The following is a 114689-nucleotide window of genomic DNA, read 5'->3' on the forward strand; positions in this document are numbered from 1 at the left end:
GCCCGCCGCCGCGCCGCCGCTCGACCCGCCACTGGTGCGACCGGGATTCCATGGGTTTCGCGTGGTGCCGGTGACGGGGCTATCGGCCGTGAGCTTGTAGCCGGACTCGCAGGTCGTCGTCTTGCAGGTGATGATCGCGCCGGAGGCCTTCAGCGCCGACACCACCGCAGCGTCGACCTCGGGAACGAATGTCCTGTTCATCGGCGAGCCGGCATAGGCCGGCACGCCCGCGACGAAGACGAGATCCTTGATCGTGACCGGTACGCCGGCGAGAGGTCCCCTGGCTTCGCCCGCGTGCATCTCTTTGGTGAGACGGTCGGCATCCGCCCTCGCCTGCCCGTACATCGGCGTCACCACCGCGTTGCAGGCCTCATGCGTCGCCTCGAGCGCGGCGATGGTGTCGTCGACGACATCGCGCGGAGTAAACGCCTTGCGCCGGTAGCCGGCCATGATCTCGGTTGCAGAAAGCGCGCCAAGGCCAGTCGGCGCCGGCGGAAAGGCCGTTCGGCCGGAACCATCAGTCATCATCAACCCTAAAGAGCTAGCTGAGCGCCGCGTCGACGGCGCGCTTGGCCATGACCGTGACGAGATGCGCACGGTAATCGGCTTCGGCGTGGATATCGGAGGTGAGGCCGTCGGTGTCGATCTTGATCGCAGCGATCGCGGACGGATCGAAATTTTGCCACAGCGCCGCCTCCATCGGCGGCACCCGGAACACACCGGAGCCTGCTCCGGTCACCGCCACGCGAACACCATCGGCAAACTGCGCGACGAACACACCGACCAGCGCATAGCGCGACGCCGGCGCCTTGAATTTTGCGTAGCCGGCCTTGATCGGCACGGGAAAGCGGATCGCGGTGATGATCTCTCCCGGTTCAAGCGCGGTCTCGAACAGACCGAGGAAGAACTTGTCGGCCACGATCTCGCGCGTGCTGGTGACGATGGTCGCGCCCAGGCCAAGCACGCCGGCGGGATAATCGGCCGCCGGATCGTTGTTCGCGACCGAGCCGCCGATCGTACCACGGTTACGCACGGCCGGATCGCCGATCATCGACGCCAGCGCGGCGAGCCCGGGGATTTTTGCCTGCACCAACTTTGAAGCGGCCACCACCGCATGCGGCTTCATTGCACCGATGGTGATGGTCGCACCGTCATCGGTGATACCCTTCAGGTTTCCGAGCTTGGAAAGATCGACCAGCGCGACTGGACTGGCCAGCCGCTGCTTCAGCGTCGGGATCAGCGTCATGCCGCCGGCGACCAACTTGCTGTCCTCGATCGAGACCAGGAGCTTTGCCGCGTCAGGAATCTGGTTCGGCTGATGATAGGCAAACGGTTTCATTGTTGTCCTCCCTATTCTGCGGCGACCGGCAGCGACGCATTCTGAAGCAACCGCCAGATCCGGTTCGGCGTCGCCGGCATGTCGACATGGGTGACACCGAGATGCGACAGCGCGTCGACCACCGCATTGATGACGGCGGCCGGCGAGCCGATGGTGCCGACTTCGCCGCAGCCCTTCACGCCCATCGGCGTGTGCGTGCACAGCGTCGAATGGGTCGAGACCTTCATCATCGGCATGTGATCGGCGCGCGGCATGCAGTAGTCCATCAGCGAGCCCGACAGCAGCTGGCCGGAGCCCTCGTCATAGACCGCGTTCTCGAACAGCGCCTGGCCCACGCCCTGCACGATGCCACCATGCAACTGTCCCTCGACGATCATCGGGTTGATGACCGTGCCGACGTCGTCGACCGCGGTGTAGTTCACCAGCGTCACCGTGCCGGTCTCCGGATCGACTTCGACCTCCGCGATGTGGCAACCGCCGGGATAAGTGAAGTTGATCGGATCGTAATAGGCCTGCTCCTCCAACCCCGGCTCCAGCACTTCGAGCGGATAATTATGCGGCACGTAGGCGGCGCCCGCGATCTCCTCGAACGTCTTCATGCGATCCGTGCCCGCGACGGAGAATTGGCCCGCCTCGAACTGAATGTCGACTTCGGCAGCCTCGAGCAGATGGGCCGCGATCTTCCTGCCCTTTGCGACCACCTTGTCCGTCGCCTTCGACAGCGCCGCGCCGCCGACCACCAGCGAACGCGAACCATAGGTACCCATGCCGAACTGCACGCGGTCGGTGTCGCCGAACACGATGTCGACATCCTCAAAGGACACGCCGAGTTTTTCCGACACGATCTGTGCGAACGTTGTCTCGTGGCCCTGGCCGTGATTGTGCGTACCGATCATGACCGTCACCTGGCCGGTCGGATGCACGCGCACCGTGGCGCTCTCGTATAGGCCGCCGCGCGCGCCCAGCCTCCCTGCGAAGCGCGACGGCGCGAGGCCGCAGGCTTCGACATAGGTCGAGTAACCGAGCCCGCGGAACTTTCCCTTGCTGGCCGAAGCCGCCTTGCGGATGCCGAAGCTCTTCACGTCGGCCGCCACCAATGCACCGTCGAGGCATCCCATCGGATCGCCTGAATCGTACTGCACCAGCACCGGCGTCTGATACGGATAAGCCTCCTTCGGGATCATATTGCGCCGGCGGATCTCGACGCGATCGATACCCATCTCACTGGCGGCGACATCGACCATGCGCTCCAGCACGAAGGTCGCCTCCGGCCGGCCCGCGCCGCGATAGGCGTCGACCGGAACGGTGTTGGTGAAGACCACTTTCACATTGCAATAGATCGCGGGCGTCATGTAGACGCCGCCGAGCAGCGGGCCATAGAGGTTGGTCGGGATGTTGGGCCCGAAGGTCGAGAGATAGCCGCCCATATTCGCGAGCGTGTTGACGCGGAACGCGAGAAATTTTCCGGTCTCGTCGAGCGCGAGTTCGGCTTCAGTGACATGATCGCGGCCGTGGCGATCGGAGACGTAGCCTTCCGAGCGGCTCGCCACCCATTTGATCGGCCGCATCACCCGCTTGGCGGCCCAGGTGATCACGGCCTCTTCGCCGTAATGGAACTGCTTCACGCCAAAACCGCCGCCGACATCGGGCGCGACCACGCGCAGCTTGTGCTGCGGGATGTTCAGCACCAGTGCACCCATCAGGAAGCGCACGACGTGCGGAAACTGGCTGGTGGTCCACAACGTGAAGCGATCGGTTCCCGGCTCATATTCCGCGATCGCCGCGCGCGGCTCCATCGGGTTGCCGATCAGGCGGTTGTTGACGAGGCTCAGCTTTGCGACATGCGCGGCCTTGCGGAACGCGGTCTCGACCGCGGCTTTGTCGCCGAGCTCCCAGTCGCAGCAGATGTTATTCGGCACGTCGTCGAACAATTGCGGCGCGCCCGGCCGCACCGCTTCGAGCACGCCGACCACGGAGGGCAACACCTCGTAATCGACCGTCAGCAGCTCGGCTGCCGCGTTGGCCTGCTCCGGCGTTTCCGCGATCACGAAGGCAACCATGTCGCCGACGAAGCGGACCTTGCCTTGCGCAAGCATCGGGAATGGCGGCTCCTTCATCGGCACGCCCTTGGCGTCCGAGATGCCCCAGCCACAGGGCAGCGAGCCCAGCTTGTCGGCCGCGACATCCTCGCCCGTCAGCACAGCGATGACTCCAGGCGCAGTGAGCGCTGCGGCCTTGTCGATACCGCGCAGGATCGCGTGGCCATGTGGCGAGCGAACGAACACGCCTGCCGTCATGCCTGGGCGCTTGATATCGGAGACGTAATTACCGCGTCCGGTGAGGAAGCGCTGGTCCTCCTTGCGCTTCGGTGAGGCGCCGATCCCGATCACATTGCCCATGGTCACTCTCCCTTGGCGGCGTTCATGGCGGCGGCGCCGGCCATCACTGAGACGACGATGTTCTGATAACCGGTGCAGCGGCAGATATTGCCTTCAAGGCCGTGACGGACGTCGGCCTCCGTCAGGTTCGGCTTCTCCGCTGCAAGCGCCACCGCGGTCATCAACATGCCGGGCGTACAGAAGCCGCACTGCAGGCCGTGATGCTCGCGGAAGGATTCTTGCATCGGATGCATCTCGTTCGAGCCCGGCGCGCCTTGTAGACCCTCGATGGTCAGCAGCGCCGCGCCGTCGAGCGCGGGTGCCAGCAGCGTGCAGCTTTTCACCGGAAGCCCATTAAGGTGCACCACGCAGGCGCCGCACTGGCTGGTGTCGCAGCCGATATGGGTGCCGGTGAGGTTGAGCTGTTCGCGCAGGAGCTCGGCGACGAGCGTCGCCGGTTCGACGTCCACGGTGGTTGGCCGGCCGTTGAGTGTGAAGGATATCTGCACGGTCATACTCCTGTGCGCGACGGGTCTTAGGCGAGTGGCAACGCGCTGCCGGTGGCCCATGTGGCCATCACGACATCGCCGACGGTGAAGGGATCTGCGAAGAAGGTCTTTTCCGGCACGTAGGCGACGAACTCGTCTTCCGGCACGGTGTCGAGCATGACCTTGACGAAATAGCCTTGATATTCGATCGCGAGCACCCGGCTCGGCAGCGACGTGGTGCAGCCCGGCGGCAACTCCCTGCCCGGCCGGACCAGCGCGACATCGTCGCGGCGGACGGCGATATCGACCTTGTCGCCGATGCTGACGGTCGGGCGCGCCTGAAGCGATACCTCGATGCCGGAGGGCGCCGCCTGTCCGAGCGTAAAGCTCGCACCGTTGACCTTTTCGACCCGCCCCGAGAGCACGTTCTGGCCGCCCATGAACTCGGCAACATAGCGATCGTGCGGATGGGCGTAGACGTCACGCGCCGCCCCCGCCTGCTTGATCTTGCCCTGCTCCATCACCACGACGAGATCCGCGAGCGCGATCGCCTCAAGCTGGGTGTGGGTGACGTGGATGAAGGTGATACCGAGCTCCCGCTGCATTCGCCGCAACTCCTGGCGCATCTGCACCCGAAGCTGCTCGTCGAGCGCCGACAAGGGCTCATCGAGCAAAAGCACCCGCGGCTCGGTGATCGCGGCGCGCGCCAGCGCCACGCGCTGCTGCTGGCCGCCGGAAAGCTGGGCCGGCAGGCGATCGGCGAATTGCGTCAACCGCACCTTCTCGATCATGGCGTCTGCGGCGCGCAGCCGATCGGCCTTGGACATGCCGCGCACGCGCAGTGCAAAGGCGATGTTGTCGCGCACGGTGAGATGCGGGAATAGCGCATAGGATTGGAACATCATGGCGGTACGGCGCTGCACCGGCGCCAGTCCGACGACATTCTGCCCTCCGATCACGATCTCGCCCGCGGTGGGGTCCTCATGGCCGGCGATCATGCGCAAAATCGTGGTCTTGCCGCAGCCGGAAGGACCGATGAAGCAGCAATAGGCGCCGTCGGCAATCCTGAGATTGACGCCGTCGACCACGTAGGTCGCGCCGTCAAAACTCTTGCAGACGCCCGCCAGTTCGATATCGCCGCGATCGCTCTTCATTCCCAACTCAACCCTTCGCCCCGCTGCCGCGCTTTTTCTGGATCAGCACGATGCTGCCCAGGCTCGCCCCGATGACGATGAAGGAGACGATGGTCGTTACCGTGCCGAGCGCGTAGAGTGAGGGCGAGGTAACGTTCAGCGTCATGCTCCAGATTTCGAGCGGCAGCGTATTGAGCGAACCGGCGGTCTGGAGGCTGCGCGCGAATTCGTCATAGGATAGCGTGAAGCCGAACAGCGCGACCGCGACGAGGCCGGGCGCCAGTACCGGGATCATCACCAGCCAGATCGACTGCCATCGGCTGGCGCCTAGATCATAGGCCGCCTCCTCCCAGACATGGTTGAAGCGCGACATCACCGCGAACATCACCAGCACGCCGAACGGCAGCGTCCACGACAGCTGCGCACCGAGCGCCGAGGTGTACCAGCTCGCATTCAGCCCCAGCGCCTGAAACAGAAGTCCCGTACCGAGACCAAGCACGAGGCCGGGTGCAACCAGGCTGCCGATCATCATATAGAACACCACGGTGTCGCCGCGAAACCGTTTGCGGAAGCTGAGGCCTGCGAGGAACGAGACCACCACCGTGATGATGGTGACGATGACAGCAAGCTTGATCGAGCGGTCGAACGAGCCCTTGACGTCCCCGGTCCGCACCTGGGTGAAGAGATCGACGAACCAGTGCAGCGATTGGCCCTTCATCGGAAATACGAGGCCGCCGCGGATGTCCTGGAACGACAGGATGTAGATGCAGAACATCGGGCCATAGAGTGCGATCACGTAAAGCGCAAACAACGCCGCCAGCACGTAGAACGTCCAGGGCCGCCCGCCCTTGCTCGGTGCGATCGCCTTGGTCGTCGCGGGCGCAACCGTCTCGCGCATATCGGCCAAGACCGCGCTCATCGCGTGATCTCCTGCCGGATATCGACGGTGCGCAGGATCAGCGAGACGATTGCGACCAGTACCAGCGTCAGCAGCACGGCACTGGCCGCGGCGGTCGGATATTGCAGCACGCCGACGTCCTCGTAGAAGGCACTGACCACCGAGGCCGAGCCGCCGCCGGACATTACTTTGACTACAAAGAAGTCGCCCATCACGATCGAGACCACGAAAATGGTGCCGAGCGCGATGCCGCTCTTGCACATCGGCACCACGATCAGACGCATGATGTCGAAACGGCTGGCGCCAGCGTCGATCGCGGCCTCGATCAGCTTCTTGTCGATCCGCGCCATGGAATTGAAGATCGGCACGATCATGAAGATCGTCAGCTGGTGGACATAGGCGATGACCACTGCGAGGTCGGAGAACAGCAACACCTCCAGCGGCTGGCGGATCACGCCCATCGCCAGCAGCGCCTGGTTGATCAGGCCTTCCTTGCCGAGCAGCGGAATCCAGGAAATCATCCGGATGATGTTCGAAGTCCAGAACGGCACGGTGCAGAGCAGGAACAGGCCGATCGCCAAAAGCTGATTGCGAACGTGAAAGACCAGGAAATACGCTACGAAGAAGCCGATGATGAGCGTGAAGATCCAGGTCAGCACCGTGAACTTGATGGTCGCCAGATACAGCTTCAACGTCAGCGCTGAATGAAGCACGTCGATGTAGCTCGCCAGCGTGAAGTCGGGCGTCAGCCCGCCAAAGCCGTCGGTCGCAAAGAAGCTCGCAGCCAGCACGACCAGGATCGGCGCTACGAAGAACGGCACGAGCACCAGCACCAGCGGCGAGACATAGAGCCAGCCGGCGAGATTGGCGTGTGGCGGAGTTTGACTGGGCTGCATGTCGGCAAACGCCTCGAAGTCGATCTCTTTCGCCGGCGCGTCACCGCGCCGGCTCGTCCTTACGTCAGGCAAAGCAGGTTTCACGCCACCTTGAAGTCGTTCCAGCGCTTGTTCATGTAGGCCGCTTCGTCCATCAGCGTGTTCCAGCACGAGATATTCTTGACGCGGTCGAGGAACGAGCCACCGTCGCGCTTGGTGCCGGCCTTCTCCATCGCCACGCCGTAGGGATCGTTGATGACTTCCGGGGCCGGCTTGCCGTCGTACCAGAAGTCCCATTCAGCAGCGGTCAGGAACTTCTTCGCCGTCGACGGCACCGGACTGTAATAGCCGTAGCGACCGACGAAGCCGCCCTGCCAGCCCGAGAGATACCAGTTGAGGTATTCGTAGGCGGCGTCGAGCTTCTTGCCGGAAAGGTGCTTCATCAGGCCCATGCCGTTGCACCAGCCACGATAGCCTTCCTTGCCGTTCTTGACATTGACCGGCGCGTAGACGCAGGGGATTTCCTTCACGCGCACCGCCGCGACCGCAGGCGACCACATCGACTGGATGACAACCTCACCCGCCGCCATCAGCTGAACCGACTGGTCGAAGGTGGTCCAAGTCGCGCGGAACTGGCCCTCCTTTTTCAGCTCGATCAGCTTGTTGCAGGTGAAGTCGATCTCCTCCTTGGTCATGTTGCCCTTGTTGCCGTACTTGATCAGGCCGGCGCTTTCGAAGCAGAGCGCGGCGTCCATGATGCCGATCGCGGGCACATCGAGGATCGCGGCCTTGCCCTTAAACTTGGGATCGATCAGATCCTTCCATTCGGTGACTTCATGACCGACGAGGTCGGGCCGATAGCCGATGGAGTCGGCGTTGTAGACTTGCGGCAGGAATGTTGCCCATTCGGTGACGCCGTCGTGCAGATCGGTCGAGTCGGGCTTGGAGATGTACATGGCCTCATAGGGCGAGATGCCCTGGCGCGGGATCTTGTGGCCGTCGATCTCGCCCTTGGTGAAGATCGGCAGGATATTGTCGAACTCCTTGATCTTCTTGACCTCGATGCCCTGGATCACGCTGCGCTTGGCAGCGAGCTTGGCCTGCCAGCCCTCGAGATCGGCGATATCGACCGTATTAGGCTGGCTTATGAAGCGATTGATGGCGGCGGAGGTGTCGAGGTTCTGCATCGTGACCTTGAAGCCGAGATCCTTGGCCGCTTGGTCGCCGATTGCCTTCACCACCGAATAGGAGACGCCGACATGGCGCAGCTCGATGTCCTTGATCTCCTGCGCCCAGATGGTCGGGAATCCACGGATCGCGTCCGACCCTGCGGCTGCGCCGGCAACTGCCGCAGCCCCCTTCAACAGCATGCGCCGGCTCAGCTTTTTCGCAGACTTGTCGCTCGCCCCCGCCGGATTGGCAGTGGATTTCCCCTTGTCCTTGTCAAGCATGGCAACCCTCGTTGGTTACAATAAGCGCTCGTTCCGATCGCCATTGATCGGCTGCGGATGTGATCAGTTGCGTGTGAGGCTATGGGCGGGATTTCGCGAAGTAAAATTGGAAGTAAAAATCTGCCGTATAAACGCGGCTAATGGATCGGACCGCTGCATTTGCTTTTGGCAGCGCGCATAAGAAGGCGCCAGGACGTGCATACAAGGCGACGGCTTCGATCGCGCGGGCTCGTTCGCGCAGCAGGCGCGACGACAATCGCACTGCTCGCTGCCGCAAGCTTGTGCGCGGTACACGCCGGCGATGTGTCCATCGCGCCAACGGAGCTGAAGGCGATCGGCACGATCGATGCGCGCTTTCAATCCTACAACATCGAGATGGTGGAGGTGACCGGCGGGCGGTTCTGGAAACCGTATCCGCGAACGATGCGCGCGCTCGATGAGCGGGATCGTTACAGCGCGAGACTGCCGATCGATCTAGCCAATGCGCGCCTGCGCAGGCTCGCCGCCGCCTTGTCGCCGGCGTATGTACGCGTGAGCGGCACCTGGGCCAATGCGACGTTCGTTGCCGACACGGACAGTGCGCCGGGCAAGCCACCGCCGGGATTCGACTCCGTGCTCAGCCGCGATCAATGGCGTGGCGTCATCGATTTTGCGCGCGCGGTCGATGCAGAAATCGTCACCTCCTTCGCGATCAGTCCCGGCAGCCGTGATGCGGACGGCGTGTGGAAGCCGGATCAGGCGCAGAACTTGGTCGACACGACGCGTTCGCTGGGTGGCCGCATCACGGCGGTGGAATTCATGAACGAGCCAACACTCGCCGCGACGAACGGTGCACCGCCTAGATATGATGCGAAAGCTTATGGCCGCGACTTCAGGATTTTTCGCGAATGGATGCGGCGCGCCACGCCCGAGACGCTGATCGTCGGTCCGGGTTCAATCGGCGACGTGCCGTCGCCATCCGGGTCGGGCATCACCACGCGCGATCTGCTCGCCGCATCCGGCCCCGGGACCGATCGCTTCTCCTATCATCACTACAACACGCTCTCGCCGCGCTGCGGCGGCCGCGATGATCCGGCGCTGGCGCTCTCCGAACAATGGCTTGCCCGCACCGATGCGACGCTCGCGAGCTATCGCGCCCTGCGTGACGCATTCGAGCCAGGCAAGCCGATCTGGCTGACGGAAACGGCGGACGCCGCCTGCGGTGGCAACCGTTGGGACAAGACCTTTCTCGACACGTTCCGCTATCTCGATCAGCTCGGGCGGCTGGCGAGGGCCGGCGTGCAGGTGGTGATGCACAACACGCTCGCGGCAAGCGACTACGGACTGCTCGACGAGGGGACGTTCCGGCCACGGCCGAACTACTGGGCTGCGCTGCTCTGGCATCGGCTGATGGGAACGATCGTGCTCGACGCGAACATGGTCGCCGCACCCTATCTCCATCTCTACGCGCATTGCCATCCGGGCATGCGGGGCGCGGTGTCCGTGCTCGCGATCAACGCGTCGCGGCGCGCGTCATCGACCCTGACGCTGCCACACTCCGCCGAACGGTACACGCTGCACGCAGCGCGGCTGCAAGGCGCGACCGTGCAGTTGAACGGCAAGACGCTCGCGCTGAGTACCGGTGACGAACTGCCTCGGCTCGATCCCCGCGCAGCACCCACGGGAACGATCCGGCTTGCGCCTAAGACCATCACCTTCCTGGTGTTTCCGGACGCGGCCAATCCGGCCTGCCGGTAGCGCTCTCAAGACCTCAGCGTATCGCGCGCCGTCTCCGGCGCCATCAGCGTGGCGATGATCGTGATGATCGAGAGCCCAATGATGTAGAGCGACACCGGCCAGTAAGAGTCGGCCCAGGCGAGCAGCGCGGTCGCGATCAGCGGCGAGAAGCCGCCACTCAGCGCAGCCGCGACATTGGCGCCAAGTGACGCGCCGCTGTAACGCACCTGGGTGCGGAACAGCTCCGGCATGAAGGCCGCCTTCGGCCCGAACAGCAACGCATGCGTCAGCGTCATCGTGACGACGAGCGCGAGCGTGATCAGCGCCGGCTCCCTGGTGTTGAGGAACCAGAACAGCGGAAACGCCAGCGCGACTGAAAACACACCGCCGGCGAGATACAGCGCCTTGCGGCCAAAAATGTCCGACAGCCAGCCGGCCAGCGGCAGCGTCGCGAACTCAACGATCGCGGCATAGACCACCGCATCGAGGATCACCTGGCGCGGCAGGCCGAGCTTTGTCGTGGCGTAGACCACGGTGAAGACGGTGAGGAGATAGGCAAGCCCGACCTCCGACACCGTGATGCCGATGGCCAGCAGAAAGCTGCGCCAATCGCGGCGGATCACTTCCCATACCGGCTGCGCCAGCACTTCCTTGCGTTCGACGACTTCCTTGAAGTGCGGCGTCTCGGCCAGCTTGAGCCGCACCATGAAGCCGACACCGACGAGCAGGATGCTGATCAGGAACGGCACGCGCCAGCCCCAGCTCAGGAAATCGGCTTCAGGCAGCTGCGTCATCAAGCCGAAGATTCCAGTGGACGCGGCAACGCCGACGGGAAAGCCGATCTGCACCAGGCTGCCGTAAAAGCCTCGGCGGTTGCCCGCATGTTCGGCCACCATGACCACAGCGCCGCTCCATTCGCCGCCGAGCCCGATGCCCTGGATGAAGCGCAGGACGATAAGGAAGATCGGCGCCCAGACACCGATCTGGCTGTAGGTCGGCAGGCAGCCGATCAGGAAAGTGCCGAGCCCCATCGCGATCATGGTCGCGACCAGCATTGTCTTGCGCCCGAGCCGGTCGCCATAATGCCCGATGATGGCGCCGCCGATCGGGCGCGCCACGAAGCCGACCGCGTAGGTCGAGAATGCCGCGAGCGTGCCGACAAAGGGATCGAAGCTCGGGAAGAACAGCTTGTTGAGCACGAGCGCTGCCGCCGTGCCGTAGATCAGAAAATCGTACCATTCGATCGCGGTGCCGAGCGCGGCTGCCCACACCACATGCGCTGTCGTCGATCGCTCCGTCGCGCCCGAGACCCCCGTTGCTGCCGTCATTCCATGCCCCAAACTTTCCGGCCGGCATCATGAATAATCGGAGGAATGGTTGCAACCTGTCACGGTGCCGACGTCTAGTCGTCCTGGCGAACGTCAGGACGACGACGTAGCTAATTTCGCCATTGACAAATTCATTCGCCAATATTTAACTTGCCGCCAACTCATAACCGGCCGCGCCAAGCGACCCATAAAAGCGAGGGAACGACGATGAGAGGGTTTTTGGCCTGCGCCATGCTCGCGGCCATGACATCGGCTGCCATCACCACAGTTGCGAGCGCGCAAGTCTCAGACGACGTGGTGAGAATCGGAGTGCTGACGGATCTGTCGAGCTGGGGGCGTGACAACAGCGGCCCCGGCTCCGTCGAGGCGGCCAAGATGGCGGTGGAGGAATTCGGCCCGACCGTGCTCGGCAAGCCGATCGAGATCATCAGCGCCGACCACCAGATGAAGACCGACGTCGGCGTGCAGATCGTGCGCGGCTGGTTCGACAATGGCAAGGTCGACGCCGTCGCCGACATCCCCAATTCCGGCATCGCGATCGCCGTGCATAACATGGTGCGCGAGCGCAACAAGATCGCGCTGCTCTCCGGCCCCGGTGCGAGTTCGCTGACCGACGAGCTATGCAGTCCGAACACCGTGCACTTCACCTACGACACCTACGCGCTGTCGAAGGTGACAGCGTCGGCCGTGATCAAGGAAGGCGGAAAATCCTGGTACTTCATCACCGCCGACTACGCCTTCGGCCAGCAGCTCGAGAAGGACGCGACGCGCTTCATCAACGAGATGGGTGGCAAGGTCTTGGGCAGTGTGAAGCACCCGACCAACACCGCGGACTTCTCGTCCTTTGCGCTCCAGGCGCAGAGTTCCAAGGCCGACGTGGTCGCCTTCGCCAATGCCGGCCAGGACACCGACAACGCCATCAAGCAGTCCGGCGAGTTCGGCCTGGTGCAAGGCGGCCAGAAGCTCGTCGGCCTTCTGATGTTCGACACCGACGTGCATGCGGTCGGCCTGAAGGCCGCACAGGGCACCTACATGACCACGGCGTCGTACTGGAACATGGACGAGGCCACCCGCGCCTGGTCGAAGAAATTCTACGAGCGCACCAAGGTGATGCCGACCATGATCCAGACCGGCGTCTACGGCTCGGTGCTGCATTATCTCAAGGCCATCAAGGCGGCAGGCACCGACGATCCGGCGCAAGTGATGGCCAAGATGCGCGAGCTGCCGATCGAGGATGTCTTCGTGCACGGCGGCAAGTTGCGCGAGGACGGCCGCGTCATCCGCGACATGTATCTCGCCAAAGTGAAGTCACCCGAGCAGTCCAAGGAGCCCTGGGACTATCTGGAGATCATCAAGACCGTGAAGGGCGAGGACGCCTTCCGTCCGGTCTCCGAATCCAAATGTCCGCTGCTGAAGAAGTGAGATCTCCATGACCGGCAACGAGCGCAACGCAGTTGAGACTTACGAGTGCGATGTGCTCGTGGCCGGATCGGGCTGCTCCGGTATGTCCGCGGCGATCACTGCACGTTATCGCGGCCTCGACGTGCTGATCGTCGAGAAGGAACCGCGCTTCGGCGGCACTACCGCCCGCTCCGGCGGTTGGCTCTGGATCCCCGGGACATCGCTGGCGCAGGCCTATGGCATCGCGGAGACGCCGGAGCAGGCCCGCACTTATCTGCGGCACGAAGCCGGCAACAATTTTGATGCCGCGCGGGTCGATGCTTTCCTGAGCGCCGGTCCCGAGGCGGTGGACTTTTTTACCAGCAAGACAGCGCTGCGCTTCGACATGCCGCTGGTGTTTCCCGACTATCACGCCGAGGCACCCGGCGGCGCGCAGGGCGGCCGCTCCATGGTGACGCGCCCGTTCGACGGCCGCGAGCTCGGCGATCTCATCAAGACGCTCGGCATGCCCCTTCCCGAACTCACCGTGTTCGGCATGATGTTAGGCTCCGGCAAGGAGATCATCCATTTCATGCGCGTGACGAAGTCGCTGACGTCGGCGGCCTATGTCGCCAAGCGCCTGTCGCGCCACCTGATGGACGTGCTGCGCTACGGCCGCGGCATGACCTTGACCAACGGCAATGCGCTGGCGGGGCGCCTCGCCAAATCCGCGCTCGATCTCAAGATTCCGATGTGGCTGTCCTCGCCCGTGCGCGAGCTGACTGTCGAGAACGGCGCAGTGACCGGTGCCATCGTCACCCGCGAGGGACGCGATGTGCGAGTCCGCGCGCGGCAAGGCGTCGTGCTCGCCTGCGGCGGCTTCCCGCATGACGTCGCCCGGCGCCAAAAAATGTTTCCGCACGCGCCGACCGGCAACGAGCACTATTCGCCCGGCCCCACCGGCAATACCGGCGACGGCCTCCGCCTCGCCGAATCCGCCGGCGGCCATGTCGAGGGCCGCCTGCCGAATGCGGCCGCCTGGGTGCCGGTGTCGCTGACCACGCGCAAGGACGGTTCAAAGGGCGTGATGCCGCATTTCATCGACCGCGCCAAACCCAGCGTGATCGCGGTGATGCGCGACGGCAAGCGCTTTGCCAATGAGGGCAATTCCTATCACGACTTCGTCCAGGCCATGGTCAAGGCGGCCAAGCCCGGAGAGGAGATCGCGGCCTATCTCGTCTGCGATCATCAGACGCTGCGCAAATATGGCCTCGGCTGCGTGCCGCCGTTCCCGATGCCGCTGGGGCATCATCTCGATACCGGCTATCTCCTGCGCGGCGACACGCTGGAGGCGCTGGCGGCGAAGGCCGGCATCGATACCAACGCGTTCACCGAGACCGTCAAGCAGTTCAATGCGACCGCGCCGCTGGGACACGATGCCGCTTTCGGCAAGGGTTCAAAAGCCTATAACCGCTATCAGGGCGACGCCATGCATGGCCCCAATCCCTGTATCGCGCCGATCAAGAACGGCCCGTTCTACGCCATCAAGATGGTGATCGGCGATCTCGGCACCTATGCCGGCATCGTCACCGACGAGAATGCGCGGGCGCTGGACGCCGAAGGCCGGGTGATTCCCGGGCTCTATGCCGCCGGCAACGACATGGCGAGCATCATGGGCGGCAATTATCCCGGCGCCGGCATCACCCTTGGGCCGGCGTTGACCTTCGGCTACATTGCCGGCCGTCATCTCGCCGACAGCGCCGCCAAGCGCAACGCGGCGTAAGCGAAGCGCACAGGAGGCGCATGAAGAGAGAAAGCCGCGGCATCCAGTCGATCGAGGTCGGCGGAGAATTGCTCCGCGCGCTCGCGAGATGCGGTGAGCCGATGATGCTGCGTGATCTCGCACGCGAGGCCGGCATGACGCCGGCCAAGGCGCATCCTTATCTCGCCAGCTTCTCCCGCATCGGGTTGATCGAGCAGGACGAGGTTACCGGTCACTATGAGATTGGCGCGCTGGCGCTCGAGCTCGGCCTGATCAGCTTGCGACGCCTCTCTGGCGTGCGGATCGCGCGGCCGAAGATCGCCGCGCTCGCGGTGCAGATCGGTCATGCGGTCTCGCTCGCGGTCTGGGGCACGCACGGTCCGACCGTGGTGCAGCTGGAGGAGCCGGGCCAGGCGGTTCACATCGTGATGCGCGCCGGCTCGGTGATGGCGCTGCTGGAGACCGCAACTGGCCGCGCATTTGCGGCGTTCCTGCCGGAGAAGACGATCAACGCCGCGCTCGAAAGCGGCCTCGATCGTCATGGTGTCGGCTACAATCCGAAGCGGCCGGTGAAGGGCGCAAAGGTCGCCGAGATGCTTGTCGAGGTCTGCAAGCATGGGCTTGCGCGCGCGCTCGGCGACCCCCTCCCCGGCGTCAACGCGTTCTCCGCACCCGTGTTCGACCATTCCGGCCATGTCGCGCTGGTGATCACCGCGATGGGACCGGAGGGCACGTTCGATGCCCGCTGGGACAGCCCGATCGCGCATGCCCTGCGCGACTGCGCCGCCGGCATCTCGAAGCGGCTGGGATACGGGATGACGATCGCCGCGGAGTGAGGCGCGCCTAGAGCGGCGACACCCTCACCTCTTCCGCGGAGATCGAGCCGCTGTCGACGACGAGCGCGACCGCGCCGCCGGTCAACGGCAGCCCACCCGTATCCTGAACGCTGAACAGCCTTTTGCCATCGACATGCGCTTCGATGTCGCTTCCAGCCACGCGCAGCTCAATCCGATATTTCCGGTCGAGCTGCCAATCAAAAGGCTCGCTGGCGAGAACGATCTCGTCATGCAGGCGCTTCACCAGGCGGACGCGGCCGCCCTCGGTGCGATCGAACATCAGCGCGTAGTAGCGCTCGCGTCCCTGCACGCGCGCGGCGAGTCCCCAGGCATTCGCCAGCAGCGGCATGATCTCCGTCGTCACGCGATAGTCTTTCCAGTCGCGCGAGCCCTGCGCGATGAAGCCGAGCCCGTCGCCATTGGTGACGCGCAGGCCTTCCCATCGCGTCTGGAACTGGCTGACATTGTTGACCCAGGCGTGCTTCCACATCGTGCTCAGATTGGCGTCCGGCCGCTTCAGCACGGTGTCCGGCGCGCCGCCCCAGGTCAGGTAATCGAGATAAAGCGTGCCATCGGCGCCGAGAGGATCGCGCGTCTCGATCTCGACGCCGATCTCGAAGACCGGATAGGCATTCGTCTCCGGCACCCGCCAGCTCAGCACGGCCTGGCAGCCTCCGGTGAGCTCCTGCGCATCGCCATAGATCTGAACCAGCTCATCGTGCTCGTCATAGACGCTGGCGAACAACCGCACCGCCACCGCGCCGCTGTCCGTGTCCGACTCCAGCCGGCACTCGACCCGCTGCCCCGAATACAGGGTCGGGCAGGACACAAGCTGATAAGTCGGCATCGAGAACACCTCCTTGTCGAAGAAGGTGGGGCTCGCAACACGCGCCACGCGTCCGGGCGCGAGGCGGCGGAAGTCGATCGCGAGGCTGCGTTCGCCGGTACGACTGTGGCCGGCGACGTTGCTGAGCTCGACCTCGTGCAGCCGCGCCGGAGATCCGCCCTTCGCATGGAAGCCCTGCAAGCTGCCGGGAAAGTTGAAATTGAAACGCGCACCGTCCTTGGCAACCGCGAGCGCCGGAGCGCCCGCAAGCGCAAGGCCCGCAGCGACCAGCGACTGCGTTTCGATCACGGCATCGGTAATCGCAGCACCGCCGTCGGCGGTCGAGATGTACATGCGATCGGCAATCGGCTTGCGGAAATCCGGTCCGGCATCGAGGCCGGCAAGGCCAGTGCGGATGCCGAACAGGCAACCGACATTGCCGGCGTTACAATCGGTGTCCCAGCCAGCCGTGTTGGCGATCCGCATCGCTTCCTGGAAACTCTTCTCGCCATAAAGCGTCGCCAGGATGATCAGCGCGTGGTTGGGCACGACATGGCAATTGCCGGGAAATTTATCGTAACCGTAGCGCCCGGCGATCAGCGCGCGGGTGCGCTCCCAGTCATTGCCGTTGTCGCCGGCGTGCCACTCGCGGACGTCGTTGACGACGCGCCGGATCAGCGCGTCCTTCGGCACAAAGCCGAGGCCGACATCGATCAGCTTCTGGACGTCGCGCTCGACGAAGGCCTGCGCCTCCATTGCCGCGAGCAGCTTTGCGGCATGCACGGACTCGCCGTCATGGCTGACCCGCCCAGCCTGCTCGGCGAGATAGGCGGCCTGCTCGGGATTGCCCGGACTCACCATCGCCCAGCCGTCGATGAAGATCTGCGCGCCGATCTGCTCGGCCACGGTCGTGCCGTTCAGCGCGATCGAGCCGCTCTGCGGCGCAGGAATGCCGGACTTCAGCCGGAGATAGGCCGTATGCTCAGTGGAATTGCCGATGCCCCCCCACCACAGGATGGCGCGCTCCTCGATGATGTAGTTCAGCCAGGCTTGCCCGACCTGTTTTGACGTCAGTCGCTTCGGACAACCATTGTCGGCGAGCGCGCGGGGAAATGCAAAGGTGCCGGAGACGTCGTCGTCGGTGACGACGAGATGATGCGAGCGCAGCGCCACGTCGCGGCGCTCGTTGACGTAATAATTGATCGGACCGAGCTCCTTCATGATGCGCTCATAGGTCCAACCCTCGAAGGGCCGGCCCAGATAGACGCCGATCAGCTTGCCGAGCACGCCGGCATAAACGCGCTCTGCGTAGTCATGAGGAATAGCCGTCACGAGTTCACTCCCATATCTACTTCTTTGGCCGCGCGTCAGACCGACGAGCGTGTCATGATCTCGAATTTCAGCTCATGGCTCCTGCCTGGCGTCGCAAGCCCGCCAGGCTGCAACCGCCTGACCAGCGTCTCGGCCGCAAGCGCACCGAGATCGAACTCCGGCTGCCGCACGGTGGTGAGCCCGAGCAACTTTGCGACCGGAATGTCGTCGAAGCCGGCGATTGCAATGTCGTTCGGGATCGAGAGCCCGGCATTACGGGCCGCCTCCATCGCGCCGAGCGCCAGCACGTCGCTGGCGCCGAACACGGCGGTCGGGCGATCGCCCTTGCGTTCGAGCAGCCGCGTCATGGCGCGCGCGCCGGATTCCTCGGAATAGGCGCTGTCTGTGATGAAATCAGGCGTAAGCCCGGCCTCCCGCATCACGGCGCCGTAACCCTGCGCGCGGCGCTGGCTCGGGCCGAACTCGGCCTGGATCATGGCAATGCGCCGATGCCCGCGCGCGATCAGGAGCCGCGTCATCTCGGCAGCCGCCTCGGCGTTGTCGATATAGACGCTGTCGATCGCGAGCGGCCCGTCCGGCTTGTGCCGGCTTTCCAGCCGCACCAGCGGAATGCCTTTTCGCGCGAGCACGGCAAGCTGCGGCACGCGCAGATGAAAGAACGTCGCGACGACGCCGTCGGCACGGCCCTGGAGCAGCCAATCGATGGCGCGCGCCTCGCGCTCAGGCCGCCCGTCGGTATCGAAGATGAGCACGTCATAACCGGCAGGCGCTGCGATCGTCTGCAATCCGCGCACGAGCCCCGGGTAGAACGGGTTGGTGATGTCAGGGATGACGCAAGCCAAGGTCATGGTCCGCGCGCTGCGCAGCATCCGCGCCGGATGGTTCGGCCGGTAGCCGAGCCCCTCGGCGACCTCGAGGATCCGCGTGCGCGTCGCCGGCGGAACGGACGGCGTCTCGGACTTGTTCAGGACGAGCGACACCGCGGCCTGCGAAACGCCGGCCGCAAGCGCAATATCCTTCTGCGTGGGACGGGCTGGCGCCGCTTTGTCGCGCCCCTTCACCCGCCCTGTCCTCGTTGTTGACGTCGCCATTTCGCTTAGTTATACGTATTACTAAAGCAAAATCAACAATAGACGTGATCTGAGGAAACCGAGGTTCATCGCCATGACCATGACCCGACGCCAGCTTGTTGCTGCCATTCCCGCTGCCGCGCTTGCAGCTAACCTGCCGCGAGGCGCTCGCGCCGAGGAACGCAAGGTCGTCACCTTCTGGTTCGGCCAGGCGAATTCAGACGGCCAGGCCGCGCTGCGCAACGATCTGGTCGAGGCTTTCAACGCCTCGCAGGACAAATATCTGCTGCAAATGGAAGTGAAGGGCGCCGCCGTCAACAATCTCCTGAAGGTCGCGCTGGTCGCAGGTAATGGTCCGGACATCGTCCAGACCGCCGGCCCCGCCTATCTCACCGCGATCGCCAATGCGGGCCAGGTGCTGCCGCTCGACGATTTCGCTGAGAAGTACAAATGGAAGGAACGCTTCCTCGCGCCGCTGCTCAACACCAGCGTCTACGGCGGCAAGCTCTATGCGCTGCCGCGCGACTACGAGTCCATGCACCTGTTCTACAACAAGGAGCTGTTCAAGCAGAACGGCTGGAAGCAGCCGACCAATCGGCAGGAGATGGAGGAGATCGCCGACGCCGCGCTCGCCAAGGGCATCATCCCCTTCGGCGCCGGCAATGCCGACTGGAAGGGCGTCAACGAGTGGCTGATGACGGTGTTCCTCAACAACGTCGCCGGCCCCGACAACGTGCGCAAGGCGCTTTCGGGCGAACTGCCCTGGACCGCGCCGCCCTTCGTCGAGGCCGTCGAGCTGTCAAAGGCCTGGTTCAACAAGGGCTATTTCGGCAAGAACTACTTCTCGCTCACGATCGAGCAGAGTTTTCTTCAGGTCGTGAACGGCAAGGCGGCGATGGCGCTGAACGGCACCTGGTCGTTCGGCACCAAATCCTACGGCATGTCGAAGCCCGACACGGTCATGGACGTGATGCCGACGCCGAGCCTCGGCTCGGCCTTCACGGGCTCGTTGGTGCATCTGGCCTGCGGCGCGACGCTGTCGATCGCGAAGACCTCGCAGAATGCGGAAGGCGCCGCCGCCGTGTTCGAGTTCATGCTGACGCGCAAATTCTACGAGACCATGAACCGCGACTGGCCGGGAAAATGGGCGCTGCCGGTCAAGGACCTGCCGCCGGACATGCTCCAGGGCATCGGCTATCCCCTGTTCGAGAAGACCATCGCGAATCTGCACGAGGCCTTCAGCAAAGGCCAATACGGCTTCACCACCTGGACATTCTGGCCCGGCGCCACCAACTCCCATTTGATCGAGGGCATCGAGCAGGTCTGGCTCAACAAGATCACGCCGGACGCTTATCTCACCCGGATGCAGACGCTGTTCAGCCAGGAAGCCAAGGAAGGCAAGGTGCCGCCGCTGCCGCCGCGGACGGCCTGATCCCAAGATGTGGCTGTTCGCGCTTCCGGCGCTGCTGATCAATATCTGCATCATCCTGGTGCCCGCCGTGCTGACATTCACGGCGGCGTTCTTCATGTGGGATGGTGTCGGCAAGCCGGCTTGGGCGGGCCTCGCCAATTTCCAGAACATGGCCGCTGATCCCGTGTTCTGGTCGGCGCTGACCAATAATTTCATCTGGACCGCGATCTTCCTCACCGTACCGGTCTGTATCGCGCTGGTGATGGCCGCGGCGCTCTTGATGGCACCGAATGCGCGCATCGTCGTGCAGTCCATCATCTTCCTGCCGCGCATCATCGCGGTCGCGGTCACGGGCCGCATCTTCCAGGGCATGATCTTCAGCCCTGCGACCGGCATCGTCGCCTGGCTGAACGAGCGCGGCTTTTCCATCTCCGATCCCCTCGCCGATCCCGACCGCTCGCTCTATGCGGTCGCGGCCGTCGACATCTGGCACTGGTGGGGCTTTCTTGCGGTCGTATTCCTGTCGGCGATGCGGCAGATCAGCGTCGACCAGATCGAGGCGGCGCGGCTCGACGGCGCCGGCTTCCTCGCGCTGTTCCGCTACGTGCTGATTCCGGGCATCCGCCCGACGCTGATCTTGATGCTGATCCTGACCGTGATCTGGTCGTTCCAGGTATTCGAGTTCATCTTCATCGTCACCCGCGGCGGGCCTGCCTATGGCAGCGAGGTGCTGGCGACGTTTGCTTATCGTCACGCCTTCTTCGAGGGTGATGTCGGCCAGGCCGCGGCGGCGGCCTGCGTCATGAGCCTGTTCGGCCTATGCGCCACCGCCGTCTATCTCTGGCTCCAGATCACCGACGACGCGCAATCGACATGATCGGGGACCGCTGGAGCAGAACATTCAGCTTCGCGCTGATCGGCGTCGCAGCGTTCAGCTCCCTGCTGCCGATCGTGCTCGCTGTGATGAACGCGCTGAAGACGACGGTCGAGATCGGCAGCAACCCGCTGGCGCTGCCGACGCAACTGCACTGGGAGAATTTCTCCTCAGCCTGGCGCAACGCCCAGCTCGGCCCCAGCCTGCTGCACAGCGCCGAGGTCGCGAGCCTGACCATCCTGATGGTCTGCATCACCGCCACGCCCTGCGCCTATGTGCTGGCGCGGCAGAAGGGCAAGTTCTGGCGCTTCATCACCTTCTATTTCATGGCCACGATCACCGTGCCCGTGCAGCTCTACCTTTACCCGCTCTATTTCATGTTCGCGAAGCTGGGCCTGGTCAATTCGATTCCGGCGGTCGCGCTGATCTACACGGCGATGTTCTCACCCTTCGCGATCTTCCTGCTGCGCACCTACGCGCTCGCAATTCCCGTCGCGCTGGAGGAAGCAGCGCAGGTCGATGGCGCAAAGCCGTGGCAGACGTTCTGGTACGTGATCCTGCCGATGATGCGGCCGGGCCTGCTGACCGTCGCGATCATCGTCGGCCTGAACGCTTGGAATGAGTTCGTCATCGCGGTGACGTTTCTCCAGAACGACAGCAACGTCACGGCGATCGTGCGCTTCTACAATCTGACCGGCCAGTACTCGACCGACTGGGGCGAGATGCTGGCCGCCGCTGTCACCATCGTGCTGCCGATCGTCGTGATCTTCGTCCTACTGCAACGCCAGTTCATCGACGGCATGACGTCGGGCGCGGTGAAGTCGTAAGCCCCTACTTGTCCTTCACCGGCACCGTGTAGTTCAGGATCAATCGCCCGCCATCCGGATAAATTGTCTGCCCGGTAATGTAGGACGCATCGTCGCTGGCGAGGAACGCGACGACTGAGGCGACCTCGCTCGGCTCGCCGCCGCGGCCCGCCGGCGTGCGTGACATCACGGTCTTGCGGGCATCCTCTGATGTGTAGATCGACGACGCCACCATGTCGGTTAAAATCGTCCCCGGTCCGACCGCAACGACGCGGATGTTGTGCGGGGCGAGCGCGACAGCGGCGACCGAAGTCAGCTGCTTCATGCCACCCTTGGACATCGCGTAGGTCGCAAGCGCCGGGATCGCCAGCAGCGCATTCACCGAGGACATGTTGATGATGACCCCGCCGCCGCCCTGCGCGATCATCTGCTTCGCGGCGGCCTGAACGCCGAAAAACGCGCCTTTCAGGTTGATGCCGATGATTTCGTCGAACTCCTCTTCGGAGATCTCCAGGATATCCCGGTTGCGGGCGACGCCAGCATTGTTCACCATGATGTCGAGCCGGCCGAACTCTTTGACAGCGGTCACGACGAGGCGATCGACGTCGGCACGCTTGGCAACATTGCCGGGGACGGCGCGCAAGGCATCCGGCCGCCCGAGCTCGGCGGCCGTGGCGGCAAGGCCATCGGCATCGACATCCGAGATGACGACCTTGACGCCGTCATCGAGAAATCTCTTTGCACAGGCTTTGCCGATGCCACGCGCCGCGCCGGTGATGGCGGCGACCTTGCCGGATAGTTTCATGAGTCTCACTCCAGAATAGCTGCTTGCGGCGAACCTATTCCGGGCAAGAATCCCAGTTCAAGCCGCCGCAAATCCGAGATGAGCACGGAACCGGTTCTTGATAAAGACGGCATCACGCGACGGTAGGGAGCGTGGCGGATTTTCGGCCAGGACCTTGATGACGAAAAGCCGCGGCCCATCGACCGGCTGGGCGATTTGCGTTGCAAGGCGCCCCACCTCCTCGAGCGTCCGCACGGTTCCGATCGCAGCGAAGCCGCAGGCGGCCGCGATCGCCGTGAGATCGACGCCGCGCCCGGTGTGGCTCGCCTGCATCCCGGTCTCGCCAAAATGCTGGTTGTCGATCACGACGATGTCGAGATTGCGCGGACGCGCGACGCCGATGGTGGCGAGACCGCCAATCCCCATCAACTGCTCGCCGTCGCCGGTCAAGGCGAGAACCCGCTTCGACGGTTGAGCCTGCGCGAGCCCGAGCCCGATCAGCGCAGCACCGCCCATCGCACCCCAGAGATAGAAATTGCCGTCGTGGTCGCCGACAGAATGAAGATCGTAGGTGGGCGAGCCGAGGCCGGAGACGACCAGTGTATCCTTGCGATCCCTGAGCAGGACCGCGACGGCAGCGCGACGATCGAGTTGAGCTTGCATTGACATCACCACTTCTTCTTGCCGATCAGGCGCTGTCCGATCAGCACGGCGACCTGCTGGTCAGCTTCGTAGGCGAGCGCTGCGGCGGATTCGACGGTCTCGACCAGATCCTCAGCCGTCTCCCCACGCATCACCTTCAGGCCGATTGCTTCCAGCGATGGCTGCGTCGCCCGGCTCATCGGCACCTGCCAGGGATTGAACTCGGCCCATTCGCCGCGCATCGTCACCAGCATCAGCAGCGGAAAGCGTCCGATCGCCGACAGCGACAGCATGTTGATGCAATTTCCGACCCCGCTCGACTGCATCAGCACCACACTGCGCTGGCCGCCGAGCCAGGCGCCCGCGGCAATCGCGATGCCCTCCTCTTCCGTCGTCAGCACATTGGTGGTGACGTCAGGATCGGACGAGAACAGGCGGATCAGCTGGCTGTGGCCGGCATCCGGGACATAGGACATCTGCCGCACGTCGGCGGCTTTCAGGATGCGATAGAGCTCGGACGGCCAATTGTCACTTGCGCGCGAGTCGGGATTGGGTTGAGGGCTGTGCACCGCTTGTCTCCGTGAATTTCGAGCGGACGCTAGCGATGTTCAGACACGAAAGCTCTGACCGTCTGGCATGACCAGATATCGAGGGATTGTATAGCTGCGTCTTCCTCGGTGCGCGTTGCTGCGCCTCTCCCCTTGCGGGAGAGGGCATCACCGCAGGTTGACACAAGCTCACAGGGGTGAGGGGTTGCCTCCGCGCATTCATGCACATTTGTATTCGCGGAGAGACACCCCTCATCCGGCGCTTCGCGCCACCTTCTCCCGCAAGGGGAGAAGGAAGAGTCCCTCAATTCGCCGCAGACCGCGCCGTCGCCGGCATATAAATCTGCGCGTAGCCTTCCTTGATCGCCGAGGTGATGCGATCCAGGCGGCGGTCGATATGCTTTTCCAGCACGGAGACGCAAACCTCCTCGTCTCTTGCCTTCAACCCTTCGACCACGGCGCGATGCTCAGCTTGCGTGTTGGAGCGGTTGATGCGGTCCATGTCGATCCAGCGCACGAAGCGAATGCGGGCGTTGACGTTGCGCAGGACGCGCAGCATCTCGGCATTGTTCGACATCGCCATCAGCCGCTCGTGAAAGGTTTCGTCTAACTCGACCAGCTCAACCGAGGTGCGCTCACCGGGATCGGGGCCGGTGGCCTCGAGGAATTTCAGCAGCGCGTCGATGTCCTCGTCCTTGGCGCGCTTGATGGCGAGGCGGATCGAGGCGACCTCGATCGACTTACGCAGCTCGTAGAGATCGAAGATCTCGTGGGCGTCGAGCTCGCGGCAGAAGAAACCCTTGCCCGGCGTGAAGCGCAGAAAGCCTTCGGTGTTGAGACGATTGAGCGCCTCGCGCAGCGGCGTGCGGCTGACGCCGAGGCGCTTTGCGAGCTCACCCTCGTTGAGTCGCTCGCCCGGCTTGAACTCATAGCTCACGGCCATCGCCTTGAGCTGTTCATAGACGCGATCGACGATACTATCGGAAGCCAGTTCCACGTTGCTCATCATCAGCTGCATTCATGCCCGAACACTGACCAATATACCGGGGCCGTGTCGACGATAGCAATGCAAACCGCGCTCTCGCACGGCTTGTTCAGAGCTTTGCGACGACCGGAATCAGGCAAAGGCGCGCGGACGCAGTCCAGCATGAAACCAGGTGATCATGGAATAAATGTCATAGACGGGCAGCCCAACTTCGGCCTGCAACGCGGCCGCATAAGGCGGCATGTTGGTGCATTCGAGCACGATGGCGCCGACATCCGGGTTCTTGGCGACGAGCTGCTTGCCGGCTTCGACCACATCACGTTCAGCTTGCGCGATGTCCATGTCGTCCTTCTCGGCCTTGATCAGGACGCGGAAGAACTCCTTGCCGTTCTCGGTGCCGACCAGCGGCGTGTCGAGCGGCACGCCGGCGCCTTCGAGATGGGCCGGCGTCAAGGTCGAGCCCGACACCGTGACGAGGCCGACGCGCTTGCCCGGTGGCAAGGTTGCCTGCACCCACGGCACCTGCATCAGCGACGAGGTCGCAACGGGAACGCCGACGGCGGCCGCGATCTCCTTCTGGAACAGCGAGAGGAAGCCGCAATTGGTGGTGATGGCTTCGGCGCCAAGCCGCACCAGATCCTTCGCCGCATCGATGAAATCAGGCAGCAGGCCGGCCGCGCCGTTCAGCACCACCTTCTCCGGCGACGCCCCGCTCACCACGCGATAGAGCACCGGGAACGGCCAGGTCGTGCCGTTGCCCATGTCGCCGGGGATACGGGGAAAGCGCGCTTCCAGCATCAGGATGCCGAGCGGCGCGCCATAGATGGCCTTGCCGCCACGGGCAATACGAGAAGGCGAGTTGGCTGGAGTGGTCATGATGCGATCTCAGAGGAAGCGATTGGGTGCGAACGGCGCAAGGGGAATCTCCGGCTCCTTGCCGCTCAGGAGCTGCGCGACGAGACGCCCGGTGCGGGCCGAACCGACCAGGCCGATATGGCCGTGGCCGAAGGCATAGACGATATCGCGCGAGGCGCGTGCGTAGCCGATGCAGGGACGGCCATCCGGCATGCTCGGCCGATGACCGAACCAGGTTTTGATGCGCGAGGCCGGAATGTCCTTCGGCAGCTTCGGGAACATGCTGAAGAGATGATCTCGCAGGATCTCGGCGCGCTTCCAGTTCGGCGCGGCCTCGAGGCCTGCGATCTCGACCGTGCCGGCGGCGCGCAGGCCCTTGTCGGTCCAGTTCACCACCATTTTTGCGTCCGACGCCATGATCGAGCTGCGCGGACCGGACTCCGGATGCGCGATCATGACGTGATAGCCGCGCTCGGTTTCGAGCGGCAGGGAATCGCCGACCGATGCCGTAAGCTGCTTCGAGCGGGCGCCGGCGGCGACAACCGCAGCGTCGCAAGGAATCTCGCCGGTCTCGGTGACGACGGCGACGAGCTTGTTGCCGTTGAGCTTCAGGCCGGTCGCCTTGGCGCGCACGAGCTCCACACCGCTCGCCAACGCATGATTGGCAAGCGCCGCGACATAAGCGCCGGGATCGCGGCAGCGGCCGGCCTCTTCCACCACCACGCCAAACGTATAGCGCGGATGCAGCTCAGGCTCGCGCTGGCGGATTTCGTCGGCATTGAGCTCCAGCCATTCGACGCCGACCTTCTTGCGCAGACGCCAGCCGAGATCGTTGTCAAAATTGCCGCGCGACGGGAACACATGCATCACGCCGTTACGCTCGACCAGTTCAGGGACGCCGGCTTCTTCCGCGAGCTTCCGGTGCAGCAGCGGAGCGTCCTTCAGGAGATCGCGCAGCGCGAACGCGGTCTTCTCGACCCGCGCCTCGGTCCAGCCCGAGAGCAGATACTTGATCAGCCAGGGCAACGCCTTCGGCAAGTAAGACCAGCGGATCGCGAGCGGCCCGAGCGGATCCATCAGATAGCCCGGCACCTTCTTCCAGACGCCAGGCTCCGCCGGCGGGATCACCGAGTGCGACGACAGCCAGCCGGCATTGCCATAGCTCGCCGCCTGTTCGCCACCGGGCTCACCGGGATCGATCAGCGTGACGCGATGACCTTCGCGCAGCGCCTCGATGGCGCTGATCACGCCGACCGCGCCGGCTCCGATGATGGCGACGTGGCGGCCTTCCGGCATGGCTTACGCCTTCACTGCTGGGGCAAAGTCCTTGCCGACCGAGATCGCGCGCGGATCGATGATGCAATGGAGGATCGAGGGCTTGCCCGAGGCGAGAGCGCGCTCGAACGCCGGCGCGAATTCCTCGGTGCGCTCGACGCGCTCGCCATGGCCGCCGAACGCCTTTGCGTACATCGCAAAATCCGGGTTCTTGAGCTGGGTGCCGACGACACGACCGGGATAGTCGCGCTCCTGGTGCATGCGGATGGTGCCGTATTGCGAATTGTCGACGACGATGACGACCAGGGCTGCGTCATACTGCACGGCGGTTGCGAATTCCTGGCCGTTCATCAGGAAGCAGCCATCGCCGGCAAACGCAATGACGGTGCGATCCGGATACTGCCGTTTGGCCAGCACCGCCGCCGGCACGCCATAGCCCATCGAGCCCGAGGTCGGCGCCAGCTGCGACGCAAAGCTGTGGAAGCGGTGATGGCGATGGATCCAGCCGGCATAGTTGCCGGCGCCGTTGCAGACGATCGCGTCCTTGGGCAGTCGATCGCGCAGCCAGGTCATGACCTGGCCATACTGGAACGTGCCCGGCAGCTCGCGTGCTTTCTCGGTCCAGGCGAGATAGTCCGCGTGCGCCTTGGCCGCCTCGCCCTTCCATGCAACCGCGCCAGCAGGCTTCAGCATCTCGACGGCCGCGGCGAACGCGGCCGGCGTCGCCTGGATCGCCAGCTCCGGCTGATAGATGCGACCGAGCTCTTCGGAGCCCGGATGCACGTGGATCAGCTTCTGCTGCGGCGTCGGAATATCGAACAGCGTGTAGGACGACGACGGCATCTCCGACATGCGGCCGCCGATCAGAAGAATGACATCGGCGTTGTCGATGCGCGCCTTCAGGCCCGGGCTCGGCCCGATGCCGAGATCGCCGGCATAATGCGAATGATCGGCGTCGATCAGCGACGCGCGGCGGAACGAGGTCGCAACCGGCAGGTCGAACCGCTCGGCAAAGCGCGCGATGCTCTTGGTTGCCTCATCGGTCCAGCGCGAGCCGCCGAGGATGACGATCGGCGCCTTGGCGCTTGCGAGCATGGCGCTGACACGCTCGATATCTGCTGGCGCGGGCCAGCTCACCGCCGGCTCGATGCGCATGGCATCGGCGACCGCCGCGGTTTCGGTCAGCATGTTCTCCGGCAGCGAGATCACGACAGGGCCCGGGCGGCCCTGCATGGCGACGCGGAAGGCGCGCGCGACCAGCTCAGGAATGCGGTCGGGACGATCGATCTCGACCGCCCATTTCGCCATGGTGCCGAACACCGCCTTGTAGTCGAGCTCCTGGAACGCCTCGCGCTCGCGCATGCCGGTGTCGACCTGGCCGACGAACAGGATCATCGGCGTCGAATCCTGCATCGCGATGTGGACGCCGTGGCTGGCATTGGTTGCGCCGGGACCGCGGGTGACGAAGCAGATGCCGGGCCGTCCCGTGAGCTTGCCATAGGCCTCCGCCATCATCGCCGCGCCACCTTCGGCGCGGCAGATCATGACGTCGATCGGGCTGTCATGCAGCGCATCGAGCGCTGCGAGATAGCTCTCGCCCGGCACGCAGGTGACGCGCTCGACGCCTTGGGCGACGAGCTGATCGATCAGGATCTGGCCCCCGGTGCGGGTGTTGCGAATGGTCATGACAGCTCCCTACAGGCTTTGGCGATGCGTTTTTGTTCCGAGGTGGCGTAGGATAGACGGACATGCAGCGCAAGACCAATGCAGCCAGCGCAAGGGGCATCGACACACATGTCAGCTGCGCGCGGCGATCGCGATCACTTCGATGCGGTAGGCGGAATCGGCAAGCTCGACCTTGCCGCAAGCGCGCGTCGGAGCATTGCCCGGCACGACCCAGCCATCATAGACCGCGTTCATGGCGTCGAAATCGTCCATGGTCCTAAGCCAGACCTGCACGCTGAGCAGGCGCGACTTGTCGGTGCCGGCACGCGCCAGCATATCGTCGACCTTCGCCAGCGCTTCGCGGGTCTGCTGGGTGATATCGGCGGTCTTGGTGTCCGCCACTTGTCCTGCGAGGAAGACGAGATCGCCGAACACGGAAGCGCGGCTGCGGCGGGCGTTCTGGTCGATGCGGGTGATGTCCGACATGGGATGTCCTTATTCTACTTGCCGGTCGCGATGATGCGGCGGCAGTGATCGAGCGCCGCGCCAATGAGATTGTCGCTCGCCTCGGGCGTGCGGAACGCCGAATGCGCCGACAGCGTCACGTTCGGCAGCTTTGTCAGGGGATGACCTGATGGCAGCGGCTCGACGGTGAAGACGTCGAGGCCGGCATGCGCGATGTGGCCCGAGCGCAGTGCATCGAGCATCGCGTCTTCGTCCACGACAGCGCCACGCGCGGTGTTGATCAGGATGCTGCCGGGCCGCATCTGCGCGATGCGCTCGCGCGACAGGAAGCCTTTGGTCTCGTCGTTGAGCAACAGGTGCAGCGAGATGACGTGGCTCTCCGCGAGCAGCTTCTCCAGCGAAACGAATTCGACGCCCGGATGCGTCTTCGGCGTCCTGTTCCAGGCGATCACCTTCATGCCGCAGCCCGCCGCCATGCGCGCGGCTTCCGCGGCGATGCCGCCGAACCCGATCAGGCCGAGCGTCTTGCCGGTGAGCTGCAAAGCATCGCGGCGCAGCCAATTGCCCTCGCGCATGCCGCGATCCATCTCGCCAAAACTCTTGGCAGACGCCCACATCAGCGCGATCGCGCATTCGGCGACCGCGGTGTCGCCATAACCCTTGATGGTGTGCACGGCGATGCCGCGCTCAGCGAGCTCGTCCGGATTCATGTAGCTGCGCGCGCCGGTACCGAGGAAGACGATATGCTTCAGCTTCGCGCATTTGGCCGCAATCGCCGTCGGCACCGCGGTGTGGTCGACGATCATGATCTCGACGCCGTCGAGCAGGCCGGGCAAATCGTCGGGCTTGATGGAGGGATTGCGGTTGATGCCGACCGGCAGATCCTGGGAGCGCAGCAGCTTGTCGGTCACCGCCGCCAGGGTGTCGTTTGCATCGACGAATAGAGCGCGCACAGGCCCCTCCTTCAGATCATAAAACAATTGCGTTCAGTCTTGTATTCAGAGTTGCATGCGATTGACAACCCCTGTCCTCGGGGAGTTTTACGCAATCCTGCCAAGATATTGGGCTCTTCCCTACTTTGCCGCACAAATGACCAGCAATATGAAATACCGTATTGCATTTTATCCTGAATACAGAAATAGTCCAGAGGACGGAGACGATCCGAGCCAAATTCGAGGAGGCAACTAGCCATGAATCGCAGGGACGCACTCACCACTGTTGCGCTGGCGGGCGCAGCGATTGCCGCGAGCAGCTCGGCCAAGGCCGACACCGCGCCGACCTCCACGCTCGATCGCATCAAGAAGAGCGGCGTGCTGCGGATCGCCGTCATCGTCGGCCAGGAGCCCTACTTCCACAAGGACCTCGCGACCAACGAGTGGTCGGGCGCCTGCATCGACATGGCCAACAACATCGCCAGCAAGCTCGGCGCCAAGGTCGAGACGCTGGAATCGACCTGGGGCAACCAGATCCTCGACCTCCAGGCCGACAAGGTCGATCTCACCTTCGCCGTGAACCCGACGCCGGAGCGGGCGCTGGTCATCGACTTCTCCACGCCGATCCTGGTGCACTCCTTCACCGTCATCACCAAGAAGGGCTTTGCCAAGCCGCAGACCTGGGCCGACCTCAACAAGCCCGAGGTCAGGATCTCCGTCGACATCGGCTCGACCCACGAGACGATCGCGCGCCGCTACTGCCCGAAGGCGACCATCCTCGGCTTCAAGGCGCGTGATGAGGCCATTCTCGCGGTATCCACCGGACGTGCCGACTGCAACGTCTCGCTCGCAGTGCTTTCGGTCGCGACCTTGAAGAAGAACCCGACACTCGGCGAGCTCGCCGTGCCGCGGCCGCTGCTGACGCTGCCGACCAACATGGGCATCCGCGCCGATAGCGATCGCCGCTACAAGGATTTCCTCAGCGCCTGGGCCGACTACAACCGCGCGATGGGCCAGACACGCGAATGGATGCTGAAGGGCTTTGAGGCAGTCGGCCTTGCCGCCGAAGATATTCCGAGCGAAGTGCAGTTCTGATCGTCCCCGATGTATGTCTGGGAGTTCGCGGCGCTCAAGCCGTATTGGGGCCTGATCGGACAAGGGCTCCTGGTCACCTTGTTCTACACGGTGACCACGGTGGTCGCGGGCCTCCTGATCGGACTGGTCGTCGGCATTTTGCGCACGACGGCGCCGCGCTGGGTCTCGGTGCCGCTGCGGCTCTATATCGAGGTGTTCCGCTGCACGCCGCTTTTGGTGCAGCTGGTCTGGATGTACTACGCCCTGCCTGTCCTGATCGGCGTCGACATGTCGCCGGCGATGGCCTGCTTCGTCGCGCTGTCGCTCTACGCCGGCTCGTTCTACGCCGAGATTTTCCGCGGCGGCATCGAAGCCGTTGATACGGGCCAATGGGAAGCCGGGCGCGCCATCGGCATGCGCCGCGGAAAAATCTTCCGCCGCATCGTGCTGCCGCAGGCCACCCAGGTGATGATCCCCTCCTTCATCAACCAGACCATCATGCAGCTCAAGAACACTTCGCTGGTGTCGGTGGTCGCGGTCGGCGATCTCCTCTATCAGGGCTCGGTAATCACCGCGACAAGCTACAAGCCGCTCGAGGTCTACACCATCGTTGCCGTGCTCTATTTCGTCGTACTGTTCCCGCTGACCCTGGTCGCCGACCAGATCGAAACGCGGATGGGCGCGCATCGATGAGCGCGAACGGCGCGACGCTGGTCGCCAACAACATCCACAAGGCGTTCGGCGACCATGAGGTGCTCAAGGGCGTCTCGCTCTCGGTCCAACGCGGCGAGGTGGTCACCCTGATCGGCGCCTCCGGCTCCGGCAAGTCGACCTTCCTGCGCTGCCTGAATCTGCTGGAAATGCCGCAGCAGGGCGAGCTTGCGATCGGCGCACATCGGTTCGCGTTCGGCAAAGGCCCTCGCGCGCCGAAGGACGCGCAACTGGCGCAGCTGCGCGAAAATGTCGGCATGGTGTTCCAGCACTTCAACCTGTTCCCGCACATGTCGGTGCTCGCCAACGTCACCGAGGGCCCGAGGCAGGTGAAGGGCATGGCGCGCACCGAAGCCGATGCGCTTGGCCGCGATCTCCTGGCAAAAGTCGGCCTCGCCGACAAGGCCGACGCCTTCCCGAGCCGCCTCTCAGGCGGCCAGAAGCAACGCGTCGCGATCGCGCGTGCGCTCGCGATGAAGCCCGAGGTGATGCTGTTCGACGAGCCGACCTCGGCACTCGATCCCGAGCTCGTCGGCGAAGTCCTCTCCGTCATCCGCAACCTTGCCGCCGAAGGCATGACCATGGTGCTGGTCACCCACGAAATGACCTTCGCCGCCGACGTCTCCACCCGCGTCGGCTTCATGAACGGCGGCATCATGGCCGAGATCGGCACGCCCGAGGAAACCATTCGCCAGCCGCGCAGCGAACGGCTGAAGGCATTCCTGAGCCGGTTTCACGAGACGCACTAGGAAGCGCGGTCGATTTGCGCACTCAGAATAAGGCAGCGTCGAAGGCCTGTCCGTAGATCATTGCGGCCACAAGTGAGACCAGCAGGCCCACTCCCGAGAAAATCACGAGGATCTTTAGAGTTTCGACATCAACGTTGGTTCTCGTCGCGCGGGATATTGCCTTTGCCAGTGCAGCCATCATCGCCAGCTCCGAGCCAGGCCCCGCGGTCGCGGGGCCTGACTTCATCTACCGTTGTTTGGCGCATTTGCGTGTGAAGCAGATTACAGGTGAGACTGCCGAGGCGGTCTTATCGGTCTTCGCTGAATACAGCATCAGGAAACGATCAGCCTGGTTGCCATAGAGTTTTCGCGCGGGAGCAACATAAGCCTCGAGTTGCTCATTCTGAGGCGCCTGAGCGGACATAAGCGCACGTCCACATCAGACTGCACGTTGGGGGGCTGCGGCGGCCGGGAGCAAGGGCCACGCCATCATTGCAAGTTCTACAACGCGGCGAAGCTCGCCAACAGTCGCGCCCGCTTGCGGTAAATTCAGTATGGCCTGCAACACACCGAGATAGTGCCAGGCCAATCCGTCGATGTCGGTTGCCGCCACCAATTCTCCACTTGCGACCGCCTCGCGCAAAATCTCGCCAAGGATCGCACGCTGCTTCCTAAGTCCCTGCCGCGTGACCGACTGGCTTGCCGGCGGCAGATCGACCATCTCGGCGCCAGATCGGGCCAGCAAGCATCCAGCCGGTCGCGCGGTCTTGCCCTCTCTGGGCAGGAATTCGAGCAACAGAGCTTCGAGCTGTTGGCGCCTCGTGTCACCTCGAACGGCGCCCATCCGCCGCACCACGCGGTCCACGTAAGTCGAAAGGACTTCCTGGAACAGCCCCTCCTTGTCCTGAAATCGCTTGTACACACTGGACCGCGACAAACCCATCGCTGTCGTCAGCTGATCAATTGACGAAGCCGAATAGCCGTGCCGCCAAAACACATCCATCGCGGAATTGATCACGGCATCGTCATCGAATTGGGGTTTTCCACTCATCGTATTCCCGCTTGACATCTTGGAACGATCGTTCCAAATATCTTGAACTGATCGTTCCAAGATACGAAAGGTTGTGTCAATGTTCAATCCCTCCCAGCCCAAGGCCGGCCATCCGCGCATTGCGGTCGCGGGAGCCACCGGACGCGTGGGCTCCTCCCTGATTTCGAAACTGGTCACCGAACCGGTTGAGCTTGTGGCGTTGACGCGCGGGCCGGACGCTGAACGCCTGCCGTCCGGGATCTCCGTTGCGACCGTGGACTTCGATGCGCGGTCAACCCTGGACCACGCGCTGCGCGGCGCCGACCGTCTGTTCCTCGCCCACGGCACGTCTCCCCGGCAGGTCGCCAACGAAATCGCGCTGATCGACGCAGCCGTGGCCGCCGGCGTGAGCCACATCGTGAAATTGTCCGTGTTGGGACCACCATCTCGGCTACATCCGTTCGACTGGCATATGCAAATCGAGGCGCATCTTGCGACCTGCGACGTGGGCTTCACGGTTTTGCGACCTTCGAGTTTCGTCGACATCCTGGCGCGGGCCGTCGCTCCGATCGTCAATGACACATGGGGCGGGGCAGCGGGCGACGGATTGGTCAATTTGATCGACACACGCGATGTCGCGGATTCCGCTTTCGCTGTCCTTCTCGACGATGCGCACGTCACTTCCCAGCGCGCCTATCACCTGACCGGGCCGGCCGCGGTGAGCATGCCTGAGATAGCAGATGCACTGTCCGGATTGCTTGGTCGCGCCGTCACATATCAGCATCGAAGCCCGGCGGAGCAGCGAGAGAAGCTGCTTGCTTCAGGGCTGAACGAATTTGTCGCCGACCTGCTGCTCGGCCTGGATCGTGCTTTCTATGAATCGGTGCTCGCTGAAACCACGACAACTGTTCGCGAGCTGACGGGCCACGCTCCGCGCCCGGCAACCGATTGGCTGAGCGACAACATCTCGCTGTTTCGAAAATAGCCCTAGCTCATGCAGCGTGTCATGAGGCCAACCTCGTGGTGCTGCTTTGCTAGCCTTTTGCAGCCCGCAACCGACGGCAGCCGGATCCACCCTTTCATGCGATGCAGTGATGGAATACCGGGAGGAAGCTATTGAGCACGACGTCGGGAGAGGCTGCACGTCGTTGGGTCAAACGGCGATAAGCCGGACTTGCTTGCGCAAGTCTGCTTTATCCTGAGACTCAACATCACGCGCACTAGTCCCGCGACACCCGCGGCGTCGACGGCGTCACGTTCGCGGGCGTGTGGAAATCGAGCCGCGCCCGGTTCTCCTCGCGCACGCCGGACTCGTCGCCGAACTCGACATATTTTTGCGCGTCCTGCTTCCAATGCGGCCACGGCGTCGCCGGAGTAGCGGGATCGCCGGTTCGCGCGAAGGCGATGAGCGTATCCATCATACGTTCGGACAGCGCGCGGTCGAACTCGGTCCAGACCCGCGTGGTGCGGAACTTGTTGAAAGCGTCCTGCGTCCCGAACCAGTAGGGCACGTCGGAGGTGTGGTAGGCGCCGATCTTCTGCGGGCTGTCGAAGAACTCGACACCGGGCGCGAAGGGATGCACGCGCGAGAACATGTACATGTAGAACGGAGCCTTGCCGGTCTTCTCTTGCGCGACGGCCCAGTTGCGCGTGCCGATCTCGACCAGTCCCTCGCGTGCGGCAAGCAGGCCCATGGCCTTTGCCTCACCATCGGTCTTCGCCGGATAGAGCGCGAGGAAGCGATCGGCCAGGTCGCCATAAAGCTTTCGCGCAGCCGCGACATAGGCTTCGAGCGTCCCGGCGGTACGCAGATCATTCGAGCTTTCGTCGCTGGTGAAGCCGGCGACGGTCGCGACATCGTTCTGCTTCCCGGCCGCAAAAATGTTCGGAACGGTATCAGGCAGCACATAACCATCGATATCGGGCGTAACGGAAATCGTGCCGGCGCAACCGAGCTGGCAGTCCTTCTGCACCGCCAAGATCTTGTCGGCCTGGATCGACCGCATCTCGGCGAGCGACGATGCGCCGAGCGCAGACTGTACTTCGAGGCCGATTTTCTCGGCGGCCGGCAGCGCCGGGAATTTGAAGCGGTTATCGAACATGCTGAGGCTCATCGCAAAGCCGCGATTGAACAGGCCCTTTGCCAGCGGGCTCGCCTCTAATGCGGACACCGACATGGCGCCAGCCGACTGCCCGGTGATGGTGACGTTGTCGGGATCGCCGCCGAATTGCGCAATGTTGCGCTTGACCCATTGCAGCGCCGCGACCTGATCCATCAGGCCGTAATTGCCGGAGGCGTGGTTGGGCGATTCCGCGGTCAGCTCGGGATGGGCAAGATTGCCCAAGATGCCGACGCGATAATTGAAGCTGACGAAGACCGTGCCCTTCTTCGCGACGGCCTCGCCGTCATACATCGCCATGCCGCTCGAGCCGAGCGTGAAGCCGCCGCCATAGATCCAGACCACGACGGGCAGCTTCGCGCCCGGTTTCGCGTCGGCGCTCGCCCAGATGTTCAGATAGAGGCAGTTCTCGCTGGTCGCCTCCTCACCGAAATAATGATTGAGATTGTGCCGGCGCAGCACCTGGATGCATTCCGGTGCCAGCCGGTCAGCGTGATAGACGCCCTTCCACGCCTCGACCCTTTCGGGCGCGCGCCAGCGGAGATCGCTGAGCGGCGGTGCGGCAAAGGGAATGCCAAAATAAGCTTTCACACCCGACGACAAGACCTTGCCGGAGACGGCGCCGGAATCGATGCTGACGGGATCGCCGGGAACGGGTGTCGCGACGATCTGCGCGGTGACGGGCGAAGCTGCCAGTATCGCGAACGCGCCAAGGAGCGAGATGACCGAACCGCGCACGGCGTTCGTGTTCAGGATGCTCATCCGGCCTCCCTCATTTTCTTCTTATCATTGTTGCTCAGGCCGAGCTCGGCCCAAATGCGAGAGCGCGCGCCTTCCTTCAGCGGCACAATATGAAACGGCTGGGCGAAGATTGCCAGCGGCTCCTTGGCCAGCTCGAACCGCGGCCAGGCTTCGGCAACATCCGGCACGCCTGATGTCACGAAGCGCAACAGGTTCGTCTGGAACCGCGCCGCGACATCGATGTCGGCCGGCGTCATCGGTCCGCCCTTGCGCTTCAGGATCGGGCGATCGATGAAATTTGGCAGATGCGCCCACAGGCAGGCGTTGTCGGCGCCATGGGTCGGCCCCTGCGACTGGAACGGTTCCAGCGCCGGGCGATGGTCGAACCGGCTCAGCCATACCGCACCACCGACTGCCGCGTGATGCCGGGCGAGGTCGGCCATCGGGCGATGCCAGAATGCATCCGAGAGCAGCGCTTCGTAGGGATCCTCGTCGACACGCGCTGTAGCGCGGTAGTAAGCGAGCAGGCGCTCCCAGCCGGCATCGCCGAAAGCGGCACGCACGTTCCGCTCGGTGGTGCGGATCATCGCTGCCGGCGGGGTGCTCTTCAAGAACATCACCATCTCGTCGCGGCAGGAGCCGAGCCAGAGCGGAATGTCGCGCAAGGCTCCGTCGGCAAAGACCTCGCGCGGCTCACGCGGGATCACGGTGCCATCGAGCACCGGGCCGTAAACGGTGCCTGAGGCGGTCTCGTCCGCGAGCCTGCGGCCGACTTTCTCGACCGCCGAGAAAAGCTGCTGCAGCGGCACGGACGCGATCGCACTGGTGTCGTGCTCAAGCTCGAGTTCGGCCAGCACACGGCGCGTGACATCGTCGGCATGATCGGCGCCCATGATGTTCCGCCCGGGCGCACTGAGCGCAAGAGCACGGATGAACTTGCCTTTCGCTTGCTTCAGAGTTGCGAGCGCAATCACCATCGACGCGCCGGCCGACTGGCCCGACAACGTCACAGCATCCGGATCGCCGCCGAAATTGGCGATGTTGGCGTGCACCCAATCGAGCGCGGCGAGCGTATCCGACATCGCAAGGTTGTTGGCCTCGTCCAATCCGTGGCGATGCAGTTGCAGGAAGCCGAGCGGCCCCAGCCGGTAATTGATAGTGACGATGACGGCCGGGCCGTGCGCGGCGAGGAAAGCGCCGTCATAGTCGGCGCCGCCGCCGGTGACGAAGGCACCGCCATGGATGAAGAACAGCACCGGCAGCGGGCGATCGGCCCCTGCCGGCGTCCAAATGTTCAAGCTGAGGCAGGACTCCGCATCGGCCTGATCGAGATGCCCGGGCTGCGGCGCATAAGCGCCGTAGTCCGTGCATTGGCGCGGTTCGGTCCACGCGGGCGGCGGCGTTGCCCTGACAAAGCGCCTGGCGATCGCGAACGGCACGCCCTTGAAGGCGCGGACGCCAGCCTGCTCGGCGCCGACGATGGGACCACGCGTGGTCGGAACTGCATTGGTCAGCATGAGCTCGTTACCCTGTCTTCGCTCAAGCGCGCCGCTTGCCGAGATCGGCGATGTCGACGGTGTGGGTTTCACGCGCGGTTGCCGCGGCGGCGGCCGAGATCACGCAGCAGCAGGCGACGAAGGTCGCAACCGGAATCCAGCCGTTCGGTCCGTCGCCGACCAGGCTCGCGCTCACCAGCGGCGTGAAGCCGGCGGCGAGAAAGCCGAGCTGGGTGCCGATCGCCGTGCCGGAATAGCGCACCCGCGCCTCGAACATCTCGGCGTAGAACGACGGCCAGATCGCGTTCGGCGCAGAATAGACAATGTACAGGCCAATCCCAGCGGCAAAGATCGCGGGCGTGCTGCCCGACGTCACCAGCATGAAATAGGGGAACAACAGCACCGCACAGCCGAGCACTCCGCCGATGAACACCGGCTTGCGGCCGATCTTGTCGGCGAGCAAGGCCCACAGCGGCTGAGCGACCAGCGCCACAACATTGCCCAGCACGCCGGCCCACAGCATGGTCGAACGCGCCACGCCGAATTTGCTCGTGGCATAGCCGAGCGCGAACACGGCCACCAGGGTGCTGACCGTTGCTATCAGCGCGCAGGCGATCACGCGCAGCACGTCGGGCCAGTAGTCGCGCAATAACGTGACAATCGGGAAACGCGCAACTAGAGCCTTGTCCTTGATGTCAGCGAATACCGGCGTTTCCGGCATGGTCCGCCGCACCAGATAGGCCACCAGCAGCACCAGCGCGGAGAGCAGGAACGGAATGCGCCAGCCCCAGCTCAGCAATTGATCTTCGGGCATGCTGGCGATGGGAATGAACACCAGCGTCGCCAGGATCGCGCCGGCCTGCGTCCCGCTCAAGGTCCAGCTCGTGAAGAAAGCGCGGTTGGAATTGGCAGAATGCTCCAGCGTCAGCGAGTTCGCCCCGCTCTGCTCGCCGGCGGCCGACAGGCCCTGCAACAGGCGCAGCAGCGTCAGGATGACCGGCGCGGCATTGCCGATCGTCTTGGCATCCGGCAACAAGCCGATCGCAAGCGTCGAGACGCCCATCACCACCAGCGTGAACAACAGCACCGTCTTGCGGCCGATGCGGTCGCCGAAATGGCCGAGGATGACGGCGCCGACGGGCCGCGCGATGTAGCCGATACCAAACGACAGCAACGCAAGAAGCGTTCCGGTCGACGGATCGACATTGGCGAAGAACACTTTTGGAAAGATCAGCGCGGCTGCGGTGCCGTAGATGAAGAAGTCGTAGTATTCGAGCATGCTGCCGACAAAGCTGACGAGCGCGGCGCGCTTCGGCAGCATGCCAGGTGTGGCCTCCGCGGTGGACGGCGCGTGCAGCGATGCGATTGAGGTCGAGCTCATGAAATTCCTCCCCGTGTGCAATGTCGGTCGCGGCTCGCGTCACGCCGTCCGGCCGCGCGCGAGCTTTTTGGTTTTGGTTGCCGCAACCTTTGTTCGGAGAATAATGTACGAACTAGTACGTTTATGCAAGACAGCATCGAAAGATGCCGGATTGGGCGAAATTTGCCTTCACCTTCAAGGTGATCCATAGAAATCGACGGGAGAAACAGTGATGCTCAAGCGCATGCCACCCCCATCGAAGCGCACCAACGACCCCGAGCGCACCAAGCGCGACATCCTCGAAGTGGCGATGCAGGAATTCGCCTCGGAGGGCTATTCCGGCGCCCGCGTCGATGCCATCGCGGCGCGGACCCGTACCTCGAAGCGGATGATCTATTATTATTTCGGCGGCAAGGAGCAGCTCTACCTCGCGGTACTGGAAGAGGCCTATCGCAGCATCCGCGCGCTGGAGGACCAGCTCGATATCGGAAGCTGCGACGCGCGCGAAGGCCTGCGCCGGCTGATCGAGGCGACCTTCGACCACGACGAGCGCAATCCGAACTTCATCCGCCTCGTCAGCATCGAGAATATCCACCACGGCAAGCATCTGAAGCAGAATTTGCAACTGCGTCAGCTCAACGCCAGCGTGATCGCGACGCTCGATGGCATCCTCAAGCGCGGCCGCACGGAAGGTGCCTTCCGCGACGACGTCGACGCCATCGATCTGCATCTGGCCATCTCCTCCTACTGCTTCTTCCGCGTCGCCAATCGCCACACCTTCGGCGCCCTGTTCGACCGCGATCTCAGCGAGCCCAAGGTGCTGGCGAAGAGCAGGACGCAGATCGTGGAGATGATCTTGGCGTGGCTGGCGAAGGCGTGAGGCGGCGGTGCGCGACTGCGGCCAAACACTCGCTGTCGTCCCGGCGAAGGCCGGGACCCATACCGCGAGGTCTCTCCGTGGAGATCGATCGCAGTACCGAACGACGAATCTTCGCCAAACCCGACCCTGTGGTTATGGGTCCCGGCCTTCGCCGGGACGACGTCGGGGAGACATTTGCGCGCAACTGCTTTAGCGCCGTCATTGCGAACGCAGCTACGCACCGAGCTGCCCCATGATGCATTTATCTGCCTGTTTTGCCCGACGGTTCAAGTCGGAATTCGGAAACACCGTAACTTATTGTTTCCGTTCGCGTCGGCTACTGTGCATGGGGTTGTTTTCGACTTTTTTGTTGGAGCGCCCTCACCCGGCCTTTTTCTGCCGCGCGCTCGCCAGCAGCACCAGCATGAAGGACGCCGCCGTCATCAGCGTCGAGATCGCGGCAATCGTCGGGTCGATCTCGTCGCGCAGCGCAGTGAACATGCGCTTGGTCAGCGGCTGATACTGGCCGCCGGATATGAACAATGCGACGATGGTCTCGTCCATCGCCGAGATGAAGGCGAAGATGCCGCCTGCGACCACGCTGGACTTGATTTGCGGCAGCGTCACCGCGAAGAAGCTGCGTAGGCGGTTCATGCCGAGGCTGCGCGCCACCATCTCTTGCGCCGGATCGAAGCTTTGCATGCCCGCCAGCACCGAGATGACGACGTAGGGCAATCCCAGCATCACGTTCGCCAGCACGAGGCCCGGCAGGGTCGCGACCAGCCCGACCTTGGCATAGACAAAGAAGATGCCGACCGCCGTGATGATGATCGGCACCACCAGCGGCAACAGCAGCGCCATGTGAATGACGCGCATGATGCGCAGCTTCGATTGGCTGATGGCATAGGCGGCCGCGACACCCAGCGGGGTCGCGATCACGACCGTCAGGAACGCGACCGTCAGCGTCACCCGCGTCGCCTGCATCCAGGCCGGGTTCGAAAAATACTGCTGATACCAGCGCAGCGAGAAGGACGGCGGCGGGAAGGTCAGGAAGCGCGCGCTGGAGAACGAAATCGGCGCGATGATCAGCACCGGCAGGATCAGATAGATCAGCACCAGCGTGCTGATCACATGAAGCGCAATCCGTGCGGGCGATACGCGCGTCATTTCTGCCCCAAGATGCGATCGAGCGAGATGAAGCGGCTGACGGCGGCGAAGATCAGCAGCACGCTCAGGAGCAGCACCACCGCGACTGCGCTCGCCGCGCCGAACTGGTTGTAGAGTTCGACATTGCGGCTCACCAGCATCGACACCATCACCGTGCGGCCGCCGCCGAGCAATTCCGGCGTGATGTAGAAGCCGAGGCAGAGCACGAACACCATGGTGCAACCCGCGAGCACGCCCGGCAGCGACAGCGGCAGGAACACGCGCATGAACGTGAGCGACGGGCTCGCACCAAGGCTGGCGCCGGCCTGCATCAGATCGCCCGGGATCTTCTGCATGGTGGCGTAGAGCGGCAGCACCATGAAGGGCAGCAGGATATGCACCGTCGCGACCACCGTGCCAAACGTGTTGTGCACCAGTGCGAGCGGCTCGGAGATCACATCGAGATAACGCAGAAGCTGGTTGATCACGCCAGTGCGCTGGAGCAGCGCCAGCCATGCATAGGCGCGCACCAGCACGCTGGTCCAGAACGGCAGCACGACCAGTGCCAGGATGAGGATGCTCCATCCTTTCGGCACGGAATTGGCGAGATAGGCCACGGGATAACCGAGCAGCAATGCGATCACGGTGACCGCGAGGCTGATCTCGAAGGTCAGCGCAAAACTGCGCCAATAGATGTCCTCGGTGAAGATGCGGCGATAGTTCTCCAGCGTGAAGCCGTCGTGGTAGATCGACTGCCAGGCGAGCCAGCCGACCGGCAGCACGATCAGAGCCAGGATCACCAGCAGCGCCGGCGACACCAAAGCCAGCATCAGCCCGTGCTCACGGCGCTGATGCTTTTGCGATGAATCCGGCATGGATGTCGTCAACGCTGCCTCGCTTCGCTTACTTCTGCATGAACGATGCCCAGCGCTTCTCCGCCGCCTCGCCCGCCGGCGACGACCACCAGGCGTAGGACATCAAAGCCTGCTTGGCCGCGTTCGCAGGCTCGCTCGGCAATTGCGCGGCACGCTCGGGCTTGATCACGCCAGTGTCGAACGCCTTCGGGTTGCCCGGGCCGTAGTCGATGTTGAGCGGCAGATTGGCCTGGTGCACGGGATCGACGGCCTCGTTGAGGAATTTCACCGCGGTGTCGAGGTTCGGCGCACCCTTGAGGATACAGAGCGAGGTGCTCTGCAGGATGCCCTGGTTGTAGGTGAAGGAAACCTTGGCGCCTTCCTTGGCGACCGCGCTGACCCGGCCGTTCCAGGCCATCTCCATGTCGACCTCGCCGTCATTGAGAAGCTGCGCCGACTGCGCGCCCGAGGTCCACCACACCGTGATGCTCGGCTTGATCTCTTCCAGCTTCTTGAAGGCGCGATCGACATCGAGCGGATAGAGCTTGTCCGGCGCGACGCCGTCGGCCATCAACGCGGCCTCCAGCGTGGCGATCGGATGGTTGCGCAGCGCGCGGCGGCCGGGGAATTTCTTCACGTCCCAGAAGTCGACCCAGCTGTTCGGCGCATCCTTCGGGAACGTCTTCTGGCTATAGGCCAGCACGCTAGAATAGAACTCGTACGAGACGGAGTAAGGGCTGCGATAGGTCTCCGGCATCGCAGCCGCGTTCGGGATTTTTGAGAAGTCGAGTTTTTCGATCAGCCCCTGCTCGCCGCCGCGCAGGCAGTAGCCGGTCGGGGTGTCGACGACGTCCCAGATCGGCTTGCCGCTGCCGACCTGGGTCTTGATCGCAGGCCAGGCATCGGGAATGGAATCCTGGTTGATGGTGATGCCGAGCTTCTTCGCGGAGGGATCGAGGATCGCCACCGTCTGCGCCTGCTGATAAGCGCCGCCTTGCGAGACGAACGTGATCTGCTCGGCAGCGGCGGCGATGCCGGCCGTTGCCAACAATCCGAGCGATCCGCCCAACACAGCGTAGCCATATCTGAAGTGCCGTTTCGTCATCCTCGCCTCCTCTATCGCCAAAACAATGTCATTGACCGATCGCATCGAGAAACTGGTACCAGCCGGCGACCATGCGCACGGCAGGCTCGCGCAACGGATAGAACGGAATGGATTTCAGACGCCGCGCGTCGAGCAGACCAACGTCGGGCGTCTCGCCGCGCACGAAGGCAGCGAGATAGCGGCCCATCAGGCTCGACATCGCCACGCCGGCACCGTTGTAGCCCATCGAGAACAGGGTGCGGTCGTCGAGCCGGCCGATATGCGGCACCGAGTCCAGCGTCATGCCGACCAGGCCCGACCATTTGTACGCGAGCCGCAGGTCGGCGAGATCGGGGAAGATGCCGACCATCGCTTTGCGGAGAGCGTCGAAGGCGGATTCGGAGTCCTGCTTGCCGAAAGCGCCGCGGCCGCCAAAGATCACGCGGTTGTCGACCATGCGGAACCAGCGCATCATGCGCTTGGTCTCGGTGTAGGTGCGTCCCGTCGGCATCAGTTTTCCGGCGAGATTGCGCGGCAGCTTGTCGGTCGCGATGATGGCGCTGCGGAACGGAATCAGCGTGCGCTGGAGATACGCGGTCGCGCCGGTGAGATCGGAATAACTATTGGTGGCGATGATCGCCTGTTTGGCTCGCACCGCGCCTTGCGGCGTTTCGGCAACGATGCCGTCCTGCTCACGCCGGAGCTTTACGACCGGCGATTCCTGGAAAATGGAGACGCCGCGACGCGCCACGCCGTCGGCGAGACCGCGCAGATAGTTCAGCGGATGAATGCCGCCCGAGCCGGGATTGAGCACGCCGCCGACGAAGATATCCGAGCCGGTCTCGTCGCGCACCTCGCGCTTGTCGAGAATGCGGACCTCCGCATCGCCCATCTCGCGCTTCATCCAACTGGCCTCGTCGATCGCGGCTTTCAGCGTGGTCTCGTTGTGCGCGGCCTTGACCTGCCCGGCGCGGGTGAGCTGCGCACTGGTGATGCCGAACTCGGAGACGAGCTCCTCGACGATGTCAGTTGATTCATGCGCGATCTCGTACATGCGCCGCGCCATGGCGCGGCCATGCACGGCATCGACCTCGCGGAACGAGAGGCGGAATTTTGCGGTGGTCACCCCGCCATTGCGGCCGCTTGCGCCCCAGCCGGGGCGATTAGCTTCGAGCACAATTGGCGACAGCCCGCTCTTGGCGATGTGGTGCGCGGCGGACAGGCCGGTATAGCCCGCACCGATGATCACCACATCTGCCTGCTGTTCGCCCGACAGGACCGGAAACGCGCGCGCCGGCTCCGCCGTGGCAGCCCACAGCGAGTTGGCCGATGGCAATGCGCTCCAGTCCCGTGTCATGCCCGCGTTCATCCCTTACGCCGGCCCAATCGCCGCGTCGGCAAGCGCCTTCAAGGTCGGGAAATGGAAGTCCGGCTTGGTCAGCGTCTCGACGGCCGGCGTGCCGCCGAAGCCGGCCATGCCCTGGCGCCGCTCGATCCAGCACACTTTGTAGCCGAGCTTGCGCGCGATCCCGATATCGTGGTGCTGGCTTTGCGCGACATGCAAGATGTCGGACTGCTTGTAGCCGAAGGCGGACTGGCGGCCCTTGTTGTAGGCGAAGAATTCCGGATTGGGTTTTGCAACGCCAGTCTCGTCGGCACACACCGTGTCGTCGAAGGGATCGCCGAGCGCGTGCGCATAACAGGACAGCGCGACGCGGTCGGCATTGGTCATCGCGACCAGGCGGAATTTCGTGCGCAGGCGCTTCAGAGCCTCGACCGAATCCGGGAATGGTCCCCAGCGCAGCACCGAAAGCTGGAACACGTCGCAGGACGCGTCGTCAGACGGCAACCCGAGCTCCTTGGCGAGATAGCGGTAGACATGGAACATCACCTCGCTCGAGCGTTCATGGTGCTGGTCGCGGCCGCGCTTATAGGATTCGAAAATCTTGTCGTCGCTGAGCTCGGCCGGTGTCTTGCCGGAGATCCTGCGCACTGCGGAGAGCACGCCGGTCTCGAAATCGATCAAGGTGCCGACGACGTCGAAGGTGAGGACCTTGAAATTGCTGAACGAGGCTATTGACGACATTTTTCTTCTCTCGGTTTGGACAAGGCTGGGTTCAGTCCCCCGCCCTGGGGACGACGATGGTGTCCTCGGGGTGAAGGGTAACGGTGAGGCTGCCGCCCACCGGCGGAATGCGGTGATAGGCCTGGTGATGACTCGGCTGGCGCAGGCTGAGCGCGGTTCCGTCGGGAAGCGCCAGGAAGATGCGCAGGCTCTCGCCCTGATAAACGATGTCGCTCACCGTGCCGGTGAGACGGTTGCAAGCGGCATCGCCGGCACCGTCCTCGATCAGAAGCTTTTCGCTGTGCACAGCGAGCATCAAGGCGTCGCCGTCGGGAATCGCACGGGCGCTGCGCAGAAGCGCATTGCCGAGCGCGACGCTGGAGGCATCGACGCGGCGGACCGGCAGCATCGTCGCCTCGCCAATAAAACTCGCAACAAAAGAATCGGCGGGATGATCGTGCAGGCGCGCGGGTTCATCGATCTGGATCAGGCGGCCATCCTTCATCACGGCGACGCGGTCACTCATGGTCAGCGCCTCGCGCTGGTCGTGGGTGACGTAGATGATGGTGGCGCCGATGCGCTTGTGCAGCGCGCGCAGCTCGATCTGCATGGATTCGCGCAGTTGCTTGTCGAGCGCCGACAGCGGCTCGTCCATCAGGATCAGGCGCGGCTCGAAGATCATGGCGCGCGCCAGCGCGACGCGTTGGCGCTGGCCGCCGGAGAGCTGCGCGATGCCGCGTTCCTCGTAGCCGGCAAGGCCGACCATCGAAAGTGCGGCGCGTACCTTGTCGGGCCATACCGCTTTGGGCAGGCGGCGTGCGCGCAACGGAAAGGCAACGTTGTCGCCGACGCTCATATGCGGGAACAGCGCGTAGTTCTGGAAGACAACGCCGATGTCGCGCTTGTGCGGCGGCATCCAGGTGACGTCGCGGCCGCCGAACAGGATTGTGCCGGACGTCGGCAGGATGAAGCCGCCCAGGATGCCGAGCAGCGTGGTCTTGCCGGAACCGGAGGGGCCGAGCAACGAGACGAACTCGCCGGCGCCGACATTGAGGGACACGTCATCGAGGGCGCGAACTGCGCCGTAAGCCTTGCTCGCGGACCTGATCTCGACGCTTTCCGCTCGTTTGTCCAACGATCGACCCCGTCTCGTGTCCTGCAACAGCGTGCCTCGCTGCGCGCCATAAGCCTGCTTTATAGACAGGGTTTTAGAGCACTCACGCTTGGAGCGTGCGCCGCACCAAATCTTCGCTCAAAAACCCTGCGTTTAGGCTGTCATGCCAATGACACCAGACTTAGCAAAACTCGGCAATTGCCAAATTCTTACCAGCCTCATAACATGGCGTTATGCCTGAGTTGCGCCGGATGCTGCCCTCCAGTAACGCCCTGTTCGTCTTCGACGCCGCGGCGCGCAACGGCAGTTTCACTGCAGCCGCAGCCGAGCTGAACGTAACGCAGCCCGCAGTGAGCCGGATGCTCGGCCAGTTCGAGGAGCATCTCGGCGTACGCCTGTTCGATCGCAAAGCGGGACGCGCGGTGCTGACCGAGGAAGGCGAGCTGCTCTATCGTCGCGTACTCGACGGCTTTCGCAGCATCGAGACCGGGCTGGTCGAGATTGAACGGCGCCGCAAGGGGACCGAAACGGTGACACTGTCGGTCTCCTCCGCTTTCACCACGCACTGGCTGATGCCGCGCATCGACAAGCTCCAGCGGCAGTTTCCGCGGGTCGATTTGCGATTTCAGCTGATCTCCGGCGCACTGCGCGGGCCGGTGGAGAATGTAGATCTCGGCATGCGCTTCCGCGACCGCGAAGAGCCGTCCTCCGGCGGCACGCTGATCATGAAGGAAGTCATGTTGCCGGTGTGCAGCCCGGCCTATCTCGGCGAGTCCGAGCCGGCCGAAGGCAACACCATCATTCGCCTCGCCGAGACGCCGGGCGACTGGGCCGCGGACTATGCGTCGCTTCTCACCGGGCGCCGCGGCGCGGCCAAGGCGCTGAGCTTCACCGACTATGCCGTCGTGGTGCAGGCTGCACTCCTCGGCCAGGGCATCGCGCTGGGCTGGTTGACGGTCGCCTCGCACTGGCTTCTGACCGGCGCGCTGGTGCCGGCGTCGGAAACGCTCACCACCACGCAGCGCATCTGCGAATTCCTGCCGCCGCGCAACCGGCCGATGCGCCCCATCGCTGCCGAGATCCGCGACTGGATCCTCGCGCAGATGCAAAGCGAGATCGCGGCGATCGACCGGCTCTATCCAAAACTCGGCGCGATGACCGCCTGCTATTGAAGCGCAGTCGCGCCGTCAGCTCGCATCCAACGGCCATTTCGGACGCTTTATCTTGCGATACGGCAACGAGGTGATGTCGCGCGCCACCACGCCGGGCACGTCGACCATGATGACCTTCGCAGCGATCGGCTCGAAGGACGCGCGGAAATGCTGGGATGACTTGACCACGACGATCTTGCGCTGCGCGGGATCAACCCCGAGCTGAGTAAAGAGATCGACGCCGAAGGCTTGGCAGCGGAAGGTCGAAAGCACGACCTCGACGCCGTTGCACGATACAAGCGCGCAGTCGCCAAGCTTCGCCGGCGTTCCCGCAAGTCCCGTCATGACCATGTCCGGCTTGAGCGCGCGTATCTCCCAGACGGCATCGACGGGATCGCCGGACAGCGGCCCGATCTTGCCGCCGATGCGCAGGCCCAGGCGCGCGCCGACACCGGCATCGAAGGCAATCCGCACCGTGCCCGGATCCCATAGCGGCCCGAGACAGGCGCTCGCGACGTTGCGGTCGATGAGGCGCCGCAAGATATAGGTCGAATCGCCTGGCGCGCCGCCGCCGGGATTGTCGTTGCCGTCGCCGAGCACCACCGTACCGTTCGTGACCACCGCCGCATCGAGCGCGGCATCGACGCCGATCAGGGGCTCGACGAGCGCGTCGCGCAAGTCGCACAGTTCGCGCGCCAGGCGTTGCGCCACCTCTTTCCCCCGCGCGCCATCGGGATCAACCGCGGCGTCGCTGTAGACGAGCATCTTGGTGCCCATGTCCGGCACGTCGCCCCAGGAGAAGCCGTGCACGATCGAGACGGAGACAATGCCGTCCTTGCCCTCGAGCGCGCGCACGCGGTTCACAAAGCTCTTTCCCGGCTCACGCGTGGTGTGCAGCGTCGCGATCATTCCGGTGTCGACGACCGCGACGTTGAGCTTGAGGCGCTTCTCGGCCAGCGCCGTGCAGAACTGGACAAGCTCCCTCGCCCGCTCCAAAATATCCGTGTGCGGGTACTCCTTCCAGCAGATCAGGAGATCGGCATTCCCGACCATCGCGTCGCTGAGATGGGTATGCGGGTCGAGCGTGCCGCCCACGACCGCATCGGGTCCGACGATCTGCCGGACGCGCGCCAGGAGGTCTCCCTCGCAATCATCATAGCCGTCGGCGACCATGGCGCCGTGCATGCCGAGCAGGACCATGTCGACGGGAAGCGCGGCCTTGAGGTCCGCAAGAAGCTGGTCGCGCAGGCTCTCAAAGGCCGCACGCGTCACGATGCCGTTTGGCACGGCCGCCGCCACCAGCCCCTCGATCAGCGTCCAGCCGCGAGAAGGCCCGACCTCGCGCGCGGCCCAAAGCGGGCCGCCGTGCATCTGCATCCTGTCGGGATGCTGCCCGGCCGGATAGTAGGCACGCTCGTGGAATGCCGACACGCCCGTCGGCATCGGCGCAAAGGTATTGGTCTCGGTGGCAAGGGCGGCGGAAAAGACGCGCATCGAAGGTCACTTCTTCCTGATATCGGCCGGATTATCGGGTCTCGCTTTGTTGCTTGCCATGATGAAACATGCGCCTATTCGTTGCTAGATGAGCAACAATCGACGATCCGCCGGACGCTCTGCCCCCGACAGCCGGCAACTGGACTGCTTTCGGGAGGTGATGGCGACCGGGTCGATCCGGGCAGCGGCTGACGCCCTCAACGTTGAGCCGTCCGTCGTCAGCCGCCACATTGCGCGCCTTTCGGCCGATCTCGGCGTGGCGCTGTTCGAGCGACGCGGACGCGGCGTCATTCCCACCGAAGCGGCCCAGATCGTGCTCGCCTATTGCCGGGAGAGGACGGCGAGCGACGATACACTGCGCAGCCGGCTTGACGACTTGCGCGGCCTGAAGCGCGGCACCTTGCAGGTCATGGCCGGCGACGGCTTCGCCGAGGCGGTGATGGACCGTTTGCTCCCGGCGTTCTGCCGGCGCTATCCGGGCATTGACGTGACCCTGCGGGCCGGCAGCGCCAGGGACATCGTGCGGGCGATCGCCGAAGACGATTGCCACGTCGGCTTCACGCTCTCCGCGCCGCCGCATGCTTCCGTGCGCGTCTTTCGCGAGCGGCCGCGGCCGCTGCGACTGGTTGCAAAAGCCGGCCACCCAATCGCCGCGCTGCGCGAGCCCGTCCGGCTCTCGGCGCTTGCGAGCCACGCCGTCGCGCTCGCCATGCCCGGCGCCGGCCTGCATGCGCTCGTCCAGACGGCGACCGAGAGAGAAGGCGTGACGATTTCCGCGAGCTTCACGGCGGACCGCGCCGCGACGCTGCGCCGCTACGCGCTGGCCGGCCTCGGCGTGACCTTCCTGTCCGAACGCATGATCGCGCGCGAACTCGCCCAGGGCACGCTGGTCGCCCGGCGGACGACGAGCAAGGTGCTGGAGAACAGCCGCGCACAGGTCCTGGTCCGCGCCGGCCGCACGCTTTCCGCCCCACTTCGGGCGCTGCTTGCCGAGGTCAAGCTGATCGACGCCGTGCTCTAGCTGCTGCTATTGATGCGTGATTGCGCGGATCGCGCCGCGCAGCTCGGCGAGGCCGCGCAAGCGGCCGATCGCGGTGTAGCCGGGATTGGTGCGCTTGGTGGCGGCAAGATCATCCAGCATGCGATGGCCGTGATCGGGCCGAAAGACGATCTGCTTGTCTGGCGAACGCCGCGCGTTCTCCTTCAGCAGCGCTTTCAGCACCGCAACCATGTCGACGTCGCCGTCGAGATGATCGGACTCGTAGAAGGACAGGCCGTCGGCCTCGCGCTTGGTTGCGCGCAGATGTGCGAAGGCGATACGCGGGCCGAAGCGCTCGGCCATCGCGGGTAGGTTGTTCTCGGCACGCACGCCGAGCGAGCCCGTGCACAGGCAGATGCCGTTGGCCTTGGACGGCACGGCGTCGAACAGCGCCTGATAATCGTCGGCCGTGGAGGCGACCCGTGGCAGGCCGAACAGCGGCCGCGGCGGATCATCGGGGTGCAGCGTCAGGGACACGCCAAGTTGCTCGGCGATGGGTGCGACGCGGCCTAGAAATTCGGCAAGATGCTGGCGCAAAATCTTGGGCGTGATGTCGCGATAGGTCTCTAACCGGTCGCGGAATTGCGGGATGGTCATCGGTTCGGTGGTCGAGCCCGGCAGAGCGCTGGCGATGGTCATGATGAGATAATCGATGTCCGCCTGGCTCATCTTGTCGAAGAGATTTTTCGCGCGCGCCTGCTGCTCGGGCGAATACTCCTGCACGGCTGTCGAGCGCTTCAGGATATGCAGCTCGAAGGCGGCAAAGCGGTCCTGGTCGAAACGCATCGCGCGGGCGCCGTTCGGCAGCTCCCATTCAAGATCGGTTCGGCACCAGTCAACCACGGGCATGAAGTTGTAGCAGATGATCTTGATGCCCGCGGCCGCGACCGCCTCCAAGCTCGCGATCCACGCCTCGATCGACTTCGTCGCCTTGGCCCCGAGACGTTTGACATCGTCGGGGATCGGAATCGATTCCACCACCGACCAGGTCAGTTGCGAGCGGCCCGGCTGGCCACGCTCGATGAAATTCTTGCGCTCCTCGACCGCCTTGCGCGTCCAGGCTTCGCCGATCGGCACCTGATGCAGCGCCGAGACGATATCCGTCGCCCCGGCCTGCCTGACATCATCCAGCGATACGGGATCATCGGGCCCGTACCAGCGCCATCCCTGCAACATCACACGCGTTCTCCTGGATCAGTTCGCGGTCAACACGACCTTGACGCTCTGCGAGCGGTCAAGCGCCAGCCGCAGCGCATCGGGTGCAGTCGAGAGCGGCCGCTCGGCAGTGACCAGCGACAGCACGTCAACGCTACCGTCGGCGATCAGCTCCACCGCCGTCATAAATTCGAGCCCGAAGCGGAACGAACCGCGCAGGTCGATCTCCTTGGCCATCACGGCGTTCGACGGCGTTGGGATTTGGCCGCCCGGCAGATTGCCGATCTGCACCACAATGCCGCCGCGCCTGACAGTGCCGATCGCGCTCGCAAGCCCCGCCGCCGTGCCCGAGACCTCGAACGCGACGTCGTAGGGACGCGAAGCAGCCTGCGCCTTCAGGCCATCCTCGCCGCTCGCGACGTTCTCGACGTGAGAGGCGCCAAGCCGGGTCGCGAAGGCGAGCGGTGCCGGCGCGATATCGGCCACCGTGATGTCAGCCATGCCGGCGCGGCGCGCGGCGAGCATGGTCAGAAGCCCGATCGGGCCGGCGCCGAAGATGATGCCGCGCTTGCCCTCGATATTGCCGGCGCGCGCGACCGCGTGCAGGCAGACCGCGAGCGGTTCGGCCAGCGCCGCGGCCTGATACGACACGTGGTCGGGAATCTTCACGCACTGCGCAGGAATCGCGTCGAAATAATTGGCGAAACCGCCTTGCATGTGCGGTGTCTTCGACGCCGAGCCCATGAAGTAGATATTTTCGCAGAGATTTTGCCGACCCTCGCGGCAGGCGACGCAATGGCCGCACCAGCGCGACGGATTGACGGCAACGCGGTCACCGACCTTCAGGCTCGCCGCAGACCCTGCGATCTCCACGACCTCGCCGGAGATCTCGTGGCCGAGCACCAGCGGCGACTTCACGACGAAATCGCCGGTCCGGGCGTGGCGGAAGTAGTGCATATCCGAGCCGCAGATGCCGCCGGCGCCGAAACGGATGCGCACCATGCCCGATGCTAACTTGTCGAGCGGGTGCTCGACCATGCGCAGGTCTTCGGGGCCGAACAGGGTTGCGGCGAGAGCAGTGGAGGTCATTTGGAAAGTCCCATGTATTTCGGCAGCCAGAGGGTCAGTTCGGGAATGTAGGTGATCGCGATCAGCGCGAGCATCAGCGGTACCAGCCAGGGCAGGATCGCGACCGTCGTGCGCTCGACCGAGAGTTTTGCGACACGAGCAAGGACGAACAACACCATGCCCAGCGGCGGATGCAACAAGCCGATCATCAGGTTCAGCGTCATGATCAGGCCGAAATGGATCGGATCGATGCCGAGCTTGAGCACGATCGGCAGCAGGATCGGCACCAGAATGGTGATCGCCGCCGTGGTGTCGATGAAGCAGCCGACGAATAGGATCAGGATGTTGGCAAGCGCCAGGAACACCCATTTGTTATGGGTGATGCTGAGCATCCAGTCCGACAGCATTTGAGCTGCCTGCGACACCGTGAGGAGCCAGGCGAAGATCGAGGCGGCGGTGACAATGAACAGCACCGAGGCCGTGGTCTCGATGGTGTCGAAGGTCGCCTTCGCCACCGTCTTCAGCGTCATGGTGCGGTAGCGCACGAGGCCGAGGAACAGCGACCAGATCACCGCGGCAACAGCAGCCTCCGTCGGCGTGAACCAGCCGAGCGTCATGCCGCCGATCAGGATCACAGGCGCCATCAGCGCCATCACCGCGGAGAAGTCGAAATACCAGTCGATCGCGAGCAGCGTGCCGAGGCCGAGAACGACCGCCATATTGGTCGACATACCGGCAAGTGTCATCAGCCAGATCGCGAGCGGGAAAGCGAGCACGATGGCGATCTCGAGTCCGGCCGAGCCGAGCTGTGGCCAGGAGAACGGCGCATCGCTGCCCCAGTTGTTTTTGTGCGCGAAGTAAGTGACGGTGGCCATCATCAACAGGGTCATCACAACGCCGGGAATGACGCCGCCCAGAAACAGCGCACCGATCGAGACATTCGCCATCATGCCGTAGATCACGAAGGGCAATGACGGCGGGATGATCGGCCCGAGCGTTGCGGAGGCCGCGGTGACGCCGACCGAGAACTCGGTGGAGTAGCCGTGGTCCTTCATCGCCTTGATCTCGATGGTGCCGAGACCGGCGGCATCCGCGATCGCAGTGCCGGACATGCCGGAGAAGATCACCGAGCCGATGATGTTGACGTGGCCGAGGCCGCCGCGCATCCAGCCCACAAGTGCCACGGCGAATTTGTAGATGCGCCCAGTGACGCCGGCGATGTTCATGAGATTTCCGGCGAGGATGAAGAATGGCACGGCGAGCAGCGGAAAGCTCTCGACGCCGGCGATCATGCGCTGCGCCAACGTGACGTCGGGCGTCACGCCGCTGACCAGGATGTAGAGCAGCGACGACGACGCCATGGCAATCGCCACGGGAACGCCGAGCAGCATCAGGATGAGGAAACCTCCAAGCAACAGCAGCATAACCTTACCCTTCAAAACCGTCGTAGGCACCGGGACGTTCGAGGATCGAATAGCCCTGCCGCCAGTGTTGCAACGCTACCTGCACGGAACGCACGAACATCAGCACGAAGCCGAGCAGGACGGAGTAGTACACGTAGTCCTTGGGCAAATTGATCGTAGTCATCGACTCGTCGCCGATGATCCGGATGTAGACCCAGACCAGCTTGATGGCGTAGCCGAAGAAGGCGATCCGGATCAGGTCGATCACTGTGGACAGCGCGCGCGCCACGAGATGCGGCAGGTAGCGGTAGATCAGGTCGACCTGGATGTGCCGCGACAGCCGCACGCACATCGACGAACCGATGAAGACCACGCCGATCAGGCAGTAGGTCGCGATCTCCTCGGTCCAGGCGTAGCTGTCGTTGAGAACGTAGCGGGTGAAGAACTGGAGGAAGACGGCGAGCGCCATCACCCAGAAGATCACCAGCGCCCCCCAATCTTCGAACGCGTAGATGCCCATATCGACCTTCGGCGTCGACTCTTCCTCGAAGGTATGGGCGATCTCGTCCGCGGTGATCTGCCGGTGCGTTTCGGCGGTCGACATAGGTCTACTCCCTCAATGGACTTGGGCGTCATTCCGGGCAACGCATCAGCGTCGAACCCGGAATGACGGTCGTTGCGCTACTTGACCGCCTGGATGCGTTCCCAGTCGGCCTTGCGATAACCAAACGTCTCGAACGGAACATTCTTCAGCACGGTGTCGCGAAACTCGTTCTTGTCGACTTCGGTCACGGTCAGGCCCTTCTCCTTGAAGAAGGCGACCAGCTTGGCTTCGTTCTGCTTGATCTCGTCGGTCGCCTTGGCGGCCGCTTCTTGCGCCACGTCCGTGAAGATCTTCTTGTCCTCGTCGCTCAGCTTCTTCCAGAGCGCGCCCGCCACCACCGTGTTGAGGTGGTCGACGATGTGACCGGTCAACACGATGTACTTCTGCACCTCGTAGAACTTCTTGGCCTCGATCGTGGTCAGCGGGTTCTCCTGCGCCTCGACGGTACCGTTCTGGAGCGCGAGATAGACTTCGGCGAACGCGATCGGCGCGGTGTTGGCCCCGCAGGCGCGCGGCATCGCCAGATAGGCCGGCACGTCCGGCACGCGCATCTTCAGGCCTTTGAGGTCCGCACAGCTCTTGATCGGCTTGTTCGACGAGGTCTGGCGCACGCCATAATAGGTCACCGCGATGATGTGGTGGCCACTCTTGTCCTCATACCCCTTGGCGAGCTCCTTGAAGATGTCGCTCTTGGTGTAGGCGAGCAGATGGTCGGCGTCGCGGAAGGTGTAGGGATAATAGGTCACGCCGATCGGCGGGAAGCTCTTGGCGGCGAAGCTCGAGCCGGAGATGATGATATCGACCGAACCGAGCGAGAGGCCCTGGTTGATGTCGGCTTCCTTGCCGAGTTGGGACGCCGGATAGACGTCGATTTGATAGCGTCCGTTGGTGCGCTTGCCGATCTCCTGCGCGGCCCAGACCGAAGCCGTGTGAAACGGCTCCGAGGTCTCGTAGACATGGGCCCATTTCAACTTGGTCTGCGCCATGCCGGGATTGGTCGCCGCACACATGGCCGCGGCCGAGACCGCCAGCACCATCGCCATTTTCTTCAACATCGATTTTTCCTCCATCCTTTAAGTCTGTTTCTTATTCGCCCGCCCTTAAGTGGTGCGGGCCGCCCAATGTCATCGCGGCCGCGCGCTACCGGCCTTGGCCTCTTTGTTCAACGGTCGTTTTGATTTCGCCGGCTTTTCCGATGATCGTGCCGCCCGCTTCCGTTTGGAGGGCGATCCGGCTGCGACCTCGGCGCCAAAATTCTGCGCAAAGCGCTCCTGCGAATGCGCGAGATGATCACGCATCGCATCGCGGGCGGCGTTGGGTTGGCGCGCCGCAATGGCATCGCGCACGACACGATGTTCCTCGAGCGCGGTGCGCCACGTGCCGGGGTTCTCGAAGTAATGCGCAAGCTGCGTGAAATAGGGATTGAGGCGCTGGTCAAAGAGCTCGCCGACCACGCGCACCAGCACGGCGTTGCCGAGGCATCCAGCGATTGCGACATGGAAGGCGCGATCGTGGACCATCGAGGCTTCGCCGGGATGGTCGACATTCTCCATCGCGACGAGAGCGGCATCGATGCGCGCGACGTCGTCCTTGGTCGCCACGCGCGCGGCCTGCTCGGCGATCGCGCTTTCGAGGAATTCGCGGGCACGCAACAGCTCGAACGGGCCTTCGATGACGGCCGCCGCCGACACGGGCGCAGCGCCCGCGGGCTCAATCACATAGATGCCGGAACCGACGCGGATGCGGACGCGGCCCTCGACTTCGAGCGCGATCAGGGCTTCGCGCACCGTCGGCCGCGACACCTTGAGCTGCTCGGCGAGCTCGCGCTCGGTCGGCAGGCGGCTGCCGACCGCGTATTCACCGCTGTCGATCAGGCTTCGCAATTGATCGGCGATTTGGCGATAGAGCCGTCTCGCCTCCACAGCTTCCAGCGGCACGCTGGCCTCCCCGAAAAGGGCCTCGCTGGGGAACTTCGCCCCCGGCGGCCCGCCAATTTTGGATAATTGGCCTTACCAATTGACCGGAGCATTGACCGAGGAGGGGCGCCATGTCAAGCAGCGGCCAAACACAGGGAGAGACGACCATGCGGCTCGGCCGCGCCAATCTCGATCGGCTGGCACCTCGCATCCGCCGCCCGGCCTATGACCGCTCGCGCATCACGCCCGGCATCGTGCACCTCGGCCTTGGCGCCTTTCATCGCGCTCATCAAGCCGTCGTCATCGACGACTGCCTGTCCGCCGGTGCCAACGCATGGGGCATCATCGGCGCGAGCCTGCGCAGTCCGGACACGCGCGACGCCCTCGCCCCGCAGGATCATCTCTACACCGTCGCCGTGCGCGCGGCCGAAGGCACCGAGCACCGCGTCATCGGCGCGCTGCTCGACAGCGTCGTCGCCCGCGAAAAGCCTTCGCGGCTGGTCGACAGGATGGCGGATCCTTCCACTCGCATCGTCTCGCTCACGGTCACCGAAAAAGGCTATTGCCACACGCCGCAGACCGGCGATCTCGACGAACGGCATCCGGACGTGGTGCACGATCTGAACAATTTCGACGCGCCGCGCTCGGCGCCCGGTTTCATCGTGGCTGCGCTGGCGCGCCGGCGGGCGCAGGGGCTTTCGCCTTTCACCGTGTTGTGCTGCGACAACCTTGCTGCCAATGGCCACACCGTGCAGCGAATCGTGACACAGTTCGCCGCGCTGCGGTCGAAGGATCTTGGCAAGTGGATCGCGGATACCGTCGCCTTCCCCTGCACCATGGTCGACCGCATCGTGCCGGAGACCACCGATGCGGACCGCGACGCGGTCGCCTCGGCGCTCGGCCTGCGCGACGCCTGGCCGGTGATGACCGAGCCATTCACGCAATGGGTGGTCGAGGACCGCTTCGCCACAGGCCGGCCCGATCTTGCGGCTGCGGGCGTCGAGCTCGTCACTGATGTCAAGCCGTTCGAGCTGATGAAGCTGCGGCTGCTCAACGCCAGCCATTCGGCGTTGGCCTATCTCGGCTATCTCGCCGGCTACGAGACCATCGCCGACACGATGACCGATCCGCATTTCGCACGGCTCGCCGCGCAGGTGATGGAAGAGGCCGCCGTGACGCTGACGATGCCATCAGGCACCGACCTTGCCGCCTATCGCGCCTCGCTGCTCAAGCGCTTTTCCAATCCGGCGCTGCATCACCGCACCTGGCAGATCGCGATGGACGGCTCGCAAAAGCTGCCGCAGCGGCTGCTCGGCGCAATGCAGGACCGCATCGCCAGGAACATGCCGATCGCGACGCATGCGCTCGCGGTCGCCGGCTGGATGCGCTACGTCACCGCACTCGACGAACACGGCCGCGCCATCGACGTGCGCGATCCGCTCGCCGGCGAGCTCGCGGCGTTGGCGCGCGAGGCCGGTCCCGTTGCCGAACGGCTCGCGCCGGCTTTGCTCGGCGTGACAAAAGTGTTTGGGCCACTCGGTGCCAAGCAGCGCCTGCGCGAGGCGGTGACCGCAGCGCTCGGGCGTCTTTATGCGCAAGGTGCCCGACGCGCGGTGGAGACGCTCGTTTCCACGTGACGAAAATTCAGGCAGCAACAGCTGCCGATGCTGCACTGCGGCTAACGGAAGTCGCGCTTGATTTTTTCGCGTCATTGGCTCAACCGAGAGCGATGCCGAAGGACAGCAAGGTCATAGCCGCCAACGCGGCCTTTTACACCGCCTTCTCAACCGGCGACTTTGCCGGCATGGAACGGATGTGGGCGGATGACGACGCCATTTCCTGTATCCATCCCGGCTGGCCGGCCATCATCGGACGCGCCACCGTGATCGGAAGCTGGCGCGACATCCTGCAAAATCCCGAGCGGCCGCAGATCGTCTGCGCCGAGCCGCAGGTGATCGTCGACGGCGACAGCGCGCGCGTGCTCTGCATCGAGATCGTCGACGGCACCGCGTTGGCCGCGGCCAATCATTTCAGGCGCGTCGGCGACGGCTGGCGCCTGGTTCATCACCAGTCGAGCCCGATCGCGCAGATCGTCGAGCAGACCCACGAGGAGCCATCCGGCCAGAGCCGGCGGTTTCATTGAAGCGGCGCGCGCTCAGCGAGGGCATCCCAGCTCCGACAGATCATCCAGGACGAACCGGGCATCGCTGAAATCATCGTCCCGGAAAAATATGCTGCGGGTGATGAGCACGGGAATGTTCGCGCGCGAGGCCGCGATCAGGCCGTTGGCAGAATCCTCGATCGCGACACAGTCCGAGGGCTTCAGCTTCAGTCGCGCCAGGATCGCGAGATAGACGTCCGGCGCAGGCTTCTTGTGCCTGACATCGTCGCCGGCGACGATCGCGTCGAAGTCCGCAGCCCAGCGTTTCCCGAGCGCGCGCGACAGCAGCGCATCGATGTTGCCGTGCGAGGTGGTCGTCGCGATCGCGAGACGCTGCCCCCGCGCCCTCGCAGCCGTGAGTAGATCCGCCACGCCCGGCCGCAACGGACAGCAGCCTGTTTCGACCAACTCGGCGTAACGCGCGGTCTTGATGCGGTGAAGCTCCGCAATGTCCCCGTCCGGCAATGGCGGCGCGATCGGCTGCCTTGCATGATAGGCGCGGATACGTTCCTTGCCGCCCGTCACCCGCAGCAGATCCTTGTAAACGGCGCGGTCCCAATGCCAGTCGAGACCGCGGCAGTCGAAGGCTCCATTGAAGGCCTGCCGATGCAGCTCCTCCGTTTCGGCCAGGGTGCCGTCGACATCGAAGATCAGGGCGCGAGCGCGTCGGATCAGCTCTGACGCACCAGATGGCGCTATGGTGGCCGCTTCTGCCTGCATGACCGACGCTCCTCGAGCCCTGTAGCGAGAGACCATCGCCCGGGGTGGCGGGTGAGTAAAATTGCAATATCTTTTGCCGGCCCCAAAAATCTCTTATGAGTGCACGGGGCGGCGCGGCCGGAACTTCGATCAGCACGGGAGACGCATGCGGCTCTTCATCCTTGGCCTTGGTTATAGCGCCCGGCACTTCGTCGCCAGATTTGGCGGCGGCTTCACCCACATCGCCGGCACAATGCGCGACCCCGCGAACCGGGAGACGATCGCCGGCGTCGAGGCGCACCCGTTTTCCGGGAGCGGCCCGGATCGCGAGACGGTCGAGCAGATTCGCGACGCCGACGTCCTTCTCGTGTCGATCCCGCCCGGAAGCCACGGCGATCCCGCGATTGCGGCATTCGCGAACACGCTGGCAGAGAAGCACAACCAAAAGATCATCTATTTGTCCACCATCGGCGTGTACGGCGATCACGGCGGCGCATGGGTCGACGAGAGCACGCCGCCGCAGGCGGCTCTCGATCGCACGCGGATGCGGCTCGCCGCCGAGGAAGCGTGGGCAGAGACGACGCGTGGCGATGTCGCAATATTGCGGCTTGCCGGCATCTACGGCCCCGGCCGCAATGCGCTGGCAACGCTACGCGCGGGCTCGGCCCGCCGCATCGTCAAGCCGGGACAGGTCTTCAACCGCATCCACGTCGACGACATCGCAAGCGCGATCATGGCCGCGGTTCGCCATCAGGGCGGCGGCCTATGGAATGTCTGCGACGACGAGCCCGCGCCGCCGCAGGATGTGATCGCCTATGCGGCACGGCTGATGGGCATCGCCCCGCCAGTCGAAGAGGCGTTCGAGACGGCCGAGATGTCGGCAATGGCGCGCAGCTTCTATGCCGGCAATGCGCGGGTCTCCAACGCGAGATTGAAACACGACCTTGGCATGACGCTCGCTCATCCGACCTATCGGCAGGGCCTCGCGGCGCTATGGAACGCGGGCGAGGGGAGCTAGAGGTTCCGCTGTCTCCGGACGCGTCCCTGGTCCGCTTTGCCCGCACTTGACTCCAATTCCGCGCAGACGTGATCTGGGCCCTGAGCGGATCTGGGCCCTGAGCGGGCCATTGCAAAACAAACTCGCCTTGGGAGGATACAATGAAGAAGACGATCGCGATGATCGCGACGGCGGCTGCCGTCATCACGCTCGGTGCTGCCCGCGCTGCACCGCTGCCCGAGGCCAATCCCGACGATGTCGGCTTCTCCAAACAAGGGCTCGCCCGGCTCGACGATTTCTTCGCGCGCGAAATCGCCACCAAGCGCGTGCCCGGCGCGGTCGTCGCGGTGGCGCGCGACGGCAAGCTCGTCCACTACAAGGCCTACGGCATGCTCGATCCGGACAAGGGCACTCCGATGCCGGTTGACGCGATATTCGCACTGGCGTCGATGACCAAGCCGATGGCAGCAGTCGCGGGCCTGACGCTGATGGAGCAAGGCCGGCTGCCGCTCCAGGCCAAGCTTTCCGACTACTATCCGGGATTTGCCGACATGAAAGTCGGCGTCCAGCAGGCCGACGGATCGCTGAAACTCGAACCGCAGGCCTCACAGATCTACATTCACGACCTGTATCGGCACACGTCCGGCCTGATGTATGGCGGCCGCCCAGACAGCACCAGCGTACTGGCGCGGCAATACCCTGAGGGCACCGCACCGGCCCTCGAGGGCGACACCCAGGCCTTCATCGAGCGCATCACGAAACTGCCGCTGGTGCATCAGCCCTCGACCGAGTTCGAATACGGATTTTCGATCGATGTGCTCGGTGCCGTCGTCGAGAAGGTGAGTGAGCAGCGGCTCGGCGACTATCTCGCCGCCAATGTGTGGCAGCCGCTCGGCATGAAGGACGCGACCTTCCACCCGACCGACGCGCAGCGCCCGCGTCTTGCCCGCCCGTTTGCCAACGATCCGCTGACCGGCAAGCCGCAGGCCATCAAGCTGCTGGATACGCCGACCAGGTTCGATTGCGGCGGCGCCTGCTCATTTGCGACGGTTGGCGACTACATCCGCTTCGGACAGATGCTGCTCAATGGCGGCGAGCTCGACGGCCAGCGCATTCTCGGGCCCAAGACTGTGCATCACATGACGACCAACCACCTCGGTCCCGAGATCAAGAACAACGTGGCGAATGTCGAGCCGCATCGCGCCGGCTTCGGCTTCGGTCTCGCGGTCGCGGTCCGGACCAGCGAAGGCCTGTCGTCGGTTCCCGGCAATCCAGGCGAGTTCACCTGGAATGGCGCCTATGGCACGCAGTTCTTCTGCGATCCCAAGGAGAGGCTTGTCGTGGTGGTGGGAACGGCGGCGCCCGGCGAGCTCAGGAAATACTATCGCGAGCAGGTGCAGGACATCGTCTATGGCGCGATGGTGAAGTGAGATCATCGCACTGAAATAGAGAGGGCGGCCGATCGGGCCGCCCTCTCTAAAGCCAGCGTCAGCTCAGCACGCCATATTTCTTGAACCAGGCCTGCGCCTGCTTCCAGGCATCTTCCGCCGCGTCCTTGCGATAGCTGCCGCGGTAGTCGGCATGGAAGCCGTGCGGCGCCTCCGGATAGATCTTGAATTCGGCCGTCTTCTTGTTCTGCTCGAGCGCCGCCTTGAGCTGCTCGACCTGGGCGACGGGAATGCCGGTGTCAGCGCCGCCATAGAGGCCGAGCACCGGTGCCTTCATCTCGGGCGCGAGCTGGAGCGGGCTCTTCGGCCACAGCGGATTGGCTGGATCGACCGGCGGGCCATAGAAGGCGACACCGGCCTTGAGCGTGCCGCTGTGGGCGGCATATTCCCAGACGGTGCGGCCACCGCGGCAGAAGCCGATGATGCCCAGCTTCGTGGTGTCACCGCCCTGCGATCCCGCCCATGCCACCGTCGCGTCGAGATCGGACAGCAGCTCGGCGTCCGGCTTGGCATTGACGACCGACAGCAGGTCCTTGATCTCGGTGATCTTGGTCAGGTCGACGCCCTTGCGGAAGTAATAGTCAGGCGCGACCGCGAATGCGCCGAGCTTGGCGAGGCGCCGCGTCACGTCCTTGATGTATTCGTGCAGGCCGAAGATCTCCATCGCCACGATGATCACCGGCGCCTTGGTGTTGCCGGCCGGGCGGGCAAAATAGGCAGGCATCTCGTCCTCGGAGCCGACCTTGATCTGGGCGTCGCCGGCCTGGAGGTCATTGGTGTCGGTGGTGATGACCTCGGCGCGGACCGGCCCGGCCGCTAGCGTGTAGCCGGCGGCCACGGCCGCAGTGGCGCTCATGAAGCCGCGACGCGACACCGGGGGTGGCTTGATCAGCCCGACGACGTCGGACGTCATGGTCGTTTCGATACTCATCGGTTGATCCTTTCTGATGCCTGGCCTGATCCTTCAGGCGACGCATTCGCCAATAGTTGCCGGCCAAACGCAAATCACCAGCCTGCGAGCGCCGCCCGCGGTCAGGTTTTGCGGTTCTTCACCGGCGCGGTCTCGGGCATCAGGCTCATCGCGACAAGTCCGACGATTGCCGCAAGCAGCAGGTACCAGGCCGGCGCCAGCGGATCGCCGGTGACATGGAGCAGCCAGGTGACCACGAGTTGGGCCGTGCCGCCGAAGCTTGCGATCGCAACCGCATAGACAGTGGCGAACACGCCGCCGCGGATGTTCTGGGGCAGCGCCTCGGTGAAGGTGGCGTAGAACGCGGTGAAGGGCAGCGAGCCGATGGCGGAGAGGACGCCAAAGCCGACCAGCAGCGACAACGCCCCAGGCGCATGCACGATCCACAGGAAGGCCGGATAAGTCAGCAGCAGCGTTGCGAGCTGCGGCCAGATCATGACCGGCTTGCGGCCCAGGCGATCGGCGAGCCAGCCACCAAACAGCGCACCCGCAAATTGAATGGCGTTGCTGACGAGCGACACGCCGAAGGCCAGCGTCGAGGACACATGCAGCGTGTTCTGCGCATAGGTCGTCATGTATTGCGTGACGTAGGTCGAGATCGTGCCACTGGCCAAAATCATCAGCGCCAGCGCGATGAGGCCAGTGTGACGACGGGCCTGCGAAAGATGACTCGTGCGATCGACGGCCGCGCGACCGGATTCAGCCTGCGGGATCGTTTCCGGCAGCGTCCGGCGCATCCACAATCCGAACGGCAGGCAAACGGCACCGATCAGAAATGCCACCCGCCAGCCATAGGAATCCAGCATCTCCGGCGTCATGGTCTTGCTCAGGATGACGCCGACCAGGGCACCGGCGGTCGCGGCGATCTCCTGGCTCGCCGGCTGCCACGCCACCACCAGCGCCCGATGCTCGATCGGGGCGATCTCGATCAGATAGGCGGTGGTCGGCCCGACCTCGCCGCCCAAAGCAAAGCCTTGCGCCATGCGCGCCGCGATCACGATGATCGGCGCCGCAACGCCGATCGAATTGTACGACGGCGTGAGCGAGATGATTAGGATCGATAGCCCCATCAGCGCAAAGCTCAGCAGCATGGCGGGCCGCCGACCGATCCGGTCGGAATAGATGCCGAGCACGATCCCCCCGATCGGCCGCGTGATGAAGCCAGCGCCGAAGGTCGCCAGCGACAGCATCAGGCTGCCGTATTCGCTTCCGGTCGGAAAGAAGGTGTGGCCGATCTGGATGGCGAAGAAGCTGTAGGTGATGAAGTCGTAGAACTCGAGCATGTTGCCGACGGTGGCGGCCAATGCTGCGCGCTTAACGTTGAAGGGCTTGGCCTGGGAAGGCTTGGTTTGTTCTGACGACACTCTGGCATTCCCCGATCTGAAAATGTGCCCGATTTAACCGCCTCGCCGCGCTGCGTCGCAACATCCATTAACCGAAAAAGGCGGTTCTCCCACCACCCGTTGCGCCATCACCCGTTGCAGGCCGTGCGCGCCTTCGCGCAATTCGAAACGCTTCGCCGCAACAATCGAGCTTGATCGTGGCCGCAACGACACATCATGTTGCCCAGACATCGCACACAGCCTGAGATTTACCCGCGAGTCTCCGCCATTTGACTGAAATTTTCAGAGGAGTTGAGCCGTGCAATTTACTCGAACTTTCTGTGTGACGCTCTAGTTCCACTCCCGAATGTTCCATCTCCAGAACGGAGAAGCTCTTCCAAGCGCTGTACGTGTTTCCGCTTCGAGCGAAGCAACGCTCGCGTGCTTCATTCTGACCGGCATAGATTGCGCTACCAAGGACTCAATTGAATAAAGCTTTATCCGATCTGGCATTGAAATGAATTTGGCTCGCGAAGCGATTGAATTGTTGGGACAGGTAGCGCGGATCCTGTGGTTCGAAGGCACCAAGCATGGCATGCGCGATCGCGAGTGGATGGCGCTGCGCTTCCTCTCCCGTGCCAACCGGTTTTCCAGGACGCCTTCGGCGCTAGCGAGCTACGTCGGCACCACGCGCGGCACTGCCTCGTTCATCATCGGCGAGCTCGAGCGGCTGGGTTATCTGGAGCGGAAGCGCTCCGCCAAGGACAAACGCTCGGTGTTGCTGAGCGTGACGCAGCAGGGCAAGAAGTTTTTGGCGCGCGATCCCGTCAACGGTCTCGTCGACGCCATCGCCGTGCTCGATGATGACGGCAAGATCCGCTTTCGCGACACACTGCGGCACGTGCTCGACCAGGCGGATGCCGCCGAACAGCGGCACCATACCGACGTCTGCAAGCGATGTATCTTCCTCCGGGAGGATCGCACCGCCGCCGAGAACAAGACGACCGTCGAGTTCACCTGCCGCCTGTTTCGCGCGCCGATCGCGGAGGCGGAGATCGACCTGCTATGCACCAGCTTCGAGCATCACCGCCAATAGAAGGGTCCGCCAATCACGGCGTCCCCTTGCGCGGCGAATAGACGGCGCCGCCGCTGGTATCCACCACGAGACGCCCATTCTCGTTTCTGATCTCCTCGACGCGGCCGAGGCTCGGCACCTGCTGCCCCAGCACGGCCTCGACGACGCCGTTCGGGCCTTGCAGGATCGCAATGCCCTCATAAGCCTGGCGGACTGACCAGCCTTTGACCGCCTTGCGCGGTGCCGAAGTGCGTTCGGCCGGAGCCACCGAGCCCGTGGTCTCGGGCGCCGCGACCGAGGCCATCATTGGCATCGCTGGCGATTGCGGCTGCGAGGCGACGGTTGTCGGCGCCTGAGCCTGCGCCTGGGCGAGTTTGTCGAGCTTCACCGTTGAGGACGAGCTCACCCGCTCGATGCGATCCAGATTTTCCGCGAACCGGCCGAAGCGATCGCTGGTCGCCTTGCTCGAGAAATCGACCGCGGTGCGCAGGCCATCGAGATTTTCGGACACGCCGGACAATTGCTTGCGCAGTTGCGCGACCGTGTCGCGCAGATTTCTGATCTCGGCATTGGCCGCGACGTTGGTCTGGCTCGGTTGCGTGGTGAGATAGGCGATCACACCGGTGCAGGCGCAGACCACCAGGATAGCGGCAACCGCCAATGTCGCGAGCGGCGCGACCCATGTCGGACGGGGCGACGGCGGCTTCGCCACGATCACGGCCGGCCTGATCACGACTTGCGCAGACTTGGGTATCGCCATCTTGTCGAGGCGTGCCTTGGCGCGAATACGCTTCAACCCCTCGAGCGCTGCTTTTGCCGCAACTTCGTCGCTTGTTGCCGCCGACGCAGGCTTGGTGCCTGTCACGGGCTTTGCCGTTCGCGCCGCATTGTCCTTTGCATCGCGCGCCACCGACGCCGGTTTCGCCGCTGTAGAGATATCCGCGGTCTCGTTGGGACGCGTTTTTCCATCGGACAACATGTGAAAATGCTCCGTTCGTTTCGATCTGTCGAACGAAGCTAGTTGTCGAAGCTTGCCTGAACCGTGCGCGTCAAAAACTATTCGTCACGCGCGATACGATGTCGAATGAGTCCAACGCGCCATGCACGAGGCGAGAGTGCGACTCGAAAGACACACACTCGCCAAGATTTCGCCAAGCTGGAGTCGCTTCGCCATACATGAGTCGAATTGTCGCACGCCGTTGCGCGATCAGGAGAGTCAATCCGGGGTTGAAAACCCCTCAGTGCGAGGGACGCGCGGCACTACCCAAAATAGCTGTAATTGTACGGGTGTACGGAACTTTATAATCGCCACGGTGCAAAACTAGTTCGAAAATCAAATCAACTGATGCGTTTGGATATATCAAGAAACAACTGGAAACAAACCAACAGCATCAAGCACGCGTAGCAACCGCTTTGTTTCGCGCGCTTGATCGGAAATCGGCAATTGTTACGGTCTTACTCAAGTGATTCTCGCCAGTTGGCGAGGAGATCGAGACAGTTCAGTAGCGTTCGGGCGCGATGAGCAACTTGGCGCAACTGTTCTAGTCGCTTTCTCAATGCGCTCCGCGAGGTGATCCGTAAGACACCCGCCGGACCTCACACAGTAAGCGTTCAGTATCGAGTCGAAGTAGCAGGCCTGCACGCGCAGGCACTGAATGCGTAGGGCTGCCCGCGAAAATCGAGACCATAACAACGATTCGCGGGAAGGAGTGTCGTCAAACAGCATGGCTGCCGAGCCGGGGCATCACAACAACGACCCGGCCGCAGCAAGTGCGAAACAGGGGCGAAAGACTGATGTATATTATCGTTGATGATCGCGAGAGCGTCACGAACAGCTACGTTGGAGGGCTCGTTCGTGAGGGTGTATCGTCGATCGGCTTCTCCTCCGGAGAATTCTGGGACTGGCTGCAATCCGCCAATGAATCGGATCTGGCAGCCGTCGATGCCTTCCTTCTGGGGGACTGCGATGCCCGCGGAAGCCTGCCACGGGCGATGCGCAAGCGGTCCGCGGCTCCCATCATCGCCATGAGCGGCCAGAAGATGCTCAAGAACACGCTTGAGCTCTTCGAATCGGGCGTGGACGATGTGGTTCACGTGCCGATCCATCTTCGCGAGATCCTCGCGCGGACCGCGGCGATCGCACGCCGCAGGGTCGGCGACCTGCCGAGGCCCTGCGAGACCAGGATCCAGGTCTTCTTCAACGGGCGCGACCCCGAGATCGGCGGCCACGCCCTCACCCTGCCCCGCCGCGAACTGCGCATTCTCGAATATATGGTCGGCAACCACGGCAAGTGGATCACCAAGACGCAGATCTTCAACGCGGTCTACGGTATCTTCGAGGCGACGTTCGACGAGAGCGTGATCGAGAGCCACGTCAGCAAGCTGCGCAAGAAACTGCGTGACCGCCTCGGCTTCGACGCGATCGTCGCGCGGCGCTACGTCGGATACCGGCTCAACATCCCGGCCGGCGAGACCATCGACGAGCCGATGCAGGATCTCGACGAGGTCGGCATCCTCCTGAACCGGACACATGTCGCCCCGGCGGCATACCCGGCAGGGAACTGACGCACTAAAGCGACGATATGAAACGACCACCGGCCTCTGCGGAGATAACCCGCAGAGGCCGGTTTGTTTTCAACGGCAGCAACGTCACGACACCGGCGCGGCTTCGCAGCACGACGGGCTACGGCTTCTGCTGGAATTCGTCCTTCGAGACGTAGTTGAAGTCCTCGACCAGGACGTCCTGGACAACGTCGGCCTGCATCCGCTCATTGACGCGCTGCTTGATGGCCGCGGTGAGGATGGAGAGGTCGTAACGGGCGAGCTTCCTGAAATCGAGACGCTCATCCGCATAGATCCTGCGGAAGGCTTCGTCCACGACGAACGGCTCCGGCGGAACGCTGAGCTGGTGCATGGTCCGCGCCTCCACGGTGTAGACGAATCGCGCGACGATGTAGCCCTGCACGCTGCCGCTCTCGACCATGGGCACGCTCAGCGCCCGCGTCTTCTGGTATTGCAGCCCGTCGAGATATTCGTCCTTCGCCGGCAGCAAGCTGCCGTTCTCCTTCCAATAGGCCACGGCATAGCTCGTGCCTGCGGTGAGGATGCATACCCAGAGCCCGGCAAGCACCAGTCTGATCATTTTCCGTCCTTCGCCGCGCGGCCGGTATAGGTACCGTCCGACTCGGCCTCCTTGATCGCCCTGACGATGATGGTCGCGACCTCACGCACGGCGTCGTAGTGCATTTCGAGGATCGACCGGTTTCGCTCCAGCTTCTCGCGCAACCGCTGGATTTCCTCGGTGATCTCGGTCTCACCGCCAAGATGCATCCGCGCCCGCATCAGCCGGACGAATTCCAGCATGCTGCGGCTCTTCCGCCCGCTGAAGTCGTCGAAATCGATCTTCTTGCCGGTCGCGAGCGCAGCGGTCTCCTCCTCGATAATACTCTCGAGCCGGCGAATCGCCGTTAACAGGCCGCGCACTTCATGCGACCTTTCCCCTTCCGACCTTGCCGCATCGATGCCGTCGGACGCCATGTCGCTGCCGACAATAGGCAGGAGCACGGGCAATAGCGCATCGCCCGACGCGGCACCCGTCATCGCCCCGGCGTCCAAGACCTGCTGCTCCAAGACCTGTCGCTCCATCACCGGAGCTGTCGCGCCTTCTTCTGCCTGCATAGGAAATTCACCCCTCAACCTTCGTCACCCATTTCCAGATCCATCATCCGGCCTTCCCCGTGACGCCGGGAGTCGCCGGATGCGCAGCGGCGAGCTGCTTGGCAATGCCGATCCCGTTGCCCTTGGCAAGCTGATTGCCGAGCTGCTCGGCGAGCATCGATTTCCAGACGCTGCCGGCGGTCCCCTTGCCGAAGACCTCCTCCGACTCTTTCGGCAACATCGTCTCGACGAAGGTCTGGAGGATGAACGCCTCGAACTTGCGATACACCTCACCGGAAGCGGGCTTCTTGATCACCTGCACCGGCGCGCCGTTCACCACCCCCGATTGCGCTTCAGGCACCGTCGTCGCCGATTGATCGGCGGCAGCCGTTGCCGCGGCCTTGTTGACCTCGGCGTCCATCGTGGCGGCAAAATCGGTGTCCGACGATTTCAGGGCGTCGAGCTTTGCAGTCGCCACGCGTTGCGTCACCGGATCGCCGGCTTCGAGAACGTCGAGAACGAGGTCGGGCGTCGCTGTCACGATCATGTCTTATTCCGGCTGGCTGGCCGTGGCGTCCAGTCGCGCACGGCGGGATGTATCCCCGTCATCTCTTCGAGCGAGCGCTTCTCCGCGTCGCGACGCTTGTCGGCGAGCGCCGCTTTGGCGACTTCCTCGAGCTGCTTCACGCGGCGGTTCTCCGAGCGGACCTGGTCGAGCTGCCGCGAGGCCCGCTCCTGAACGGCGCGCGCGCCGACGCTGGTCTTGGTCAGGCGCCGCGCGATCGATTCGCTCGATGATCCCACCGGCGGCTTCCCCTCGTTCAGGGCTCCGACCAGCCATGCCTGCTCATCCTGCAAGGTCTGCTCCTGCTGCCGCAAATGCGCGAGCTGCCATTCGGACAGCCGGAGCTGGAGCTTCACGAGCGAGACGATCCGGCCGAGCTTGTCCGCGCGCGATGTCATGGCCGGTCATTCCGCCAGCCACGACGACAGGCCGAGCATGAACTGCGTCAGCAACTCGTCGCTGGTGAGGTAGAGCAGCAGGAAGCCGCCGAACAGGACGAAGGGCACCGAGATGAAATAGACCGGAATCGCCGGTGTCAGCTTGTTGATGAGGCCGACCGCCAAATTGACGATGACGGAATAGACGATGAAGGGGCTGGTGATCCGCAGCGTCAGCACGAACGCTTGCGACAGGCGGCTCTCGAGCTGGTTCAGTGCCATCTCGCTGCTCAACTTCTCGCCGGGGCGCCAGACGTCGTAGGAATTCATCAGTCCGCGCAGGACCTGCCAGTGCAGGTCGGTCATGAAGAACAGCGTGGTGACGGCGACCATGATCAGCGGCACCAGGGCCGGCGCCGAATCGGTATCGCCGACCGGCGTTCCCGGGATGTTGCTGAGCCCGATTGCGCTCGCCATCACGGTCGCCATGGTCTGGAGCGCGAGAAAAAACACGCGGCCGCCGAGCCCGATGACGCTGCCGACCAGGAGCTCGGTGCCGATCAGTGACGCAAGCGTCAGCGGCGGTGCGTTGTCCACCAGCGGCTTCAGGATCGCAACCAGGATCGGCGCCAGCGCAAACGTCGTGACGAGCGCGACGAACAGGCGGATCTGGGGCGGAATGTTGACGCTTGAATAGCCGGGCACCAGCATCAGGCAACCGCCGATGCGACAGAACACGATGAAGGTGGCAAGCACGTTGTCGGCAAGGCCATTGATCACGAGATGGCTCCGAGCGCCCGGATCTCGGCGGTGCGTGCGACCTCGACATGCGACAGGATCGGCAGCGTCGGGAACACCCGTTCCAAGATCATGCGGACATAGGGACGGGCTTCCGGGGTCACCGCCAGCACCACGCTGGTGCCGTCCTCGGTGAATTTCCGGATCGCGGCGCTGGCGTCGGTCGCGAACTGCTCGATCAGCCGCGGGTCGGCATCAAACTCGACGACGTCGCCCTTGGCATCGCGCTTCAGGCTCTGGTGGAACGCGAGATCCCACCGATTGCCGAGACGAAGGACGTTGAGCACGCCATTGTCGGAGAGATCGCCGCAGATCTGCTGGGCCAGACGCATCCGCACGTGCTCGGCGACCTGTTCGGAGCGCCGCACATGGGGCGCGACCTCGGCGATCGCCTCGAGGATCAGGTGAAGGTTCCGGATCGACACGCGCTCGGCCAGCAGGATCTTCAGGATCGCCAGCAGGCCCGAATAGGAGATCTGCGACGGGCAGAGATCGTCGACCAGGCGCTTGTATTCGGGCTCGAGCCGGTCGAGCAGGCCACGCATGTCCTTGTAGGACAGCAGCTGGGCGAGGTTCGCCCTGGTCACTTCGCTCAGATGCGTGAGCAGCACCGACAGATTGTCGACGGGCTTGCAGCCCTGTCGCTTGACCTCGTCAGTGAAGGCTTCCGTCACCCACAGCGCCTTCATGCCGAACGCGGGCTCGATAACCTCGTCGCCCGGCACGTCGGGCTTGCCGTCCTTGTCCACCAGCACCATCACCTCGCCGAGCCGCAGCTCGCCATGGGCGACGCGCGTATCGTGAATCCGGATCTGGTACCCCTTGGGGTCGATCGACAGATTGTCCGACAGCTTGATCTCGGGAATGACGAAGCCATACTGCTTGGCGAACTTCTTGCGGATCTTGCTGACGCGATGCGCCAGTTCGTTGCGCGAACCCAGCAGATGGACCGACAAATGGCCGCCGAGCGACACTTCGATCTCGGTGGTCTTGAGCGATTCCTTGACGGATTCCTTGGCTTCGGCCTGCGCCCGCTCGTCAGCCTTGTGCGCCTCCTCCTTCCGCTCTCGCGCCGCCTGCCGCCTCGGCAGCGAGTAGCCGACGAAAGCCATGGCACCGCCGAGCAACACGAACGGTGCCATCGGAAGTCCCGGCATCAGGGCGAGCACGAACATCATCAACGACGCCGCCGACACCGCGCGCGGGTAGCCGCCGAGCTGTCGCAGCACGGCCTGCTCCGCCGACCCCCTGGTACCGCCCTTGGAGACCAGGAGGCCCGCCGACAGCGACACGATCAGTGCCGGCATCTGCGTGACCAGACCGTCGCCGACGGAGAGTTTTGTGTAGACGTCCGCGGAGCGCGACAGCGTCAGGCCGTGATGGGTGACGCCGATGATGATACCGCCGAAGATATTGATCGCGGTGATGATCAGGCCGGCGATGGCATCGCCGCGGACGAATTTCGAGGCACCGTCCATCGCGCCAAAGAAGGAGCTTTCCTCTTCGAGTTCGCGGCGCCGACGCTGAGCTTCCTTGTCGTCGATCAAGCCCGCCGACAGGTCCGCGTCGATCGCCATCTGCTTGCCCGGGATTGCGTCCAGGGTGAAGCGGGCTCCGACTTCGGCGATACGCGTCGCGCCCTTGGTAATCACGACGAAATTCACCGTGACCAGGATCGCGAAGATGATCAGGCCGATGACGAAGTCGCCGCCCATGACGAACTTCGAGAAGCCGGCGACGACATGGCCCGCGGCCTGCTCGCCCTCCCCGCCGCGGGAGAGGATCAGGCGGGTCGTCGCAACGTTGAGCGCCAGCCGCAGGATCGTCGCGATCAGCAGCACCGTCGGGAAGGCCGAGAAATCGAGCGGCCGCTGGATCCACAGCGCGACCATCAGGATCAGCGCCGACAACGCGATCGAGAAGGCGAGGCCGAGATCGATCAGGATCGGGGGAATCGGCAGGAACAGGATCGTGAGCATGGCCACGATACCGCCTGCGAAAAAGGCATCGGCCCCCAGTCGTCGTGGGGTCGGCAGGCTAGCAGCTAACGTATTGGCCATGGGTCACCGGCAGCAGGGTCCGCCTTGCAATCTGCCGCCTAAAGCTTACGCGAGGGTGGTGGCCTGCGGCTCGCGGATCAGAAGCCGTGCTCGATCCGCGAATAGACCATTTCGGTGAAGGTGGAGAGGTGCGCGCCGATGAAGGAGCCGGAGACAGCAACGACCAGGAGAATGACGATGATCTTCGGAACGAAGGTCAGCGTCACTTCCTGGACCTGGGTCAAGGCCTGGATCAGCGCGATGAGAGTGCCGACCAGCATCGCCGCGCCAACCGCGGGTCCGGAGGCGACAATGATGGTCCAGATCGCCGCCTGGACGATGTCGAGAGCGTCCCGCTCGTTCATGGCCTAGCTGAGCGTGAGGCCGGGGCCGACCGCGATCTTGGTGCCGTCCTCGAGGGTCGCGACAGATCCGTCGCTGTTGATCGAGACCGACGCGATCTTGCCGGTAACGGCCGCCCCGGTCGTATCCGTGAAGCTGACGTTACGCCCGATCAACCCGTCCGCCTGCGTCAGCGCCTGCGAGGACAGCAGCGAATCGAGCTTCGAGTTGGTCAGCGTAGCCTGCTCGACCGTGGAGAGCTGCGCGAACTGGCTCATATATTGCGAGGTATCCATCGGATTTGTCGGATCCTGGTTCTTCATCTCGGCGATGAGGAGCTGAAGAAACGTGTTGTAGTCGACGCTGTTGCTCGACGTAGTCGAGCTGGATCCGGTCGTCGACGAAGTGTTGCTCGTTGCATCGGTCGCGCTGGTGACGTTCATGTGCCTCTCCGCTGTCAGGCAGCCTCGAATGGGGAATCGGTGGTGGCGCCGGCCAGGATCGCCTGCTCCACCGGGAACAGCGCCCGGATACGCTTGAGCGCTTCGAAATAGCGGGTCGCGCCGACCAGCTCGTCGACCGCGGCAAGCCCCTCCAGCATCTCGTTGCTCTCGCAGACCGCCCAGAGGGCGGCGTAATGCTGCCCGTAGAGCGCGGCAGCATCGGCAAGGTTCGTCGGGTTGATCAACATGAGCTGAACGATGAAATAGAGCTGCCGCATCGCCGTGGTGGCGTCGGACGCCTGCATGACCTGTCCTTCGAGCAGGAACATCACGTCGTTGACGAGCTCGACGGAGACCTTGCGGTCAACGCGCAGCACCGCGCCGTTGATGTAGACCCGTTCGCCCGCCCGCAAGGATATCTTCATTAGAGCGCATCTCGGATCAGGCGGTTGATTTCGATGAGCTGCACCACGTCGTTCGATCTCTCTTCACGAAGCCGATCCGCTTCCTTGACGACCCACAGCCCGATCGAGATGATGTCGGCGCGCAACTTGTCGGGCAGTCCGTTTTCCGGATGCGCGAGATCCTCGATGAAGATCGTCCACAGCCGCCGGACGTAGAGCAGGCTCTCGACCAGATCCTCGATGCTGAAACGCCCCTTCTCGAGTCGCTCCAGCCGGTCGATGCCGAGGCTGAGCGCCTGCCGCTCGCGCCCCCGCGCCTCGTAGCCGCTGTCTTCAACGACCGTTTCGTAGGCTTCAAAAGTCATCCGGACCACTCTGCGCAGGAACTGCAAGGAAGCTGCAAGAAAACTGAATGAGAAAGCGACGGCCGCCCAGCTCAGAGGTAATTGATGAGACTGATCTTCTGGAGTTGCGAGGTCAACGCGAGCGCCGTCTGGATCTGGGTCTGCAGGGTGTTGACGCGCACCGACGCTTCGGCCGGATCGACCTTCTCCATGTCGACGATCTGGTTGTTCAGAATGTCCTTCTGGGCGTTGAGCTTGTCCGTGGCGGTGGTGACCCGCTGCTGGACCACGCCGACGTTGCCGCCGAGCGTCGCGAGGTCATCGATCGCACTACCAACGAGGCCGATGGCCTTGTCCACGACGGTCTGGAACGTCGTCTGGCTCAGGTTTATGTTCCCGAGATCGGACATCATGGTGTAGGCCTCGGCGAGCTTGCGGAAGCCGGTCTGGTTGGCGCTGACGGACGTATCAACGACCTCGGTCGTGGAGATACGACTTTGCATGGTCTGGTCGGTGGCCGATGACCAGTTGGTGTTCCAGGCCGGGCTCGCGAACTCGGCATCAAAGGTGGTGTCGAGGAAGCTCTGCATTTGAGCCGGAGTAATGCTGCTCACGCTGGCCGAGGATTGCGAGAAGCCGAAGGTCGAAAGGAAATCGGAATCGACCTGGTTCTTGCTGGCCGAGCCCGCGGCATAATCCGTGATCGGCGCGTTCTGCGTGTTGATGCCCGAGAACAGAAAAGAGCCGTTATAGGAGACGTTCAGCGCGCCGATCAGATCCTCGAGGTTCGAGGACGCAGGCGGCAGGACGATCCGCCCGCCGCCGTCGGTGCTGCGGGCCGCGATCAGGTCCTTGAGGAAGTCCGATGCGGTCGAGCCTAGCTCGGTGATGCGGTTTTGAGTCACGTCGAGACGACCCGAGACCAGCCCGTTGGTATCGACGAGCTGATCGGCGAAGCTCATGTCCGCCCGCAGGCTGACGTCGCCACCCGTCGTGGCACCGAGCTCGAGGCCGACATCGGCGAAGCGGCCGGTGGTCGCCTCCGTCGACGCCTTGCTCAGCGCAGCCTGGTTGTTCGTGATCGAGGATCTCAACGACGACGACAGCATCAGCGTCGAGATATAGTTTGCGCTCATCATGACGTTGTCCCCACGGCTGCCAGCAAGCTCTGCAACATTTGGTCGACGGTCGAGATGATCTTCGACGACGCCGAATAGGTACGCTCGACCTGGAGCATCAACGACATTTCGTCGTCCATGTTGACGCCGCTGACGTTCGACAACGCCGCCGTACTACGGTCGAGCAGCGTGCTCTGATATGTGGAACTGTCGTTGGCGGCCTTGCGCTGATTTTCGATCCAGCTCGTCGACGACGACGCGAAGTCGATCAGGCTGCCGTTCGGCTTGCCTTGCGTGGTCGCATCGAACGGCTGCGACACATCCATGTTGCCGATGATCTGCTGAAGCCGGGTCGAGTAGCCGGCGTTGCCAGCGGTGTTGTATTGGTAGGCGGCGTTGCCGCTGATCGCGCCGTCGCGCAGCAGATTTGGGTTGCCGCCCTGAGCCGGATCGACCGATGCGGCAACCGAGATCGTGCCGGCAAGGCCCACCGAGACGGTGGCGCTCGCGGGCATCGCCGGCGCGCCGGGATAGGTGAAGAGACCGGGAACATCGGGCAGCGCCGCGCCCGATTGATCGCTTTCCTTGAAGGTATTGATCAGGCCGCGCGCGATCTCGTCGAGTTGGCTCTGATAGGTGACCGTGTCATTGTCGCGCAATTGAGCGAGACCGGCGAGCTTGCCGGACTTGATCGGCATCACCGAATTGGGGCCGGTCACGGGCACGCCGTCGATATAGACCGCGTTGCCCGTGGTGCTCGGCGAATAGGCGTTGGTCGGGGCGAAGCTGACCGAGCGCGCCGTCTTGTCGAACAGCACCACGCCACTGTCGGTGTAGAGCGCGGCATCGCCGTTGGTGCGGATCGACATCGTGACACCGACCTCCTGCGACAGGCTCGAGACGATGCTGTCGCGCTGGTCGAGATAGTCAGTCACGTCGTCGCCGGCGATCGTTCCCTTCACGATCGCCGTATTGACGGTCTGGAACTGGGAGAGCAACTGGTTGATGTTCTGAACCGACGTTTTCATGTCGGCGTCTGCGCCCTCGCGGACCGACTGAACGGTCTGGGTCGCCTGGTTGAGCGCGGTCGCCATGTCCTTGGCGGACGTGACGGCCGCCTGCGCCAGCGTGGCGTTGTCCGGAGCATTGGCATATTGCTGGAGCGCCTGCTTCAGCGCATTAAGCTGCGCCGTCGGCGACTGGTCGAGCTCCGGATCGTCCACCGTGGCAGTTGCGATCTGCTGGAGACCGTCATAGATCGCGCTCTGCGTAGCCGCCGCGGAGGTCGCGGTCAGGACGTTGCTGTACAGGCCCGAGCTGGCGGCGCGCTGGATCGCCGCCACATAGACGCCGGTACCGGGAAGGTTGTCCAGCACGGTGATCTTGCGCGAATAGCCGGTCGCACTGGCACCGGCGATGTTACGCGAAATGACCGACGACTGGATGCCCGACGCCATGAGCGAGGAGCGGGCGGAGTCGAGGGCTGACGTAAGGGACATGGCGTGCTCTTACCCGGGATCGGCGCTGGGGGACTTAGCGCTTCAGGTTGACGACGACGTCGAGCAGGTCGGCACCGGTCTGGAACGATTTCGAGTTCGCGGTGAAGCTCCGCTGCGATTCGATCATCGATGTCAGCTCGTCCGCGAGATCGACGTTGGAATCTTCCAGAGCGCCGGATTGGATGGTCCCGAGACCGCCCTGGCCGGCAAGGCCGACCTGGACGTTTCCGGAGTCCAGGTTCGTCGAATAGACGTTGCCGACTTCGGGCGTCAGGTGATCCGGGCTCGGCACGGTGGCGAGTGCGATCTGGTAGCTCGGCAGCTGCGATCCGTTCTGAAGAACCGCGGTGACCACGCCCTTGTCGTCGATGTCGACCTTCTCGACGGCGGACGGCGCGTTACCGTCGACGGTCGCCTTGAAGTCGAAGCTGGAGGCTACCTGAGTCATGGCCGAGAGGTCCATGTTGAAGGCTGAGCCACCGGGAATATTCACGGAGAGCGAGGTCGGGCTGGTTGCTGCCAGCGCGCCCTTGCCGGCCGCCGTGACGTCGAAGGCGAACGTGGTCGCAGGGCCGCTCGTCGTCAGCGCGGTTGCGCCGTTGTAGACCTCGATGTCCCAGGTATTTGCGGCAGTCTTTGCGGCGTAGACATCGAGCGTCACGGCATTGCCGATATTGTCGTAGGTCACCATCGACGTCTTCGACGTGTAGTTGGCCGGACCGGCCGGCGCTGCAATCGCGGTTGCACTCGGATCCAGATTGGCCGCCACGGTCGCCTTGGTCGAAGGCGACGCCTGCAGCGTCATCTGGTTGACGTTGACGACCTGAAGACCGGAGAAGCCATTGGCAGCAACAGTGGGCGTGGCACCGTTCTGGATGTTGTAGCCCATGAGCTTGAAGCCGGCAGCATTGACGAGGTTGCCCTGGCTGTCGGGCACGAACGCGCCGGCGCGGGTCAGGAAGCTGTTGCCCTGAGGGTCCTGCACGACGAAGAAGCCATTACCCTGGACCGCGAGGTCCGTCGTCGAGGTCGTGAAACTGAGATTGCCGGGATCGGAGATGGCGTAACGGACCGTCGTCTCAACGGCACCGGAGTCGTAATTGCCCGAGCCGCTCTTCAGGATCAGCGAGGAGAACTCGGTCGACGCCCGCTTGTAACCCGTCGTGTTGACGTTGGCGATGTTGTCCGAGACCGTCGACAGCTTGTTGGACTGTGCAGACATTCCGGAAACGCCGGTGCGCATAACACCAAACAGGCTCATGGATTGGGCTCCTTAGGAAGATTGTATTGACAATGAGGGATCTTGCTTGCGCGGGGCTGATGGCCAGTGACGATGCACAACTTCATCTCGTCACCTCACGTCGTTTTAGGCTGACATAACGAGCGCGCCTTGTCGGTCCACGCGCCGAAACCGCTCGATACGAGATGAGCGACGATGTGACAGACATAGCGCTTCTGGGCCGGCTGGTTGTTGGGGCCGGCATTGTAGCGGGCCACCGCCATGGTCCAGCTTCCTTCGCGCTGCTTCAGCTCTTTCAGGAAGCGCGCGGCATAGTCGACGTTCTTGGCGGGATCGAACATCGCCTGCACCGAGGCGAACTTGTCGCCGTGGTAGTAGTGGTTGATCTGCATGCAGCCGAGATCGATCAGCTTGATGCCCTTGTTGCGCATCGCTTCGAAATTCGCCATCGCATCGCCCATGTCCTTGGCGAACACGGTCTGCCCCTCGGCACCGAGTGCGTAGGGATAGAGCGCGCCGCGCCGGCCGGTCTCGGTCAGGCCGACGGCATAGAGAATGCCGAGCGGAATCCCGTGCTGCTGCGACGCGCGCACCATCTCGCGCTCGCAGGGACGGGCAGTGTCGGTCGCCGCCGCCTCGGCGGCGCCGGCGTTACAGATAAACAGGGCCGCGACGAATCTGCGGCGCCACGTCCTGGTCATGACGCGCCTCCTGGTTGGGTTGCTGCTCCTGCCGGGCTTGCCTGGCTCCGCCGTCCGATTGACCGGACGACGAGCCCGCACCGCCGAATCCGCCCTGCGACTGGGATGACTGCTGTTGCTGGCCCGAGAGCTGCGGCTGCGACTGGCCGGATCCGGCCTGGAATCGGTCGAGCGAGCCGTGCTGCACAGGCGCGACGTCGGCCACGTAGCCCGCGGACTGCATCACGTCGCGGATCTGGTCGCGCTGCTGGTCCAGCATCAGGCTGGTGTCCTTGCGTTCGGCCGCAAGATGAACCGACACCTCGGTGCCGACGAGACGAAGGCGCACGGTGACATTGCCGAGTGCCGCCGGCTCGAGATTGACGGTGAGGATCTTGACCGGCTGGTCGGGCGCGTTGCTCTGGGATGCTGCGAGATCGGCCATGGCGGATGAAGCCGCCGCAGGCGAGCTCTTCAGCTCCGACACCACGGCGTTTGCGACCTGCTGGATCGCGCTGAACTGCGGCACGGGAGGCAGATGGGTCTCCTGCTGAACCACCGTCACCTTGGTCGTCTCGGGCAAGGCGTCGCGTCCTGCGGACTTTGCCGCGCGTTCGACATTCGCCGTGACGGCTTCGAAGCCGGATGTGGCGGGCATGGCTTCCGATTGAGTTTCGCTTCCCTGCGGCATCGCCTGCTGGGTCGCCGCTGCCCGTGCGCCCCCGGCCGGCTGCGGGCGCGCTCCAGATGCATCGGCAGCTGGACGCGCGGCGGTCGATGGAGCGGCGGTCGATGGAACGGCGGCGGATCGAACGACATCTGCCGTCGCCGCCTTTGCCCCGCCGATGCTCTGAACCTCGCGCTTCGCTGTGGAGGGCTGTTCGTCCCGCGCCGACGTCTCCTTCTTGTCGCTCGACAATTGCGGCGTCTGCACCGTCACGGCCGGCGCGGCGGCAAGTTCCTGCCCCACGATCGCCGGAAGGCTCAATCTGTTCGGGACGTCCACCTTCGCAGCCTGATCGACCGGGTCTCGCTTGTCCGACGACTTGGTCTTCTCGGTGCGCTCGTCCACCGTCTCATCCTTCGGTGTGTCGCGCTCGGTCAATTGCGCCAGTCGCGGGCGCATCGCCCCGGCCTTCGCGGTCGCCTCACTTCCCTGGTCGTTCAACGCCCGCTTCGCCATGTTCGAGACGGTGTGGAGCAGATCGTTGAACGAGGAATCGTCGGCCGATTTCGCGCCTGTCGCGCCCGCGCCCTTCGTCGAACGGGATACCCCGCGCGTCAGGCTCTCGGCCAGGCCCGCGAAAGACTGTCCGGAGGTTCCGCTAAGCTTGGTCATGGGTGGCGATCCTTGGTGAGAAGCTCCAGTTCGCCGAGTTGTTTCTGGGCCCGCGCAAGCATCGCGGTCGATGACGCGAGATCGATCCGCGCCGGCGTGGGCGGAGGCTTGTCGGCCGCAGCGCCGGCAGACAGGCCTGCGATCGGCTTGCGGACGTCGAGCGCGAGCTGGACGGTTGCATTCAGGAGCAGGACGTCGCGCTCCGGCAGCTTCGACCTGTCGAGCGCCTTCAGTTCGGCGAAACCACCGTCATACTCGTCGGTGAGCGCCCGTGACGCACCACGAAAGAGATGCGCGCGCTCGCGATCCGCCGTGGCATCGGCGCTGAGCGTCAGCGCCCGCTCGCTCGCGAGCCGGGCCACAGCGAGCCGCCCGCGCACCAGCGCGGCGCGCGCGATCACCAGGTAGAGCTTGAGGCGGCTGGCGCGGTCGATCTGTTCCAGCAGAGCCGCGACTCGCACGAAACGGCGATCGTCCAGAGCGAGGCTCGATTGCGTCATGCCGGTGGAGAAGCGCTGCCAGAAATCGCCGGCATAAATCGAATTGCGGTAGTGGCGGATATAGGACAGCGTCAAGAACTCGAACTTGTCGAAATCCTCCGCCTGCCCGACCAGCAGGATCTCGCGCCGCAGCGCCGCCTCCTCGACGAGCGTGCCCGGCAGCAGCAGGCGTGCATCGTCGAGGCGTTCGATCGCGAGCGATGCCTCGGAACGTGCGAACAGCGCGCCCTGGACCAGCGCGACCTGACCGCCCATGCCGGACGGGATCGTACGTGGCTTGATGTCCTTGAGCAGCTCGCGCGCTTCCTCTTGACGTCCCTCGACATAGGCGAGCGCGCCGTCAAACAGCCGCGCATCAACATTCAACTTGTCGCGCGGCAGCTTGCGGACGACCTGCGGCGCGCCGCCGCTGAGCAGATAGATGACGACCGCCTGGCCGTTCTGCGGATTGCTCCACACGCTCGCGTCGGCGGCGAGAAGCTTCTCGCCGATCTGCCGGATCAGCGCGATGTGGCTGCCATGCGCCGCGGTGTCACCATTGGCGATGCCGTCCTGCACGGCTTGCAGCGAACGGACAAGTTCATACGGTTCGCTCGACGGCGTCGCCGGTTCGGCAAATGCGTGCGTCGCCGTGAACGGCAGCACCAGCAACAGCCCGGCGCGGAGCAGCGGCCTGATCAAGGGCGCTTCTCCCGGATAAGGATCTCGATCCGGCGATTCTGTGCGGCTGCCGGATCGTTCGGGAGCTTCGGCCGCCGGTCGGCATAGCCTTCGACATGCTCGATCCGCTGCGCATCGACACCCGAGCGGACCAGCATGTAATAGGCCATCTGCGCGCGGGCCGTGGACAGCCGCCAATTGTCGTAGGTTTCCGACTTGTAAGGCCGGTTGTCGGTGTGGCCGCGGACGATGATCGTGCCGGGGCGCTTCGTCAGCAACGGCCCGATCTTGTCGATGACGCGAATGAGCTCGGGCCGCGGCTCGGCCGAGCCGACCGCGAACATGCCGAAGCTCGCATCGTCGGTCAGGCTGACCAGAAGGCCCTCCTCGACCTGGCGGACCTCGGCCACCGGACCGGCGCCGGCCTTGATGTCCGACAGCGCCTCGGCAATCGCGGCTTGAAGCTGCTTGACGGTCGGTTGCTGCGTCTGCGACGCGGCGTTGGCCTGAAGGTTGGCCTGTGTGTTCGGTTGAACGCTGCCTTCGCGCGCGGCCGAGGACGGTGCCGGTCCAGGTGGCAGCAGCGGCGACAGGCTTGCGGACGACGCCTCCGCGTTGGGAGCCACGCTGCCGCCGGCATCATCCGTCTTGCCGCGGCGCGGCTCGCCCTGGTTTGTGTCGGCCGCGTTGTCGCGCGCGGAGGCATTCGGCTTCGGTTGGCCCTCCGTGATCCGATCTGCCTCCTTGGACGCTTCCGGAGCGAGCTTCCAGTAGCCGGGATCGAACGGATCGCGATAGGCGTCGCCGCCCTTGAGGCCATCTTCTTCCGCCGATGTCAGTGCGCCGACGCGGCGGTGGCCCGAGGCCTGGTTCGAGCTGGCCGCGATTTCGGTGAGCGTCGCATAGGGATCGCGAAACAGGACCTTCTCTTCGTAGAAGGGCGGCTTCTCGGCCGTCGGTGAATCGCCGCGACGCTCCTCGTTCGGGCCGGACGGCTGGCGTTTGCCGTCCTGACCCTCGAACGTGGTCGGCTCCTTCTTGTTCAGATCCTTGAGCCCCTTGGGCGCCGGCGCGTTCTCGGCAAGCTGGATCGGGTTGAAATAGCTCGCAACCACCTGCTTCTGGTCCTGGTTGAGCGCGTTGATCAGCCACATCACCAGGAAGAACGCCATCATCGCGGTCATGAAGTCCGCATAGGCGATCTTCCAAACGCCACCGTGCGGCTTCGAGTCCTCGAAGGCGCCGCGCCGGCGGATGATGACGAGCTCGTGCTTGACTTCCTCCATGACCGACTACCGGCGCGCCTCTTTCAGGCGATCGATCCAGGTCGAGATCTGCGTCTCGATCGTGGTCTGATCGGCAAGGACACGGACCTCGACGGTGTCGGCGGCCTGGTATTCGATCGCAGAGCGGCTGGTCGCGTCGAGTTGCGCCTTGACCAGGTTGATGAGATCGCTCGGTCCGGTCACGCGGAACACCGGCACGGGCGAATTGGAGGTCAACGTCGCGATCTGCTCGACCAGCGCTCCAATCGCCTTGTCGCGGACCGCATCAGCGAGGAACGGCAGCAATATCCGCGCAACGGAGCTTGCGATGTTGCTCTCGATCTCCTGGCACGCCGCGGCAAAGCCGTTGACGATCGCGACCGCCTGCTGGTCGGACCATTTGGCTCGTTCTTCGCCGAGCCGGATTGCGCTGCGGACGCGCTCTTCGGCGAGCTTGCTATCGCCCTCTGCGAGGCCGGCGGTGTAGCCGCGACGATAGGCGTCTTCCAGGAGATTGACCGGCGCAGTTTCCGCCTTCGGAGCCTGAAGCTGCGGCTCGGGCTGCCGCTGAGGCTGCGGTTGAGCCTGGACCTGAGCTTGGGGCTGGAGCTCGCGCCGGATGTCCTTTGGCCGCGCCAGTTGCTCCTGGCTCTTGGGCGGCGGAGGAGGAGGCGACTTGGCCCGACCGTTCGCGTCGAACTGGGTGAGAAGCTTTCCGATTGCCGCGTTCATGCCGCCTCCTCGCGTCGCATCCAGTCTTTAAGAATTGCTGCCGCCTGCATCTGGTCGAGGCGAATGATCTGCTCCAGCCGCTTCTGCGGGGTTCGCTGCATCTTGCCTTCGAGGTCTTCGACGAGGTTGAGCTCGGGGTCCTGACTATCGGTCAATGCAAGGGCCGCGGCAGCTTCGAGCTCAGCGGCCTCGGCCGCCTCGGTCTGCTCCTGCGCCGCACGATGGGTCAGGATGCCGTTGACCGCAGGCCGCAGCCCGAACCAGACCAGCATCGAGGCGACGGCCAGAATTGTCACCGCGTTGATGACGCTGCCGAGTTGCTTGTTGATCATCTCGACGAAGCTGATCGGCGGCACCGGCGCGAGCTCGCGCGAGCCTTCGATGAAGTCGACCGCAGTGACCTGGATCTGATCGCCGCGCGCCTTGTCCAGTCCGCCCGCGGTCGCCGCAAGCTGGCTGATCTCGGCGAGCTTGCTGTCGACGATGGCCTGGTTGCTCTTGTCGCCGAGATCGGCGACGAGCCGCCCGCGGTTGACCAGGACGGCGATGAAGAGCTTCTTGACCGCATAGCCGTCGCTCACCGTCGTCGTGGTCTTGGAGGAGACCTCGAAATTGGTGACGTCCTCGCGACGCTGCTTGTCCTCGCTGGAGTTCTTGGTGCCGCCGCCGTTGACCTGCTGGTCCGGAAGGTTCTGCTGCACTGTGGTCGGCGTAGAGCGATCCGCGTTCTGTGACTTCTCGTTTTCGCGGACGTTGCGGACGGAACGCTCGGCGCGCGTCTCCGGGTCGTAGACGGTCTCGTTGGTCTGCCGCTTGTCAGTCGAGAGCTGCGGCGCGACGCTGACCTCGAAATTGTCCAGGCCCAGATAGGGCGTCAGCGCCTTGCGGATGTTTTCCTGCACCATCCCGCCGACCGTCTTCTGGAGGCTCGCCATCTTGGTCGGCGCGGCGCTGGCTTCGTCCTCCTCGGCCAGCAGCATCGTGCCGTCGGCATCGAGCACGGTCACCTTGTCACGCGTCATGCCGGGAATGGCGGCCGCGACGAGATGGCGAATCGATTGCGCGGTGCGCGCCTCGATCGCGCCGTCGGTGCGCAGCACGACCGACGCCGACGGCGGCTGCTGCGTGGCGCGGAACGAGCCGCGCACCGGCATCACGATATGCACCCGCGCTGCCTTGACACCCTTCATCAACTGCACGGTCCGGGCGATCTCACCCTCGAGCGCGCGAAGCTTGGTGACCTCCTGCATGAACGAGGTCAGGCCGAGTGAGCCGATCTTGTCGAACAGCTCGTAGCCGGAATTGGCGCTGGTCGGCAACCCTTTCTCGGCAAGCAGCATCCGCGCCTGCATGGTCTGGCTCGGCCGCACCGAGACGGTATCGCCGGCCGCATTGACGTCGAAGTTGATGTTCTGCTCGCGCAACGCGGCGCCGATGCGCGTCACGTCTTCGCGGGCGAGGCCGGTATAGAGAGGCTCGAATTCGGGCCGGCTCAGATAATAGGCACCGCCGACGACGGTGACGAGGACGGCGAAGCCGATCAACCCCAAGGCCATCAGACGTCGCGGCCCGAGTTCCAGCAGATTGTTGAGCAGCTGCTGTAGCTGCGCGCGACTGAGCATATGACCTCGTACCAATGCGAACGTAGACGACACTCCGCTGCGAACCTTGTCTGAAGGTTGCGTGAGGACACAAACGTGTCAGTTCGCTTTCGAGGCGTTGCAATTTTGCAAGAGCTTTGGGTGACGCAATCAGTTCAGTGGCAACAAGCGGACGATCGGGCGCATGGCCGCGAGATCGACTGCGGCATGTTGCATGAAGTCTGGCGTCGGGAGGTCAATTGCGGGCACGTCTTGTGCCACCAAATCCGCCGGTCATGGCAGAGGCCGTGCTCCCTTGGGAGCACGGCCAATTTCAAAGCCGAAGCTTACCGGAACAGCGACAGGATGCTCTGGCTGTTCTGGTTGGCGATCGAGAGCGCCTGAACACCGAGCTGCTGCTGGGTCTGGAGGGCCGCCAGGCGGGTGGACTCCGCATTCATGTCGGCGTCGACGAGCTGGCCGACACCGCGGTCCACGGAGTCCATCAAGGTCTTGACGAAATCCGTGTTGGTCGAGATACGGTTCTTGACCGCGCCGAGATCGGCGGCGGCCGAGGCCACCGAGTTGATCGAAGCGGTGACTTGCGCGATGTAGCCATCGAGCGTGGTCTGGTCAGCCGTCGAGTCGGTCAGCGAGGTGATGTCGATCGTGTCGACCGACGCACCGCCGCTCACGGTATCCAGAATGCCGCTCTGGCTGCTGGTATAGAGCGAATAGTTGGCGATCGTCAGACCGATGGAACCGATGGTGGGCGTGCCGCCAACACGAGAGTACGACGACACCAGGTTGAACGTCGCCGGCGTGGTCGCGGTTGCGCTCAGCCAGTTCACTCCGTTGAAGGTCGCCGCATTAGCGGTACCCTTCATCTGCTGCTGGATCTGAGTGATGTCCGCCTGGATCTTGGTCCGGTCGATACCGGCGGTCTTGGCTTCGACCAGCAGCGCCTGGAGCTTGGTCAGGCCGCCGGTGCTGTCACCAACAACCGCGGTCAGAGCGGTATATTCGGTGTCGACGGTCGCGGCCGACAGACCGAGCGAGTCGGAGACGGCGGAGAGCGCGGCGTTGTCGGCGCGCATCGACGTCGCGATCGACCAGTAGGCGGCGTTGTCCGAAGCGGTCGAGACGCGCTGGCCGGTCGAGATCCGGTTCTGCGTGGTGGAGAGTTGCGTGCTGATGTTCCGGAGGGTCTGCAGCGCGGTCATTGCAGAGGAGTTGGTGAGGAGACTAGAACCCATTTTGATGTCCCTTTGAAGATTGGATTGAGTTTGGGGACATACCGGGCTTGCACCGGTACGACAGGGCGGCGTCATGCCTTTGGGCCGCGGAAAAGCGGGTGAGGGGCCCAATCTGTCGTAGCGGCAACGTTAGCGGGCGAAGCTTGTGCGAGGCTTGTGGCCCTGTGCCCCGGCCGCAACAGGGCGGCCAAAATTACGGCGCGCGCAGCGTCACATCAAAATGAAAGGGCCGCGCTTCGCGAGAAGCGCGGCCCTCCCCGGATTCTTTGAAGCTTAGCGGAACAGCGACAGGATGCTCTGGCTGCTGTTGTTGGCGATCGAGAGCGCCTGAACGCCGAGCTGCTGCTGGACCTGGAGGGCCGCCAGGCGGGTGGACTCCTGGTTCATGTCGGCGTCGACGAGCTGGCCGATACCGCGATCCACCGAGTCCATCAGGGTCTTCACGAAGTCCGTGTTGGTCGAGATGCGGTTCTTGACGGCGCCGAGATTGGCGGCCGCCGAGGCCACCGAGTTGATCGCACCGGTGACCTGCGCGATGTAGCCATCGAGCGTGGTCTGGTCAGTAGCCGAGTCGGTCAGCGTGGAGATGTCGATCGTGTTGACCGACGCACCGCCGCTCACCGTATCCAGGATGCCGTTCGTGCTGCTGGTATAGAGCGAGTAGTTGGCAACGGTCAGGCCGATGGAGCCCGTGGTCGGCGTGCCGCCGACGCGCGAGTACGACGACACGAGGTTGACGGTCGTCGGCGTGGTCGCCGTTGTGCTCAGCCAGTTCACACCGTTGAAGGTCGCCGCATCGGCCGTACCCTTCATCTGCTGCTGGATCTGGGTGACGTCCGCCTGGATCTTGGTGCGGTCGATACCGGCAGTCTTGGCTTCGACCAGCAACGATTGGAGCTTGGTCAAGCCGCCGCTGCTGTCGCCAACAACCGAGGTCAGAGCGGTATATTCGGTGTCGACGGTCGCGGCCGACAGACCGAGCGAGTCGGAGACGGCGGAGAGCGCGGCGTTGTCGGCGCGCATCGACGTCGCGATCGACCAGTAAGCAGCGTTGTCCGAAGCGGTGGCCACGCGCTGGCCGGTCGAGATCCGGTTCTGCGTGGTGGAGAGTTGCGAGCTGACAGACCGCAGGGTCTGGAGCGCGGTCATGGCAGTCGAGTTCGTGAGAAGGCTTGACATTGCGAATGTCCCTTTGATGTACGCGTTACATTTTCACTGGGGGACATACCGGGCTTTCACCGGTACGGAGGGGCGGCATCATGCCTTTGGACTGAAGTGGGTGGGGTCCAACCCGCCGTGACGCATTGCTAGCACGCCGAAACTTGCTCGCAGATTAAGATCAGCTTGAATTTCGTAGCGATATCATATGGTTAATATTACTTTTCGCTAACCATAACCAGCCCGTCGACCGAGCTGCGGCTGTTACGAGAACGACCGCACCAGGCCTGACGCCAGCAAATTCCAGCCGTCGATCAGCACGAAGAACAGCATCTTGAACGGCAGTGCGAGGATCGTCGGCGGCATCATCATCATGCCCATCGACATGGTCAGTGTCGCCACGATCATGTCGATCACCAGGAACGGCAGGATGATGAGGAATCCGATCTCGAACGAGCGCCGCAGCTCGGAGATCATGAAGGCCGGAATGATGACGCGCATGTCGATGCGCTTGTCGTCGAACTTCCTGCGAAAGCTTTCCGCGGCGAGCGACTCGAAGGTCTGTAGGTCCTTATCGCGGACATGCGCCAGCATGAACTCGCGGAACGGGTCGCTGATCTTCAGATAAGCCTCTTCCTCAGAGATCTCGTTCTTCATCAATGGCTGGACGCCGGTCTCCCAGGCGCGGTCGAAAGTCGGCGCCATGACGTAGAAGGTCATGAACATCGCAAGGCTGATCAGAACGAGATTCGGCGGCGTCGTCTGAAGGCCGAGACCGGCGCGGAGGAACGACAGCGCGACGGCAAACCGCGTGAAGCTGGTCATCATGATGAGCAGCCCCGGTGCGACCGACAGCACCGTCAGCAGCGCCATCAGCTGGATGATGCGGCCGCTGGTCGAGCCGTTGCCCGGCGGCAGCAGCGAGTTGAGGTCGGGAATCTGGGCGAACGCCACCTCAGGCAGTACGACCAGCAGCAACGCGAGCAGCAAGACTCTCAATTTCACTGGATCACCAACGTCTCAATGATCAATTCCCGGACCTTCCCGGACGAGCGGATGTTGGCGCGTTCGGACAGGTCGTCGCGCAGATGCTGGAGCCCGCGCGACCCCTCGAACTGCGTGACCGTCGCGGACCGCAAGTACGTGACGATGTCCTCGCTGATATGGGCGGCGAGAATACCGGCGTCCTCGTCACTCATGCTGTCGGTCACCATGGAGGCCTCGACCCGGGCCCAGTTGTTCGCCGGCGCGCCGAGGTTGGTCACGATCGGAGACAGCTTTCGAAGCCGGGCGCTGCCGGCGTAGCTCGACGCCAGCGGCGGCGGCGTGGCGCCCTTCCTTGCGTCGGCGACGCGTTCGGCGGTCGCGAGCAGGTGCAAGCCCGCAACCGCGCCCACACCAATCGCGATCAGGGTCAGCACGACGATGGCGGCGATCAGGCGCATGACGCCCCCTGCCCCCGCGACACTTGAGCCTCAGAACGGTGCAACGGCGTCATAGATCCGATGTCCCCATCCAGGCTGCTGCACGTCAGACAGATTTCCGCGACCGCCATAGGACACGCGCGCCTCGGCGATCTTCTCGTAGGAGATCGTGTTTGTTCGCGAAATATCGCGTGGACGCACGATGCCTCCGACGTTGAGCACGCGCATCTCCGTGTTGATACCGAACTCCTGCGAACCGCTGATCATTATATTTCCGTTCGGCAACACATCGGTGACGATGGCGGCAATGGAAAGCTTGATGTCCTCGGAGCGATCGATCTGGCCGTTGCCCTTGATCTGGGTGTTGGTGTTGAGGTTGGCATTGGTCTGGCCCTTGTCCTGCCATCCTGCGGCGTCCATCAGCCAGTTCAGCCCGAACTGAATCTGCGAATCGCGCGAGCGGTCCGTCTTGTTGTCGAGCTTGGCCTTGTCCTGCATCGAGATGATCACCGTCACGACGTCGCCAACGCGCCGGGCACGGGGATCGCGGTAAAGATCAGTGCCGTCATCCCAGGTCGAGCGATAGCTGACGGGCGTGTGCATGCGGGGCGTCACCGGGATCGGATCGGTCGGCGTCCTCAGCCCGCTGCCCACGGGCGACAGTTTCGGGCCGGTCAGGAGTTCTGCCGGATCATGGGAGCATCCAGCCAAAAACACGAGCGACAGTACGAGCGACAGGATGAGGATCGGCTTCTTCATCTACTTGGTCTTTCCGTCATCCACGCGACGCATTCCGCCAAGCAGATCGGCGAGATGCGCCGCGCGCGCCGTCTCCATCTCATTGAAGATCGCGCTCGAGCTCCTCGGGCTGAGCTTTGCGAGCACGGCGGCGGCCGTCTCGTCCGCCATGCCGGCGATCTGGGTGGCGGCAGCGTCCGGCTTCATGCGCGAATAGATCTCGACGACGCTCGCTTCGGCCTTCTTCAGGAAGTCGTCGCGCAGCGCCATCCACTTCTCATATTCGGCCCGCTTGGCCTCGACTTCGGCAATCCGCTCCCGCAGCTGAGTCTCGGCCTTCTCCAGTTCCTTCAGCTGCCAGGCCAGCCTGGCGTCGACGGCGGGATCAGCGACGTTGCTACAGAACAGCGCGACTTCGTTGTCCGCGGGCGCGGCGGCCTGGGCTGGCGCCGGCTTCGGCGGCGCCGTGACGCTGCCGGATTTGGCCGGGCGCACCGGTGCCGGTGCTGGCGCCGGAGGGGGCATCTCCGAGGTCGGCACCGCACCGGTGATCGCAGGGCCCGAGTCTTCGGCCGCCCAGGCCGTTGCCCGTGCATTGTCGCTCGGAATCGACGTGACCGGTGCGTTCGGCTTCTGCGGCCCGGGTGCACGTGCGCGCGCGAAGGAGAGCAGGTTGAGCGGCTTCGACGGCTTCGCCTCGTCCAGTGCCAGCACGGGCGAGGCGCTCGCCAGCGTGGACACTGCGACCAGGAGGAGGACTTGCGCTTTGTGATCCAGCTTCAACATCGGGCCGCGTGCGATTCTCGGTCAGGACCAGAGCATTGAGCGACCAAGCTTGCACGACGCTTGTGCATCATTGGACGATGACTTCAGCCTGGAGCGCGCCAGCCGTCTTGATCGCCTGGAGAATCGCGATGATGCCGGACGGCTTCAGTCCGATCTGATTCAGCCCGCGCACGAGGCGCTGGAGATCGACGCCGCTCAGGATCGCCACCTGCGATCCGGCCTCATTGGCCTCGACCACGGTCTGCGGCACGACCACCGTCTGGCCTTGCGAGAACGGTGCCGGCTGCGACACCACCGGCATCTCCGTGACGCGGACCGTCAAATTGCCGTGGGTGACGGCAACGGTCGAGATTCGCACGTCACGTCCGATCACCACCGTGCCGGTGCGTTCATTGATCACCACCCGTGCCGGTGTGTCGGGCTCGACGGTCAGCTCGCCGATTTCGGCGAGGAAGCGGACCGGGCCGATGTAGCGCGGCTTGGACAAGACGACCGTCCGGTAATCGCGCTCGAAGGCGATCTGGGCACGGTAGCGGCCGCCGGCATAGCGGTTGATGGCGTCGAGGATTCGGGTTGCGGTGACGAAATCGGGATTCTTGAGCTCCAGCACCAGGAATTCCATCTCATGGAGACTTCCCCGCACCTCGCGCTCGACCAGCGCACCATTTGGAATGCGGCCCGCGGTCGGCGTGCCCTGGCTGACATTCTGGGCCTGGCCACCGACGCTGTAACCGGCGACCGTGACCGCTCCTTGCGCCACTGCATAGACTGCGCCATCAGCCGCGCGCAACGACGTCATCACCAGCGTGCCGCCGAGCAACGAAGTCGCATCTCCCAGCGACGACACCGTCACGTCCATCCGTTCGCCGGGTCCGATCGAGGGCTGCAGGTCCGCCGTCACCATTACGGCGGCGACGTTGCGCGTGCGCAGCGTCGTCGGCCGCGTCGGGTTGGTCGTGCTGGTGGTATCGTTCCTGACATTGATGCCCATGTTCTCGAGCATCGACTGGAGCGACTGCTCCGTGAACGGTGCGTTGCGCAGCGTGTCGCCGGTACCATTCAGACCGATGACGAGGCCGTAACCCACGATCTGATTTTCGCGCAGCCCCTTGATGTCCGCGATATCCTTGATGCGGACGGCGGCCTGGGCGCTCGCGGCGGAAACGATGAGGAGCAGCGCGATCAGGAATCTGGTCATGACCCGTCCGCGACCTTGACGGTACCATCCGGCTGGACGATGGCCCTGATGATCACGCCAGTATCGGTGTTCCGTACCGTAATGAGCGCGCCCGGCGCACCGGCTTGCATGGCAGCGCCATAGGTCACGATCGACAGGCCGGAGTCCTCGACCACGACCTTGACCATGGCGCCGCGGGCGATAGTCCAGGGATCCTCCACCGCGTTGGTCGGAATCGGCTGGCCCGGTAGCAGCGCCCGCCGCGCCATGCGGCCGACGAGAACCTGACGCCCTTCGATGAACATGGCGACGCCGAGCACGTTCGGCGCAAAGGCGCGCTCGGTGAGCATGTCGTCCCTGATCAGGTCGCCGGCGCGGATCGACACGGCCGGCACGGGAAGCCGGCGCTCGTCCGCCGCGGCGAGCCGCGCGGAGACGAGAACCAGCAGCGCGGCGGCCAACCCGCGCGCGATCAGGCCCACCCTGTTCAACATCGACACACCGGAACTAGCGACTGAGATTCTTCGACACCGTCTGCGCCATCTCATCCGACGCCTGGATGACCTTGGCATTCATCTCATAGGCGCGCTGCGCCGAGATCAATTCGGTAATTTCCTTGACGGGATCGACGTTCGAGGCCTCGAGATATTGCTGATTGATCTTGCCATAGCCGGCATCGCCCGGCAGCCCGACGACGGGTGTGCCCGACGCCGTGGTCTCGCGATAGAGATTGCTGCCCAGCGGTTCGAGGCCCGCCTCGTTGGCGAAGTTGGCGAGATTGAGCTGGCCGATTTGCCGCGGGTTCACTTCCGTGTCCAGCTTGGCAAACACCTGTCCGGTCTGGTTGACCGTGACCTGCACCGTGTTCTGAGGCACCGTGATCGAGGGATCCAGCAGGTAGCCGTCCATCGTGACGAGCTGGCCGTTGGCATTGGTGTTGAACGAGCCCGCGCGGGTATATTGCACCTCGTTGTTCGGACCGAGCACCTGAAACCAGCCACGGCCGTTGATGGCCATGTCGTAGGGATTGCCGGTCTGCGTCAGCGCGCCCTGGATGTGCAGCTTGCGGATGGCGGCCGACTTGACGCCGAGACCGAGATTGGCGCCTTCCGGGATCGGCGAGGAGCCGTTGACGTTGGCGACGCCCTGCATGCGGTCCATCTGGTAGAACAGATCAGTGAATTCCGCACGCGCCCGCTTGTACGACGTCGTGTTGATGTTGGCGATGTTGTTCGCGATGACCTCGATATTGGTCTGCTGGGCATTCATGCCCGTGGCCGCGATGGCGAGCGATTTCACAGTGTCATTCCTTCAGATCAAATCGACATACGAACGACTTCTTGGTAGGCCTGCACGACCTTGTCGCGAACCGCGACCGCCGTCTGCAAGGCCTGCTCGGCCGACATCAGCGCCTCGACGACCTTGCGCGTCGATTCCTTGCCCTGCATCGCCGAGATCGACGCCGCCTCGCCGGTCTTCAGCGTACCGATCGCATCGGTGGTCACCTGTTTCATCACGGAATCGAAGCCGACGTCGTCGCCGGACTGGACCGTGGGCGTCGCCGCAGGCGCAATGGCCTGCGTTTCGGTCGCGCGCGACGCCGCCTGTCCTGCGGTGATCGCGGTGGATGAAATCGCCTCTAACATTGTCAGCTCCTCAGGAGATCGATGGTCATGCCGAGCATCGATCTCACCTGCTTCACGACCTGGAGATTGGCTTCATAGGACCGGTTGACTTCCCGCATGTCCGCCATCTCGATCATCATGTTGACGTTGGGCATCTTGACGTAGCCGGCCTTGTCGGCGGCGGGGTGTCCCGGATCGTACTCCACGCGATAAGGCGTGGTATCGACCCCGATCTCCTTGACCTTCGCCAGCTGCGTGCCCGAAGCCCGGTCCATTGCGGCATCGAAGGTGATCGTCTTGCGCTGATAGGGATCCGATCCAGCGGCGCGTCCGGTCGAGCTCGCATTCGCGAGATTTTCGGAGACGACGCGCATGCGGGTTGATTGCGCCTCGAGCCCGGAGCTTGCGACCGTCAGTGAAGCCTGTAGAGCATCCAGCATATCAATTCACCTCAGGTCTTCGCGCTGCTCAGGACCATGCGGTTGAACGACCGCACGATCGCCGAATTCATCGAGTAGTCGCGGTTGACGTCGCTGCCCTTGATCATCTCCTGCTCGAGGCTGACGGAGTTGCCGGAATGGACGACGTCCCAACTATCTTTCTTTGCGGTCGCTCGCGTGTCGGTCTCGGTCGGGGAGAGCTGCATGTGCGTCGGCGATGTCGTCGCAAGCCTGACCGGCATTCCGTCGAGCACCTTGTTGAACGGCTCGACGTCGCGCGCCTTGAAGCCCGGCGTATTGGCGTTGGCGACGTTGGTGGCGATGGTCGACTGACGAAGCTCGAGCCAGCGCGCCTGCGACGATGCGAGTTCGAAGAGATAAAGCGGTCCCACGGCAGTCCCATTCTGGTCTGTTCGGAACAACCCTAGGGCTGCAAGCTTTCCCCAGGCTGATGCAGGGGACGCCGTCCTCGGAAATCTACTGAACCTTCTCAGCTCGCGGCGATTGCTTCGACTGGAGGAAGTAGATGATTTCGGCGACGGGCCGGAAGAACTCGGACGGAATGACCTGGTCGACCTGCACCGCCTCGTAGAGGGCGCGCGCGAGAGCCTTGTTCTCGATCACCGGGATCTTGTTCTGCTCGGCGACTTCGCGGATCTTCAAGGCAATCACGTCCATGCCCTTGGCCACCACGAGCGGCGCCGCGCTTTCTTCGCGGTTGTAGCGCAGCGCTATCGCGAAATGCGTCGGGTTAGCGATCACCAGCGTCGCGCGCGGCACGGAGGCGATCATCCGCTGACGAGACCGATCGCGCGCCAGCGAACGCAGTCGCGCCTTGATCAGCGGATCGCCTTCCGCCTGCTTGTGCTCGTCCTTGATCTCCTGCCTGGTCATGCGCAGTTCGCGCCGCCAGTGGAAGCGCGCCCAGGCGAGATCGATCGCAACCAGCACGATGGTCGCGATGCAGATCGCCGAGACGATCCGCATTGCGATGGTGAGAATCATCTCCGGCAACGCCACGGGATCGGTGTACATCGCCTCGAACGCCCTCGCTTCCGACGAGCGGAGCACGAAGGCGACGACTGAGGTCACCGACACCAGCTTGAAGAGCGATTTTGCAAATTCCACGAGGCCCTGAGAACCGAAGAGCCGGCTCCACCCGCTCACTGGGGAGATTCGCGAAAGGTCTGGCATGATGCGCTGGAGCACTAGAGTGGGCGCGTTTTGCAACAGCGACGCTGCCAATCCGAACACGGCCATGGTGACGACCAGTGGCACCAGGAATCGCAATGCCTCGAGGCCCACCACAATGAGGAGGTTCTGCGCGTCCGCCGCGTTGCGGAGACGGAAGCCATCGGGATCGTCGAGAAAGCTCTTCAGGGTCGGCGTCAATTGCTGCACGCCCTGACCGATCAGGAACATCTGGATCACCATCAGCGCCGCCATCGAGGCGAAAATGGAGGCCTCCCGAGAGACCGGAATTTTGCCCTGTTCGAGCGCATCGCGGACTTTCTTCTCGGTCGGCTCTTCTGTCTTGTTCTCCTGGTCGGATGATTCTGCCATGCCCGTTCAGCGGTCAGCGGAAGACCAGCTCATCCTCCTGTTCGGGGTTGAGCTCGATTTCACCCTTCTCTGCGAGGTCGAGCGCGAGGTCGGTGATCACGCGGCGGGCTTCCAGCACGTCGCGCTGGTTCGACGGCTCGCCGATGGCCAGCTCGTGCTCGACGACGCGACGGACGCGCGAGGCGACTGAGGACAGGATCAACTCGCGGAAGTGCTTGTCGGTCCCCTTCAGGGCGATGACGATGCGGTCGGTCGGCACCTGATCGAAGATCATGGTGCGCGCCTTCGGCGTCAAATTGATCACGTCGTCGAAGGTGAACAGCAGTTCCTTCAGTACCTCCGCCGACTTCGGCCGTTTCTCCGACAGGCTCTTCAGCATGTCCTCGATGTGGCCGCGCTCCATCTTGTTGATGATATCGGCGACACGTGCGTAGGTGTCCGCGCCGAGGTTACGGGCGAAGTTCAGCGTCAGATCTTCATGGAGCGTCTTCTCGAGGACCCTCATGGCATCGTCGACGATCGGCTTGAGGCTGAGCACGCGCCGCATCAGTTCGTTGCGCAGGCTCGATGGCAACTGGCTCATGACCTTGGCAGCGCAGGACGGCTTGACCTTGGACAGGATGAGCGCCGCGGTCTGCGGATGTTCCTTGGAGAGATAGCTCGCGAGCGAGTTTTCCGACACCGACGAGACGCGGTCCCAGACCGATCGGCTCGAATTGCCGAGCAGGTCCGACATGATCGCCGAGACCTGGTCGGCCGGAAGCACGTCGCCAAGCACGGCCTCGAGGCCACCGAGGGTGCCGAGGATGTTGGCGCCCATCGAGAATTGCTGCGCGAACTCCTCGACGATCCCCTCGAGCTCTTGCGCGGTGATCGGCCGCAGCTCGGCTGCGGCCTTGGTGACGATACGGATCTCCTGCGGCTCGAACTGCTGGAGCACACTCGCAGCCGCCTGTCGGCCCATGGCCAGCAGGAGCGCCGCGACCTTTTCCGTTCCACCCAGCGTGGCAACGCCTCGCTGCTTGATGGGAGCGATGCCGACCTGTGCCGCCATGGTCAGGTATCACCCTGCCCCAGCGGTCCGACAATCTCGGTCAGCGAGACGCCGAAGCGGGAATTGTCCTCTTCGACGACGACGACCTCGCCGCGGGCGACAACGCGCCCGTTGACCACGACGTCGACGGGCTCGCCGACCCGGTGATCGAGCGGGACTACGGCGCCACGACCGAGCTTCATCAAATTCGCCACCGGGATGGTCGCCGAGCCCAACACCACCTGCATGGTGACGGGGATGCGCAGGATGGCATCGACATTGGCGAACTTGCCGGTCTCCTCCGCGGTGCGCGCGGCAATCTCCGCCAGCCGCTCCAGCGGAGACGTATCGGTATCTCCCGATGCAGATGCAGATTCATAGTCGAAGGATTGCGCCATTTGGTATCGCCTCTTGGTATTTCCGCTCCCGGAGCGCCGCGACGTTCCGATGGTAAATTTCTGTCCGTCCCGATTCTAATGCTTGTTCGCGTCGGCACCGTTCGCGGTCGCGGCCGGAGCGAGCCCGCTTCGCGCATCGAGCGCCGCGATCGCCTCGTGGGCCTGATCGATCTTCGTGCTCAGCACGTTGGCGAGCCGACCGAGATTCGCAGTGGAGTCGTGCGCCGCAGTGATGACCGTATCGAAGGCGCCTGCCGTCTCGTGGACGATGGTCGAGAATTCGCCCTGGTAGCTGCGCAGCCGCGCCAGCTCGCGGTGCATCTTGGTCACCCGTATGCTGGTGAAGCCGAGTGCGATCAACAGCACGGCATCAACGAGATAGGATATCATCGACGAACTCCCGCTTCTGATCGACGGGATCTGCCACCTGCATGGCGTAATAGCCATCAAGCTGGCCGATCTGGCACCAGAACAGCACCTGGTTGTTGCTTTCGAGCCGCGCCAGCGTACGCGGCGTCGCCTCGAGCTCGAGAACCTGCCCGACATGGAACTTCACGACGTCGCCGAGCGACACCATCTTCTCGTCGAGCACGGCGCTCAACGTCACCTCGGTCCGGTGAACCTCGCTCTCCATCTGCTCGCGCCAGCGCGGATCGGCCGCACGGCCGTCGCTGACGACGACGGTCGCGAGCTTCTGCCGCAGCGGATTGAGCGCGGAGTGCGGAATGATCAGGAACATCTGGCCGCCGCGGTAGAGCGCCTGCAACATGATGTTGGCACAGATCGACATGTTGCCGCTCCGGCCGATCGCCAGCGAGGCCATCGCGGTCTCGACCCGCTCCACGCGAAAGGTCACGTTGGAGGTGCCGGCAAACGCGGATTGCAGCGCCTTGGCGAAACGCTCGAACAGCGCCTGGACCAGGCGGATTTCGATGTTCGAGAAGGAGCGTTCGACGTCCATCGGCGGCTCGGCGCCGTCCGAACCGAACATCGCCTCGACCATCGTGAAGACGAAATCGCGGTCCAGAACCATCAGGATCCTGGAGTCCCACTGCTCGGCGTAGAGCACGGCCGCGACCGCATTGGCTTCGTAGTCCTTGATGATGTCGCCGACGCGCCCGTTGGTGATGCCGTTGACGGAGAAGTAGCAAGGCGTACCCGCCATCGGCTGGAGGCTGTCGATGCACGACGCCGCCATGCGATCGAAGATCACATTGAGCATCGGCATACGCTCGATCGAGATGCCGGCCGCATCCAGCAGGTAGTTCGGCAGCTGCTTCCGCTGATCGACGTCGAGGTCTTCCATCATCATGCGCGTGCAGCCTTCGGTTCGGCCTCAGTCACGACAGCCTTCGGCCCGGCAATCGTTTCGTTCTCGACGACGTCGATCGACGGCCGCTCGGTGCTGGCAATCATCTTGCGGCCGTGCTCGACGGCGATCTGCGGCATGGCGCCGTTCATGAAGGCAAGCAGCGTCTGCTTGACGATGATGTAGGGCCGGCAGCGCTTCTCGCGCGTCATCTTGACCTTCATCGCGAAGGGGGAAATTATGCCGTAGGACAGGAAGATGCCGGCGAAGGTGCCAACCAGCGCCGCGCCGATGAAGCCGCCCAGGAGCTTCGGCGACTGGTCGAGCGCACCCATGGCCTTGATGACGCCAAGCACCGCGGCGACAATCCCAAGCGCCGGCAGCGCCTCCGACACCACCACGAGCGCATGATAGGGCGACAGCTTGCTCTTCACGATGGTGTGGATTTCCTCGTCCATCAGCGCCTCGATCTCGTGCGTGCGCGCATTCCCCATGATGATGAGGCGGACATAGTCGCAGATAAACTGGAGCAGCGATGCATCCCCGAGCACACTCGGGAACGCCTTGAATATCTCGGAGGACTGGGGGTCGTCGATATGCGCTTCCACCTCGTTGCGGCCCTTGCCCCGCAGCTCGCGCATCAGGGAATGCAGCGCGCCGAGCAGATCGAGGTAATAGCGCTCACCGGGCACCGCGCCGGTGACGGCCTGCATGCACGCAAGCCCGGTATCCACGACCACCTTCCATGGATTGGCCATGATGAAGGTGCCGGCCGCGGTGCCCATGATGATTACGAACTCCCACGGCTGCATCAGCACGCCCAGATGCCCGCCCATGGCGGCAAAACCGCCAAGCAGCGCCGCTACCGTGATGACGATCCCCACGAAACTGCCCAACGCGCCGCTCCATCACCGATCCCATCGGGAATATCTAGCCGGCGACGCTTGCGCGAGGCTGGCTTCGGCGTCGCCAGCCCCGCGCAAGCAATTGGCGGCAGCTTGGGACGATGTCGCAACGGCGGCCAGAGGGGCGCGTGCCATGCTATCCACCATCGCGGACTACACCAGACTGACCAAGGACATGGGCAAGTCGATGACGCAGGTGGCGCAGGAGCCGGACGTCAGCCGCGACACCGACTACTTCCTGAGCCATATCGGCAACGTGAAGACGATCGACGACTTCCTGGGTGACTATCGGCTCTACTCCTACGCAATGAAGGCCTATGGCCTCAGCGACATGACTTATGCCAAGGCGTTCATGCGGAAGGTGCTGACCGAGGGCGTCACGGACAAGGACGCCTTCGCCAACAAGCTGAGCGACACCCGCTACCGGGACTTCGCCACGGCCTTCAATTTCGCCGCCAACGGCGCCAACGCGACCCAGACCACCGCAGCCACGACCGGCACGGCCACCCAATATGTCACGCAGACGATGGAGCAGAACGCGGGCGACCAGAACGAGGGCCTGCGGCTCGCACTCTATTTCACGCGCAAGGCCTCCTCGATCACGAGCCCCTACCAGATCCTCGCCGACAAGGCCCTGACCCAGGTGGTCCAGACCGCAATGGGCTGGTCGGCGACGATCAGCTCGTCCGACATCGACGCCCAGGCCAAGATGATCACGGACAAGATCGATCTCACCGATTTCCAGGACCCGACCAAGGTCACCAAATTCGTGCAGCGCTTCGCGGCGATGTGGGACGCGACCCAGACCCAGAGCGACACTTCGACCAACCCGGCGCTGGTCCTGATCGGCGGCGCCTCGGCGTCGGTCGGCCTGGATACCGACATGCTCACGACACTTCAGAACATCCGGTTCAACAGGTAAGTCATGCAATCCGCTCTCTATGTGGGACTATCGGCGCAGGTCGCCCTCGAAAAGCGTCTCCAGACGATCGCCAACAACGTCGCCAACGTCAACACGTCCGGCTTTCGCACCGACGTGGTGAAGTTCGAGACCGTGCTGTCCAAGGCCGGCGCGAACCCGGTCGCGTTTTCCTCGCCCGGCGACAACATCATTTCGCGCGAGCCCGGCAATATCACCGAGAGCGGCAACCCGCTCGACGTCGCCGTGGTCGGACAGGGCTTTATTGCCTTCGCCGGCCCGAATGGCACGGTCTATACCCGCGACGGCCGCCTCCAGATCGCCGCCAACGGCGACCTTCAGACGGTGTCGGGTTTCCCCGTCATCGATTCCGGTGGCGCGCAGATCACGCTCGACCCGAACGGCGGACCGGTCTCGATCTCGCGCAGCGGCGCGATCACCCAGGACAACAACGAGATCGGCACCATCGGCCTGTTCAACATTCCCGCTGACGCCAATCTCGACCGCTACGGCAATTCCGGCGTCACGCCCGACCGGCCTGCGACCGCCATCGCCGATTTCACCCGGGACGGCTTCAAGCAAGGCTATGTCGAGGGCTCCAGCGCCAATCCGATGATGGAATTGACGAAGCTGATGTCGGCCTCGCGCGCCTTCGACGGCACCAATTCGCTGATCGAGGGCACCGAGAGCGAGCTCAACAACGCAATCCGGACGCTGGGCGATCCCAGCAAGTAGACTGCGCGTCGCGCGTAATTTGGGTGGACGGTTTCCTTGAACGCTCTTCGGCAACTTGAGTGGGCGCTGCTGGAGCTCCAGCAGAGCACGCCGCTTGCAAGCGTCAGTGGCGCGATCTCCGAGATCGCGCCGACGCATTTCCGCGTCTCCGGCCTGTCGCGCTTCGTCAGGCTCGGCGAGCTGATCGGCGTCAATTCGGGCGGCAAGCCCCAGATCGGCGAGGTGATCCGGATCGACAGCGAGGGCATCGTCGCAAAGCCGTTCGACCGGCAATTCGCCGGCGGCCTCGGTTCGGTCGCCTACCGGATGCCGCCCCTGTCGTTCGCGCCGGATCCAAGCTGGAAGGGCCGCGTCATCAATGCGCTCGGCGCGCCGCTGGACGGAAAGGGCCCGCTCACCCCGGGATCGCGGCCCGTTTCCGCGGAGACCGAGGCGCCGCCGGCGATGAAGCGGGCGCGCGTCCACAAGCCGCTGCGCACCGGCGTCCGCGTCATCGATCTGTTCGCGCCGATCTGCGCCGGCCAGCGCGTCGGCATCTTCGCCGGCTCCGGCGTCGGCAAATCGACGCTGCTGGCGATGCTCGCCCGCAGCCAGGGTTTCGACACCGTCGTGCTGGCGCTCGTCGGCGAGCGCGGCCGCGAGGTGCGCGAGTTCATCGAGGACGTGCTCGGCAACGACCGCCACCGCTCCGTCACCATCGTATCGACCGGAGATGAAAGTCCGATGATGCGGCGGCTGGCGCCGAAGACGGCCATGGCCGTCGCCGAATATTTTCGCGACCGGGGCGAATCGGTCCTGCTCGTGGTCGATTCGATCACCCGCTTCGCCCATGCCGCCCGCGAGGTCGCGCTTGCCGCCGGCGAGCCCGCGGTCGCGCGCGGCTATGCGCCAACGGTCTTCACCGACCTGCCGCGCCTCCTGGAGCGTGCCGGGCCCGGCGAGGAGGGATCCGGAACGATTACCGGAATCTTTTCCGTGCTGGTCGATGGCGACGACCACAACGAGCCGATCGCCGACACCATCCGCAGCACACTCGATGGGCACATCGTGCTGAGCCGGCACATCGCCGACCAGGCACGCTATCCCGCCGTAGACGTGCTGGCCTCGGTCTCCCGCCTCGCCCATAACGTCTGGGACCCCGAAGAGCGCGAACTGGTGAGCAAATTGCGCACCCTGATCGCCAAATATGAGGACACGCGCGACCTTCGCCTGATGGGCGGTTATCAGTCGGGGCGTGATTCGGGCCTCGACCAGGCGGTCGACATGGTCCCGAGAATCTACAACGCAATGCGACAAGACGCCTCAGCCTCGCCGAGCGCCGATCCGTTCCGCGAGCTGAGAGACATGCTCAAGGGCGACTAGCAGGGTGAGACGGCACGCGACATGCGCGCCTCGCATCTCGATCAGCGCGTGTCGTCGCATTGCACGAACTGCGTATGCGTTTGATTGCCGCCGATGTTCACCACGCGAATCTCAGCCGTTCGGATGAGCCGTCGGCACGGTCGTGAGAACGATGTGTGGACCATACTTCGAATAACGCCACAACAACCGCCGCGTGTAATCCGACCAAGTTCCCTTGGTGTTCCATTGGCGATTTCCGAAGCAGATCGCGCAAGTTGTGGATGACTTTCGCGATGCGCATCGCCTGTCGTGCACAAGCTTCGATCAATCTGCATCAACGGCAGACAACAATATGCGTGCAATCAAACCGTCGTAGAGTTGCGTGCATCTAGTCTGCTAGATCGCGCCATTGTATTCACCATCATGTGTCCCGCAGAGTGAGATTGTCTTGAACGTTACAATCGTTTGCAACGACATCCTGTCTCGAAAGAGTGTCTCTACTTGCTTTTGTTGAGAAGCTCATTCATCGTTTCGGCGGAAGATAAGAAACGTTTGCTTGCGACTTGAACTCAGGGGCTTCGGTTGAGCAACTCCGATCCATCGTCCGGTCGTGACGGCAACTCGGGCTCCCGTGCGACGACGCCGCGGTTGGTATGCCATCAGCGACGCGGCCTATCGCGCCGGATCCCACGGCGCACGTCAGACCAAGTCAGGTTCCTTGCAGTCCACATCTTCGCACATGAGCCTGACACGGCGTGCTCATCGCACACCTCGATCTGTCTGGCGTCTCTCGCAGGATTCGCGCGCCATGGCGGAACGCGGCTTCGGGGCGCCGCAGACGTGATTCCCGGGGCGAGGTAGGAATTCATGCCGTTGGCACGTGAAGCAGTCGAGCTGCTGGTTCAGGCGGCCAGAGCCTGGTATTTCGAAGGCGATCAACACGGATTGCGCGATCGGGAGTGGATGGCGCTGCGTTTTCTCGGGCGCGCCAACCGGTTCTCGCGCACACCGTCTGCGCTCGCCGGCTTCATCGGCGCCACCAGGGCGACCGCATCGCAGATTGTGAAGACGCTGGAGAGCAAGTCCTTCCTGGTCCGCAAGCCGTCGCAAGAGGACAAGCGTTCCGTCGTGCTCCACGTCACCCCACAGGGTGAGAAATGCCTGAACCAGCATGATCCGATCAACCATGTGGTGAATGCGGTCACAGCGCTCGGTACCGAGGAATGCATCAGGCTGCGCGACTCGCTGCGCGAGATCCTCAATCACCTCGATGCGGCCCATCAGCGGCTCGATGCCAGCATCTGCCGGGACTGCATGTTCCTGGCCGAGCGCAGCCCCGGCACGGCCAAGGGACGCGCCACGGCTGAATTCATGTGCCGGCTGTATCGCGCGCCTGTATCGCTCGACGAAACCGAGCTCCTCTGCACAAGTTTCGAGCGTACCCGCGACCGTCCGAAGATCGAGGAACACCTCGACCGCGCACGGGTGGCGAGCCAGGGGTGAGGCTGCGCGCAATATCCGGGTGAATATTGCGGGTAGAGCTTGCGGGAAATGTCGCAACGGCATCATTCTTTTGACCGACCACAGTATTGGCCCCGTCATCCTGAGGTGCGAGTAGCGCAGTGCATCTGCACTGCGCTGCGAGCTTCGAAGGATGGACGGCCGGGATGCAGCAGCGCGAGGCAACAGCGGGACCGTCCCCTTCGAGGGCCGCTGAAGAAGCGGCCACCTCAGGGTGACGGTGACGGATTGGCAATCGCTGCAACACCGATCCGTTCTCGAATCACGACAGACACGCCTTCGCATTCTCGCGGCTCATTTCGCCCGAGCTTTGCTTGATCTCTCCACCCTCTTATCCAAGAGGGCGCAGGGAAGGCCGGGTGCCGGCTGGCACCCACGGTCCGCTGTGCGCGGGTAGCGCAAAAGGAATTGCACAGCGGCATACAGGTGAAGCCGAACACACGGCCTTCCCTGCGCGATGGGTTGACGGCTTATGCCGTGCTCTCCCGGGAGCCGAGTTCGTTCTGGCCTCCCTCACCTTCGCGAAAGTCGCCGACACCGCGCCGGTTGACGCGAATGCCGCCTCCGCGAAAGCTTGACCGTAGCAACGACGGCCAGGACCACACGGTTTTGCCGTACGCGCGTTCGCTTGTTCGCCACAGAGCCCGACGGCGTGGTGCACACAGCCACCGAGATATTGGCGAGACGAACCATCAGCGCCGCTCGTCGGCGTGAAGCCTCGGGCTCACGGAGAGCAATCCGCCCTGCCCGCACATCTCACGCCCGACGCTGCTGCGTCCACCGCAAGCCCGGCACGCGAAAAATGACGACACATGATCGCCCCTCAAGGTCGAGCCGGGATGGCCGACACATACGACAAATCCGAATTTCGGTAAAGTGGAATATATTTGCGCTCACGGCTTGACGGCCCCGCAGGTGTGTTGCCCGTCGGGCACCCATAGCCGGGATACCCGGCGCCGCCTTGTATGCATTATCCCAGTTGCCATCGTGGGGGACTTTCCTTTAGATGCGCCCCAATCCGCCCCCGGATCATGGTCCCGGGCCCAAAAACCCGCAAAATTGTCAAGGGACGAAGCATGGCGCGCAACATTCTGATCCTCGGGGCTTCCTACGGCTCCCTGCTGGGCACGAAGCTGTTGATGGCCGGGCACAACGTGACCCTGGTCTGCCGCGCCAAGACCGCGGAGCTGATCAATCGCGACGGCACCGAGGTGCGCATCAAGCTGCGCGACGAAGCGGTGCACCGCGCCATCTTCTCGCGCGACCTGCCCGGCAAGCTGGATGCGGTGACGCCGGCCGATGTCGACCTCTCCCGTTACGATCTGGTCGGCCTTGCGATGCAGGAGCCGCAATACGCCAACCACACGGTCCGCGTTCTCATGATCAAGATCGCCGCGGCGAAGCTGCCGTGCCTCTCGATCATGAACATGCCGCCGCTGCCCTATCTGAAGCGGATCCCGGCGCTGGCGGACATGGATCTCGAGGAGGCCTACACCAATGCGCAAGTGTGGGAGCGGTTCGAGCCGGGGCTGGTGACGCTGTGCTCGCCCGATCCGCAGGCCTTCCGTCCGCCGGAAGAGGCAGCCAACGTGCTGCATGTCGGCCTGCCCACGAACTTCAAGGCCTCGGCCTTCGCCGACGACAAGCACAACAAGGTGCTGCGCGAGCTCGAAGCCGACATCGACGCGGTGACGCTCGCCGGACAGGATGTTCCGGTGAAGCTGAAGGTATTCGACTCACTGTTCGTGCCACTGGCGAAATGGTCGATGCTGCTCACCGGCAACTACCGCTGCATCACGCCGCACGAGCCGCAGTCGATCCGCGACGCCGTGCACGGCGATCTCGCGCGCTCGCAGACGATCTACGAGCATGTCGACGCGATCGCCCGCCGTCTCGGCGCCGATCCGCAGGACCAGGTGCCGTTCGCGAAATACGCCAAGGCCGCCGAAAGCCTGCTGAAGCCGTCATCGGCGGCGCGCGCGGTGGCGAGCGGCGCGCCCTTCATCGAGCGTGTCGACCTGCTGGTGAAGCTGATCTCGCATCAGATCGGCACGCCCAATGCGGAGATCGACCGCACGGTCGAGACGGTGGACCAGAAGCTGAACGAGAAGATCGTGCAGGGCGGTTCGGGCGCGCAATAAAAGCGCGCGCCGCATACTCGACTTTGGTCGTACGCGGCGGCGCATGACGCCGACGACGTGCGATTGCATCTCATCGATCACGCGATCGTGTCGTTTGCGCGTCCCACAGGCGCTCACCTGAAAATATCACAAGTGCGCGAGCCCAATGCATGTTGCGCATCATATCGCGGCGACGCGCGAGACCAAAGTGAGCCATTTCCGGGCGAATTGAGCCAAAGCAGATCAGGTTCCCGCTTGTGGCGGTGCAAACAACCTCTCGCTCGGACGTGCGCGATCCTTCATTTGCGCAAGCGCTGTATGCGCGTGCGTCGGGCTCGTTGTCTTGTCTCGCCAATGCGCGCGCGCAAGATGCTGTTGCCGAATATTTCCTCGGCCACGTCATGTCTTGGATACCCGTTCTCGAAAATGGATTCCAAAACTGGCGTTCGCCCGGCCGACAAAAAGAATAAGAGAAGAACAAGAACAACAAAAAATGGACCAGGCAATGTTGAGCGTCGTCCGCGCGATGGAGGCAGGCGCGACGACGATGAAGGGTGTGATCGACGCCACCGGACTGTCCCGTCTCAAAATTGAACGTGCGTTGAACGCGCTGGAGAAGCAGAAGCTCCTGGTTCGCGATGGCCAGGGGTTCAGGCCGACCGGTCTGCCGAAGGCCGCGCCGCTTACCCGGCAATGCGGATCGTGCAACGCCTGCTGCGATATCCTCGAGGTGGCCGCCGTCGACAAGCCGGTGAACCAGCTGTGCAGGCATTGGCAGACGGGCACGGGATGCACCATCTACGACCGCCGTCCGCAGATGTGCCGGTCATTCGTCTGCGCCTGGCTGCAAGGTCATCTCGACGACGACTGGTTTCCCGCAAAATCGGGCATCATCGTGCATTTCAGCCAGGACGCGGTCAACGTCACCGTCGATGACCATTGCCCCGATCGCTGGCGCGAGGAGCCGTATTTCAGCAAGCTCGCCGAATGGTCGCTGAACGGCATCAGGCGAATCGGCAACCGCGGTTACGCCACCCTCGTCGTGTCCGGCGCCGACAAGTTCCTGCTGCTCGGACGCACCATCGTCCCCGATCCGACACTGTTCGGGACGGCATTCCTGCCGCTCACCGCCGACACCTTTCGGTTCTGGAAGGCACGATCGCCGGAGCATTTGCAGCGGCTGCACGAACGCATTGCCGAGATCGAGCGGATCAGGCAGGAATTCGGGTCGTGCGCGATTCCGGACGACGATGACGACGATCCCACCCCGCCCTACCGGCCCGCGCTTTTACGGTTATCGAACCTGGCCTGAAATCCATCGTGGGCAACAGGGCGTGATTCGCCCTGTGCCGCTCGACGCGCCCCAGCCGGGTTGGTAAGCCCCTGTCCGCGAATGAAGGGGTTTGAGTCGGGACATGACGGTTGCGATCGAGATGGGGCAGACCCTTGCGGGCGCCGCGGCGGCCATGGACCTCGAGGAACTGCTGGCAACCCGCCTCCTGGTGCAAGGCAATTCGGGCTCCGGCAAATCGCATCTGTTACGGCGGCTGCTGGAACAGAGCGCGCCCTGGGTGCAGCAGGCCATCATCGACCCCGAAGGCGATTTCATCACGCTGGCCGAGCATTTCGGCCATCTCGTGATCGAGGCCGAGGACCATACCGAGCGCGGCCTTCAGGTCGCCGGCGAGCGCGCGCGGCTGCATCGCGTTTCCACCGTGCTCAATCTCGAAGGGCTGGACGCCGAGAACCAGATGCGGCGCGCGGCGGCATTCCTCGGTGGTCTCTTCGATGTGCCACGCGACCATTGGTACCCGATGCTCGTCGTCGTCGACGAGGCGCAGCTGTTCGCGCCGGCCGTCGCCGGCGAGGTGTCGGACGAGGCGCGGAAACTCTCGCTCGGCGCCATGACCAATTTGATGTGCCGCGGCCGCAAGCGCGGGCTCGCCGGCATCATCGCGACCCAGCGGCTGGCAAAGCTCGCCAAGAACGTCGCGGCGGAAGCGTCGAACTTCCTGATGGGCCGGACCTTCCTCGATATCGACATGGCGCGCGCCGCCGATCTGCTCGGCATGGAGCGGCGGCAGGCCGAATCCTTTCGCGAGCTCGAGCGTGGACAGTTCATGGCGCTGGGACCTGCGCTATCGCGCCGTCCCTTGCGTTTGCATATCGGCCCGACCGACACCAGCCCGCGCAATTCGACGCCGCGGCTGATGCCGATGCCCGAAGCCGCGCTGGAGGATGCGCGCGCGGTGATCCTGGCCGCGCCGCCCCCCGATGCCAGCCGGCCGCAGCGCCGGCCGGCACCGGACCTGCTCGAACAGCTCCGGGCCGCGAAGGCCGCCGCGCCCGAGATCAGCCCCGAGCCGATCGAGCTGCCGGTCAGCGCCGAGGCGTTGGCGGAGCGGCGCGAGCGCGTCGACCGGACTTTGCGGGCGGTGCTGGCCGAGCCCGATGCCGGCTTCCGCGCCATCGGCGTGCTCTACCAGGAGTTCGTAGTTCGCTGCCGCATCGAAGGCCTTGGCGCTGCCGTGCCAGACCTCAACGAATTTCGCCGCATGATAACGCATGCGCGGGCCGGTCTCGGCACCGAGCTCGCCGAGGATGACGCCTGGCAGGAGGTGTCGCTGCGCGCCTCGATCCTGCCCGACGACATGCAGGGCGTGTTCATGATGATTGCGCGCGCGGCCAAGGAAGGCTGGCCCTGCCCGGGCGATGCCGCGATCGCGCGCGCCTACGGTTCGCATTCGCTGCGCCGGGCGCAGCGCCTGCTCACCTACATGGAAGAGCAGGGCCTCATCGTCTGCCAGCTCGACGGCGGTGGCCGCAGGTTCGTGACACTGGTGGAGCTGGCCTGGGCGACCGCGCCGGGCGATCCCAATGCCGATGATCTGCCGGTGGAGCCGGCTCCGAGCGCGGCGCCTGCTTAAAAGGCGCCGGCCACGGTGAGGCGAAACGTCAGTGGCTCGACCGGGTGCAGCACGTAATCCATCACGCCGTTCTGGCAGACCGCGATCGGCGCGACGCCGCCAGTGCAGAGATTGTAGAGCGTATCGGTCTTGAGCAGCGACCCATAGGCGTAAGTGATCTGGTTCGCCTTGGCGTTGAGGAGATTGAGCACGTCGAGCTGGATACGCCAGCCGTCCTCAGTGCGATAGCCGAGGCGGCCGTTGAAGATGCTGGTCGCGGATGAGCGGAACGCATTATCTTCCGTCAGCGGGCTGGAGGCGAGATAGCGCCAGCGCAAGGCCCCGAACCAACCGGTCTTCTCGCCGAGCGTGACGCCGGCGGACGCCACCATTGGCGGCGCGTTCGGAATGTAATTGCCCGGCGCGTTGCCGATCTGCGCCGCGGGATAACCAGCGAGCGAGGCATAGAGCGCGGCCTGCTCGCTGTCAGTGCCGCGAAAGCGTGCATGCGTCATCGCGAGATCAGCGTCGATGTCGATCCAGCATCGCGGCCGGTAATGGTTGGTCCACTCGAAACCATAACGGCGGCTGGCACGCGTTGCCTCGGTATCGCCGGCGTCGCCCGAGAACAGGATCTCGGAATCCTGGTCGAGGATGAAGACGCTGAGCGAGGTGTCGAGGCCGGGAATGATCCTCGTGCGAACACCGACCTCCGAGCCCCGCGTGCGCACCAGCAGCGGCGACGGCGACAGCTTTGTCGCGGGATCGATCGGATCTTCCGTCGTGGTCGCACCGCGCGCGTCGTTCGAATGCATGCCGTATCCGGCGCCGAGGAAGAATTCGGTCTGGTTGAAGGGCCCGAGCACCATCCTGAATTTGGGACTGCCGAGCGACGCATCGACGCGGCCGGAGTTGTTGGAGTTGAACAGTGAGGTGACGTCGGCGGCATAATAGTCGCCGCGCCAGCCGACAGTTGTCCTGAGCCAATCGGTCCAGCGCACGGTGTTTTCGGCGTAGATTCCGACGCTGCCCTCGCCGACCTTGTCGCTGCGGATGTTGGAGAAGAAGTTGCGCTGGAACGTGTTGCTCAGCGCCAGATCAATTGCGTCATAGCGCGATTGCAGGCCGAAAGTGGTCTGCATCGGCAGGCCCGCGAACGAGCCGTTCAGCGTGCGCGAGATGTTCGCGCCAGCCATCAGGCGGTCGTCGTGCTGGTGGAACTGGTCGCCCAGCACGGGATCGCTGAGAAAATAGGTGAAGTTGTTGAAAAGATCGAGCTGGCTCTTCACGACATAGGCATTGGCCTTCCAGGAGCCGAGATCATCGCTCTGCGCCACGCGGCCTGAGAGCGCAAAGCGATTGGTGTTGCCGCCGTCGCTTGGATCTTCTGAGCCGAAGCGGTCGAGAAAACCGCTCGCGATCGCGCGCTGCGGCACCTGGTCGGTCGAATTCCATGTGTTCGCATAGGCCATGCCGGTGACGGACACACCATCCGTCGCGGTGCCCTGGCTGTAGCGCACGAGACCATTGAGCTTGCGCACATTGTCCGGATTGTCCCACGGGCCGTTGTAGATGCCGAGTTCACCAGCGACGAGCAGCGAACCGTCGCCAACTTTGGCGGAATCCATGCCAAGCAAGCGGCGATAGCCGAAGCTGCCAACGGTCACCTGCGCAAGGCCTTTTTCGGTGCGGTCGATCAGGCCGATGTGAATGCTGCCGACCGAGGCGAAATCGCCTTCGTCGGCGAAATACGGCCCCTTGCGCACGTCCATTGCGGCGATGGTTTCCGGGATCAGCCAGTTGAGATCGGCATAGCCCTGGCCGTGCGCGTGGGTGCGCATGTTGACGGGGACGTCGTCGACAGTGATCGCGAGATCGGTGCCGTGGTCGAGATTATAACCGCGCAAGAAATACTGGTTGGCTTTGCCCTCGCCGGAATGCTGGGTCACGATCAACCCCGGCACGGCTTCGAGCGCCTCGCCCGGCCGCGTGAAGGTGCGCGCATTGAGGGCTTCACTGGAGACGGTGAACTCGCTCGCCATGCCCGGTGGACCTTTTACGCCGGAGGCGACGCTAACAGTGTCTGCTGCCGGAGCTGGCGTTGGCTGGACCGCCACTTGGCTCGTTGCCACGGCGGGTTTGCTGGCGCGTCGCGGCGTCGGCGGCTTCTTGCGACGCGGCGTCTCGCCGCCGGTCACCTGAATTGGCGGCAGCTGATGCGAGGTACCGCCGTCCTGTGCGAATGCGCCGCCACTATCTGCGAGAAGGACGAAGGCCGAAAATGCCGTCAGCGTGCCGTAGCCACGGCCGAGCTCAGGCCGCCTCAGTCGCATCGGCGCATTCCAGGACTTTTGGCACGCCACCGCGGCTGTCCGCAAACATGCGGCGATAGAGCACGATCGAGACAAGCCAGGCGACCACGAACAGCGCGATCACGGCGAAGCCGAAATTAGCAAGCGACTCGTTGAGACCGTCGACCAGTGCCCACAAGCCGCCAGACAGGCCGAGGCGATCACCGATCAGACCGAGTGCCTCGATGCCGCCGATGAACAGCGCGACCGCGATGGAGGCGCCGGTGATGGTGAGGTTGTACCAGAGCTTTCGCAGGGGATCGACGAAGGCCCAGCGATAGGCGCTGACCATCAGCGCGGAGTCGGCGGTGTCGACCAGCGCCATGCCGGCAGCGAACAAAGCGGGGAAGACCAGGACATCCGCGAGCGAAGCGCCATGCGCGGCTTCGGTCGCGGAGATGCCGAGCAGGCCAATCTCGGTCGTGGTGTCGAAACCGAGCCCGAACAGCAGTCCGAGCGGGAACATGTGCCAGGGCTTTGTCACCAGGCGGAACATGGGCCCGAGCAACCGCGCGAGAAAACCGCGGCTGGCGAGCAACGCATCGAGCCGGGCTGCGTCATGAACGCCCTGCTCACGCGCGACACGAAAAATCCGCCACAGGCCGGCGAAGATGGCGAGATTGATCGCTGCGATGACGAGCAGGAACAGCGCCGACACCGAGGTGCCGATCAGCCCGCCGATGTCCCTGAGCAGGCTATCGCCGCCAAGGCTTACCACGCCGAGTGCGAGCAGCATGGTCGCGACCACGACGATTGTGGAATGGCCAAGCGCGAAGTAGAGGCCGGCGCTTCGCGGCGTATCGCCGGCATGCATCAGCTTGCGCACGACATTGTCGATTGCGGCGATGTGGTCGGCATCGACGGCGTGGCGCAGGCCAAACACCCAGGCGAGCAGCGCGGTGGCCATCACCGCGGGCCGGTCGGCGAACAATGCGAAAGCCCAGGCCCAGGCGGCGACATTTGCGGCGATGAGCCCGCCGAACATCAGCACGACTCCGGGCTCAACCGCCCGCAAGGACAACCTCGTCACGAACATCATTCCGTCCGCCGCACGCCCATCGCGTCAACGGTATGATCTTTTCACAAAATGATCACACTGGCCAGTGCAATCCCCGGCGGCCGGGACAGTTTTCGTGCATGGCCGCCTTACGCTGCCTCGGCACCGCCGAGATAGGCGTCGCGGACGCGGGGGTCGTCCTTCAGCGCTCGCGCCGAGCCGGACAGCACGATCTTGCCGGTCTGGAGCACATAGGCCTCATGCGCGATCTCGAGTGCGAGGCTGGCGTTCTGCTCGACCATGAACACCGAGACGCCTTCCTGGTTGATGGTCCTGATCAGCTCCAGCACGCGATCGACATAGAGCGGCGACAGGCCCATGGTCGGCTCGTCCATCACGATCATCCGCGGCCGGCTCATCAGCGCGCGCGCCATGGCGACCATCTGCTGCTCGCCGCCGGAGAGCGAGCCGGCCCGCTGCGACAGCCGCTGGCCAAGCTTCGGGAACAGCGTCAGCATTTTGTCGAGATCCTGCGCAATCGCCTCCCGGTCGTTCCGCACGAAGGCGCCCATCAAAATGTTTTCGCGGACACTCATGTCGGCGAACAGCCGCCGCGCCTCCGGCACCGAGGCGATACCGCGGCGGACGATCTGCGGCGTGGTCAGCCCGATCAGCGAGGCGCCATCGAAGGTGACTTCGCCGGAGCGTGGTTTCACCAGGCCGAGGATGATTTTCATGGTCGTCGACTTGCCGCTGGCGTTGCCGCCGAGCAGGCAGACGATGTGGCCGCGCGCAACATTGATCGAGAGATCAAAATGCACCTGGGCCTGGCCGTAGAACGTGTTGATGTTGGACAGCGCGAGCAGCGGCTCGGGAGATGCGTTCGTCATGCCGCGCTCTCCTGCTCAGCCGCACCCGACAGGCCGTGGCCGAGATAGGCCTCGATCACCTTGGGATCGTTGCGCACCGCTTCGCCCGCGCCCTCCGCGATCTTCTTGCCCTCGTCCATGACGAGGACGCGATCGGAGAGGCGCATCACCATCTCCAGCTTGTGCTCGATCAGGAGGATGGTCAGGCCCTCGGCCTTCAACTCGGCGACGAGACCCTGCATCTCCGCAGTCTCGCTCGGATTCATGCCGGCGGTCGGCTCATCGAGCAGCAGCAGCCGCGGCCTGAGCGCCAGCGCGCGCGCGATCTCGACGCGACGGCGGTTGGCGTAGGAGAGGCTGTAGGCGGGCTGGTCGATGCGCGGCAGCAATCGCTCGCCAAAGCGAGCGAGGATGACCTTCACCTCCTCGCGAAGCCGCTCTTCCTCGGCCTTGACGCTGGCGGGTCGCAGCAGCGCCAACCCCAATTCCAGCAGCGGGCCGATCACCGGTACGGCCGGCTTGACCGCGCGCAACCGCGTATGCGCGCCGATCAGGACATTGTCCATCACGCTGAGATTGCCGAAGACGCGGCCGAGCTGGAACGTGCGCGCGATGCCCTGGGCCGCCAGTCGTTCCGGCGAAAGCCCAGTGATGTCCTGCCCTTCGAAGCGAACCACACCCGCATCGGGCCGATCGAGCCCGGTCACAAGGTTGAACAGGGTCGTCTTGCCGGCGCCGTTCGGGCCGATGATGCTGATGAGCTCGCCCTTGGCGAGGTCGAGATCGATATCGTCGACGGCGGTGAGGCCGCCGAAGCGTCGCGTCAATCCGCGCAGGGATAAAAGCGTGTCCGCCATCAGATCGTCCCCAGCAGGCCTTGCGGCCTGAACCGCACGAGAAGCAGGAGCACGATGCCGTAGATCAGGATGCGGTACTCCGCCGCGATCCGGAACACTTCCGGCAGACCGACCAGCGCCACCGCGCCGACGATAGCGCCGACGACATTGCCGAGGCCGCCGAGGATCACAACGGTCAGCGCCAGGATGGACTGCTGCGTGTTGAAGGTCTCATGGTTGATGTAGGAATAGAGATGCGCGGCGATCCCGCCGCTGACGCCGGCGGCAAATCCGCCGAAGATGAAGGCCAACGATTTGTAGCGGTTCAGGCTGAGGCCATAGGCGCGTGCGGCGACGTCGTCGTCGCGGATGGCACGGAAGCTGCGGCCGAGATGCGATGAGAGCAGGCGCGCCTGGAGCAGCGCCAGCACCACCATGACCGCAAAACTGAACCAGTAGATCGACGTCGGGCTGATCAGCTCGTAGCCGAACAGCGACAGTGGCGGGATGCCGGAAATGCCGATCGGACCGCGGGTGACGCTTTCCCAGTTCAGGATCACCAGCGACACGATCTCCCCGATGGCGAGCGTCGCGATCGAAACATAGTGTCCGCGCAGGCGGAACGACGGCGAGATCAGCGCCGTGCCGAGCGCCGCACTCATCAAGCCACCGGCGATGATGGCAAGGCCGACGGGGACGGCGAAGGTCAGCGACAGCAGCGCGGAAGTATAGGCGCCGATCGCGAGCAGTGCGGCATGTCCAAGCGAAACCTGGCCGATCGTGCCCGCCACCAGCGTCAGGCTGAGCGCGAGCATGCCGAGCAACCATGCATTGATCAGGGTCTGGAGCACGTAGAAGGACACCGGGAGCAGCGGCAAGACTGCGAACACACCAACCGCGACCAGCAGAGCCCAGCGCGGAATGCGCACCGGCCGGCTCGGCGCGATGAAAGTGCCGGTAAGCGGTTCGGGCGGCGCCTGCCGGGCGCTTGCGAACAACCCGTTCGGCCGCAGCACCAGCACGACGACCAGCAGTAGGAATGCGAACAGATTGCGGTAGCTGGTGCCGAACACGGCGACGCCGTAGCTCTCCACCAATCCGAGCAGCAGGCTGCCGATCACCGCGCCCGGCACATTGCCGGCGCCACCGACGACTTCGGCGACGACGCCCTTGAGCGTCGCCTGAAGGCTCATCGCAGTGTCGATCTGATTGTAGTACATGCCGACCAGCAGGCCGGAGACACCGCCGAGCGCGGCAGCGATGCCGAACACGGCCTGATTGACGCGGTTGACGTCGACGCCCATCTGCATCGCGGCGTCGCGGTCCTGCGCGGTGGCACGCACGGCCCAGCCGAGCTTGCTGTAGCGCAGGAACACGAACAGCAAGAGCGCACTGGTGATGCCGACGCCAGCGATGAGCAGATCAAGCGGCCCGATCGTGCCGCCACCGACCTGGAAGCGGACATCCGGCAACTGGCTCGGCAGCGCGCGCGGATTGGGCGAGAAGGTCAGCATCACCAGCTGGTCGAGCACGAAAGAGATGCCGATCGTCGCGAGCAGCGGCGCGATGCGCACCGAGTTCTGGAGCGGACGCAGACCGAACCGCTCGATGATCAGCCCGACCAGCGCCGCCGCCACCGCGACCACAATGATGGTGAGCGGCAGCGGCGTATGCAGCTGCACCACCGCGACCCAGCCGATATAGGCGCCGACCAGATAGATTGAGCCCTGGGCAAAATTGATCAGCCGGCTGACGCCGAAGA

General features: G+C 63.9%; 111 protein-coding genes (2 of these 111 only partly in view). 27 read left to right on the forward strand and 84 right to left on the reverse strand.

Translation table 11 applies throughout. The annotated features are described in order from the left end of the window. The 8 genes from UB31_RS31810 to UB31_RS31845 form a co-directional block, all read right to left on the reverse strand. Positions 1–525, reverse strand: partial view of an amidase gene (locus tag UB31_RS31810; RefSeq protein WP_045013675.1) — the 5' portion only. 963 nt of this gene lie to the left of the window's left edge; 525 of the gene's 1488 nt are visible here — the first part of the coding sequence; the start codon lies at positions 523–525; its stop codon lies beyond the left edge, outside the window. 16 nt (positions 526–541) lie between these two features. Next, a complete protein-coding gene (locus UB31_RS31815; protein ID WP_045013676.1) occupies positions 542–1339 on the reverse strand; it encodes an FAD binding domain-containing protein in 798 nt (265 codons plus the stop codon). Positions 1340–1350: 11 nt separating this feature from the next. Beyond that, positions 1351–3738, reverse strand: coding sequence for a xanthine dehydrogenase family protein molybdopterin-binding subunit (locus UB31_RS31820; RefSeq protein ID WP_045013677.1), 2388 nt, complete (start codon positions 3736–3738; stop codon positions 1351–1353). Positions 3739–3740: 2 nt separating this feature from the next. Beyond that, on the reverse strand, positions 3741–4232 hold the full coding sequence (locus UB31_RS31825) for a (2Fe-2S)-binding protein (protein WP_197090876.1): 492 nt from the start codon (positions 4230–4232) through the stop codon (positions 3741–3743). Positions 4233–4252: 20 nt separating this feature from the next. After that, on the reverse strand, positions 4253–5359 hold the full coding sequence (locus UB31_RS31830) for an ABC transporter ATP-binding protein (protein ID WP_045013678.1): 1107 nt from the start codon (positions 5357–5359) through the stop codon (positions 4253–4255). Between the two features lie 7 nt (positions 5360–5366). Further along, positions 5367–6257 carry an ABC transporter permease gene (locus tag UB31_RS31835; protein WP_045013679.1) on the reverse strand — a complete coding sequence of 297 codons (891 nt, stop codon included), beginning with the start codon at positions 6255–6257 and terminating at the stop codon, positions 5367–5369. Next, entirely contained in the window at positions 6254–7132 is an 879-nt protein-coding gene (locus tag UB31_RS31840) for an ABC transporter permease (protein WP_045013926.1), read from the reverse strand. Before UB31_RS31840 ends, UB31_RS31835 begins: the two co-directional genes overlap by 4 nt. A gap of 80 nt (positions 7133–7212) precedes the next feature. Then, the gene (locus UB31_RS31845; RefSeq protein WP_045013680.1) at positions 7213–8562 is read right to left on the reverse strand and encodes an ABC transporter substrate-binding protein; all 1350 of its coding nucleotides are present in this window, start codon (positions 8560–8562) and stop codon (positions 7213–7215) included. Between the two features lie 303 nt (positions 8563–8865). Between UB31_RS31845 and UB31_RS31850 the strand changes: the two genes are divergently transcribed. After that, positions 8866–10299, forward strand: a complete 1434-nt coding sequence (locus tag UB31_RS31850) for a glycosyl hydrolase family 79 N-terminal domain-containing protein (RefSeq protein WP_245306103.1) — start codon at positions 8866–8868, stop codon at positions 10297–10299. 5 nt (positions 10300–10304) lie between these two features. Here the strand turns inward: UB31_RS31850 and UB31_RS31855 are convergent, their stop codons facing one another. Beyond that, on the reverse strand, positions 10305–11606 hold the full coding sequence (locus UB31_RS31855; protein ID WP_045013681.1) for an MFS transporter: 1302 nt from the start codon (positions 11604–11606) through the stop codon (positions 10305–10307). A gap of 207 nt (positions 11607–11813) precedes the next feature. Here UB31_RS31855 and UB31_RS31860 point away from each other — a divergent pair, with 207 nt between their 5' ends. The 3 genes from UB31_RS31860 to UB31_RS31870 are packed head-to-tail and all read left to right on the forward strand — an operon-like array spanning position 11814 to position 15584. Continuing rightward, complete coding sequence (locus UB31_RS31860) at positions 11814–13028, forward strand: ABC transporter substrate-binding protein (protein ID WP_045013682.1); 1215 nt, start codon at positions 11814–11816, stop codon at positions 13026–13028. Between the two features lie 7 nt (positions 13029–13035). Continuing rightward, positions 13036–14769 carry an FAD-dependent oxidoreductase gene (locus UB31_RS31865; RefSeq protein WP_045013683.1) on the forward strand — a complete coding sequence of 578 codons (1734 nt, stop codon included), beginning with the start codon at positions 13036–13038 and terminating at the stop codon, positions 14767–14769. 20 nt (positions 14770–14789) lie between these two features. Beyond that, positions 14790–15584: an IclR family transcriptional regulator gene (locus UB31_RS31870; protein WP_045013684.1), complete on the forward strand. Its 795-nt coding sequence runs from the start codon at positions 14790–14792 to the stop codon at positions 15582–15584. Positions 15585–15591: 7 nt separating this feature from the next. On the opposite strand, the gene UB31_RS31875 is transcribed toward UB31_RS31870, so the two are convergent. Together UB31_RS31875 and UB31_RS31880 are read right to left on the reverse strand one after the other, a co-directional pair. Further along, positions 15592–17742, reverse strand: coding sequence for an ADP-ribosylglycohydrolase family protein (locus UB31_RS31875; RefSeq protein ID WP_045013685.1), 2151 nt, complete (start codon positions 17740–17742; stop codon positions 15592–15594). A 35-nt stretch (positions 17743–17777) separates the two neighbouring features. Next, positions 17778–18803, reverse strand: a complete 1026-nt coding sequence (locus UB31_RS31880; protein WP_050044892.1) for a LacI family DNA-binding transcriptional regulator — start codon at positions 18801–18803, stop codon at positions 17778–17780. A 103-nt stretch (positions 18804–18906) separates the two neighbouring features. Between UB31_RS31880 and UB31_RS31885 the strand changes: the two genes are divergently transcribed. From UB31_RS31885 to UB31_RS31895, 3 genes are read left to right on the forward strand one after another with little or no spacing between them, the layout of a single operon-like run. Continuing rightward, entirely contained in the window at positions 18907–20244 is a 1338-nt protein-coding gene (locus UB31_RS31885) for an ABC transporter substrate-binding protein (RefSeq protein ID WP_045013687.1), read from the forward strand. Positions 20245–20251: 7 nt separating this feature from the next. Then, positions 20252–21100 (forward strand): carbohydrate ABC transporter permease, encoded by an 849-nt coding sequence (locus UB31_RS31890; RefSeq protein WP_045013688.1) that lies wholly within the window; start codon positions 20252–20254, stop codon positions 21098–21100. Then, a complete protein-coding gene (locus UB31_RS31895) occupies positions 21097–21924 on the forward strand; it encodes a carbohydrate ABC transporter permease (protein WP_082078697.1) in 828 nt (275 codons plus the stop codon). Before UB31_RS31890 ends, UB31_RS31895 begins: the two co-directional genes overlap by 4 nt. Positions 21925–21928: 4 nt before the next feature. Here UB31_RS31895 and UB31_RS31900 read toward each other — a convergent pair whose 3' ends face one another. The 9 genes from UB31_RS31900 to UB31_RS31940 form a co-directional block, all read right to left on the reverse strand. Beyond that, positions 21929–22708, reverse strand: a complete 780-nt coding sequence (locus UB31_RS31900) for an SDR family NAD(P)-dependent oxidoreductase (protein WP_045001979.1) — start codon at positions 22706–22708, stop codon at positions 21929–21931. A gap of 57 nt (positions 22709–22765) precedes the next feature. Further along, positions 22766–23356 carry a thiamine pyrophosphate-dependent enzyme gene (locus UB31_RS31905; protein ID WP_045013689.1) on the reverse strand — a complete coding sequence of 197 codons (591 nt, stop codon included), beginning with the start codon at positions 23354–23356 and terminating at the stop codon, positions 22766–22768. Next, complete coding sequence (locus UB31_RS31910) at positions 23356–23898, reverse strand: thiamine pyrophosphate-binding protein (protein WP_045013690.1); 543 nt, start codon at positions 23896–23898, stop codon at positions 23356–23358. Before UB31_RS31910 ends, UB31_RS31905 begins: the two co-directional genes overlap by 1 nt. A 283-nt stretch (positions 23899–24181) precedes the next feature. Continuing rightward, a complete protein-coding gene (locus tag UB31_RS31915) occupies positions 24182–24886 on the reverse strand; it encodes a GntR family transcriptional regulator (protein WP_245306104.1) in 705 nt (234 codons plus the stop codon). A 108-nt stretch (positions 24887–24994) separates the two neighbouring features. Further along, on the reverse strand, positions 24995–25738 hold the full coding sequence (locus UB31_RS31920) for an aspartate/glutamate racemase family protein (protein WP_045013692.1): 744 nt from the start codon (positions 25736–25738) through the stop codon (positions 24995–24997). Between the two features lie 9 nt (positions 25739–25747). Beyond that, positions 25748–27013, reverse strand: a complete 1266-nt coding sequence (locus UB31_RS31925) for an NAD(P)/FAD-dependent oxidoreductase (protein WP_045013693.1) — start codon at positions 27011–27013, stop codon at positions 25748–25750. 3 nt (positions 27014–27016) lie between these two features. After that, positions 27017–28678, reverse strand: a complete 1662-nt coding sequence (locus UB31_RS31930) for a thiamine pyrophosphate-binding protein (protein ID WP_045013694.1) — start codon at positions 28676–28678, stop codon at positions 27017–27019. Positions 28679–28789: 111 nt separating this feature from the next. Further along, entirely contained in the window at positions 28790–29143 is a 354-nt protein-coding gene (locus UB31_RS31935; RefSeq protein WP_045013695.1) for a RidA family protein, read from the reverse strand. A gap of 14 nt (positions 29144–29157) precedes the next feature. Beyond that, positions 29158–30075 (reverse strand): NAD(P)-dependent oxidoreductase, encoded by a 918-nt coding sequence (locus tag UB31_RS31940; RefSeq protein ID WP_045013929.1) that lies wholly within the window; start codon positions 30073–30075, stop codon positions 29158–29160. 237 nt (positions 30076–30312) lie between these two features. On the opposite strand from UB31_RS31940, the gene UB31_RS31945 reads away from it, so the two are divergent. The 3 genes from UB31_RS31945 to UB31_RS31955 are packed head-to-tail and all read left to right on the forward strand — an operon-like array spanning position 30313 to position 32588. Then, positions 30313–31149 carry a transporter substrate-binding domain-containing protein gene (locus tag UB31_RS31945; RefSeq protein ID WP_045013696.1) on the forward strand — a complete coding sequence of 279 codons (837 nt, stop codon included), beginning with the start codon at positions 30313–30315 and terminating at the stop codon, positions 31147–31149. A 9-nt stretch (positions 31150–31158) separates the two neighbouring features. Then, positions 31159–31821 (forward strand): amino acid ABC transporter permease, encoded by a 663-nt coding sequence (locus UB31_RS31950; RefSeq protein ID WP_045013697.1) that lies wholly within the window; start codon positions 31159–31161, stop codon positions 31819–31821. Next, the gene (locus UB31_RS31955) at positions 31818–32588 is read left to right on the forward strand and encodes an amino acid ABC transporter ATP-binding protein (RefSeq protein WP_045013698.1); all 771 of its coding nucleotides are present in this window, start codon (positions 31818–31820) and stop codon (positions 32586–32588) included. Before UB31_RS31950 ends, UB31_RS31955 begins: the two co-directional genes overlap by 4 nt. 22 nt (positions 32589–32610) lie before the next feature. Here UB31_RS31955 and UB31_RS42300 read toward each other — a convergent pair whose 3' ends face one another. After that, positions 32611–32769 carry a hypothetical protein gene (locus UB31_RS42300; RefSeq protein WP_197090877.1) on the reverse strand — a complete coding sequence of 53 codons (159 nt, stop codon included), beginning with the start codon at positions 32767–32769 and terminating at the stop codon, positions 32611–32613. A gap of 237 nt (positions 32770–33006) precedes the next feature. Next, positions 33007–33705, reverse strand: a complete 699-nt coding sequence (locus UB31_RS31965) for a TetR/AcrR family transcriptional regulator (RefSeq protein WP_245306105.1) — start codon at positions 33703–33705, stop codon at positions 33007–33009. Between UB31_RS31965 and UB31_RS31970 the strand changes: the two genes are divergently transcribed. Next, complete coding sequence (locus UB31_RS31970; protein WP_045013701.1) at positions 33698–34582, forward strand: SDR family oxidoreductase; 885 nt, start codon at positions 33698–33700, stop codon at positions 34580–34582. The genes UB31_RS31965 and UB31_RS31970 overlap by 8 nt on opposite strands. Before the next feature lie 235 nt (positions 34583–34817). Here the strand turns inward: UB31_RS31970 and UB31_RS31975 are convergent, their stop codons facing one another. From UB31_RS31975 to UB31_RS31985, 3 genes are read right to left on the reverse strand one after another with little or no spacing between them, the layout of a single operon-like run. Beyond that, positions 34818–36479 (reverse strand): carboxylesterase/lipase family protein, encoded by a 1662-nt coding sequence (locus UB31_RS31975; protein ID WP_045013702.1) that lies wholly within the window; start codon positions 36477–36479, stop codon positions 34818–34820. Continuing rightward, positions 36476–37975, reverse strand: a complete 1500-nt coding sequence (locus UB31_RS31980) for a carboxylesterase/lipase family protein (protein ID WP_045013703.1) — start codon at positions 37973–37975, stop codon at positions 36476–36478. Before UB31_RS31980 ends, UB31_RS31975 begins: the two co-directional genes overlap by 4 nt. A 22-nt stretch (positions 37976–37997) precedes the next feature. Continuing rightward, positions 37998–39335 (reverse strand): MFS transporter, encoded by a 1338-nt coding sequence (locus tag UB31_RS31985; protein WP_082078698.1) that lies wholly within the window; start codon positions 39333–39335, stop codon positions 37998–38000. 211 nt (positions 39336–39546) lie between these two features. Between UB31_RS31985 and UB31_RS31990 the strand changes: the two genes are divergently transcribed. After that, positions 39547–40194, forward strand: coding sequence for a TetR/AcrR family transcriptional regulator (locus tag UB31_RS31990; RefSeq protein ID WP_045013704.1), 648 nt, complete (start codon positions 39547–39549; stop codon positions 40192–40194). A gap of 360 nt (positions 40195–40554) precedes the next feature. Here the strand turns inward: UB31_RS31990 and UB31_RS31995 are convergent, their stop codons facing one another. Genes UB31_RS31995 through UB31_RS32020 form a run of 6 tightly spaced genes read right to left on the reverse strand, consistent with a single transcriptional unit; the run spans position 40555 to position 46457 of the window. After that, the gene (locus UB31_RS31995; protein WP_045013705.1) at positions 40555–41340 is read right to left on the reverse strand and encodes an ABC transporter permease; all 786 of its coding nucleotides are present in this window, start codon (positions 41338–41340) and stop codon (positions 40555–40557) included. After that, positions 41337–42194 carry an ABC transporter permease gene (locus UB31_RS32000; RefSeq protein WP_245306106.1) on the reverse strand — a complete coding sequence of 286 codons (858 nt, stop codon included), beginning with the start codon at positions 42192–42194 and terminating at the stop codon, positions 41337–41339. The genes UB31_RS31995 and UB31_RS32000 overlap by 4 nt, the downstream gene beginning before the upstream one ends. A gap of 28 nt (positions 42195–42222) precedes the next feature. Further along, positions 42223–43278, reverse strand: a complete 1056-nt coding sequence (locus tag UB31_RS32005; protein ID WP_045013706.1) for an ABC transporter substrate-binding protein — start codon at positions 43276–43278, stop codon at positions 42223–42225. 28 nt (positions 43279–43306) lie between these two features. Further along, a complete protein-coding gene (locus UB31_RS32010; protein WP_045013932.1) occupies positions 43307–44614 on the reverse strand; it encodes an NAD(P)/FAD-dependent oxidoreductase in 1308 nt (435 codons plus the stop codon). A 15-nt stretch (positions 44615–44629) separates the two neighbouring features. After that, a complete protein-coding gene (locus UB31_RS32015; RefSeq protein WP_045013707.1) occupies positions 44630–45343 on the reverse strand; it encodes an HAD family hydrolase in 714 nt (237 codons plus the stop codon). Between the two features lie 31 nt (positions 45344–45374). Further along, the gene (locus tag UB31_RS32020) at positions 45375–46457 is read right to left on the reverse strand and encodes an ABC transporter ATP-binding protein (RefSeq protein WP_045013708.1); all 1083 of its coding nucleotides are present in this window, start codon (positions 46455–46457) and stop codon (positions 45375–45377) included. Positions 46458–46669: 212 nt separating this feature from the next. Between UB31_RS32020 and UB31_RS32025 the strand changes: the two genes are divergently transcribed. Beyond that, positions 46670–47608: a LysR family transcriptional regulator gene (locus UB31_RS32025; protein ID WP_045013709.1), complete on the forward strand. Its 939-nt coding sequence runs from the start codon at positions 46670–46672 to the stop codon at positions 47606–47608. Between the two features lie 15 nt (positions 47609–47623). On the opposite strand, the gene UB31_RS32030 is transcribed toward UB31_RS32025, so the two are convergent. Next, positions 47624–49081 carry a M81 family metallopeptidase gene (locus UB31_RS32030; RefSeq protein WP_045013710.1) on the reverse strand — a complete coding sequence of 486 codons (1458 nt, stop codon included), beginning with the start codon at positions 49079–49081 and terminating at the stop codon, positions 47624–47626. 88 nt (positions 49082–49169) lie between these two features. Between UB31_RS32030 and UB31_RS32035 the strand changes: the two genes are divergently transcribed. Next, the gene (locus tag UB31_RS32035; protein ID WP_082078699.1) at positions 49170–50102 is read left to right on the forward strand and encodes a LysR family transcriptional regulator; all 933 of its coding nucleotides are present in this window, start codon (positions 49170–49172) and stop codon (positions 50100–50102) included. A gap of 6 nt (positions 50103–50108) precedes the next feature. Here the strand turns inward: UB31_RS32035 and uxuA are convergent, their stop codons facing one another. From uxuA to UB31_RS32065, 6 genes are all read right to left on the reverse strand, one after another. Then, positions 50109–51296, reverse strand: coding sequence for a mannonate dehydratase (gene uxuA / locus UB31_RS32040; RefSeq protein ID WP_045013712.1), 1188 nt, complete (start codon positions 51294–51296; stop codon positions 50109–50111). Between the two features lie 18 nt (positions 51297–51314). Further along, positions 51315–52364: an L-idonate 5-dehydrogenase gene (locus UB31_RS32045; RefSeq protein WP_045013713.1), complete on the reverse strand. Its 1050-nt coding sequence runs from the start codon at positions 52362–52364 to the stop codon at positions 51315–51317. Then, positions 52361–53767, reverse strand: coding sequence for a TRAP transporter large permease (locus UB31_RS32050; protein WP_045013714.1), 1407 nt, complete (start codon positions 53765–53767; stop codon positions 52361–52363). The genes UB31_RS32045 and UB31_RS32050 overlap by 4 nt, the downstream gene beginning before the upstream one ends. 4 nt (positions 53768–53771) lie before the next feature. Further along, complete coding sequence (locus UB31_RS32055; protein ID WP_045013715.1) at positions 53772–54350, reverse strand: TRAP transporter small permease; 579 nt, start codon at positions 54348–54350, stop codon at positions 53772–53774. A gap of 77 nt (positions 54351–54427) precedes the next feature. Next, a complete protein-coding gene (locus UB31_RS32060) occupies positions 54428–55405 on the reverse strand; it encodes a sialic acid TRAP transporter substrate-binding protein SiaP (RefSeq protein ID WP_045007803.1) in 978 nt (325 codons plus the stop codon). 69 nt (positions 55406–55474) lie between these two features. Next, complete coding sequence (locus UB31_RS32065) at positions 55475–56287, reverse strand: FadR/GntR family transcriptional regulator (protein WP_045007681.1); 813 nt, start codon at positions 56285–56287, stop codon at positions 55475–55477. Positions 56288–56433: 146 nt separating this feature from the next. On the opposite strand from UB31_RS32065, the gene UB31_RS32070 reads away from it, so the two are divergent. Both UB31_RS32070 and UB31_RS32075 read left to right on the forward strand, forming a co-directional pair. Then, positions 56434–57903 (forward strand): mannitol dehydrogenase family protein, encoded by a 1470-nt coding sequence (locus UB31_RS32070; RefSeq protein WP_045013716.1) that lies wholly within the window; start codon positions 56434–56436, stop codon positions 57901–57903. Between the two features lie 92 nt (positions 57904–57995). Continuing rightward, positions 57996–58409: a nuclear transport factor 2 family protein gene (locus UB31_RS32075; RefSeq protein WP_045007684.1), complete on the forward strand. Its 414-nt coding sequence runs from the start codon at positions 57996–57998 to the stop codon at positions 58407–58409. A 12-nt stretch (positions 58410–58421) separates the two neighbouring features. Here the strand turns inward: UB31_RS32075 and UB31_RS32080 are convergent, their stop codons facing one another. Next, positions 58422–59147: an HAD family hydrolase gene (locus UB31_RS32080; protein WP_045013717.1), complete on the reverse strand. Its 726-nt coding sequence runs from the start codon at positions 59145–59147 to the stop codon at positions 58422–58424. 145 nt (positions 59148–59292) lie between these two features. On the opposite strand from UB31_RS32080, the gene UB31_RS32085 reads away from it, so the two are divergent. Then, positions 59293–60144, forward strand: a complete 852-nt coding sequence (locus UB31_RS32085; RefSeq protein WP_045013718.1) for an SDR family oxidoreductase — start codon at positions 59293–59295, stop codon at positions 60142–60144. A 140-nt stretch (positions 60145–60284) separates the two neighbouring features. Continuing rightward, the gene (locus tag UB31_RS32090) at positions 60285–61553 is read left to right on the forward strand and encodes a serine hydrolase domain-containing protein (RefSeq protein WP_045013719.1); all 1269 of its coding nucleotides are present in this window, start codon (positions 60285–60287) and stop codon (positions 61551–61553) included. A 58-nt stretch (positions 61554–61611) separates the two neighbouring features. Here the strand turns inward: UB31_RS32090 and UB31_RS32095 are convergent, their stop codons facing one another. Together UB31_RS32095 and UB31_RS32100 are read right to left on the reverse strand one after the other, a co-directional pair. Then, positions 61612–62502 carry a dienelactone hydrolase family protein gene (locus UB31_RS32095; RefSeq protein ID WP_045013720.1) on the reverse strand — a complete coding sequence of 297 codons (891 nt, stop codon included), beginning with the start codon at positions 62500–62502 and terminating at the stop codon, positions 61612–61614. A gap of 101 nt (positions 62503–62603) precedes the next feature. Continuing rightward, on the reverse strand, positions 62604–63905 hold the full coding sequence (locus UB31_RS32100) for an MFS transporter (RefSeq protein ID WP_045013721.1): 1302 nt from the start codon (positions 63903–63905) through the stop codon (positions 62604–62606). A gap of 475 nt (positions 63906–64380) precedes the next feature. Between UB31_RS32100 and UB31_RS32105 the strand changes: the two genes are divergently transcribed. Further along, positions 64381–64959 (forward strand): MarR family winged helix-turn-helix transcriptional regulator, encoded by a 579-nt coding sequence (locus UB31_RS32105; RefSeq protein ID WP_045007689.1) that lies wholly within the window; start codon positions 64381–64383, stop codon positions 64957–64959. Positions 64960–64972: 13 nt separating this feature from the next. On the opposite strand, the gene UB31_RS32110 is transcribed toward UB31_RS32105, so the two are convergent. After that, positions 64973–65917 carry a hypothetical protein gene (locus UB31_RS32110; RefSeq protein ID WP_045013722.1) on the reverse strand — a complete coding sequence of 315 codons (945 nt, stop codon included), beginning with the start codon at positions 65915–65917 and terminating at the stop codon, positions 64973–64975. Between the two features lie 815 nt (positions 65918–66732). On the opposite strand from UB31_RS32110, the gene UB31_RS32115 reads away from it, so the two are divergent. Continuing rightward, positions 66733–67503, forward strand: a complete 771-nt coding sequence (locus UB31_RS32115; RefSeq protein ID WP_045013723.1) for a response regulator transcription factor — start codon at positions 66733–66735, stop codon at positions 67501–67503. A gap of 118 nt (positions 67504–67621) precedes the next feature. Here UB31_RS32115 and UB31_RS32120 read toward each other — a convergent pair whose 3' ends face one another. The 37 genes from UB31_RS32120 to motA all read right to left on the reverse strand — a co-directional run bounded on the left by UB31_RS32120 (position 67622) and on the right by motA (position 98323). After that, the gene (locus tag UB31_RS32120; protein ID WP_045007692.1) at positions 67622–68080 is read right to left on the reverse strand and encodes a hypothetical protein; all 459 of its coding nucleotides are present in this window, start codon (positions 68078–68080) and stop codon (positions 67622–67624) included. Continuing rightward, a complete protein-coding gene (locus tag UB31_RS32125) occupies positions 68077–68616 on the reverse strand; it encodes a hypothetical protein (RefSeq protein ID WP_045007693.1) in 540 nt (179 codons plus the stop codon). Before UB31_RS32125 ends, UB31_RS32120 begins: the two co-directional genes overlap by 4 nt. Before the next feature lie 43 nt (positions 68617–68659). Next, positions 68660–69142 carry a rod-binding protein gene (locus tag UB31_RS32130; protein ID WP_045007694.1) on the reverse strand — a complete coding sequence of 161 codons (483 nt, stop codon included), beginning with the start codon at positions 69140–69142 and terminating at the stop codon, positions 68660–68662. Next, positions 69139–69558: a hypothetical protein gene (locus UB31_RS32135; RefSeq protein WP_045007695.1), complete on the reverse strand. Its 420-nt coding sequence runs from the start codon at positions 69556–69558 to the stop codon at positions 69139–69141. The genes UB31_RS32130 and UB31_RS32135 overlap by 4 nt, the downstream gene beginning before the upstream one ends. Before the next feature lie 6 nt (positions 69559–69564). Further along, on the reverse strand, positions 69565–70317 hold the full coding sequence (gene fliR / locus UB31_RS32140; RefSeq protein WP_045013724.1) for a flagellar biosynthesis protein FliR: 753 nt from the start codon (positions 70315–70317) through the stop codon (positions 69565–69567). Further along, on the reverse strand, positions 70314–72395 hold the full coding sequence (flhA, locus tag UB31_RS32145) for a flagellar biosynthesis protein FlhA (protein ID WP_045013725.1): 2082 nt from the start codon (positions 72393–72395) through the stop codon (positions 70314–70316). Before flhA ends, fliR begins: the two co-directional genes overlap by 4 nt. A 77-nt stretch (positions 72396–72472) precedes the next feature. Beyond that, the gene (fliQ, locus tag UB31_RS32150) at positions 72473–72739 is read right to left on the reverse strand and encodes a flagellar biosynthesis protein FliQ (protein WP_045013726.1); all 267 of its coding nucleotides are present in this window, start codon (positions 72737–72739) and stop codon (positions 72473–72475) included. Positions 72740–72742: 3 nt separating this feature from the next. Then, positions 72743–73159 carry a flagellar hook assembly protein FlgD gene (flgD, locus tag UB31_RS32155; protein ID WP_045013727.1) on the reverse strand — a complete coding sequence of 139 codons (417 nt, stop codon included), beginning with the start codon at positions 73157–73159 and terminating at the stop codon, positions 72743–72745. A 14-nt stretch (positions 73160–73173) separates the two neighbouring features. Continuing rightward, positions 73174–73584, reverse strand: coding sequence for a flagellar biosynthesis repressor FlbT (flbT, locus tag UB31_RS32160; protein WP_045013728.1), 411 nt, complete (start codon positions 73582–73584; stop codon positions 73174–73176). Next, positions 73584–73928 (reverse strand): flagellar biosynthesis regulator FlaF, encoded by a 345-nt coding sequence (flaF, locus tag UB31_RS32165; protein ID WP_045007701.1) that lies wholly within the window; start codon positions 73926–73928, stop codon positions 73584–73586. Before flaF ends, flbT begins: the two co-directional genes overlap by 1 nt. A 71-nt stretch (positions 73929–73999) precedes the next feature. Next, complete coding sequence (locus tag UB31_RS32170) at positions 74000–75046, reverse strand: flagellar hook-associated family protein (RefSeq protein ID WP_045007702.1); 1047 nt, start codon at positions 75044–75046, stop codon at positions 74000–74002. After that, a complete protein-coding gene (flgK, locus tag UB31_RS32175) occupies positions 75043–76524 on the reverse strand; it encodes a flagellar hook-associated protein FlgK (protein ID WP_045013729.1) in 1482 nt (493 codons plus the stop codon). The genes UB31_RS32170 and flgK overlap by 4 nt, the downstream gene beginning before the upstream one ends. Positions 76525–76558: 34 nt before the next feature. Continuing rightward, entirely contained in the window at positions 76559–77785 is a 1227-nt protein-coding gene (locus UB31_RS32180) for a flagellar hook protein FlgE (protein WP_045013730.1), read from the reverse strand. A 95-nt stretch (positions 77786–77880) separates the two neighbouring features. Continuing rightward, the gene (locus UB31_RS32185) at positions 77881–78465 is read right to left on the reverse strand and encodes a transglycosylase SLT domain-containing protein (protein WP_045013731.1); all 585 of its coding nucleotides are present in this window, start codon (positions 78463–78465) and stop codon (positions 77881–77883) included. After that, positions 78416–79783, reverse strand: coding sequence for a flagellar hook-length control protein FliK (fliK, locus tag UB31_RS32190; protein ID WP_045013732.1), 1368 nt, complete (start codon positions 79781–79783; stop codon positions 78416–78418). Before fliK ends, UB31_RS32185 begins: the two co-directional genes overlap by 50 nt. Then, on the reverse strand, positions 79780–80964 hold the full coding sequence (locus UB31_RS32195; RefSeq protein ID WP_045013733.1) for a chemotaxis protein: 1185 nt from the start codon (positions 80962–80964) through the stop codon (positions 79780–79782). Before UB31_RS32195 ends, fliK begins: the two co-directional genes overlap by 4 nt. Continuing rightward, positions 80961–82229 carry a MotB family protein gene (locus tag UB31_RS32200; RefSeq protein WP_045013734.1) on the reverse strand — a complete coding sequence of 423 codons (1269 nt, stop codon included), beginning with the start codon at positions 82227–82229 and terminating at the stop codon, positions 80961–80963. Before UB31_RS32200 ends, UB31_RS32195 begins: the two co-directional genes overlap by 4 nt. A gap of 6 nt (positions 82230–82235) precedes the next feature. Further along, the gene (locus UB31_RS32205; RefSeq protein WP_045007709.1) at positions 82236–82940 is read right to left on the reverse strand and encodes a FliH/SctL family protein; all 705 of its coding nucleotides are present in this window, start codon (positions 82938–82940) and stop codon (positions 82236–82238) included. Beyond that, positions 82937–84562 (reverse strand): flagellar basal-body MS-ring/collar protein FliF, encoded by a 1626-nt coding sequence (gene fliF / locus UB31_RS32210; RefSeq protein ID WP_045013735.1) that lies wholly within the window; start codon positions 84560–84562, stop codon positions 82937–82939. Before fliF ends, UB31_RS32205 begins: the two co-directional genes overlap by 4 nt. A gap of 305 nt (positions 84563–84867) precedes the next feature. Further along, positions 84868–85776 (reverse strand): flagellin N-terminal helical domain-containing protein, encoded by a 909-nt coding sequence (locus UB31_RS32215; RefSeq protein WP_045007711.1) that lies wholly within the window; start codon positions 85774–85776, stop codon positions 84868–84870. 273 nt (positions 85777–86049) lie between these two features. Then, positions 86050–86955, reverse strand: coding sequence for a flagellin N-terminal helical domain-containing protein (locus tag UB31_RS32220; protein WP_045007712.1), 906 nt, complete (start codon positions 86953–86955; stop codon positions 86050–86052). A 243-nt stretch (positions 86956–87198) separates the two neighbouring features. Then, on the reverse strand, positions 87199–87939 hold the full coding sequence (gene fliP, locus UB31_RS32225) for a flagellar type III secretion system pore protein FliP (protein ID WP_045007713.1): 741 nt from the start codon (positions 87937–87939) through the stop codon (positions 87199–87201). After that, a complete protein-coding gene (locus UB31_RS32230) occupies positions 87936–88379 on the reverse strand; it encodes a flagellar basal body-associated FliL family protein (RefSeq protein ID WP_045007714.1) in 444 nt (147 codons plus the stop codon). Before UB31_RS32230 ends, fliP begins: the two co-directional genes overlap by 4 nt. A 30-nt stretch (positions 88380–88409) precedes the next feature. Continuing rightward, a complete protein-coding gene (gene flgH / locus UB31_RS32235) occupies positions 88410–89117 on the reverse strand; it encodes a flagellar basal body L-ring protein FlgH (protein WP_045013736.1) in 708 nt (235 codons plus the stop codon). Next, on the reverse strand, positions 89118–89882 hold the full coding sequence (locus UB31_RS32240; RefSeq protein ID WP_045013737.1) for a MotE family protein: 765 nt from the start codon (positions 89880–89882) through the stop codon (positions 89118–89120). It lies immediately after the preceding gene. 67 nt (positions 89883–89949) lie between these two features. After that, on the reverse strand, positions 89950–91080 hold the full coding sequence (gene flgI, locus UB31_RS32245) for a flagellar basal body P-ring protein FlgI (RefSeq protein WP_045013738.1): 1131 nt from the start codon (positions 91078–91080) through the stop codon (positions 89950–89952). Continuing rightward, positions 91077–91553 (reverse strand): flagellar basal body P-ring formation chaperone FlgA, encoded by a 477-nt coding sequence (flgA, locus tag UB31_RS32250; protein ID WP_045013739.1) that lies wholly within the window; start codon positions 91551–91553, stop codon positions 91077–91079. The genes flgI and flgA overlap by 4 nt, the downstream gene beginning before the upstream one ends. Before the next feature lie 13 nt (positions 91554–91566). Beyond that, complete coding sequence (gene flgG / locus UB31_RS32255) at positions 91567–92358, reverse strand: flagellar basal-body rod protein FlgG (protein ID WP_045007719.1); 792 nt, start codon at positions 92356–92358, stop codon at positions 91567–91569. Between the two features lie 17 nt (positions 92359–92375). Further along, the gene (fliE, locus tag UB31_RS32260; RefSeq protein ID WP_045007720.1) at positions 92376–92705 is read right to left on the reverse strand and encodes a flagellar hook-basal body complex protein FliE; all 330 of its coding nucleotides are present in this window, start codon (positions 92703–92705) and stop codon (positions 92376–92378) included. A gap of 2 nt (positions 92706–92707) precedes the next feature. After that, the gene (flgC, locus tag UB31_RS32265; RefSeq protein WP_045007721.1) at positions 92708–93124 is read right to left on the reverse strand and encodes a flagellar basal body rod protein FlgC; all 417 of its coding nucleotides are present in this window, start codon (positions 93122–93124) and stop codon (positions 92708–92710) included. Positions 93125–93135: 11 nt separating this feature from the next. Next, positions 93136–93516 carry a flagellar basal body rod protein FlgB gene (gene flgB, locus UB31_RS32270; protein ID WP_045007722.1) on the reverse strand — a complete coding sequence of 127 codons (381 nt, stop codon included), beginning with the start codon at positions 93514–93516 and terminating at the stop codon, positions 93136–93138. An 85-nt stretch (positions 93517–93601) separates the two neighbouring features. Then, positions 93602–94687, reverse strand: coding sequence for a flagellar biosynthesis protein FlhB (gene flhB, locus UB31_RS32275; RefSeq protein ID WP_045013740.1), 1086 nt, complete (start codon positions 94685–94687; stop codon positions 93602–93604). A gap of 13 nt (positions 94688–94700) precedes the next feature. Continuing rightward, positions 94701–95741: a flagellar motor switch protein FliG gene (locus tag UB31_RS32280; RefSeq protein ID WP_045007724.1), complete on the reverse strand. Its 1041-nt coding sequence runs from the start codon at positions 95739–95741 to the stop codon at positions 94701–94703. A gap of 2 nt (positions 95742–95743) precedes the next feature. Continuing rightward, entirely contained in the window at positions 95744–96118 is a 375-nt protein-coding gene (gene fliN, locus UB31_RS32285) for a flagellar motor switch protein FliN (protein WP_045013741.1), read from the reverse strand. Positions 96119–96193: 75 nt separating this feature from the next. Further along, complete coding sequence (locus UB31_RS32290; protein WP_045007726.1) at positions 96194–96508, reverse strand: hypothetical protein; 315 nt, start codon at positions 96506–96508, stop codon at positions 96194–96196. Further along, positions 96489–97430 carry a flagellar motor switch protein FliM gene (locus UB31_RS32295; RefSeq protein WP_045007727.1) on the reverse strand — a complete coding sequence of 314 codons (942 nt, stop codon included), beginning with the start codon at positions 97428–97430 and terminating at the stop codon, positions 96489–96491. The genes UB31_RS32290 and UB31_RS32295 overlap by 20 nt, the downstream gene beginning before the upstream one ends. Beyond that, positions 97427–98323 (reverse strand): flagellar motor stator protein MotA, encoded by an 897-nt coding sequence (motA, locus tag UB31_RS32300; protein WP_045013742.1) that lies wholly within the window; start codon positions 98321–98323, stop codon positions 97427–97429. Before motA ends, UB31_RS32295 begins: the two co-directional genes overlap by 4 nt. A gap of 142 nt (positions 98324–98465) precedes the next feature. On the opposite strand from motA, the gene UB31_RS32305 reads away from it, so the two are divergent. The 7 genes from UB31_RS32305 to UB31_RS32335 all read left to right on the forward strand — a co-directional run bounded on the left by UB31_RS32305 (position 98466) and on the right by UB31_RS32335 (position 107895). Next, positions 98466–99254, forward strand: coding sequence for a DUF1217 domain-containing protein (locus tag UB31_RS32305; RefSeq protein WP_045013743.1), 789 nt, complete (start codon positions 98466–98468; stop codon positions 99252–99254). 3 nt (positions 99255–99257) lie between these two features. Next, entirely contained in the window at positions 99258–99986 is a 729-nt protein-coding gene (gene flgF / locus UB31_RS32310; protein ID WP_045007730.1) for a flagellar basal-body rod protein FlgF, read from the forward strand. 36 nt (positions 99987–100022) lie between these two features. After that, positions 100023–101348: a flagellar protein export ATPase FliI gene (gene fliI / locus UB31_RS32315; protein WP_045013744.1), complete on the forward strand. Its 1326-nt coding sequence runs from the start codon at positions 100023–100025 to the stop codon at positions 101346–101348. Positions 101349–102194: 846 nt separating this feature from the next. Next, complete coding sequence (locus UB31_RS32320) at positions 102195–102830, forward strand: MarR family winged helix-turn-helix transcriptional regulator (protein ID WP_045013745.1); 636 nt, start codon at positions 102195–102197, stop codon at positions 102828–102830. A 1094-nt stretch (positions 102831–103924) separates the two neighbouring features. Next, the gene (locus tag UB31_RS32325) at positions 103925–104989 is read left to right on the forward strand and encodes a ketopantoate reductase family protein (protein ID WP_045007733.1); all 1065 of its coding nucleotides are present in this window, start codon (positions 103925–103927) and stop codon (positions 104987–104989) included. Positions 104990–105461: 472 nt separating this feature from the next. Then, complete coding sequence (locus UB31_RS32330) at positions 105462–106280, forward strand: YkgJ family cysteine cluster protein (RefSeq protein WP_045007734.1); 819 nt, start codon at positions 105462–105464, stop codon at positions 106278–106280. A gap of 103 nt (positions 106281–106383) precedes the next feature. Next, entirely contained in the window at positions 106384–107895 is a 1512-nt protein-coding gene (locus tag UB31_RS32335) for an ATP-binding protein (RefSeq protein WP_045007735.1), read from the forward strand. Here the strand turns inward: UB31_RS32335 and UB31_RS32340 are convergent. From UB31_RS32340 to UB31_RS32360, 5 genes are all read right to left on the reverse strand, one after another. Continuing rightward, entirely contained in the window at positions 107892–110207 is a 2316-nt protein-coding gene (locus UB31_RS32340; protein WP_045013746.1) for a TonB-dependent receptor, read from the reverse strand. The genes UB31_RS32335 and UB31_RS32340 overlap by 4 nt on opposite strands. Then, positions 110188–111264, reverse strand: coding sequence for a HoxN/HupN/NixA family nickel/cobalt transporter (locus UB31_RS32345; protein ID WP_045013747.1), 1077 nt, complete (start codon positions 111262–111264; stop codon positions 110188–110190). Before UB31_RS32345 ends, UB31_RS32340 begins: the two co-directional genes overlap by 20 nt. Positions 111265–111371: 107 nt before the next feature. Then, entirely contained in the window at positions 111372–112112 is a 741-nt protein-coding gene (locus tag UB31_RS32350; RefSeq protein WP_045013748.1) for an ABC transporter ATP-binding protein, read from the reverse strand. Beyond that, complete coding sequence (locus UB31_RS32355) at positions 112109–112948, reverse strand: ABC transporter ATP-binding protein (RefSeq protein ID WP_045013749.1); 840 nt, start codon at positions 112946–112948, stop codon at positions 112109–112111. Before UB31_RS32355 ends, UB31_RS32350 begins: the two co-directional genes overlap by 4 nt. Beyond that, on the reverse strand, positions 112948–114689 hold the 3' portion of the coding sequence (locus UB31_RS32360; RefSeq protein ID WP_045007740.1) for an ABC transporter permease. 82 nt of this gene lie beyond the right edge of the window; the window shows 1742 of its 1824 coding nt (coding positions 83–1824); the start codon falls outside the window, past its right edge; its stop codon occupies positions 112948–112950. Before UB31_RS32360 ends, UB31_RS32355 begins: the two co-directional genes overlap by 1 nt.

It is taken from the genome of Bradyrhizobium sp. LTSP849, from assembly GCF_000938255.1.
Lineage (GTDB): Bacteria > Pseudomonadota > Alphaproteobacteria > Rhizobiales > Xanthobacteraceae > Bradyrhizobium.

Excerpts from the sequence above, each read along its gene's own strand:
- UB31_RS31815 (WP_045013676.1), bottom strand. The coding sequence starts at position 1,339 with ATGAAACCGTTTGCCTATCATCAGCCGAACCAGATTCCTGACGCGGCA.
- UB31_RS31820 (WP_045013677.1), bottom strand. The coding sequence starts at position 3,738 with ATGGGCAATGTGATCGGGATCGGCGCCTCACCGAAGCGCAAGGAGGAC.
- UB31_RS31825 (WP_197090876.1), bottom strand. The coding sequence starts at position 4,232 with ATGACCGTGCAGATATCCTTCACACTCAACGGCCGGCCAACCACCGTG.
- UB31_RS31830 (WP_045013678.1), bottom strand. The coding sequence starts at position 5,359 with ATGAAGAGCGATCGCGGCGATATCGAACTGGCGGGCGTCTGCAAGAGT.
- UB31_RS31835 (WP_045013679.1), bottom strand. The coding sequence starts at position 6,257 with ATGAGCGCGGTCTTGGCCGATATGCGCGAGACGGTTGCGCCCGCGACG.
- UB31_RS31840 (WP_045013926.1), bottom strand. The coding sequence starts at position 7,132 with ATGCAGCCCAGTCAAACTCCGCCACACGCCAATCTCGCCGGCTGGCTC.
- UB31_RS31845 (WP_045013680.1), bottom strand. The coding sequence starts at position 8,562 with ATGCTTGACAAGGACAAGGGGAAATCCACTGCCAATCCGGCGGGGGCG.
- UB31_RS31855 (WP_045013681.1), bottom strand. The coding sequence starts at position 11,606 with ATGACGGCAGCAACGGGGGTCTCGGGCGCGACGGAGCGATCGACGACA.
- UB31_RS31860 (WP_045013682.1), top strand. The coding sequence starts at position 11,814 with ATGAGAGGGTTTTTGGCCTGCGCCATGCTCGCGGCCATGACATCGGCT.
- UB31_RS31865 (WP_045013683.1), top strand. The coding sequence starts at position 13,036 with ATGACCGGCAACGAGCGCAACGCAGTTGAGACTTACGAGTGCGATGTG.
- UB31_RS31870 (WP_045013684.1), top strand. The coding sequence starts at position 14,790 with ATGAAGAGAGAAAGCCGCGGCATCCAGTCGATCGAGGTCGGCGGAGAA.
- UB31_RS31885 (WP_045013687.1), top strand. The coding sequence starts at position 18,907 with ATGACCATGACCCGACGCCAGCTTGTTGCTGCCATTCCCGCTGCCGCG.
- UB31_RS31890 (WP_045013688.1), top strand. The coding sequence starts at position 20,252 with ATGTGGCTGTTCGCGCTTCCGGCGCTGCTGATCAATATCTGCATCATC.
- UB31_RS31895 (WP_082078697.1), top strand. The coding sequence starts at position 21,097 with ATGATCGGGGACCGCTGGAGCAGAACATTCAGCTTCGCGCTGATCGGC.
- UB31_RS31900 (WP_045001979.1), bottom strand. The coding sequence starts at position 22,708 with ATGAAACTATCCGGCAAGGTCGCCGCCATCACCGGCGCGGCGCGTGGC.
- UB31_RS31905 (WP_045013689.1), bottom strand. The coding sequence starts at position 23,356 with ATGTCAATGCAAGCTCAACTCGATCGTCGCGCTGCCGTCGCGGTCCTG.
- UB31_RS31915 (WP_245306104.1), bottom strand. The coding sequence starts at position 24,886 with ATGATGAGCAACGTGGAACTGGCTTCCGATAGTATCGTCGATCGCGTC.
- UB31_RS31920 (WP_045013692.1), bottom strand. The coding sequence starts at position 25,738 with ATGACCACTCCAGCCAACTCGCCTTCTCGTATTGCCCGTGGCGGCAAG.
- UB31_RS31925 (WP_045013693.1), bottom strand. The coding sequence starts at position 27,013 with ATGCCGGAAGGCCGCCACGTCGCCATCATCGGAGCCGGCGCGGTCGGC.
- UB31_RS31930 (WP_045013694.1), bottom strand. The coding sequence starts at position 28,678 with ATGACCATTCGCAACACCCGCACCGGGGGCCAGATCCTGATCGATCAG.
- UB31_RS31935 (WP_045013695.1), bottom strand. The coding sequence starts at position 29,143 with ATGTCGGACATCACCCGCATCGACCAGAACGCCCGCCGCAGCCGCGCT.
- UB31_RS31945 (WP_045013696.1), top strand. The coding sequence starts at position 30,313 with ATGAATCGCAGGGACGCACTCACCACTGTTGCGCTGGCGGGCGCAGCG.
- UB31_RS31950 (WP_045013697.1), top strand. The coding sequence starts at position 31,159 with ATGTATGTCTGGGAGTTCGCGGCGCTCAAGCCGTATTGGGGCCTGATC.
- UB31_RS31955 (WP_045013698.1), top strand. The coding sequence starts at position 31,818 with ATGAGCGCGAACGGCGCGACGCTGGTCGCCAACAACATCCACAAGGCG.
- UB31_RS42300 (WP_197090877.1), bottom strand. The coding sequence starts at position 32,769 with ATGATGGCTGCACTGGCAAAGGCAATATCCCGCGCGACGAGAACCAAC.
- UB31_RS31970 (WP_045013701.1), top strand. The coding sequence starts at position 33,698 with ATGTTCAATCCCTCCCAGCCCAAGGCCGGCCATCCGCGCATTGCGGTC.
- UB31_RS31975 (WP_045013702.1), bottom strand. The coding sequence starts at position 36,479 with ATGAGCATCCTGAACACGAACGCCGTGCGCGGTTCGGTCATCTCGCTC.
- UB31_RS31980 (WP_045013703.1), bottom strand. The coding sequence starts at position 37,975 with ATGCTGACCAATGCAGTTCCGACCACGCGTGGTCCCATCGTCGGCGCC.
- UB31_RS31985 (WP_082078698.1), bottom strand. The coding sequence starts at position 39,335 with ATGAGCTCGACCTCAATCGCATCGCTGCACGCGCCGTCCACCGCGGAG.
- UB31_RS31990 (WP_045013704.1), top strand. The coding sequence starts at position 39,547 with ATGCTCAAGCGCATGCCACCCCCATCGAAGCGCACCAACGACCCCGAG.
- UB31_RS31995 (WP_045013705.1), bottom strand. The coding sequence starts at position 41,340 with ATGACGCGCGTATCGCCCGCACGGATTGCGCTTCATGTGATCAGCACG.
- UB31_RS32000 (WP_245306106.1), bottom strand. The coding sequence starts at position 42,194 with ATGCCGGATTCATCGCAAAAGCATCAGCGCCGTGAGCACGGGCTGATG.
- UB31_RS32005 (WP_045013706.1), bottom strand. The coding sequence starts at position 43,278 with ATGACGAAACGGCACTTCAGATATGGCTACGCTGTGTTGGGCGGATCG.
- UB31_RS32010 (WP_045013932.1), bottom strand. The coding sequence starts at position 44,614 with ATGACACGGGACTGGAGCGCATTGCCATCGGCCAACTCGCTGTGGGCT.
- UB31_RS32015 (WP_045013707.1), bottom strand. The coding sequence starts at position 45,343 with ATGTCGTCAATAGCCTCGTTCAGCAATTTCAAGGTCCTCACCTTCGAC.
- UB31_RS32025 (WP_045013709.1), top strand. The coding sequence starts at position 46,670 with ATGCCTGAGTTGCGCCGGATGCTGCCCTCCAGTAACGCCCTGTTCGTC.
- UB31_RS32030 (WP_045013710.1), bottom strand. The coding sequence starts at position 49,081 with ATGCGCGTCTTTTCCGCCGCCCTTGCCACCGAGACCAATACCTTTGCG.
- UB31_RS32035 (WP_082078699.1), top strand. The coding sequence starts at position 49,170 with ATGAGCAACAATCGACGATCCGCCGGACGCTCTGCCCCCGACAGCCGG.
- uxuA (WP_045013712.1), bottom strand. The coding sequence starts at position 51,296 with ATGTTGCAGGGATGGCGCTGGTACGGGCCCGATGATCCCGTATCGCTG.
- UB31_RS32045 (WP_045013713.1), bottom strand. The coding sequence starts at position 52,364 with ATGACCTCCACTGCTCTCGCCGCAACCCTGTTCGGCCCCGAAGACCTG.
- UB31_RS32050 (WP_045013714.1), bottom strand. The coding sequence starts at position 53,767 with ATGCTGCTGTTGCTTGGAGGTTTCCTCATCCTGATGCTGCTCGGCGTT.
- UB31_RS32055 (WP_045013715.1), bottom strand. The coding sequence starts at position 54,350 with ATGTCGACCGCCGAAACGCACCGGCAGATCACCGCGGACGAGATCGCC.
- UB31_RS32060 (WP_045007803.1), bottom strand. The coding sequence starts at position 55,405 with ATGTTGAAGAAAATGGCGATGGTGCTGGCGGTCTCGGCCGCGGCCATG.
- UB31_RS32070 (WP_045013716.1), top strand. The coding sequence starts at position 56,434 with ATGCGGCTCGGCCGCGCCAATCTCGATCGGCTGGCACCTCGCATCCGC.
- UB31_RS32075 (WP_045007684.1), top strand. The coding sequence starts at position 57,996 with ATGCCGAAGGACAGCAAGGTCATAGCCGCCAACGCGGCCTTTTACACC.
- UB31_RS32080 (WP_045013717.1), bottom strand. The coding sequence starts at position 59,147 with ATGCAGGCAGAAGCGGCCACCATAGCGCCATCTGGTGCGTCAGAGCTG.
- UB31_RS32085 (WP_045013718.1), top strand. The coding sequence starts at position 59,293 with ATGCGGCTCTTCATCCTTGGCCTTGGTTATAGCGCCCGGCACTTCGTC.
- UB31_RS32090 (WP_045013719.1), top strand. The coding sequence starts at position 60,285 with ATGAAGAAGACGATCGCGATGATCGCGACGGCGGCTGCCGTCATCACG.
- UB31_RS32095 (WP_045013720.1), bottom strand. The coding sequence starts at position 62,502 with ATGAGTATCGAAACGACCATGACGTCCGACGTCGTCGGGCTGATCAAG.
- UB31_RS32105 (WP_045007689.1), top strand. The coding sequence starts at position 64,381 with ATGAATTTGGCTCGCGAAGCGATTGAATTGTTGGGACAGGTAGCGCGG.
- UB31_RS32110 (WP_045013722.1), bottom strand. The coding sequence starts at position 65,917 with ATGTTGTCCGATGGAAAAACGCGTCCCAACGAGACCGCGGATATCTCT.
- UB31_RS32115 (WP_045013723.1), top strand. The coding sequence starts at position 66,733 with ATGTATATTATCGTTGATGATCGCGAGAGCGTCACGAACAGCTACGTT.
- UB31_RS32120 (WP_045007692.1), bottom strand. The coding sequence starts at position 68,080 with ATGATCAGACTGGTGCTTGCCGGGCTCTGGGTATGCATCCTCACCGCA.
- UB31_RS32125 (WP_045007693.1), bottom strand. The coding sequence starts at position 68,616 with ATGCAGGCAGAAGAAGGCGCGACAGCTCCGGTGATGGAGCGACAGGTC.
- UB31_RS32130 (WP_045007694.1), bottom strand. The coding sequence starts at position 69,142 with ATGATCGTGACAGCGACGCCCGACCTCGTTCTCGACGTTCTCGAAGCC.
- UB31_RS32135 (WP_045007695.1), bottom strand. The coding sequence starts at position 69,558 with ATGACATCGCGCGCGGACAAGCTCGGCCGGATCGTCTCGCTCGTGAAG.
- flhA (WP_045013725.1), bottom strand. The coding sequence starts at position 72,395 with ATGGCCAATACGTTAGCTGCTAGCCTGCCGACCCCACGACGACTGGGG.
- fliQ (WP_045013726.1), bottom strand. The coding sequence starts at position 72,739 with ATGAACGAGCGGGACGCTCTCGACATCGTCCAGGCGGCGATCTGGACC.
- flgD (WP_045013727.1), bottom strand. The coding sequence starts at position 73,159 with ATGAACGTCACCAGCGCGACCGATGCAACGAGCAACACTTCGTCGACG.
- flbT (WP_045013728.1), bottom strand. The coding sequence starts at position 73,584 with ATGAAGATATCCTTGCGGGCGGGCGAACGGGTCTACATCAACGGCGCG.
- flaF (WP_045007701.1), bottom strand. The coding sequence starts at position 73,928 with ATGACTTTTGAAGCCTACGAAACGGTCGTTGAAGACAGCGGCTACGAG.
- UB31_RS32170 (WP_045007702.1), bottom strand. The coding sequence starts at position 75,046 with ATGATGAGCGCAAACTATATCTCGACGCTGATGCTGTCGTCGTCGTTG.
- flgK (WP_045013729.1), bottom strand. The coding sequence starts at position 76,524 with ATGTCCCTTACGTCAGCCCTCGACTCCGCCCGCTCCTCGCTCATGGCG.
- UB31_RS32180 (WP_045013730.1), bottom strand. The coding sequence starts at position 77,785 with ATGAGCCTGTTTGGTGTTATGCGCACCGGCGTTTCCGGAATGTCTGCA.
- UB31_RS32185 (WP_045013731.1), bottom strand. The coding sequence starts at position 78,465 with ATGACCAGGACGTGGCGCCGCAGATTCGTCGCGGCCCTGTTTATCTGT.
- fliK (WP_045013732.1), bottom strand. The coding sequence starts at position 79,783 with ATGACCAAGCTTAGCGGAACCTCCGGACAGTCTTTCGCGGGCCTGGCC.
- UB31_RS32200 (WP_045013734.1), bottom strand. The coding sequence starts at position 82,229 with ATGGAGGAAGTCAAGCACGAGCTCGTCATCATCCGCCGGCGCGGCGCC.
- UB31_RS32205 (WP_045007709.1), bottom strand. The coding sequence starts at position 82,940 with ATGAACGCGGCAATCGGAAAGCTTCTCACCCAGTTCGACGCGAACGGT.
- fliF (WP_045013735.1), bottom strand. The coding sequence starts at position 84,562 with ATGCTCAGTCGCGCGCAGCTACAGCAGCTGCTCAACAATCTGCTGGAA.
- UB31_RS32215 (WP_045007711.1), bottom strand. The coding sequence starts at position 85,776 with ATGGGTTCTAGTCTCCTCACCAACTCCTCTGCAATGACCGCGCTGCAG.
- UB31_RS32220 (WP_045007712.1), bottom strand. The coding sequence starts at position 86,955 with ATGTCAAGCCTTCTCACGAACTCGACTGCCATGACCGCGCTCCAGACC.
- UB31_RS32230 (WP_045007714.1), bottom strand. The coding sequence starts at position 88,379 with ATGCGCCTGATCGCCGCCATCGTCGTGCTGACCCTGATCGCGATTGGT.
- flgH (WP_045013736.1), bottom strand. The coding sequence starts at position 89,117 with ATGAAGAAGCCGATCCTCATCCTGTCGCTCGTACTGTCGCTCGTGTTT.
- UB31_RS32240 (WP_045013737.1), bottom strand. The coding sequence starts at position 89,882 with ATGTTGAAGCTGGATCACAAAGCGCAAGTCCTCCTCCTGGTCGCAGTG.
- flgI (WP_045013738.1), bottom strand. The coding sequence starts at position 91,080 with ATGACCAGATTCCTGATCGCGCTGCTCCTCATCGTTTCCGCCGCGAGC.
- flgA (WP_045013739.1), bottom strand. The coding sequence starts at position 91,553 with ATGTTGAACAGGGTGGGCCTGATCGCGCGCGGGTTGGCCGCCGCGCTG.
- fliE (WP_045007720.1), bottom strand. The coding sequence starts at position 92,705 with ATGTTAGAGGCGATTTCATCCACCGCGATCACCGCAGGACAGGCGGCG.
- flgC (WP_045007721.1), bottom strand. The coding sequence starts at position 93,124 with ATGCTGGATGCTCTACAGGCTTCACTGACGGTCGCAAGCTCCGGGCTC.
- flhB (WP_045013740.1), bottom strand. The coding sequence starts at position 94,687 with ATGGCAGAATCATCCGACCAGGAGAACAAGACAGAAGAGCCGACCGAG.
- UB31_RS32280 (WP_045007724.1), bottom strand. The coding sequence starts at position 95,741 with ATGGCGGCACAGGTCGGCATCGCTCCCATCAAGCAGCGAGGCGTTGCC.
- fliN (WP_045013741.1), bottom strand. The coding sequence starts at position 96,118 with ATGGCGCAATCCTTCGACTATGAATCTGCATCTGCATCGGGAGATACC.
- UB31_RS32290 (WP_045007726.1), bottom strand. The coding sequence starts at position 96,508 with ATGATATCCTATCTCGTTGATGCCGTGCTGTTGATCGCACTCGGCTTC.
- UB31_RS32295 (WP_045007727.1), bottom strand. The coding sequence starts at position 97,430 with ATGATGATGGAAGACCTCGACGTCGATCAGCGGAAGCAGCTGCCGAAC.
- UB31_RS32305 (WP_045013743.1), top strand. The coding sequence starts at position 98,466 with ATGCTATCCACCATCGCGGACTACACCAGACTGACCAAGGACATGGGC.
- flgF (WP_045007730.1), top strand. The coding sequence starts at position 99,258 with ATGCAATCCGCTCTCTATGTGGGACTATCGGCGCAGGTCGCCCTCGAA.
- UB31_RS32320 (WP_045013745.1), top strand. The coding sequence starts at position 102,195 with ATGCCGTTGGCACGTGAAGCAGTCGAGCTGCTGGTTCAGGCGGCCAGA.
- UB31_RS32325 (WP_045007733.1), top strand. The coding sequence starts at position 103,925 with ATGGCGCGCAACATTCTGATCCTCGGGGCTTCCTACGGCTCCCTGCTG.
- UB31_RS32330 (WP_045007734.1), top strand. The coding sequence starts at position 105,462 with ATGGACCAGGCAATGTTGAGCGTCGTCCGCGCGATGGAGGCAGGCGCG.
- UB31_RS32335 (WP_045007735.1), top strand. The coding sequence starts at position 106,384 with ATGACGGTTGCGATCGAGATGGGGCAGACCCTTGCGGGCGCCGCGGCG.
- UB31_RS32340 (WP_045013746.1), bottom strand. The coding sequence starts at position 110,207 with ATGCGACTGAGGCGGCCTGAGCTCGGCCGTGGCTACGGCACGCTGACG.
- UB31_RS32345 (WP_045013747.1), bottom strand. The coding sequence starts at position 111,264 with ATGATGTTCGTGACGAGGTTGTCCTTGCGGGCGGTTGAGCCCGGAGTC.
- UB31_RS32350 (WP_045013748.1), bottom strand. The coding sequence starts at position 112,112 with ATGACGAACGCATCTCCCGAGCCGCTGCTCGCGCTGTCCAACATCAAC.
- UB31_RS32355 (WP_045013749.1), bottom strand. The coding sequence starts at position 112,948 with ATGGCGGACACGCTTTTATCCCTGCGCGGATTGACGCGACGCTTCGGC.